At 69.8% G+C, this 88,173-nt stretch carries 79 protein-coding genes (1 of these 79 cut by a window edge); 49 read left to right on the plus strand and 30 right to left on the minus strand.

Annotated elements, in window-relative coordinates:
* Positions 1-422 carry the 3' portion of a trypsin-like serine peptidase gene (locus ACIBEF_RS11540; protein WP_396793265.1) on the plus strand. It extends 178 nt beyond the left edge of the window, so 422 of the gene's 600 nt are visible here — the last part of the coding sequence; its start codon lies off the left edge, out of view; it ends in the stop codon at positions 420-422.
* A 130-nt stretch (positions 423-552) separates the two neighbouring features.
* Here the strand turns inward: ACIBEF_RS11540 and ACIBEF_RS11545 are convergent, their stop codons facing one another.
* The gene (locus tag ACIBEF_RS11545) at positions 553-1,596 is read right to left on the minus strand and encodes an NAD(P)-dependent alcohol dehydrogenase (RefSeq protein WP_396793402.1); all 1,044 of its coding nucleotides are present in this window, start codon (positions 1,594-1,596) and stop codon (positions 553-555) included.
* Between the two features lie 151 nt (positions 1,597-1,747).
* Positions 1,748-1,951, minus strand: a complete 204-nt coding sequence (locus ACIBEF_RS11550; protein ID WP_013283833.1) for a cold-shock protein — start codon at positions 1,949-1,951, stop codon at positions 1,748-1,750.
* Between the two features lie 533 nt (positions 1,952-2,484).
* On the opposite strand from ACIBEF_RS11550, the gene ACIBEF_RS11555 reads away from it, so the two are divergent.
* The 4 genes from ACIBEF_RS11555 (at position 2,485) to ACIBEF_RS11570 (ending at position 5,507) form a co-directional block, all read left to right on the plus strand.
* Positions 2,485-3,030: a hypothetical protein gene (locus ACIBEF_RS11555; RefSeq protein WP_396793267.1), complete on the plus strand. Its 546-nt coding sequence runs from the start codon at positions 2,485-2,487 to the stop codon at positions 3,028-3,030.
* Positions 3,031-3,151: 121 nt separating this feature from the next.
* Complete coding sequence (locus tag ACIBEF_RS11560) at positions 3,152-3,670, plus strand: SigE family RNA polymerase sigma factor (RefSeq protein WP_396793269.1); 519 nt, start codon at positions 3,152-3,154, stop codon at positions 3,668-3,670.
* Positions 3,670-4,167: a hypothetical protein gene (locus ACIBEF_RS11565; RefSeq protein WP_396793270.1), complete on the plus strand. Its 498-nt coding sequence runs from the start codon at positions 3,670-3,672 to the stop codon at positions 4,165-4,167. Before ACIBEF_RS11560 ends, ACIBEF_RS11565 begins: the two co-directional genes overlap by 1 nt.
* Before the next feature lie 104 nt (positions 4,168-4,271).
* On the plus strand, positions 4,272-5,507 hold the full coding sequence (locus ACIBEF_RS11570) for a PP2C family protein-serine/threonine phosphatase (protein WP_396793272.1): 1,236 nt from the start codon (positions 4,272-4,274) through the stop codon (positions 5,505-5,507).
* A gap of 1 nt (position 5,508) precedes the next feature.
* On the opposite strand, the gene ACIBEF_RS11575 is transcribed toward ACIBEF_RS11570, so the two are convergent.
* Positions 5,509-5,874 carry an STAS domain-containing protein gene (locus ACIBEF_RS11575; RefSeq protein ID WP_396793275.1) on the minus strand — a complete coding sequence of 122 codons (366 nt, stop codon included), beginning with the start codon at positions 5,872-5,874 and terminating at the stop codon, positions 5,509-5,511.
* Between the two features lie 17 nt (positions 5,875-5,891).
* Between ACIBEF_RS11575 and ACIBEF_RS11580 the strand changes: the two genes are divergently transcribed.
* Entirely contained in the window at positions 5,892-6,485 is a 594-nt protein-coding gene (locus ACIBEF_RS11580; RefSeq protein ID WP_396793277.1) for an ATP-binding protein, read from the plus strand.
* A gap of 81 nt (positions 6,486-6,566) precedes the next feature.
* Here ACIBEF_RS11580 and ACIBEF_RS11585 read toward each other — a convergent pair whose 3' ends face one another.
* A complete protein-coding gene (locus ACIBEF_RS11585) occupies positions 6,567-8,057 on the minus strand; it encodes a protein kinase (protein ID WP_396793278.1) in 1,491 nt (496 codons plus the stop codon).
* Between the two features lie 220 nt (positions 8,058-8,277).
* On the opposite strand from ACIBEF_RS11585, the gene ACIBEF_RS11590 reads away from it, so the two are divergent.
* The gene (locus tag ACIBEF_RS11590) at positions 8,278-8,775 is read left to right on the plus strand and encodes an LURP-one-related/scramblase family protein (protein WP_396793280.1); all 498 of its coding nucleotides are present in this window, start codon (positions 8,278-8,280) and stop codon (positions 8,773-8,775) included.
* Positions 8,776-8,915: 140 nt separating this feature from the next.
* Here the strand turns inward: ACIBEF_RS11590 and ACIBEF_RS11595 are convergent, their stop codons facing one another.
* The gene (locus ACIBEF_RS11595) at positions 8,916-11,186 is read right to left on the minus strand and encodes a glycoside hydrolase family 44 protein (RefSeq protein WP_396793282.1); all 2,271 of its coding nucleotides are present in this window, start codon (positions 11,184-11,186) and stop codon (positions 8,916-8,918) included.
* Positions 11,187-11,368: 182 nt separating this feature from the next.
* Here ACIBEF_RS11595 and ACIBEF_RS11600 point away from each other — a divergent pair, with 182 nt between their 5' ends.
* From ACIBEF_RS11600 to ACIBEF_RS11625, 6 genes are all read left to right on the plus strand, one after another.
* Positions 11,369-12,322: a cytochrome P450 gene (locus ACIBEF_RS11600; RefSeq protein WP_396793284.1), complete on the plus strand. Its 954-nt coding sequence runs from the start codon at positions 11,369-11,371 to the stop codon at positions 12,320-12,322.
* Entirely contained in the window at positions 12,319-12,546 is a 228-nt protein-coding gene (locus ACIBEF_RS11605) for a ferredoxin (RefSeq protein ID WP_396793286.1), read from the plus strand. Before ACIBEF_RS11600 ends, ACIBEF_RS11605 begins: the two co-directional genes overlap by 4 nt.
* Positions 12,547-12,676: 130 nt before the next feature.
* Positions 12,677-13,516 carry an AraC family transcriptional regulator gene (locus ACIBEF_RS11610; protein WP_396793288.1) on the plus strand — a complete coding sequence of 280 codons (840 nt, stop codon included), beginning with the start codon at positions 12,677-12,679 and terminating at the stop codon, positions 13,514-13,516.
* 67 nt (positions 13,517-13,583) lie between these two features.
* A complete protein-coding gene (locus ACIBEF_RS11615) occupies positions 13,584-14,165 on the plus strand; it encodes a dihydrofolate reductase family protein (RefSeq protein ID WP_396793290.1) in 582 nt (193 codons plus the stop codon).
* A 315-nt stretch (positions 14,166-14,480) separates the two neighbouring features.
* Positions 14,481-15,716, plus strand: coding sequence for an FAD-dependent oxidoreductase (locus ACIBEF_RS11620; protein ID WP_396793291.1), 1,236 nt, complete (start codon positions 14,481-14,483; stop codon positions 15,714-15,716).
* Positions 15,717-15,724: 8 nt separating this feature from the next.
* Positions 15,725-16,213 (plus strand): MarR family winged helix-turn-helix transcriptional regulator, encoded by a 489-nt coding sequence (locus ACIBEF_RS11625; protein WP_396793292.1) that lies wholly within the window; start codon positions 15,725-15,727, stop codon positions 16,211-16,213.
* A gap of 25 nt (positions 16,214-16,238) precedes the next feature.
* On the opposite strand, the gene ACIBEF_RS11630 is transcribed toward ACIBEF_RS11625, so the two are convergent.
* Positions 16,239-19,094 carry an AfsR/SARP family transcriptional regulator gene (locus tag ACIBEF_RS11630; protein ID WP_396793294.1) on the minus strand — a complete coding sequence of 952 codons (2,856 nt, stop codon included), beginning with the start codon at positions 19,092-19,094 and terminating at the stop codon, positions 16,239-16,241.
* A 187-nt stretch (positions 19,095-19,281) separates the two neighbouring features.
* On the opposite strand from ACIBEF_RS11630, the gene ACIBEF_RS11635 reads away from it, so the two are divergent.
* Positions 19,282-20,136 carry a hypothetical protein gene (locus ACIBEF_RS11635; RefSeq protein ID WP_396793295.1) on the plus strand — a complete coding sequence of 285 codons (855 nt, stop codon included), beginning with the start codon at positions 19,282-19,284 and terminating at the stop codon, positions 20,134-20,136.
* A 267-nt stretch (positions 20,137-20,403) separates the two neighbouring features.
* Positions 20,404-23,589 (plus strand): penicillin acylase family protein, encoded by a 3,186-nt coding sequence (locus ACIBEF_RS11640; protein ID WP_396793297.1) that lies wholly within the window; start codon positions 20,404-20,406, stop codon positions 23,587-23,589.
* A 70-nt stretch (positions 23,590-23,659) separates the two neighbouring features.
* Here the strand turns inward: ACIBEF_RS11640 and ACIBEF_RS11645 are convergent, their stop codons facing one another.
* Complete coding sequence (locus ACIBEF_RS11645) at positions 23,660-24,304, minus strand: TetR/AcrR family transcriptional regulator (RefSeq protein WP_396793299.1); 645 nt, start codon at positions 24,302-24,304, stop codon at positions 23,660-23,662.
* Positions 24,305-24,482: 178 nt separating this feature from the next.
* Positions 24,483-24,989, minus strand: a complete 507-nt coding sequence (gene msrA / locus ACIBEF_RS11650; protein ID WP_396793301.1) for a peptide-methionine (S)-S-oxide reductase MsrA — start codon at positions 24,987-24,989, stop codon at positions 24,483-24,485.
* A 470-nt stretch (positions 24,990-25,459) separates the two neighbouring features.
* Between msrA and ACIBEF_RS11655 the strand changes: the two genes are divergently transcribed.
* Positions 25,460-26,443, plus strand: a complete 984-nt coding sequence (locus ACIBEF_RS11655) for a mechanosensitive ion channel family protein (protein ID WP_396793302.1) — start codon at positions 25,460-25,462, stop codon at positions 26,441-26,443.
* A gap of 4 nt (positions 26,444-26,447) precedes the next feature.
* Here the strand turns inward: ACIBEF_RS11655 and ACIBEF_RS11660 are convergent, their stop codons facing one another.
* Both ACIBEF_RS11660 and ACIBEF_RS11665 read right to left on the minus strand, forming a co-directional pair.
* Positions 26,448-27,488: a hypothetical protein gene (locus tag ACIBEF_RS11660; RefSeq protein ID WP_396793303.1), complete on the minus strand. Its 1,041-nt coding sequence runs from the start codon at positions 27,486-27,488 to the stop codon at positions 26,448-26,450.
* 261 nt (positions 27,489-27,749) lie between these two features.
* A complete protein-coding gene (locus ACIBEF_RS11665; protein WP_396793305.1) occupies positions 27,750-28,754 on the minus strand; it encodes a zinc-binding dehydrogenase in 1,005 nt (334 codons plus the stop codon).
* A gap of 79 nt (positions 28,755-28,833) precedes the next feature.
* Here ACIBEF_RS11665 and ACIBEF_RS11670 point away from each other — a divergent pair, with 79 nt between their 5' ends.
* Both ACIBEF_RS11670 and ACIBEF_RS11675 read left to right on the plus strand, forming a co-directional pair.
* Entirely contained in the window at positions 28,834-29,403 is a 570-nt protein-coding gene (locus ACIBEF_RS11670) for a TetR/AcrR family transcriptional regulator (protein WP_396793306.1), read from the plus strand.
* A 36-nt stretch (positions 29,404-29,439) separates the two neighbouring features.
* Positions 29,440-29,709: a hypothetical protein gene (locus ACIBEF_RS11675; protein WP_396793307.1), complete on the plus strand. Its 270-nt coding sequence runs from the start codon at positions 29,440-29,442 to the stop codon at positions 29,707-29,709.
* An 85-nt stretch (positions 29,710-29,794) separates the two neighbouring features.
* On the opposite strand, the gene ACIBEF_RS11680 is transcribed toward ACIBEF_RS11675, so the two are convergent.
* Both ACIBEF_RS11680 and ACIBEF_RS11685 read right to left on the minus strand, forming a co-directional pair.
* Positions 29,795-31,006 carry an esterase-like activity of phytase family protein gene (locus ACIBEF_RS11680; RefSeq protein WP_396793308.1) on the minus strand — a complete coding sequence of 404 codons (1,212 nt, stop codon included), beginning with the start codon at positions 31,004-31,006 and terminating at the stop codon, positions 29,795-29,797.
* A gap of 191 nt (positions 31,007-31,197) precedes the next feature.
* Positions 31,198-32,508, minus strand: a complete 1,311-nt coding sequence (locus tag ACIBEF_RS11685; RefSeq protein ID WP_396793310.1) for a carbohydrate-binding protein — start codon at positions 32,506-32,508, stop codon at positions 31,198-31,200.
* A gap of 290 nt (positions 32,509-32,798) precedes the next feature.
* Between ACIBEF_RS11685 and ACIBEF_RS11690 the strand changes: the two genes are divergently transcribed.
* On the plus strand, positions 32,799-33,665 hold the full coding sequence (locus tag ACIBEF_RS11690; RefSeq protein WP_396793312.1) for an alpha/beta fold hydrolase: 867 nt from the start codon (positions 32,799-32,801) through the stop codon (positions 33,663-33,665).
* Between the two features lie 106 nt (positions 33,666-33,771).
* On the opposite strand, the gene ACIBEF_RS11695 is transcribed toward ACIBEF_RS11690, so the two are convergent.
* Both ACIBEF_RS11695 and ACIBEF_RS11700 read right to left on the minus strand, forming a co-directional pair.
* Complete coding sequence (locus ACIBEF_RS11695; protein ID WP_396793314.1) at positions 33,772-34,623, minus strand: alpha/beta fold hydrolase; 852 nt, start codon at positions 34,621-34,623, stop codon at positions 33,772-33,774.
* 24 nt (positions 34,624-34,647) lie between these two features.
* Complete coding sequence (locus ACIBEF_RS11700; protein WP_396793316.1) at positions 34,648-35,481, minus strand: alpha/beta fold hydrolase; 834 nt, start codon at positions 35,479-35,481, stop codon at positions 34,648-34,650.
* Between the two features lie 208 nt (positions 35,482-35,689).
* Between ACIBEF_RS11700 and ACIBEF_RS11705 the strand changes: the two genes are divergently transcribed.
* From ACIBEF_RS11705 to ACIBEF_RS11715, 3 genes are all read left to right on the plus strand, one after another.
* Positions 35,690-38,563, plus strand: a complete 2,874-nt coding sequence (locus tag ACIBEF_RS11705; protein WP_396793318.1) for a BTAD domain-containing putative transcriptional regulator — start codon at positions 35,690-35,692, stop codon at positions 38,561-38,563.
* Between the two features lie 92 nt (positions 38,564-38,655).
* Positions 38,656-39,171: a response regulator transcription factor gene (locus ACIBEF_RS11710; RefSeq protein ID WP_396793320.1), complete on the plus strand. Its 516-nt coding sequence runs from the start codon at positions 38,656-38,658 to the stop codon at positions 39,169-39,171.
* Between the two features lie 35 nt (positions 39,172-39,206).
* Positions 39,207-40,292, plus strand: coding sequence for a branched-chain amino acid aminotransferase (locus ACIBEF_RS11715; protein ID WP_355006426.1), 1,086 nt, complete (start codon positions 39,207-39,209; stop codon positions 40,290-40,292).
* 81 nt (positions 40,293-40,373) lie between these two features.
* Here ACIBEF_RS11715 and ACIBEF_RS11720 read toward each other — a convergent pair whose 3' ends face one another.
* A complete protein-coding gene (locus ACIBEF_RS11720) occupies positions 40,374-41,603 on the minus strand; it encodes a PucR family transcriptional regulator (RefSeq protein ID WP_396793322.1) in 1,230 nt (409 codons plus the stop codon).
* Between the two features lie 263 nt (positions 41,604-41,866).
* Here ACIBEF_RS11720 and ACIBEF_RS11725 point away from each other — a divergent pair, with 263 nt between their 5' ends.
* The 6 genes from ACIBEF_RS11725 (at position 41,867) to ACIBEF_RS11750 (ending at position 48,743) form a co-directional block, all read left to right on the plus strand.
* On the plus strand, positions 41,867-42,757 hold the full coding sequence (locus ACIBEF_RS11725; RefSeq protein WP_396793323.1) for a dihydrodipicolinate synthase family protein: 891 nt from the start codon (positions 41,867-41,869) through the stop codon (positions 42,755-42,757).
* Between the two features lie 178 nt (positions 42,758-42,935).
* Positions 42,936-44,978 carry a M6 family metalloprotease domain-containing protein gene (locus tag ACIBEF_RS11730; RefSeq protein ID WP_396793324.1) on the plus strand — a complete coding sequence of 681 codons (2,043 nt, stop codon included), beginning with the start codon at positions 42,936-42,938 and terminating at the stop codon, positions 44,976-44,978.
* Positions 44,979-45,063: 85 nt separating this feature from the next.
* A complete protein-coding gene (locus tag ACIBEF_RS11735) occupies positions 45,064-45,498 on the plus strand; it encodes a hypothetical protein (RefSeq protein ID WP_396793326.1) in 435 nt (144 codons plus the stop codon).
* Entirely contained in the window at positions 45,495-46,073 is a 579-nt protein-coding gene (locus ACIBEF_RS11740) for a TlpA family protein disulfide reductase (protein ID WP_396793328.1), read from the plus strand. Before ACIBEF_RS11735 ends, ACIBEF_RS11740 begins: the two co-directional genes overlap by 4 nt.
* 204 nt (positions 46,074-46,277) lie before the next feature.
* Positions 46,278-48,173: a CocE/NonD family hydrolase gene (locus ACIBEF_RS11745; RefSeq protein ID WP_396793330.1), complete on the plus strand. Its 1,896-nt coding sequence runs from the start codon at positions 46,278-46,280 to the stop codon at positions 48,171-48,173.
* A 177-nt stretch (positions 48,174-48,350) separates the two neighbouring features.
* Positions 48,351-48,743: a nuclear transport factor 2 family protein gene (locus tag ACIBEF_RS11750; protein ID WP_396793332.1), complete on the plus strand. Its 393-nt coding sequence runs from the start codon at positions 48,351-48,353 to the stop codon at positions 48,741-48,743.
* Between the two features lie 131 nt (positions 48,744-48,874).
* On the opposite strand, the gene ACIBEF_RS11755 is transcribed toward ACIBEF_RS11750, so the two are convergent.
* The 3 genes from ACIBEF_RS11755 to ACIBEF_RS11765 form a co-directional block, all read right to left on the minus strand.
* Positions 48,875-49,960: a hypothetical protein gene (locus ACIBEF_RS11755; RefSeq protein ID WP_396793334.1), complete on the minus strand. Its 1,086-nt coding sequence runs from the start codon at positions 49,958-49,960 to the stop codon at positions 48,875-48,877.
* Positions 49,961-50,165: 205 nt separating this feature from the next.
* Complete coding sequence (locus tag ACIBEF_RS11760; RefSeq protein ID WP_396793335.1) at positions 50,166-50,723, minus strand: hypothetical protein; 558 nt, start codon at positions 50,721-50,723, stop codon at positions 50,166-50,168.
* Positions 50,636-52,372, minus strand: a complete 1,737-nt coding sequence (locus ACIBEF_RS11765) for a hypothetical protein (protein ID WP_396793337.1) — start codon at positions 52,370-52,372, stop codon at positions 50,636-50,638. Before ACIBEF_RS11765 ends, ACIBEF_RS11760 begins: the two co-directional genes overlap by 88 nt.
* Positions 52,373-52,608: 236 nt before the next feature.
* Between ACIBEF_RS11765 and ACIBEF_RS11770 the strand changes: the two genes are divergently transcribed.
* Positions 52,609-53,811: a low temperature requirement protein A gene (locus tag ACIBEF_RS11770; protein ID WP_396793339.1), complete on the plus strand. Its 1,203-nt coding sequence runs from the start codon at positions 52,609-52,611 to the stop codon at positions 53,809-53,811.
* Between the two features lie 326 nt (positions 53,812-54,137).
* Here ACIBEF_RS11770 and ACIBEF_RS11775 read toward each other — a convergent pair whose 3' ends face one another.
* The 3 genes from ACIBEF_RS11775 to ACIBEF_RS11785 are packed head-to-tail and all read right to left on the minus strand — an operon-like array spanning position 54,138 to position 56,442.
* Positions 54,138-54,818, minus strand: a complete 681-nt coding sequence (locus ACIBEF_RS11775) for a GPP34 family phosphoprotein (protein WP_396793341.1) — start codon at positions 54,816-54,818, stop codon at positions 54,138-54,140.
* Positions 54,815-55,534, minus strand: a complete 720-nt coding sequence (locus ACIBEF_RS11780) for an ABC transporter permease (RefSeq protein WP_396793343.1) — start codon at positions 55,532-55,534, stop codon at positions 54,815-54,817. The genes ACIBEF_RS11775 and ACIBEF_RS11780 overlap by 4 nt, the downstream gene beginning before the upstream one ends.
* A 26-nt stretch (positions 55,535-55,560) precedes the next feature.
* The gene (locus ACIBEF_RS11785) at positions 55,561-56,442 is read right to left on the minus strand and encodes an ABC transporter ATP-binding protein (protein WP_396793345.1); all 882 of its coding nucleotides are present in this window, start codon (positions 56,440-56,442) and stop codon (positions 55,561-55,563) included.
* A 107-nt stretch (positions 56,443-56,549) separates the two neighbouring features.
* Between ACIBEF_RS11785 and ACIBEF_RS11790 the strand changes: the two genes are divergently transcribed.
* From ACIBEF_RS11790 to ACIBEF_RS11805, 4 genes are all read left to right on the plus strand, one after another.
* Complete coding sequence (locus ACIBEF_RS11790) at positions 56,550-57,704, plus strand: sensor histidine kinase (protein WP_396793347.1); 1,155 nt, start codon at positions 56,550-56,552, stop codon at positions 57,702-57,704.
* Positions 57,701-58,303 (plus strand): response regulator, encoded by a 603-nt coding sequence (locus ACIBEF_RS11795; protein WP_396793349.1) that lies wholly within the window; start codon positions 57,701-57,703, stop codon positions 58,301-58,303. Before ACIBEF_RS11790 ends, ACIBEF_RS11795 begins: the two co-directional genes overlap by 4 nt.
* Positions 58,304-58,577: 274 nt before the next feature.
* Complete coding sequence (locus ACIBEF_RS11800; protein ID WP_396793351.1) at positions 58,578-59,414, plus strand: CPBP family intramembrane glutamic endopeptidase; 837 nt, start codon at positions 58,578-58,580, stop codon at positions 59,412-59,414.
* A gap of 275 nt (positions 59,415-59,689) precedes the next feature.
* Entirely contained in the window at positions 59,690-60,040 is a 351-nt protein-coding gene (locus ACIBEF_RS11805; protein ID WP_396793353.1) for a hypothetical protein, read from the plus strand.
* 185 nt (positions 60,041-60,225) lie between these two features.
* On the opposite strand, the gene ACIBEF_RS11810 is transcribed toward ACIBEF_RS11805, so the two are convergent.
* From ACIBEF_RS11810 to ACIBEF_RS11825, 4 genes are all read right to left on the minus strand, one after another.
* A complete protein-coding gene (locus tag ACIBEF_RS11810; protein WP_396793355.1) occupies positions 60,226-61,134 on the minus strand; it encodes a GNAT family N-acetyltransferase in 909 nt (302 codons plus the stop codon).
* A gap of 366 nt (positions 61,135-61,500) precedes the next feature.
* Entirely contained in the window at positions 61,501-62,832 is a 1,332-nt protein-coding gene (locus ACIBEF_RS11815; RefSeq protein ID WP_396793357.1) for a ricin-type beta-trefoil lectin domain protein, read from the minus strand.
* Positions 62,833-62,984: 152 nt separating this feature from the next.
* Complete coding sequence (locus ACIBEF_RS11820; RefSeq protein ID WP_396793359.1) at positions 62,985-65,336, minus strand: non-reducing end alpha-L-arabinofuranosidase family hydrolase; 2,352 nt, start codon at positions 65,334-65,336, stop codon at positions 62,985-62,987.
* A gap of 644 nt (positions 65,337-65,980) precedes the next feature.
* Positions 65,981-66,325 (minus strand): GNAT family N-acetyltransferase, encoded by a 345-nt coding sequence (locus tag ACIBEF_RS11825; protein ID WP_396793361.1) that lies wholly within the window; start codon positions 66,323-66,325, stop codon positions 65,981-65,983.
* A 319-nt stretch (positions 66,326-66,644) separates the two neighbouring features.
* On the opposite strand from ACIBEF_RS11825, the gene ACIBEF_RS11830 reads away from it, so the two are divergent.
* The 11 genes from ACIBEF_RS11830 (at position 66,645) to ACIBEF_RS11880 (ending at position 76,881) form a co-directional block, all read left to right on the plus strand.
* Positions 66,645-67,523: a hypothetical protein gene (locus tag ACIBEF_RS11830; protein ID WP_396793363.1), complete on the plus strand. Its 879-nt coding sequence runs from the start codon at positions 66,645-66,647 to the stop codon at positions 67,521-67,523.
* Complete coding sequence (locus ACIBEF_RS11835; protein WP_396793365.1) at positions 67,516-68,016, plus strand: SigE family RNA polymerase sigma factor; 501 nt, start codon at positions 67,516-67,518, stop codon at positions 68,014-68,016. The genes ACIBEF_RS11830 and ACIBEF_RS11835 overlap by 8 nt, the downstream gene beginning before the upstream one ends.
* Before the next feature lie 231 nt (positions 68,017-68,247).
* Positions 68,248-68,862, plus strand: a complete 615-nt coding sequence (locus tag ACIBEF_RS11840) for a hypothetical protein (RefSeq protein ID WP_396793367.1) — start codon at positions 68,248-68,250, stop codon at positions 68,860-68,862.
* Positions 68,855-69,778, plus strand: a complete 924-nt coding sequence (locus ACIBEF_RS11845; RefSeq protein ID WP_396793369.1) for a serine hydrolase — start codon at positions 68,855-68,857, stop codon at positions 69,776-69,778. The genes ACIBEF_RS11840 and ACIBEF_RS11845 overlap by 8 nt, the downstream gene beginning before the upstream one ends.
* Positions 69,779-69,940: 162 nt before the next feature.
* Positions 69,941-70,570: a fasciclin domain-containing protein gene (locus tag ACIBEF_RS11850; RefSeq protein WP_396793371.1), complete on the plus strand. Its 630-nt coding sequence runs from the start codon at positions 69,941-69,943 to the stop codon at positions 70,568-70,570.
* A 59-nt stretch (positions 70,571-70,629) separates the two neighbouring features.
* Positions 70,630-72,006, plus strand: a complete 1,377-nt coding sequence (locus tag ACIBEF_RS11855) for a molybdopterin-dependent oxidoreductase (RefSeq protein WP_396793373.1) — start codon at positions 70,630-70,632, stop codon at positions 72,004-72,006.
* A gap of 286 nt (positions 72,007-72,292) precedes the next feature.
* The gene (locus tag ACIBEF_RS11860) at positions 72,293-73,081 is read left to right on the plus strand and encodes a hypothetical protein (RefSeq protein WP_396793375.1); all 789 of its coding nucleotides are present in this window, start codon (positions 72,293-72,295) and stop codon (positions 73,079-73,081) included.
* A 241-nt stretch (positions 73,082-73,322) separates the two neighbouring features.
* Entirely contained in the window at positions 73,323-73,784 is a 462-nt protein-coding gene (locus ACIBEF_RS11865; RefSeq protein ID WP_396793377.1) for a class F sortase, read from the plus strand.
* Between the two features lie 57 nt (positions 73,785-73,841).
* Positions 73,842-74,459: a sigma-70 family RNA polymerase sigma factor gene (locus ACIBEF_RS11870; RefSeq protein ID WP_393225141.1), complete on the plus strand. Its 618-nt coding sequence runs from the start codon at positions 73,842-73,844 to the stop codon at positions 74,457-74,459.
* The gene (locus ACIBEF_RS11875) at positions 74,456-75,184 is read left to right on the plus strand and encodes an anti-sigma factor domain-containing protein (protein WP_396793379.1); all 729 of its coding nucleotides are present in this window, start codon (positions 74,456-74,458) and stop codon (positions 75,182-75,184) included. Before ACIBEF_RS11870 ends, ACIBEF_RS11875 begins: the two co-directional genes overlap by 4 nt.
* Before the next feature lie 44 nt (positions 75,185-75,228).
* Positions 75,229-76,881 (plus strand): serine/threonine-protein kinase, encoded by a 1,653-nt coding sequence (locus ACIBEF_RS11880; RefSeq protein WP_396793381.1) that lies wholly within the window; start codon positions 75,229-75,231, stop codon positions 76,879-76,881.
* 94 nt (positions 76,882-76,975) lie between these two features.
* Here the strand turns inward: ACIBEF_RS11880 and ACIBEF_RS11885 are convergent, their stop codons facing one another.
* The 3 genes from ACIBEF_RS11885 to ACIBEF_RS11895 all read right to left on the minus strand — a co-directional run bounded on the left by ACIBEF_RS11885 (position 76,976) and on the right by ACIBEF_RS11895 (position 79,638).
* Entirely contained in the window at positions 76,976-77,911 is a 936-nt protein-coding gene (locus ACIBEF_RS11885) for a DUF4394 domain-containing protein (protein WP_396793383.1), read from the minus strand.
* Positions 77,912-78,186: 275 nt separating this feature from the next.
* Positions 78,187-78,792: a lytic polysaccharide monooxygenase gene (locus ACIBEF_RS11890; RefSeq protein ID WP_091405127.1), complete on the minus strand. Its 606-nt coding sequence runs from the start codon at positions 78,790-78,792 to the stop codon at positions 78,187-78,189.
* 267 nt (positions 78,793-79,059) lie between these two features.
* A complete protein-coding gene (locus ACIBEF_RS11895) occupies positions 79,060-79,638 on the minus strand; it encodes a hypothetical protein (RefSeq protein WP_355006390.1) in 579 nt (192 codons plus the stop codon).
* A gap of 465 nt (positions 79,639-80,103) precedes the next feature.
* On the opposite strand from ACIBEF_RS11895, the gene ACIBEF_RS11900 reads away from it, so the two are divergent.
* A complete protein-coding gene (locus tag ACIBEF_RS11900; protein WP_396793386.1) occupies positions 80,104-80,649 on the plus strand; it encodes a carboxymuconolactone decarboxylase family protein in 546 nt (181 codons plus the stop codon).
* A 368-nt stretch (positions 80,650-81,017) separates the two neighbouring features.
* On the opposite strand, the gene ACIBEF_RS11905 is transcribed toward ACIBEF_RS11900, so the two are convergent.
* Together ACIBEF_RS11905 and ACIBEF_RS11910 are read right to left on the minus strand one after the other, a co-directional pair.
* Positions 81,018-82,793 carry an extracellular solute-binding protein gene (locus ACIBEF_RS11905; RefSeq protein WP_396793387.1) on the minus strand — a complete coding sequence of 592 codons (1,776 nt, stop codon included), beginning with the start codon at positions 82,791-82,793 and terminating at the stop codon, positions 81,018-81,020.
* Positions 82,794-82,877: 84 nt separating this feature from the next.
* Positions 82,878-84,170 (minus strand): protein kinase, encoded by a 1,293-nt coding sequence (locus tag ACIBEF_RS11910; protein ID WP_396793389.1) that lies wholly within the window; start codon positions 84,168-84,170, stop codon positions 82,878-82,880.
* Between the two features lie 174 nt (positions 84,171-84,344).
* On the opposite strand from ACIBEF_RS11910, the gene ACIBEF_RS11915 reads away from it, so the two are divergent.
* From ACIBEF_RS11915 to ACIBEF_RS11930, 4 genes are all read left to right on the plus strand, one after another.
* A complete protein-coding gene (locus ACIBEF_RS11915; protein ID WP_396793391.1) occupies positions 84,345-85,106 on the plus strand; it encodes a cyclase family protein in 762 nt (253 codons plus the stop codon).
* Between the two features lie 12 nt (positions 85,107-85,118).
* Positions 85,119-86,777, plus strand: a complete 1,659-nt coding sequence (locus tag ACIBEF_RS11920; protein WP_396793392.1) for a thiamine pyrophosphate-binding protein — start codon at positions 85,119-85,121, stop codon at positions 86,775-86,777.
* Positions 86,778-86,852: 75 nt separating this feature from the next.
* Positions 86,853-87,236 carry a VOC family protein gene (locus ACIBEF_RS11925; RefSeq protein ID WP_396793394.1) on the plus strand — a complete coding sequence of 128 codons (384 nt, stop codon included), beginning with the start codon at positions 86,853-86,855 and terminating at the stop codon, positions 87,234-87,236.
* A gap of 98 nt (positions 87,237-87,334) precedes the next feature.
* Positions 87,335-88,000: a GntR family transcriptional regulator gene (locus tag ACIBEF_RS11930; RefSeq protein ID WP_124853711.1), complete on the plus strand. Its 666-nt coding sequence runs from the start codon at positions 87,335-87,337 to the stop codon at positions 87,998-88,000.
* Positions 88,001-88,173: the final 173 nt, after the last annotated feature.

An 88,173-nucleotide genomic window follows, 5' to 3' on the forward strand; every position in this document is an offset into this window, starting at 1 on the left:
AGGTCAGCGGTGCCACCCTGTACCAGGTGAGCAGCGGTGGGTCCAGCCAACTGGACTACGCCCTGTTCTCGGTCAACAACTTCACCGCCATCCAGGGATTCGGCACGCTGTACCTGGCGACGACCGCCACCAGCAACGGCACCCGGATCTACATCCCCGGGCACGGCGACGGCACCGCGAAGCGGCTGTCGATCTACGAGGACACCCAGAACGGGCCGACCTGCGCCGTCCGGAACGCGAACTACAACACCTGGAACATCAGCTACAGCTGTGACACCTCCGGCGGCAACTCGGGTTCACCCGTGCTGAACGCCAGCCACCGCGTGCTCGCCCTGCACCACCTGGGCGGTTGCCCGTCCAACCAGGGTGCCAAGGCGCACCTGATCTACAACGAGATCGCCAGCCTGATCGCCAACGGCTGAGAACGTGGGCCGCCGACGCGCGCGTCCTGCGCCTCGGCGGCCCAACGGCTCACCGCCAGCCACCGCGCGCCCCGGCCCGGCCGCGCGCCAGAGCCCGCCGTACGGCGGACCCTGACAATCGCGGAGAAGCTCAGCGCAGGGTGTCGATGTCGATGACGAACCGGTACCGCACGTCCGAGGCGAGCACCCGCTCGTACGCGTCGTTGACCGCCTCGGCGCCGATGACCTCGACCTCGGGAGCGATACCGCGCTCGGCGCAGAAGTCCAGCATCTCCTGCGTCTCGGCGATGCTGCCGATGCTGGAGCCGGCGAACGAACGTCGATTGCCGAACAACGCGAAGACGGGCACCGGAAGCGGCTCCGGCGGGGCACCCACGCTGACAAGCGTGCCGTCCAGACGCAGCAGACCGAGGTAGCTGGCCATGTCGATCGGTGCGCTGACCGTGTTGATGATCAGGTCGAAGCTGTTCTTGAGCACCTCGAACGTCGCCGGATCCTTGGTGGCGTGGTAGTGCTCGGCCCCGAAGCGCAGGCCGTCGTCCTTCTTGCCCAGCGTCTGGGACAGCACTGTCACCTCGGCGCCCATCGCTGCGGCGATCTTGACAGCCATGTGGCCCAGACCGCCCAGGCCCACCACCGCGACCTTCTTGCCGGGACCGGCATTCCAGTGCGCCAGCGGAGAGTACGTGGTGATGCCCGCGCACAGCATCGGCGCAGCCGCCTCGTACGGGATGGTTTCCGGCACCCGCAGCACGAAGTCCTCGTTCACGACCACCTGGGTCGAGTACCCGCCCTGGGTGACGGTGCCGTCCCGGTCGACGCTCGCGTACGTCTGGGTGTTGCCCTTGAGGCAGTACTGCTCGTTTCCGGTGCGGCAGTTCTCGCACTCGCGACACGAGTTGACCATGCAGCCGACACCGGCGCGGTCGCCGACCGCGTGGCGGGTGACGTCGGCGCCGACCTCGGTGATTCGACCGACGATCTCGTGGCCGACGGTGAGCGGGTAGGGAACGCTGCCCCAGTCGCCGCGCACCGTGTGGATGTCAGAGTGGCAGATGCCGGCGTAGCGGATGTCGATGAGAACATCATGCGGGCCGAGGTCCCGCCGTTCGATGGTGGTACGCACGAGCGGTTCGGTGGCGGACGGCGCGGCGATGGCGTTGACGGTGAAGATGATGTCCTCCGGTGACGTGATGCTGACTCCTGGCGGATCGCGCAGACGTGCCTTGCCGTTCCTCGGGCCATGGTGAGACGCCGTGGTCGACGCATGAAACGCCGAACGGCGGCCCGCTGAATCAGTCGGGCCGCCGTTCGCAGAGTGTGGATCAGAGCGGGCGGATGTTCTCCGCCTGCGGGCCCTTCTGGCCCTGGGTGATGTCGAACTCCACCTTCTGGTTCTCGTCGAGGCTGCGGAAGCCGCTCGCCGAGATCGCGGAGAAGTGGGCGAAGACGTCGGCGCCACCGTCGTCCGGGCTGATGAAGCCGAAGCCCTTGTCGGCGTTGAACCACTTCACGGTACCTGTAGTCATCTCTGCTCCTCGCAGGCTGTTGGAGACCGCACTGTGCGGACCCCTACGCCGCCGCGTTGATCACCCGCGTCGAAACGACACGAAAAACGAAAAGCGCCTGGGTGGGTTCAGATGACCCATCAGGCGCTGGAAAACGTCTACGGAAATCAAAACTGCAACTCGGTTACCGTAGCAGATGGCGACCCATGACGGCACCCCCGAGGACGTCAGCTGGCTTCCCGCGCTCGCCACCGAGCACTGACGACGGCGGGCCGGGTGGCGTTGCGCGCGGGGTCGCCGAGAGATTTCGAGATTTTTCTTGGTTGACGGCAACCTGCGGGCGGTGGATCGCATGTACCCGGATGTAAGCGACGATCGCCACGATCCATAGGGGCCCGGAAATGTCTGCACGTCCTCTCCTGCTGCTGCCCATTGCCGCTGTCCTATTTGCACAGACGGCCTGTGGCTCCACGCCGGCATCTGGTCCTGGCCCAACCGCCTCTGCGCCGACGTCGGCCGCTGTCGCCACTGGCACCCCCAGTGCATCGCCCGCCGTGGCTACCACGGCCACCGACTGTCCCTCGGCAGCGACCCTCCAGACGCTGGTCGAGCTGCCGAAGGGCTCGTCTCTCAGGACGGTCACGTGCGTCAAGGACTGGGCGGCGGCCGATCCGCAGGGTCCGACCGCCGGTGACGGCGTCTATCTGTTCCGCTACGCGAGCGGCACGGGCTGGAAGTACTACGACCAGGGCAGCGGATGGGACTGCGAGGATCTCGGCCTCAGCGAGCCGGCGCCGTTCTGCATCTCGGAGCCGGTGACGACGACGGCGAAGCCGGCGAACAGCGCGGCCACGAATGCCACCTGCCCTTCGGCGAAGACCCTGGAGGCCCTTGTCGAGCTCCCGAAGGGCTTGACGTTCGGCGGTGTCGAGTGCGTCAAGGACTGGGCGGGAGCTGATCCGCAGGGCCCGAAGGCCGGTGACGGCGTCTACCTGTTCCACTTCGTGACCGGCGCGGGCTGGAAGTACTACGGCGAGGGCAGCGGATATGACTGCAAGGACCTCGGCCTCACCGAGCCTGCGCCGTTCTGCATCTCCTGACGGGTTGACCGCGTTCACGTGCTGTGGCGCACACCAGCTAAGGTGTGCGCCACAGTCAATCGGCCGCATCGACGACGCCGCTGCCTGAAGGACGTCGGGTACGTGGGGGGACCAGCGCGGCATGGCGCACTCCGTGGACGATCTTTTCTGTGAGTTCGTGCGGACCCGCTCGCCGGCGTTGCTGCGAACGGCGTTCCTGCTGACCGGCGACCGGCACCTCGCCGAGGACCTGGTGCAGGATGCGCTGGCCCGCACGCACAGGGGCCGGCGCCGGCTCAATGATCCCGGGCACTTCGAGGCGTACACCCGCACCGCCATGTACCACCAGCATGTGAGCTGGTGGCGGCGCCGCAAGGTAGCCGAGTCCCTGCCCGGCGAACTGGCCGACGTGGTTCAGCCCGGCAGCGACCATGCTCGCCGCACCGATCTCAAGCTTGCCCTGCACCAGGCTCTCGCCCAACTCACCCAGCGGCAACGCGCCGCGCTGGTGGCGCGGTTCTTCGAGGACCGCACCGAGGCCGAGACCGCGGATCTGCTGCAATGCTCAGTCGGCACGATCAAGAGTCAGACCAGCAAGGCCCTGGCCCGCATGCGGGAGATAGCGCCCGAGCTGCTTTCGGCCGTGATGGAGGAGGCCTGATGACCGACAACCTCGGGCCCCTGCGTCAGGCCATGTCCGATCTGAGCGAGCACGGCGGCACCGCCGACCTGTACGAGCGCACCCTGCGCAAGTCGCGGCAGTCACAACGGCGGACAGCGCTCACCACCGGAGCGGCGGCGGCGACGCTGGTGTTCGCCATCGGCGGCATGGTCGCCTTCGCCACCCGTGACAGGCCCGAGCCTCCGACGCCACCCGGATCCGCCAGCACCAGTGACGGACCCCAGAATCCCACCTGTCCGACGACGCAGACCCTCGGGACCCTGGTCGAGCTGCCGGCGGGCTGGTCTTTCGCTTCAAGGGCGGTGGACTGCGTCGAGACGTGGGCGGCGGCCGACGTGCAGCGTCCGGACGCCGGGGCCGTCATCTACCTGTTCCATTACACGGCCGGCACGGGCTGGCGATTCCACGACCAGGGCACCGGTTGGGACTGCAAGGACCTCGACCTGACCGAGCCGGCGTCGTTCTGCACGTCCTGACCGCCTGCCTGGGAAGTCCCCGGGCTGAGGTGACTGTCCTTGTGCTCGGCGATGGCCGGTAGGTCTCGTAGGCTCTCTCGGTGCAGAGCAGTCGAGGACGGATCATGACGCAGATGTTGGACGCGGCGGAGAACGCCTCGCCGGTCGAGGCGGTCGAGGCGGTCACCCGGGAACTCGGTGCGGCGCTGGGTGCGCGCAGTGTGTCATTCCTGATCGCGGACCTCAGCGGTCGGGCGCTGGTCCGGTTGGCCCACGTGCCGCTCGACGGTGCCGGTGACGGCCGCCGGGACGGTGACGAGGTTGCCACTGTGATGCCGTTCGACAACGGCCCCGCCGAGCAGGCGCTACGCAGCCAGACGGTGGGGGTTTTGGCGCAGCCGGACGGATGGACGGTGTTGGCGCCGGTGACCGACCGTGGTGAGGCTATCGGTCTGCTTGAGATGATCCTGCCTGACGAGCCCGCCCCCGCGACGCTGCAGGAGATCGCCCGCACGGCGCACGTGTTGGCGTTCGTGGTGATCGCCAACCGGCGGTACACTGACCTGTTCGAGTGGGGGCAGCGCACGACCCCGTTCACCCTGTCCGGCGAGATCCAGCGCCGCCTGCTGCCCGCCTCGTTCACCTGTGAGAGTAGTGCGTTCACCCTGTCCGGCTGGCTGGAGCCCGCCGCCAGCGTCGGCGGGGACACCTTCGATTACAGCCTTGCCCGCGACGTGCTGCATTTCAGCGTCACCGACGCGATGGGGCACGGGGTGGCCAGCGCGCTGACTGCCACCCTGGGCGTGGGCAGCCTGCGCAACAGCCGTCGTCGCGGCGCGGTTGGTCTGGTGGCACAGGCTGACGCCGCGGATGCCGAGGTGGCCGAACACGCCGCCGTGCCGGGCAGTTACGTCACCGCGATCCTCGGCCGTCTCGACCTGCGTACCGGGGTGTGCGCGCTGCTCAACGCCGGGCATGTGCCGCCGCTGCTGGTGCGCGACGGGGACGTCCGGACGCTGCCGCTACCGGCCAACTTCCCCCTGGGTATGTTCGCCGGGGCCGGTTACCGCGATGGCGAGGTCACGCTGCTACCCGGCGACCGTCTGGTAGTGCTGACCGATGGCATGCGGGAGCGTAACGCCGCCAAACTGGATCTACCGAACATGCTGCGGTCGATTGCTCATCTGCACCCGCGTGAGGCTGTCCGGGCCCTGGCCGACGCCGCGCTCGAGGTCAGCGGACCGACCCTGGCCGACGATGCCACGCTGTTCGTCCTGGACTGGCACGGCGGGCACAGCGAGGAGCGGCGGAGCAGCGCCGGCGCCGACCAGGCGCGCGCCAGCGCCGCGCTGCCGGACTGATCTACCGGCCGGTCGCGTCATCCGCGGACGGCACGCTCGCCTCAGCGGCCTGCACGCTGTCATACACGTCGATGACCCGATCCACTGATGTGACCGTCAGCACGTTACGCACGGCGGGTTGCGCCGCGGCTACGCACAACCGTCCGTCGGCGACACGCATCGCCTTGAACATCACCACCAGCGCGCCCAGTGCGCTGGAATCCATGAAACCCACCCCGGCCAGATCCACCACCACCTGCGGTTCACCGGCGTCAACCAACCGTTGCAGACTCTCGCGCAACTGCGGAGACGTCGCCATGTCCAGTTCGCCGCGCACCTCGAGCACGGTGCAACCCCGGCCCGGCCGGGCCGACAACAGCAAGTCCACGACACACTCCCACGCCGATGATCCCCGCATACTCTATTCTGCCGGCGGGCGAAGCGCCGTCGGCCGGCGTACGCCGCGCGGACGTCTTGACCGTTTCGGCTCAGCAAACCCCGGGTAAGGCTGACAACAACCGATGCGTCCCGCTTCAGCCCGGCGTGGTTGCGTACGGGCCGAGGAGGAACTTCGCGATGCGCGTGACCATGACGTTGTCACTGCCGCGGCAGCCGACCTCGGTGACCCGAGCCCGCCACACGCTCGTCACCCTCCTGAGCCTCACCGAGGCCACCGAGGAGTCTCGCGGCCACCTCGCCGTGCTGATCACCGAGGCATGCGCCAACGCGGTGATGCACGCCGATCTCGACAGCACCGTCGACATCACCATCGATATCGATGATCACATGTGCCTGCTCGAGGTCGGCAACCGCGGCAGTAGTCCCAACGGCGCTGGGCGGCTCGACGTCGACCTGCCCGACCCGCTCACCGTCGGCGGCCGTGGGCTGCCCTTGATCGCCGCACTCGCCGACGCGGCGGCCTTCGTCGCCGGGCCACCGGATCACGTGCTGCTCCGCATCACCAAATACCTCGCCGACCCGCAGCCTCAGTCGACCTGATGACCGGACATACCCGCCCGGCTCCGGCGTACGTCACCAGTCGGTCGGTGCAATATCACCACCACAGAGCGTGTCGTCAGCTCACTGACGGCTCTCCTTTATCTTCGGCAACAGCGTGCCGTGGTCGCACCGCGCCCTGATCTCGCTCCTGTTGCCCGCTGACAGCAGCACCACCTGGATCTCCTTGACCGGCCCGGGGTGGTAGTCCTTGAGGCGGTAGCCGGGGGCAGGAGCGACGTCCACAACGCGAGCCTGATCGCCGGTGCAGAGCACGGTCACCACACCACCGAGTGCCCGCAGGGCTGTACCCGGCTTCGGGGGGGTCGGCGCCGGCGCGGCACTGGACGGGACCGTCGACGGGTCGGCACTGGGTGACGTCGTAGGGCCAGGGCCGGCCGACGAACCGGCGCCGGCGCTCGCTTCAACAGGCCCAGCCGGAGCGGCCACCGTGCGGCTTGGTCGAGAGGCTGGTGCGGGCTCCGCGGATGTCTGCCGGGCAGCAGGTGTCTCGGTGGCAGACACCTCGAGGGCAGCGTCGGGCGGGGCGGCACCCTCACGTGTGGCGATGCCGCCCGATCCGCCGTCAACAGGTACGAACTGAGGGAGCAGGAGCGAAACGGTCGCTGCCGTCGCCACGAGAACGGGGATCAACACGGCCCTTGGGATGCGGCGACGCCGATCGGGAGAGGGGCCGGCGGTAGCCGGGGCCGAGACGGATGCCGACTGTGCCGCCTGTTTCAACCGGCGCTCGGCGTCATCGGCGAAACCGTGCAGGGCCGCGGCCACCTCCGCGGCATCCGGTCGATCCGCCGGCTCCCTGGCGAGGCAACGGTCGAGGAGGCGGTGAACCTCCGGTGACACTCCCTCGACGTCCGGCAGCGGCGCCGGATCGACGTACACGTGAGCCGTCAACATCTGCGTGGGAGTCTCCGCCGACCAGGGCAGCTCATTGGTCAGCGTTCGGTACAGCAGCAGCCCGAGCGCGTAGACATCGGAAGCGGGCAGGACAGTGCCACCGGCGAGCCGTTCCGGCGCGAGGTAGGCCGCGGTGCCCAACAGTTGTCCGTCCGCCTCCAGCTCCGGCCGACCCACTGTGGTGGCGATACCGAAATCGACCACCTTCACACCGGCCGGTGTCAGCATCACGTTGGACGGCTTGATGTCCCGGTGCACCAGCTGACGTTCGTGTGCGGCGGCGAGCGCCTCGGCGACCTGCGCGCACGTCCGCATCGCGACGGCCGGCGGCAGTGGACCGGCGGCAAGGCGCTCGGACAGGGTCTCGCCGGGCAGCAGTTCCATCACCACGTACGAGACCTGGCGGCCGGCGGCATCGGTGTGCTCGCCATAGTCGTACACACTGGTCACGTGCGGGTGCCAGAGCCCCGCTGCGGCCCTGGCCTCTGCCTGGACGCGTTGCCGCGCGCCACGGGCGGCGGCCTGCGCGCCGGCCAGGACCTTGACTGCCACCCCACGTTCGAGGACACGGTCCCACGCCCGCCAGACGACCGACATTCCGCCAGCGCCGAGACGGCTCTCGACCTGATACCTGTCGTCCAACAGATCACCGACCATCACTGGGACAGCTTGCCAGAGTGGACCCCCGGTGGCAGGGCGACCTGATCCGACGCTGGTCAGAGGCTGTCACGGGTGCACGCTTCCGTCCCACCTGGCCGTACCGGCTACCCGAACAACCGGGCGTGCTCGGTGGCCAAGAGGGGCTGACCTGGCACCTCGGCGGTGCCCCCAGTCGGCTCGGCCGGCACTTCGGTGTGCGGTGGGGGACAATCGACTCATGTTTGTCATCAAGGAGCGGTTCTTCTCGATCGGCGACGACTTCGACGTGCTCGACGAGCACGGCACCAAGGTCTTCCACGTCGACGGCAAGGTGCTCAGCGTCCGCGACAAGGTCGTCATCGAGGACGCCTCCGGCCATGAGGTCGCCACGCTGCACCGGCACCTGGTGGCGCTGCGTCCCACGTACGAGATCCGCATCGGCGGCGAGAAGGCCGCCGAGGTCCGCAAGAAGCTGCTCACGCCGTTCCGCGACAAGTTCACCATCGATGTGCCGGGGCCCGATGACCTGGTGATGAAGGGTGACCTGCTCGACCACGAGTACGTGATCGAACGCGACGGCACCGAGGTGGCCTCGGTCTCCAAGCGGTGGCTGACGATCCGGGACACCTACGCCGTGCAGGTCACCGCCGGCGTGGACCCGCTGCTCATCATCGGTAGCGTCCTCGCGCTCGACCTGGCCATGAACCGTGACAAGAAGAAGGCCGACGAGGCCTGAGCCTCTGGGCGGCAACCGCGGTGCGCGGGGTCGGGCCACGGGTCTGACCCGGACGGCCGTTCGAGAACGGAGGGGTCGGGGTGCTCCTGCACCCCGACCCCTCCGGCCTGCTCCGTCGGTCCGGATGGGGATTTCTCAGTTCACCCGCAGCGTTGACCGTTGAGGTTGAAGGCGGTCGGCGCCGGATTGGTGCCGCTCCAGGTGCCGTTGAAGCCGATGCTGGTGGACGCGCCCGGGGCGAGTCTGCCGTTCCAACTCATGCTGTCCGCGGTGACGCTCGTTCCGCTCTGTTTCCAGGTGGCCGACCAGCCCTGGCTGACCTTCTGGCCGGTAGTGGGGAAGTCGAAGGCGAGTTTCCAGCCGTCGACGGCGGTGGTGCCGGTGTTCTTGACCGTCAGTGTCGCGGTGAAGCCGCCCGGCCAACTGTTCGCCGTCCAGGCGACCGTGCAGCCGCCGGTCGGGGGAGTGGGCGCGGTCCGCACGGTCAGGCCGGGCGAGGCCGCCGAGACGTTGCCCGCCGCGTCGCGGGCGGTCACCACGAAGGTGTACGGGGTGTCCGGCGTCAACCCGGTCACGGTGTACGCGGTGCCGGTGGCGCTGCCCACCTTCACGGTGCCGGCGGTGTCGACGCGGTGCACGTCGTAGCCGGTGACGGCGGTGTTGTCGGTGGACGGCGTCCAGGTCAGCGCGACGCTGTCGCCGGTGATCGTGCCGGCGGTCGGCTTGCCCGGGACGGTCGGGGCCTGGGTGTCGCCGGGCGTGGTGCCGCGCGGCAGCACCAGGTGGGTGATGGAGTTGGCCGGGAAGGTGGTCGTGAGGCCGCCGGCGGTCACCGGAAGGTCTGCACCCCGGACGACGCCGGTGAGATCCGCCCCGCTGTAGCGGTAGGCCTGAGCGGTGCTGGCGGAGGCCCCGGTGAGGGTGACCGGGCTGGTCAGGTCGTCGCCGGTCTTGTTGACGACGACCACCGTGAGGGCCTTGTCGGCGCTGCGCTCGGCGGCGTACACCGCCAACTTGCCCTGGTCGGCGCTGCTCGCCTGGACGGAGGTCTCGCCGAACGCGCCGCCCTTGCCGTCGTAGTTGCGGTAGACGCGGAACGCGTTTGCCACCGGTTGGTCGGCCGTGGGCGCGGTCCAGAGGGTGGCGAGGTCGAGCCCTTCGCGGCCGAAGATGCCGAGTACGTCAGCCTGGGCGAGGGCGCCGTTGAGCGACCCGAAGCCACCCCAGTTGTACTCGGTCATCGCGACCTTCGTGCCCGGGTAGTGCTGGTCGACCAACTCGCGCAGGCGCGGGATGAACCGGACCGGGCTGTTGATCCAGCTTTCGTCCACGTAGGTCGGGTCCCAGAGTTGGCGGGTCGAGCGCAGCCGCAGCGCCTGGGTGTTGGCGTCGCCGGCCGCGTCGCCGAGCACGCCGGACTGCTGCGGGTAGAGGTGGACGTCGAAGTAGTCGAGGATGCGGGTGCCGTGCTGCTGCTCGTACTCGCGCATCCGGTCCAGGTACCACGGGCCGAGGTCCTGGCCGCCGTGCGCGGCCTTGTCCGGTGGGTTCGACCAGCATCCGGTGCGCGAGCAGGTGTCCTGGTCGAGGCCCGAGAAGATGATCGAGTTGAGGCCCCAACCGACCGGACCGAGCGTCTTCGCGCCGGGGTCGGCAGCCTTGATCGCGGCGGCGTACGCGTAGGTGCGGTCGCGTAGCTCGTCGTATCCCATGCCGGTCGGGCGGACGTCGCGGTGGGTGGACTGCCACAGGTCCGGCTCGTTGTCCAGGTTGTAGAACTGGACCCCGCCGTCGGTGGCGGCGCCGAACTGCCCCTTGAGGTGGTTGACGAAGTCGGTGACGTACTCCGGGCCGACGGCGACGCTGGTGTCCGTCGGATCGTTGCCGGTGACCAGCGACCCGTCCGGCTTCTTGCCGTTGCCGCAGTCCGGTGCCCAGGTGTCGGTGGACTCCTGCGGGCCGTACTTGGCGACGCTGAAGCCACACGCCCGCGACCGGTCCTTGGCGATCCAGCCGAGCATTGGCACCGTCATGACCGTGGCGGCGCCGGTGGCCTTGTTCTGCTGCACGAACCGGTCGCTCTCCGAGCCCTTCGGGAGGTCGCCCGGACTCGGGTTGTCGTTGGGGATGTTCTCGAAGTACCAGTCCGACGCGCGGTTGGTGGTGTCGGCACGGAAGTTGTAGCGGGTGGTGGCGTTGCCGCCATAGCGGTGCACCGGCAGCCGCAGGTCGCTGGCGAGGGCCTGGTCGGCGAAGTTCATGCCGTAGATGTACGGGCTGATCTGGTGCCGGGCGGCAGTGGTGTCGACGGCCAGCGCCGGGCCGGCCGCGGCCAGGGCGGGCTCTGGCAGGGCCAGACCGCCGAGGGCCGTGGCGAGCACGACCGGAAGTAGAGCGGTGGTGGGACGCACGAGCATTCCTTTCCATAGGAGCTCGCCGATGGGAGCGCTTCCACAGCGTTACGTCTTCCTGGCTTCGAGTCAACGCCCAACTCGGGGGCGGTTGGCGAGCGGCAGGTCGGCGTCACACATACTGACGTCCATCTATGCGATTGACGCTGATGCGGTCGCGCCGGAATGGCTCGGATCGCCGCATGCTGACCATGGACCCGCCCGATCACACCCGGCTGCGCCGGCTGGTGGCGAAGGCGTTCACGGCACGTCGGGTGGAGGCGCTGCGACCCCGAACCCAGCAGATCGCCGACGCGCTGGTCGACAACATGGTCCAGCTCGGTCCTCCGGCCGACCTGGTGGAGCACGTCGCCACGCCGCTGCCGATCCAGGTGATCTGCGAGCTGCTCGGGGTCCCGTACGCCGACCGCGACCGCTTCCACATCTGGTCCGAGGCGATCGTCTCGACCACCTCCCTGCCCGAGGAGACGGTCCAGGAGTACCTGAACAACCTCTGGGGCTACATCGGTGGTCTGGTCGCCGAGCGCCGCCGCGAGCCCGGGATCGACGACCTGCTCGGCGCGTTGGTGCGGGCCCGCGACGAGCATCAGGATCGGCTCAGCGAGACCGAGCTGGTGGAGCTGGCCGCTGGGCTGCTCGCGGCCGGCCACGAGACCACAGTCACCCAGATCCCCAACTTCGTGTACGTCCTGCTGCACAATCCGGACCAGCTCGCTCGGCTGCGGTCCGACCCGTCGCTGGTGCCGGCCGCGGTCGAGGAACTGCTGCGGTACGTGCCGCTCGGCGTCGGCTCCTCATTCGCCCGGTACGCCAAGGAGGACGTCGAGGTCGGCGGGGTGCTGGTCCGGGCAGGTGAGCCGGTTCTCGGCTCACTGTCGTCGGCGAATCGGGACGGTACCGTCTTCGCCGACCCGAACCGGCTGGATGTCGCGCGCGAGCAGAACCCGCACCTGGGCTTCGGGCACGGCGTGCATCACTGCGTCGGCGCGCAACTGGCCCGCATGGAGTTGCAGGTCGCCGTCGCCACCCTCGTGACCCGCCTGCCCGGGTTGCGACTCGCCGTACCGGAAGCCGATCTGCGGTGGAAGCGGGGGATGTTGGTGCGGGGCCTGCTCGGCATGCCGGTGGCCTGGTGAGCACCGCCTGGCGAATCGGGGTGGACTCGGGCCGCTGCATCGGCACGAGCATCTGCGCCGGCACCGCGCCCGAGCACTTCCGCCTGGTCGACGGCCGGTCCACGCCGCTGACCGACGTCGTCGCCCCGGACGACGTCATCCTCGACGCCGCCGACTCGTGCCCGGTGGAGGCGATCACGGTCCACGACGTCGCCGACGACCGGCTGATCGCGCCGCAGGAGTGACCTGACATCGAACCGGGCCGTCTGCGGCCACGAGATGGGCGGGTGCGGGTGCTTCTTGAAATCAGCGGCGGTGCGGTCGCTCTGCGTGGTGGACAGCTCAGTGTCCCGTGGCGGCGGCGATACTGTCGGCGTGGAGTACGTGTCCAGAGTGCCGCGACCGCCGCTGGACGGGCTGATCGACGACCTCTACTACCTGGAGGGTGCGCCGCCGTACGCCCGGCTGACGCTGCCGGCAAGTCCGGCGGCGTTGCTCATCGTCAACCTCGGAGCACCGTTCCGCATCCGCGCCGGCGCTGACGTCCAGACGGCCGAGTACGCCGACGGCTGCGTGGTCACCACGCCCACCCGTGCCTTCGAGTTCGGCTACCCGAGCCGGACCCGGTCCGTCGGCGTGCACTTCAAGCCGTGGGGGCTGGCACCGTTCCTGCCGATGCCCGCGGTGGAGCTGTGCGACCGGCCGGCGACGGTGGAGCAGGTGTGGGGCCGGCCCGCCATCGCTGAGTTGCGAGATCGCCTGGCCACGGCCGAGGGACCCCATGAGATGCTGACGCTGCTTGAGGACGAGCTGATGCGACGGCTGGGCGACGCGGCCGGCCTGGGGCTGGTCCGCCATGCGAGCCGCATCATCGCCGCGACCAGTGGGGCGGTGGCGATCGACGATCTGCGGGCTTCCGCCGGTGTCAGCAGCACTCACCTCGCACAGCGGTTCAAGGAGCTCGTCGGCGTCACACCGAAACGGTTTGCCCGCACCTACCGCTTCGCCGCCACCGTTCTCTCGATCAACCCGGCCGAACCGATCGACTGGGCCGACCTCGCCGATGCCGCCGGCTACTTCGACCAGGCCCACTTCGGCCACGAGTTCCGGGCCTTCACCGGGCTCACACCCACCCGGTACGTCGAGGTCCGGCGGCGGTTCCTGCGCGAACATCCTGGTCACGTGCTGGACGGCTGGCCGTTACCGAGCGATTGATTCCGTACAAGAGCGACAGCCCACGGGACTCTAACCTGAGGGCATCCCCAAGCAGAGGAGCGCGCCGATGGGCGACGTGGTCATGTACGGCTCGGTGTCGGTGGACGGCTTCATCGCGGACGATAACGACCAGCCCGGACCACTGTTCGACTGGTTGACCAGCGGTGACGTCCCGTTGGACGAGAGCGGCGCGTCGAAGGTGTCCCAGACGTCCTACGACTACGTCCGGCCGTACTGGGACCGGATCGGGGTGACGATCGCCGGCCGCCACGTCTTCGACATGACCGACGGCTGGGACGGGGAGCCGCCGAGCGGGATCGACCACGTGGTCGTCGTGACGCACCGGCCGAAGCCCGAGGGCTGGGATCCCGGGGCGCCGTTCCACTTCGTCGACGGCGTCACGGCGGCCGTGGCAAAGGCGCAGGAGCTCGCGGGTGACCGCATCGTCGAGGTCGCCGCTGGTGACGTCGGCGGTCAGGTGCTTGCCGCGGGCCTGGTCGACGAGGTGCGCATGGACGTTGTACCCGTGGTGTTCGGGTCCGGGAAGCGCTATTTCGGGTCGGTCCACGCGCAGCACCTGTTGGGGGATCCTGACGTGGTGATTCAGGGCAACCGGGTGCTTCACCTGCGTTATCGGGTGCGCCGTTGAGGATCTCTCCCATCGCCGGCTCCCTGGTCGGAACTGACTCGTGAAGAAGTCCCGCGATGCCCGGCGCGACGAGGACGAAGACACCGAACGGCACCACTCTGACGCTCCTGAGCAGGTGCACGCCGGGGTCAGCTAGCGGGCCCGGTTTCCGTTGAGGCTCTGGAGGACTGTCGTCTGGGCCCGTCCGGTCAGGCTGGGCTCTCGGTCAGCGGGTCGTGGACCCGGCCGAGGAACAGCGGCACGCCGGTGAGCCGGTCGTCCAGCCGTCTCGGCCGGCGGCCTTGCCCAAATCATCTTAGTCATTAAGATAATTCCGTGACCACATCGACGGACTTCTCGGTGGCTATCGCCGGCGCCGGCCTTTCCGGCCTCTGTCTCGCCCAGTACCTGATGCGCGCCGGCATCGACGTGCACGTCTACGAACGGGACCCGGGCCCCTTCGTCCGGCGGCAGGGCTATCGGATCATCCTCGACCGGTACGGCCTGGAAGCGCTGCGCGAGAGCCTGCCGCGCTCGCTGTACAACCTGGCGCTGACCACCGGCGACGAGCCCGGCGGGCACCTACGCTTCACCGACAGTCGGCTGCGGGACGCGTTCACCATCACCTTCAAGGACGAGCCGCACGCGACCCGCCAGGTCGACCGGCTGACCCTGCAGTCCGGGCTGAACGGGCGCATCCACTACGGCAAGGACGCCATCGCGGTGGACAGCGGCGACCCGACACGGCCGCGGCTGCTGTTCTCCGACGGCGGCGCCGCCGCGGCAAGCGTCGTCGTGGGTGCGGACGGTGTCGGCTCGGCGCTGCGCGCGCAGATCATGCCGGACGCGAACCCGGCGAACAGCCCGATGGCGGGCATCTACGGCCGGTCGCCCCTGTGGCGCAACGGTGAGAGCATCATCCCGGAAGCGCTGCACAGCAGCGGGGTCCTGGCCATCGCCGACCGGCCGGGCCGCGCCTTCTTCTTCACCTCCATGCGGTTCGGCGAGAGCCCGTCGGAGGCGTTCGCGCGCCTGGCCCCGGGCAGCTATGCGCCCACCGGCGGCGACTACGTCATGTGGGGACTGTTGCTCCGGCAGGAGGAGGTGCCCATGGGCATCCGGGGCGACCTGCTGACGCTGTGGAGACTGGCCTCCGGGATGAGCATGGACTTCCACCCGGTCATCCGGCGGCTGGTCGGTACGGCCGAGCTGGACGCCACAGTGCTCAACCTCTTCGCCGCCGGCCAGCGCCCGCGTCGGTGGGCGGTGCCCCGGGCAACGATGATGGGCGACGCCGTGCACGTCATGCCGCCGTTCGGCGCGCACGGCGGCAACACAGCGCTGCGTGACGCCGCCCTGCTCGGCCACAAGCTGGTCGAGGCGCGGGCCGGCGGCGCGCCGGTGGAGGAGGCGATCGCCAGCTACCAGGACGAGATGGTGCGCTACGCCTTCCGGGCCGTCGACACCGCGACCAGGCTGATGCGCCGCCTCACCGGGGGAGCCGCGGCACCCCACTGGGTGCTGACCCGCGTGCTACCTCGGCTGCACCGGGTCACCGTAGCGGAGGGATGATTGCCGGCATGTCCCACGAGCCGGCCCGCGCGTCCGCGATCACCGACCTCATGCGCGCCGGGCGGGAGATGTCGCGGCTGTCCATGGTGTTCCGGTACGCCGTCGCGGAGCGGCTGGGCCTCACAGTGAGCGACCTGGAGTGCCTGGACCACCTGGCGGACGTCGGATCCGCCACCGCGGGGCAGGTCGCCGAGCGGACCAACCTCACCACCGGGGCGGTGACCAGCATGCTCCGCCGGCTCCAGCAGGCAGGCTACGTGACCGCAGAGCGCGATCCGGCGGACCGGCGGCGGTTGATCGTCACCCTGCGGCCGGAGCGGGCCGCCGAGTTGGAGCGGCCGTACGAGCGGTTCGCCGAGCGGGCGGAGCGACTCATCGAGGGCTACAGCGTCGAGGAGGTCGCGCTGCTGGTCCGGCACTACGACCGCATGCAGGCGATGTACCTCGCCGAGTTGGACCGTCTCCGCGACGGCGACACCGCGCAGCGGTCAGCCTGAGGCGGCGTGGCGCGTACCACGCCACCTACGGTTCCCCGCCGCCCGCTGACGCCGCAGGGACGGCCGCGGCGGCCAGCTTGACCCTGGGGCGGTCGGCGTCCGGATGGCGCAGCTCGTCGAAGATCGTCAGCGCCTCTCGCCACGCCCGACGCGCGGCGTCGAGGTCACCCGCGGCCCGCAGGCTGTCGCCCAGGTTGTCCAGCACCTCCGCCTCGTCGTAGCGGTCGCCGAGCTCCCGGTGCAACTCCAGCGCCCGCCGGTAGCAGTCCGCAGCCCGGTCGTGCTCGCCGAGGCCGTGGTGGACGTAGCCGAGGCTGTCCCAGGTCAGCGCCGCGCCGTGCCGGTCGCCGGTCTTCTCGTGCAGCCGCAGGGCCGCCTGGCAGCAGTGCAGCGCCGGCCCTGGCTCGCCGAGCCGGGCGTGCATCCAGCCCAGATTGTTGAGCGCCTTGGCCTGCCCGACCCGGTAGTCGGCGGCCCGGTACAGGTCGAGGGCCAGCCGGGTCTCGTCGAGAGCCGCGCGCAGCCGGCCCTGCCGTGCGAGCACCCAGCTGACCCCGAGGTGCGTGTGGGCCCGTCCGGTGTCGTCGCCCAACTCGCGGTACAGCTCCAGGTCGCGCCGGTAGTGCCGGTGCGCCGCCTCGTGATCGCCCGACCAGGTGCAGGCGATGGCGAGACCCCGGTGCGCCAGGGCCTGACCGGCCAGGTCACCCCGGCGCAGCGCCGCCGCCAGGGCGGTCCGTTGCGCGGTCGCCAGCTCGGGCCAGTGCCCGCTGCGATCGAGGTACGTGGTGAGGGCCGCCGCCAACGTCCAGGCGTGCCGGTCCAGGCCGGCGCCCGCCGCCTGCTCCACGCACGCCAGCAGGACGTGGTGCTCGGCGGCGAACCACGCGGTCGCCCACCCGTGCTCCGGGCGGTCGTCCACCGTCACACCCGGCTCGGGTGGAGGCAGCGCCGCCGGCCGCGCCAACCGGTACGGGTCGAGCAGGTGGTCCGCCGCGCGCGAGGCGTGCAGGTAGTGGTCGAACAGGCGGCGTCGGGCGACCTTGCGCTCGGCCTCGGGGTCGGTGCCGTGACACAGCTCCGAGGCGTACGCGCGAAGCAGGTCGTGCATCGCGTACCGGCCGGGGGTGCGCTCGGTGAGCAGGTTCGCCCGGGTGAGGTCGGCCAGCAGCGGTTCGACCCGAGCCGGCGGCAGGCCAGCGAGGCTGGCCACCGCCGCCCGTCCGGCGTCGGGGCCGGGATGCAGCCCGAGCAGCCGGAACAACCGGGCCGGGTCGGCGTCCAACGCCCGGTACGACCAGGAGAAGACCGCCCGTACGTCGGTCGTGGGGTCGCCGGTGGCCAGTGCGGTGAGCCGAACCGGGTCGGTGTCCCGCAGTTCGGTCGCGAACGCGCCCAGCGGTACGTCGGGCTGCCCGACGGCGCGGGCCGCGACGACGGCCAGGGCCAACGGCAGGCCGGCGCAGCAGCGCACGATCTCGTCCAGCGCCGCCGCCTCGCGCCCGACCCGCCGGCGACCGAGCCGACCGGCCAGCAGCTCCCGGGCCTCGGCCGGCCGAAGCACGTCCAGCGTCACCGGGTGTGCCCCGGCGTTCACCACCAGGCCGGTGAGCCGATTGCGGCTGGTCACCACGACCAGGCTTCCGGGGGATCCGGGCAGCAGGGGCCGCACCTGCTCTTCGTCGCGGGCGTTGTCGAGCAGCACCAGAACCCGGCGGTCGGCGAGCAGGGTCCGGAACAGGGCGGCTTGCCGGGGCAGGTCGGTGGGCATCCGCTGGGGCGGCACGTGCAGCGCCTCCAGGAAGCCGCGCAGCGCCTCGCCCGGCGACACGGCCCGGCCGTCGAGGTCGAACCCGCGCAGGTTGACGTAGAGCTGCCCATCCGGGTACCGGTGTGCGACCCGGTAGGCCCAGTGCACCGCGAGGGTGGTCTTGCCGACCCCGGCGGTGCCGGCGATGGCGGAGATGACCACCGCCCGGCCCGGATCGCCGTCGCCGCCGTTCCGGGCGGCTCCCGCCCGTTCGGCGGGCAGCAGCGCGTCCAGTTGCCGCAGCGCCGTCGCTCGGCCGGTGAACCAGGCGGGGGCGCCGGGAAGCTGCGCCGGAGACGGGCCGGGGGGCTCCGCAGGTGTGGGCTCGGCCGGCGTCCGCCCCCGCAGCACCCGCAGGTGGGCCTCGCTCAACTCGGGGCCGGGCTCCACGCCCAACTCGTCGACGAGGTGGCGGCGGGTCTCGGTGTAGAGCCGCAGCGCGGCGGCCCGCTGGCCGCAGCCGGCCAGGGCGAGCAGATACCCGGCCACCAGCGACTCCCGCAACGGATGCTCGGCCACCAGGGGGCGTAGGGCACGCGCGGTCGCGGCGAACCGGCCGAGGCCGAGTTCCACGGCGGCGAGCCGTTCGTATGCGAGCAGGCGTTGCTCGTCGAGGCCGGTGGCGGCAGCGTCGACGAAGGCTCCGGTCGCTCCGGCCAGCGCCGGTCCCCGCCACAACGCCAGGCCGTCGCGCAGCAGTCGCGCCGCCTCTGCCCGCCGGCCGGCCGCCTCCTCCGCGCAGGCCCGCTCGACCGCCACGGTGAACTCGGCGAGGTCCAGCTCGGCCATGGGTACGGTGAGCCGGTAGCCGCTGCCCTGGGTCGTCAGCAGGTCGGCCGCTCCCACCTCGCGCAGGGCCGACCGGATCCGGGAGACGCAGACCTGAACCTGGGTCCGGGCGCTGGCGGGTGGTTCTTCGGCCCACAGCGCCGACACGATCTGCCCGAGGGGTACCAGCCGGTCGGCGTTGAGGAGCAGCAGCGCGAGCACCGCGCGTTGCTGGGGGCGGTCGATGGGAAGGACCCGCCCTCCGGCGGTCACCTGGACGGGGCCGAGGAGGGACCACCGCATGGCTTTCCTGTTCAGTCGTGTTCGGACGTCCACAGTCTAGGGACGGCACGACCCTGCACGGCCGACGCCAAGCGGTCGGATAGCGGACGACAAGTGGCCCCGCTCAGGCTCTCCTCAGTCGCCGGAACCGTGGTCCGGCGGGAGGCAGGCCGGCACGACGTCGGCCGAGGCGGACAGGGAGAGCGACATGCGAGTAACCAAGGGACGGGGCATGCTGGCGGCCGTTGTGTCGACGGCTGCCGTGGCGGCCGGCTTGGGCTGGGCGGCACCGGCCTCGGCGGAACCCGCGGGGTTGGAGACAGTCACCCAGTCGGCTGCGGAGAGCAGCCTGGACAAGTCGGCGTTCGCGTCCTGCCCGACCGGCAAGGTGGTCACCGGGGGCGGCGGCTTCCTCCTCGCCGGTTCGTCGGCCGCCGGACGGGTCGGGCTGGACCGGTTGGAGCCGCTGGCGAACGGCAGCGGGTTCTTCGCGACGATGCGGGAGGTGGGGCCGGTCAACTTCGTCGGCGACTGGGGGCTGCAGGCCCTCGCCCAGTGCGCCGCCGCGCCGGCCGGGTATCAGGTGGTGCCCACGACCGGGGCGATCGGAACGCAGTACGTCACGGCGAGTTGCGGGACGAAGAAGGTCATCGGCATGGGTGGGCGGATCAACAGCGGCCTGGGCGACGTGGTGCTCGACCAGGTGGTGCCGTCGTTCGACCTGACGTCGGTGACCGTCCGGGCGGTCCCGGTGCAGGGCACCTCGCCGTCCGGCTGGAGTGCCACCTCGATCGCGGTCTGCGCCACTGCGCCCGCCGGGTTGGAGCGGGTCGTGTCGACGGGGACGAGCGCGAGCGACCCGTCCGACAGCGGCCTCAAGGCGTGCCCGGCAGGCAAGGGCCTCTACAGCGCGGGCGCGGACATCAACGCCGGCAATGGTCAGGTGTTGCTGACCGGCGTCAACATCACCGGGGGGAACACCGCACGGGTGCGGGCGGACGAGGACGCCGACGGCTTCGCCGGCTCGTGGAGCCTCAACGCATACGGCATCTGCGGGAGCTGATCCTGGGCCGGGGCCGCCGCCGCTGGCGGCCCCGGCCGACTCCGCCCCATCAGATCGTTGGCCACAGCGGAAGGCGGCGAAACGTCGGCATTGGCGCGTGGTGAACGACGGGTATCCCGGACGGTGGTTCTGCGCCGATCATTGCTCCGAGATCGATACGAATGATTCTCACCTCCGGGTGGAACGCCCGGGCGCGGAGGGCGAGACGTCGGCACCGGTAGCCGGGCGAGACCGTACGGCCCGACTCCGCGTCCCCGGAGGATCGCCATGCCCCGTCCCGCACTCCGTAACCGGCTCGCGGCGTTCACCGCCGCCGTCCTGACCGCGAGCGTCCTGACGGTGACCCCGCCGTCACCGGCGCTGGCCGCCACGACGTTCGCCGCCAACGACTACTGCCTCGGCCAGTGCGCCGACATCCTGCCTCCCGGGCAGAACGGCAACGCCACGCTGGTCGCCATCCTGGCGCACCAGGCGCTCGGCACCCGCCCGGCACACTCCAGCGACCAGCTCGACGAGTACGCGAACCTGGTCTACAACTACGCCGGGCTGACCGACGAGCAGATCGCCCACTTCTACAACGACGCCTCGTTCGGTGTTCCGGCCGCACAGGTCGAGAGCACCGTCTCCCCGCGATCGGATGTCACCATCGTGCGGGACAAGGCCACCGGCGTCCCGCACGTCACCGGCACCACCCGCGCCGGCACCATGTTCGGCGCCGGCTACGCCGGAGCCCAGGACCGGCTCTGGGTGATGGATCTGCTGCGGCACGTCGGCCGGGGAAACGTCACCTCGTTCGCCGGCGGCGCGCCGGGCAACCGGGAGCTGGAGCAGAGCGTCTGGGCCAACTCGCCCTACACTGAGGCGGACCTCCAGGCCCAGGTGGACGCGCTGCGCACCAAGGGCGCCCGGGGTCAACAGCTCTACACCGACGTGGTCGACTACATCGCCGGCATCAACGCCTACATCGACAAGTCGATCGCCGACGACAACTACCCGGGCGAGTACGTGCTCGCGGGCGCGGGCAAGCCGAAGCACTTCACGATGACCGACCTGATCGCCACCGCCGGTGTCATCGGCGGGCTCTTCGGCGGGGGCGGGGGCAGCGAGATCCAGTCCGCGCTGGTCCGGGTGGCCGCCCGCGCCAAGTACGGCGCCACCGAGGGCGACCGGGTGTGGGCGGCGTTCCGCTCGCAGAACGACCCGGAGACCGTGCTCACCCTGCACGACGGACAGAGCTTCCCGTACGGGGCGACGCCGCCGGGCGCGACGAGCGCGGTGCTCCCCGACGCCGGCTCGGTGGTCGCCGAACCCCTCGCGTACGACGCCACCGGCGGGGCCGCCGCCCGCACCGGTGCCAGCACCGCCACGAAGGAGCTGCTCGGCGGCCTGTCCAACCTGCGCGCGCACGGCATGTCCAACGCGGTGGTGGTCTCCGGACGGCACACCACCACGGGTAATCCGGTTGCCGTGTTCGGGCCGCAGACCGGCTACTTTGCCCCGCAACTGCTCATGCTCCAGGAGTTGCAGGGTCCGGGCATCAGCGCACGTGGCGCGGCGTTCGCCGGGCTGAACCTCTACGTGCTGCTCGGCCGGGGCCAGGACTACGCGTGGAGCGCCACCTCCGCGTCGCAGGACCTCACCGACACGTACGCGGTGCCGCTGTGCACCACCGACGGCAGTGCCCCGACGCTGCGCACCAACCGCTACCTCTACCACGGGCAGTGCCTCGCCATGGAGGCGCTGGAGCAGCGCAACTCCTGGACCCCGACGCTGGCCGACTCCACCCCGGCCGGCTCGTACACGCTGCGCGCGTTGCGCACCAAGTACGGGCTGGTCTCCTATCGGGGCCTGGTGAACGGGCAGCCGACGGCGTTCACCAAACTGCGCTCGACCTACCGGCACGAGGCCGACTCGGCGATCGGCTTCCAGGCCTTCAACGACCCGTCAGCGATGGGCAGCGCGGCGGCCTTCCAGACCTCCGCAGCCGACGTGGGGTACGCGTTCAACTGGTTCTACGTCAACTCGACCGAGGCGGCGTACCTCAACTCCGGCGCGAACCCGGTCCGTCCGGCCACCGCCGACCCGAACCTGCCCACGAAGGCCGAGCCGGCGTACGAGTGGGCCGGCTGGAACCCGGACACCAACGACGCCACCTACATCCCGGCGTCGGCGCACCCGCAGTCGGTCAACCAGGACTACTACGTCAGCTGGAACAACAAGCAGGCGCGGGACTTCGGGGCGGCGGACGGCAACTTCAGCTTCGGCTCCGTACACCGGGCTCAGCTGCTCGACGGCCCGGTGCGCGCGGCGATCGCGCAGCGCAAGCTCGGTCGTGCCGACGTCGTGAAGATCATGGCGGATGCGGCGGTGACCGACCTGCGCGGCCAACAGGTTCTCGGTGACCTGCTGCGGGTGTTGGACAGCACGCCGGTCACCGATCCGGCGTTGGCCGACGCGGTGGGCAAGCTGCGCGCCTGGCAGCAGGCCGGGGTCCGCCGGGTGGAGACGTCCCCCGGCTCGAAGGTCTACCAGCACGCCGACGCCATCCGGATCTTCGACGCCTGGTGGCCGCTACTGGCCTCGGCGCAGTTCCGCCCCGGCCTCGGGCCGGACCTCTACGCCTCGCTGGTCGACGCCATCGAGGTGAACGAGGCGCCGTCGGGCGGCCAGAACGGCGGGCGCGACGGCGCCGCGAACTGGGCGTTGCAGGGCCAGGCGCACAAGGGCTCGTCATTCCAGTACGGCTGGTGGGGCTACGTCGACAAGGACCTGCGCACCGTGCTCGGCGACCCGGTGGCCGGTGGGCTGGGCCGCGCGTACTGCGGCAACGGCAACCTCGGCGCATGCCGGCAGGCCCTGCTCGACGCGCTCGGTCAGGCCGCCGCGGTGCCGGGCACCACCGTCTACCCGGGTGACAAGTCCTGCGGGGCCGGCGACCAGTGGTGTGCCGACGCGATCGCCCACTCCGGGCTCGGCGGCATCACCCACCCGGTGATCGCCTGGCAGAACCGCCCGACCTACCAGCAGGTCGTCTCGTTCCCGGCGCGCCGGGGCGACGACGTCACCAACCTGGCCCAGGGCCGTCCGGCCACCGCGTCGAGCACCCAGTTCCTGACCGGCCACACGCCGGACAAGGCGGTCGACGGCAGCCTCGGCAGCCGGTGGGCGAGCAGCTACAACGACAACCAGTGGCTCCGGGTCGACCTCGGCGCGGCCCGCACCGTCAGCCGGGCCGTGTTGCGGTGGGAGGCCGCGCACGGCACCTCGTACCGGATCGAGGTCTCCGCCGACGGCAGCTCCTGGTCGCCGGTGTTCGCCACCACCACCGGCAACGGTGGCGTCGACAACGCCACCTTCGCCCCGGTCACCGCCCGCTACGTGCGGGTGTACGGGGTCAAGCGCGCCACCTCGTACGGGTTCTCGCTCTACGAATTCGAGCTGTACGGGAAGTGAGCCTGCCCGGAGGAGGCGGCGGAATCAGTGGCCGCCTCCTCCGGTGCGTGCCGTCCGAGGCGGAGCCCAATCAGTGGGACGGCTGCACGAGGAACGATCTGATGTGGTCCAGCGCCATGTCCAGGGCGACTTCCATGGGTGCGATGTCGTGCGCGGCGTTCGCCAACAGGTAGCCGCCCTGCAGAGCGGCCATCAATCCCGTGGCCAACTTCTGCGGGTCGGCGTCCTGGCGCAGTTGGCCGCTGTCGCGCATCCGGTGCAGACCATCACTGATCAGCTTTTCCCATGCCGCGAATGTCTCCGACAGCGACGATCGAGCCTGCTCATCCTGATCAGACAGTTCGAGAGCCATTGACCCGAGACCGCACCCGTATCTGCCATTGTTCAGCGAGTTGGCCTGGACCAGCGCGTTACGCCACCGGATCAGCCCTAAGAACGACCTCAGTCGTTCCAGCCCGGCGCTTTCCCGCTCAAGCACAAGCGCGCCCCGATAGCTGACCAGGGCGCGCACCAGTTCCTGCTTGTCGGCGAAGTGGTGGTAGAGCTGAGACTTGCTCGTCTGGCTCGCCTCGCGGATGTCGTCGAGGGTCGTCGCGTTCACTCCGCGCACGAGCGTCAGCCGGTTCGCTGCATTGAGGATCCGCTCTCGCGTCGCGATGCCCCGCTGACTGATCCGCCGCCTGTTCGTCGGCGCAGTCACCTGCTCATCGCTCATCGGTGAAGTGTATCCGCGCTGATCTAGGTGAGATTGGACTTCGGAGTCCAGCGGGTGGACGTGTTCTGTTCGCTTGGTGAGCGGTGCGACCATCACCAGAATCATCGTTGGTGCGAGATTGCCGGGACCATCTCGTCCCATACGGCGCGCGGACCCCTGGGTCCGCGCGCCGGAGGTGTCAGGCCGACGCCCGCTTCGGAAGCTTCCACCCCGGACGGGGGAAGTGGCAGGTGTACCCGTTCGGGTAGGTCTGCAGGTAGTTCTGGTGCTCAGGCTCGGCCTCCCAGAAGTCGCCGGCCGCGGCGACCTCGGTGACGACCTTGCCGGGCCACAGGCCCGAGGCGTCGACGTCGGCGATGGTGTCCTCGGCGACACGCTTCTGCCCATCGCTGGTGTAGAAGATCGCCGAGCGGTAGCTGACGCCGATGTCGTTACCCTGACGGTTCTTCGTCGACGGATCGTGGATCTGGAAGAAGAACTCGAGCAGCGCGCGGAAGTCGGTCTTGTCGGTGTCGTAGACGACCTCGATGGACTCCGCGTGGGTGCCGTGGTTGCGGTAGGTGGCGTTCGGGACGTCGCCGCCGCTGTAGCCGACGCGCGTGGACACGACGCCGGGCTGGCGGCGGAACAACTCCTCCATGCCCCAGAAGCAGCCGCCGGCGAGGATTGCCTTTTCGGTGTTCACGTCGTCTCCTTGCCTGTCGTCGTGCCAGCCCACCTGGACACGCAGGTACAGACGCTCCCCGGGTCGGTGATATTCCCGCAGTCCCCACCATTTCTGGACCCCAGAGTCCATGAGATGCCCGTCACGCCGACGTCGGGCCGCTGCGTAATCAATGGTGCTGAGCTGGCGCTTCTCGCCTGACCACAGCGGAACCAGCTGGAACAGAAGTGGACTTGACAGACCAGTTTTGCCGTGGCTGGGTTCGGGATCTCAACCCGACCGAGCGGATCACCGGAAAGGCGATCGTCCGCGCTCGCTCCTGGCGTTGTGGGGCAGCCCTCGTCGCGGAGCGGGTTGTTCGCCGATGTTGGCCGCCTGCCACTGGACGGGGTGGCACCCTGAGCACGTGGACTGGGCAGTGAGCCGAGGGAAGCTGGCATCGGGATTACCGTGAACGGCCTCTGATGCGTACCGCGTTGATCGTAGTGGCCGTGCTGACGACCGCAGTGGTCGTCGACCTGATCTCTGGCCTGGTCATCCGCCGGGTAGCCGCTGGCCGTTACCAGTGGTTGTTTACGCCGCTGCGGCACGCCTGCCGCCGCCCGGCCGCGGCGCTGCTGCTGGTGGGGTCGCTGTACTACGCGCTGCCGTTGGGTCTGGCCGGGTGGCAGCGTCATCTGCGGCACGCCGTCCTGGTGGCTCTGGTGCTGTCCGGGGCATGGTTGGTGATCAAGGCGTTGCACGTCGCCGAGGCGGTCGCGTTCAGTCGACTGCCGGGTGATGCGGTCGCCAGCCGACGGGTCCGGCGGGCCCGGACGCAGATTCGCCCCGTGCGGCGGCTCACCGTCGCCGTGGTCACCATCGTCGCGATCGGCCTGATCCTGATCACCTTCCGGCCGGTACGCCTCTTCGGCGTGTCCGTGTTGACGTCGGCGGGGGTGGTCGGGGCGTTGATCGGTCTGTCGGCCCGTACCGCGCTGGGCAACGCGTTCGCCGGTGTCCAGGTCGCTTTCGCCGATGGATTGCATGTCGGCGACGTGCTGGTGGTGGACGGCGAATGGGGCCGAGTTGAGGAGGTGAAACTGACCAACGTGGTGATCCGGCTCTGGGACGAGCGGATACTCATCCTGCCGACGACGTACTTCACCGAGCGGCCGTTCCAGAACTGGACCCGGAATGAGTCCAGAGTGATCGGCAAGATCCAGATTCATGTCGATCACACCGCCGACCTGGACGACCTGCGCCGGGAAGCACGCCGGCTGGTCGAGTCCTCAGCGCTGTGGGATCGCGGCCAGTGGGTGCTCCAGATGGTCGACTCCACCCCGCAGACGGTGGTCATCCAGGTGCAGGCTTCGGCCGCCGACGGCGCCAGCGCCTGGGACCTGCGCTGCGACCTGCGCGAGGGAATGCTTCGCTACCTTCGCGACCGCCATCCCCAGTGGCTGCCCCGCACCCGCGGTCAGTATCAGCCATGAATGATCAAACCCGCCCGCTCCTCTCATCCCGCCAGCCATCGGGCTGTGGATGATAGCCGTATGCGGCGGCTCGAACCGTCTCCTCGTTTTCCAGCCCGGAGCCGATCGCGCCGCCGACGGTGGCCAGCGAGCTGGTGATCCAGGCGAGCGTCAGATAGTCGGCGAAGTGGACTGGCCGCTGCAAGGTCTGTTCCAACACGGTGGTGTCGACCAGCAGCGCCCCGACGAGCACTGTTCCCACGAACAGCACGACGTAGGACAGCACCGTTGCCAGAGTGAGGGTGAGGGTCGTACCCAGGTTGAACAGCCGTGCCAGCTCAGTCGGCGTCTCACGGCTTGGTTTCTCCCACAGGTCGTGCGCGACGATCAGCCAGGCCACCAACGCTGTCAGCCCGAGCAGCATGATCACGGTAAGCCGGAATCCGCCGAGCGCATCGCCCATCTGCCAGATGGTGTCCGTGGTGAGCGCGAACGCGGCCGTGCCAAACGCGCCGACCAGCAGCTTCGACAGGCCCAGCAGGGCGCGCCCCGGACGATTGGCGCGAACCATGCCGATCAACAGCCGTAGTCGGCCGATGAACCGCGAGGCGACGTAACGCCGTTCACCGGTGTCGGTCTCGCCGACCACCCGGTGGATGGCGGGAACCCGGCTTGCCATCGTGGCCGGTGCCCAGCCGGCCGGCGGCACCCGCTCGTCGGAGGCGTCGGCCAGCAGCCGGCTCACCAGATCCGGAACGGCCGCGCGGGCCGCTCGCAGCTGGTGCAGTCCCAGGGCGGGCAGGGACACCACAGCGACTCGACGCCGAGCGGAGGTCTGCACGACCAGCGGCACCCGCTCAGCATGCAGCGGCAGGTCGGTCAGGCAGATTGCGACGTCCCACTGGTCGTCGGCGCGCCGCTGAGCAAGATCATCGAGTAGTGCCTCAACGCCGCCGTCGCGGCGCGGCGCTACTGCTCCCCAGCCTTCCCGGACGGTCCACCGCACGTCCGCGTTCACCCGCTCGGCGAGCCCGCTGATCAGTTCGGTGGTGAGCCGCGCGGCCACCCGGGCCGGATGATCCGGCGGGGTTGCCACGAGCCCGACGACGATCTCCGGGCGGTCCTGTGCACTCTGCGCCATCGGTGCTCCTCACCGGTAGCCGGGCTCGGCCGCTGGCCGCGAACGACACCGGGAACCTGTGTGCCGTCGCGGCAGCTCCCCGTGCCGGCTGAGATGGCGGAGCCAGTCCACCGAGGGAAGCACCCGACCAGCCCGTACAGCGCCACCGCGACGCACCCGTCGAACCGGGCGCCCCGCCCACGCAGCCTAAGAGACCACCCCGATCGGTGCAGCGGATTCAGTGGAAGGGCCGACGGTCAGGACGATTCGTCCGAAGACCTGGCCAGCGTCCATCTTTTGATGCGCCACTGCTGCCCGCTCCAGCGGCAGAACCTCGTGCACCACGGTCTGCAGGTCCCCGCCAGCGGCGGCGGCGAACTGCTCCGTGCGCACGGCCTGTCGAACGGCCGCCGTCACCGTCGCCGCGCTGAAGGTGGCGAACGACATCGACTTCTGGAACGCGGCCATCAACCTCGTCCCGACGTCCGCGGGCGGTTGACCGCCGACCGCCCCGACGGCCACGAGCCGGCCGTTGGGGTTGAGTCGGTCGAAGAACGCGGGCATGTCCGGGCCCGCGACGACGTCGATGATGACGTCGTAGCCGGTGGGATCGTCCGAACCCCCGGCCCCGGAGCGGTCCAGCACGTGGGTAGCACCGAGACTGCGCAGCCGGCGGCCGCGCTCAGGCGACGAGGTCGTGACAGCGACGGCGCTGGCACCAGCGCTGACGGCGAGCTGCACCGCCATGATCCCGATGCTGCCGGCCGCGCCACGGACCAGGACCGTCTCGCCTGGCGAGAAGTGCGCGTGGGCGAGGCCGAAGTGAGCCACGACCCCGGAGCTGCCGAGCGTCACGGCGTCGACTGCGGAGAGGCCCGCCGGCAGGGACAGAACCTCGGCGATCGAGACGACCGCCTGCTCGGCGTAGCCGCCGCCCGTACCGGTGAAGGCCCAGACGCGTTGCCCGATCCAGGCGGGGTCGACGCCGTCGCCCACGGCCGTGACCGTGCCGGCAACCTCGCCGCCCGGGATGTGACCCTCGCGGAAGCCGTACGCGGCCAGAGCGCCGCTTCGGATCAGGACGTCGGCGCCAGCCACACCGGCCGCCTCAATGGCGATCAACGCCTGCCCCGGAGCGGGCACCGGGACAGGAAGGTCGACGACCGCCAGCCCACGGGGATCGCCGAACTCCCTGATCATTACTGCCTTCACTGTTCGTCACCTTTCACGTCAGTCCTGCGGACGCCCGAACGGTAGTGGACGCATGCGTCCGTTTAGCTAGAGTGAGAGAGTGGGTGGCCATCTGACCCAGAACCTGCGGTCGGACGCGCTGGACAACCGTGAGCGCATCCTCGACACCGCCCGGGCGGTTTTCGCCGCCGAAGGCATGGACGTGCCGATGCGTGAGATAGCCCGACGCGCCGGAGTCGGCCCCGCCACCCTCTACCGCCGATTCCCCACCAAGCAGGCGTTGGCCACGGAGGCGTTCGCGGATCAGATGAACGCGTGCGTCGCCGTCGTCGACGAAGGGCTCACCGACCCCGACCCCTGGCGCGGCCTGTGCCTCGTGATCGAACGACTCTGTGAGCTACAAGCCCGAAACCGAGGCTTCACCGCGGCGTTCACCTCGGCATTTCCCCACGCCGTGGACCTCGCCGCCAAGCGCGAAGCCGCCCTCGCCTCGCTCGCCGAACTGATGCGCCGGGCCAAGGGCACCGGACACCTGCGATCTGACGTGGGCCTGGACGACCTCGTTCTCATGCTGATGGCCAACGGTGGCCTGTACGCCACTTCGACGAACGCCCGGGCTGCCGCCTCTCGGCGCTTCGCCGCGCTCACGATCGAGGCGTTCCGCACCTGATCGGCACCCGCTGGGCGGCACGCGGACAATGGGGCGATGAAGCGAGAACTGAGCCTGATGCGATTGACCGGGACGCGCGCCGACGGCGCGGTGGCGACGGGCGCGGCGGCCACCGGCGCGCGGGCCGCGGGTGCGGCGTCGGTCGGTGCGCTCGCCGTGGGGGCGCTGGCCGTCGGGGCCGTGGCCGTCGGGGCGCTGGTCATCGGGCGGCTCGTGATCCGCCGGGCGGTCGTGCGGGAGTTGCGCGTCGGCCGGTTGGAGATCGACGAGTTGGTGGTGCACAGCCGACCCGCTGCTGAGGCATGACCCACGCGACACCGTTCGGTGCGCGCTCGGGCCGCCCGGGACGGGGTGGACAGCCTGTCGGTCTGCCCACCCCGCTGAAAGCGGCTCAGTAGCGACGCAGGACGCGCTTGTCCGCGCCCAGGTGGCGGTCGAGTTTGATCACGATGAACTCGTTGTTGTCCGCCTGGCCGGCAGTCCGGCCCGCCGACGACGGGAAGTTGTTGTCATTCAGGACGGCGAGCGTGCGGTCGTCGAGGATCGCCACGTCCTCGATCGTCTGGAACGGGAACGTGAACGGGTCACCGAACCCACCGACGTGCCGAGGGTTGGCGATGGCCATCAGGTCGGCGACCAGCGTCTTGTCGAGCAGTCCGTCGCGGTTCCGGTCGCGCTTGTCGGCGAGATAGATCTTCTTGACCTGTGCCGTCTCGCCCTGGCCGTTGTCCCGCTCGATGATCAGGAAGCGGTCGCTGTCGACCATGATGGCGTCACCGATCGCGTGCGCGGGAGAGTCGAGCGCGTAGGCCCAGCGTCGGCCGGTGTAGGCGTTGGTCCGGGTGTCGAACTCGTTGAGCCGGAGGGTGCCGGCCGGATCACCAGTGGTCGTGCCCTCAAGCAGCGGGTAGAGCGTGCGACCGTCTGGCGACTGGGCCATGCCCTCGAAGCCCTTGCTGCTGGCGAGGTTGGCCGGGGTCGCACCGCGGCCCGGGTTCTCGGGGGCGAAAACCCCGGGCAGCGGCACCGGCGCCTGCAGCAGGCGGCCCGCCCGGTCGAAATGCAGCAGGTACGGACCGAATTCGTCACCGACCCAGTACGTGCCATCCGCGGTCCGGGTGATCGACTCGACGTCGAAGTCGGCCCCGGTGAGCACGCGGTCGGCACGAGTGAGCGGGAAGGGCACCTTGCCGTACGGGTCGGTCAGGTTGATGCCACCGACCACGTCCACGGCGCCGCTGCCAAAGTCGGGCGCGACCCGCTGAACACGCAGCACGAAGTCGGCACTGTTGGCCTTGTTGCCGAAGCCGTTGTCGGACAGCACGTCGAAGGTGCCGTCGGTGTTGCGCAGGACGCCGCTGAACCCCTGGATCGGTTGGTCGGCGAACGGCGGGGTGATCCCGTTGATAGGGGCACTGCCGAGCGACGAGCCGGACGGTTCGCTGCCGGGAACGAAGGTTGCCGCCGGCAACGCGGCGAACGACAACAACTCGGCCTGGTCCCACGTGTTCCGCTCGGCCGCCGCCGCGGTCGCGGCGCCCGGCAGCGTCAGGGTCAGCGCGACCGCCGCAGCAGTCAGGCCCACCCGCTTGCTTACTGCCATCAATCCTCATCTCTCCAGGTACGAGCAGAGCGTTCTCGGTCCGCTGGCACCGTAGAGCGATGCGGTGAACTCGAACTGGCCACAGGGGAATGCCCGCTCAAACCGCCGGCGGATGCCGCACGGCTGTCAGCGACGCCGGGCCTCCCGCCTGCCGACGTACGGCTGGCGGGAGGCCCGGCGTCGGTCAGCCGTCAGCGGCCCTGCAGGCGCTTCACGTTGTCGCCGAAGGTCCACCCCTTCGACCCGTCCCAGTTCGCCGACCAGGTCATCAGGCCCTTGAGGCCGGGTACGGAGTTCCACGCCTGCGTGACCAACGACGTCGACAGGTGGCCGCCGCCGGCCCCGATCTGCGCGGGCAGGCCCGGGACCTGCTTGTCGTACGGCACCCGGATGGTGGTGCCCTGGATGGTGAGCCCGTTGTTCAGGCACTGGGTCTGCACCGTGAAGCCCTGCACGGTGCCCGCCGGGTACGAGTCGCCGGCGCAGCCGTACATGCTGCCGTTGTAGTACTGCATGTTCAGCCACCAGAGCCGGCCGTTGTCCACGTACTTCTTGATGATCGGCAGGTACGAGCCCCAGATCGAGCCGTAGACCACGCTGCCGCCGGTGACGTAGGCCGTCTCCGGAGCCATGGTCAGGCCGAAGTTCGACGGCATCCGGGCCAGCACGCCGTCGATGATCCGGATCAGGTTGGCCTGCGACGTGGACAGGGTGTTGATGTTGCCGCTGCCGGTCAGGCCAGTCTCGATGTCGATGTCGATGCCGTCGAAGTGGTAAGCCGTCAGGATCGGCACGATCGTCGCGATGAACCTGTCGGCGACCGCGCTGGAGCTCAGGTCGATGCCGGCGGCGGCCCCGCCGATCGACATCAGGATGGTGGCGCCGGCGGCTTTGGCCTGGCACATCTCGGCCGGGGTGGCAACCTTCACGCCGGCGTCCATGCCGTTCTCCCAGAGGACCGTGCCGTCCGAGCGGATCACCGGGAACGCCGCGTTGATCACGTTGTAGCCGTGCTGGTTGAGCCGGCTGTCGGTGATCGGGATCCAGCCGAGGCCGGGGTGCACGCCGTTGGAGGCCCCGTCCCAGTTCTCCCAGTAGCCCTGCAGCACCTTGCCGGTGGGCCGCGACTTCACCGCGCAGGTCCCACCGGTCGGTGGTGGCGTGGTGGGGGGAGTTGTGGTCGGTGGTGGCGTGGTGGGCGGCGGGGTGGTCCCCGAGCACGCGCCGAGGTCACGCCAGAGCGATGGAGTCGAGGCGGGGTTCCAACCGGCGCCGGGGTGCGCGGTGTGGGTGACCAGCGCCTGGTAGAGCCGGCCGCCGTAGGTGACCTGGGCGCCCACCTGGTAGGTGGGTCCTTCGGACCAGGTGGGGGCGGTGCAGGCGACCATCGGAACGGCGTTGGCCGAGGGTACGGCCGCCATGCTGCTGGGGACGAAGGCGACGGCGGCCGTGACGGTCATCGCCGCCCCGGCCAGCGCTGCGAAAATCCGACGTCTTCTCATGGCTCACTCCCAGGCTTCGACGACCCGCGACCTCCACATATTGACGTTCGTAACGCTTAATATCAAGGGTTGTTTACAGATAGCGGGGAGCAGTCGCCGCGAGAGGAGAGCATGAGCCCTTTTGGTGGCGTGTCCTCCCGCAAGGTGAAAGTCGAGTTATTTTCCTCTTCTGTCCGAGATTCGCTGTTGGCGTGAATACGGTGAGGTCGGGCGATCAGGCACGTCATCGCGCCAGCGTGCGCACATCTGCCCGCGTTCGGAAACCACTGACCAACGAGGGAGAAGAGACCATGCTCGGTATCTCGCTACGTCGGCCGAAGACCATCGCCGCAACGCTCGCCGCCGCGACGCTGGTGACGGTGCTCGGCTCAGCCGCCCCAGGCGTGTCCGCGGACGGCGGTGCGCGACCAAACCCGGACGAGGGGCATCGCACCAAACCAACCATCGTCCTGGTGCATGGCGCCTGGGCGGACGGTTCGAGCTGGAGTGGGGAGGTCAAGAGACTCCAGGCACGCGGTTTCGATGTCCAGGTCGCGCCGCAACCCAACCGGGGGCCGTCGATCGACAGCGGCTACCTGAAGGACTTCCTGTCCACCATCGAAGGTCCCATCGTGATCGCCGCCCACTCCTATGGCGGTTTCGTGACGAGCGACGCCGCGACCGGCAACAAGAACGTCAAGGCGCTCGTGTTCGTCGACGCCTTCGCCCCGGACAAGGGGGAGACCGTGGAAGAGCTCACCGCGGGCTCCGGCTCGATTCTCGAACCGGCCCTGACCGACCCCACGAGCGTCTTCAAGCTCGTACCGTTCCCCGGTGCCCCGGAGGGCGCGGCCGACGCGTACGTCCTGCCGAAGGTGTTCATCCCCGGCTTCGCCAACGGTCTGCCCCGGCGGCAGGCGGAGGTGCTCGCCGTGACCCAGACCGCTCTGGCCACGAACGCGCTGGGGGAGCCGGCCACCGAGCCGGCGTGGAAGACGATCCCGGTGTGGGCGGTCATCGGCACCGAGGACCGGGTCATCCCGCCGGCCCGCCAGGAAGAGATGATGAAGCGGGCGGGCGCCGACATCACCCGGATCGACGCCGGTCACCTGGGCCTGATCTCGCATCCCGGCGAGGTCACCGAGGTCATCCTGGAGGCGGCCCGGACGACCGCCTGACGGTCTCCTGAACCCGGCAGCAACCAGAGCCGGGTGGCGAAAAGGCCGGCCGTGGCATCGCGTGAGCGGTGCCACGGCCGGTCGTCGTGTCAGTCGGGTCGTCGTGTCAGTCGGTCGCCTTGGCGGCGGCCTCGATCTGGTTGGTGACCGCGCCCGCGTCGGTGATCATGGACAGGTGGGGCGCGTTGATCTCGATCGTGTGCGCCTTGGCCCTCCTGGACATCGCGACCTGCTGCGCGGCGGGGATGACGGCGTCCTGCTTGCCGACCACCGACCACGAGGGGATGGTGAGCCAGGCCGGCTCCTTGGACTCCTCGACCAGCGCACTGAAGGCCAGCGGACGCTGCCGGGAGGCCAGCACCGCCACGTCCTTGGCGGAAATGCTCTTGTCGGCGAACGCCTTGCCGAAGATCGACGGCTTCACGTAGAGGTTGACGTTGTGCGGGTCGTCACCGGGGATCGCGACCTGGTCGAAGACGGTGGACACGTCGGCGGCGAAGATCGAGCCCGGCACGGCCGAGGTCAGCGACAGCACGGTGTCGTGCTGGTCCGGGATGTACGCGTCGACGTAGACCAGGGCCTTGACCTGCTCGTCGCCCCGGGCGGCGTTCGTGATGACCATGCCGCCGTACGAGTGCCCGACGAGGACGATCGGTCCGGTGATGGTGTCCAGGTACGCGCGCAGGTTGGCGGCGTCGTTCTCCACGCCGGACAGCAGGTTCGGCGGCGTGACCACCCGGTAGCCGTCGTGCTGGAGCTTGGCCGCCACCTTGTCCCAGCTCGACCCGTCCGCCCATGCCCCGTGCACGAGCACGACTGTCGGCTTGGCGGTGGCGGGCCGCGAGTGCAGGGTGTGACTTGTCGAGGCCTGGGCGGTGCCGATACCGGCACCACCCAGTGTGAGCGCACCGATGACCACGCCCACGGAGATGAGGCGCCGCCGGGAAAACAAATTCACGGTGTTTCCTTTCACTTGCTTACTTCACTTCGCGCAGAAGTCGAGCAGGGCGGCGTTGACCTGATCGCTGTGGGTCCAGGCAATGGCGTGCGGCCCGCCCTCGATGACGAGCAGGCGCGAATCCGCGATGAAGGCGGACAGCCGCTGGCCGGTGACCCCGATGGGTAGGACCCGGTCCTGGTCGCCCTGAATCACGAGTACCGGCACGTCAATCTTGGGCAGGTCGGCGCGGAAGTCGGTGAGCCACGTCGGGATGCAGGCCACGGCGGCGACGGGAGATCCGGCCACTGCCACGTTCACACTCGCCTGGAACGCCTCGTCGCTGACCAGCGAACCGCCGTAGACGTCGAAGTTGTAGAAGTTCTCCAGGAACTGCTTGAGCCACCCGTTCCGGTCCGCCCGTGCGGCCTGGATGAACCCGTCGAACAACGACTGCGGTGCGCCTTCGGGGTTGTCGTCCGTCCGCAGGAGAAACGGCGGGATCGGCGACATCAGCACTACCTTCGCGACCCGCTCGGTGCCGTGACGACCCAGGTACCGGGCAACGTCGCCGGTTCCCATCGAGTGACCCACGAGGATCGCATCGCGTACGTCCAGTTTCGTGAGCAGCGCGTTCACGTCGTCGGCGAACGTGTCGACGTCGTATCCACCGTCGGGCTGGCTGGAATTGCCCCAACCCCGCCGGTCGTACGTGATGACCCGGTAACCGGCCGCGAGCAGTGCCGAGACCTGCTTTTCCCAGGCCTGCCCACTCAGCGGATAGCCGTGGCTGAGTACCACCGGCCTGCCGGCACCGTGATCCTCGTAATAGATCTCGATCGGATCGGCTCCCTCTGAGCCAACTGTGACATGGGGCATGCGCACTCCTTGGGCTTGCGTTCCGCGTTGGAACCATGCCGAAGGTACGGAGATGGCACCGTTTCGCGAATCACCCGAACCACGTAGTCCCGTTGTCGGCGAACGGCTCGACGGACAACGAGAAGTGGGCGATGCGGGGGAGCCGGGGCAAACCGCAGGCTGGGCCGAAAAGCGAAGCCGCTGCCCTTCCATCCCTAGGATGTCAATCGTGACGACGCCCGACCGCAGGCCCCCGGACGCGCCGCGGTCCCACTGCGAGTTCAAGGTCTTCGGCGGTCTCGGCTGCCGGCGGGACGGCTCGGACGTCGATCTTGGCCCGGTGCGCCAGCGGATCATCCTGGCCAAGCTCCTTGCCGCGGGCGGTGACGCGGTCAGCCTCGACGCCATCATCGACGGCGTATGGGACGACCAACCGCCGCCCAGCGCCGCCAACCAGGTCCACCGGCACGTCGGGCACATCCGGCGGATCTTCGAACCGGAGCTGGACGTCCGCGAAACCGGTCGCTACCTCCTACCGGCCGGTACGGGCTACCGGCTGGTCCTCGCGACCGAGGACTCCGATCTGGCCATGTATCGCGAGTTGGTTCGGCGGGCCCGCGAGGCACTCGCCGGCGGCGACGTCATGGCCGGCGTCCGGGCGTACCTGACCGCTCTGGAGCTTGGCCGCAGCCCTGCGTTCACCGACCTTCCGGCCAGTGCGTCGAGCTCGCCGGAGTTCGTCGCCATCGAACGGGAGCGCGTCGCGGTGGCGCTCGCCGCCAGCGAGGCGGCGATCGCCAACGGCATGGCCGACACCGTGTTGACCCCACTGCTGAGCGTGGCCGCCGCGGTGCCCCTGGACGAGGCGCTGCAGGCGTGCCTGATGCGCGCGTACCTGGCCACCGGTCACCGGGCGGAAGGGGTGCGGGTCTTCGAGCGGACCCGTCAACATCTCGCCGAGGAGTTGGGGGTCGACCCTGGGCCGGAGCTGCGCGAGGCGTACCGGGAACTGCTCGCCAGCGGCTGGACCCTCCAGGAGGAACTGCGCCCGCCCGAGGCTCTCCGGCCCGCGCAGCTGCCGCCCCAGGTCGCGGGCTTCGTCCGCCGAAACGACGTGGCCGCCGTGCTCGACGACCAACTGTCCGACGCGTTCGGCGATGCGGCCATCGTGATCACCGTGCTCGGCGGCATGGGCGGCATCGGCAAGACCGCGCTCGCCGTGCACTGGGCCCACCAGATCGCCAGCGAGTTCCCCGATGGCCAGTTGTTCCTGAACCTGAGGGGTCTCGATCCGGACGGACGCGTCATGTCACCGGAGGAGGCACTCGCCACGTTGCTCGCGTCCCTGGGCGAGCCGGCGGTCTCGTCACCGCAGGAGACCGTCGACGCGCAGGCAGCCCGTTACCGCAGCCGCCTCTTCGGTCGTCGACTCCTGATCCTCTTGGACAACGCGCGCGACTCCGCTCAGGTCCGCCCCCTGCTGCCGGCCACCCGGGGTTGTCTGGTCATCGTGACGAGCCGCAACCGGATGACGAGCCTGGTAACCCGGGAGGGCGCGCGTTACCTGCATGTTGATCGGCTGACCGGGGCCGAGTCCCGCCAGCTTCTGATCAACCGCCTCGGAGCCCGCCGCGCCACAGCGAACCCGGAGGCCCTGGACAGAGTCATCACGCTCTGCGCCGGGCTGCCGCTCGCACTGGCGATCGTCGCGGCCCGCGTCGCCCTCAATCCGGCCCTGCCATTGAGCGCGGCCGTCAGCGACGTCTCCGCGCCGTCCGCCCGGCTCGACGCGTTGTCCAGCGTGGACTCCACCGACGATGTCCGATCGGTGTTCTCGTGGTCGTACCAGGCCCTGGACCCCGCGACGGCGCAGGCCTTCCGTGCCCTAGCCGTCCACCCGGGGCCGGGGATCACGCTGGAGTCGGCGGCGAGTGTCGCCGGAGTCGGTCGCGCACAGGCGCGCGCACTGCTCATGGAACTGGTGACCGCGAATCTGCTCGACGAGTCGCAGGCCGGGCGGTATGTGCTGCACGACCTGTTGCGGGCCTACGCGGGTGAACTCCTCGACGAGGATCAGGAACGACCCGAGTACGAGCGGCGCCTCATCACGCATTACCTGCACTCGGCCCGCGCCGCGTACGCGACACACCACCGGCAGCCGGTCGGCGACGTCAGCGAACCGCCGTCAGAGGTGACACCTGAGTCGTTCGACAGCGTGCCACAGGCTGCCGCCTGGTACGCGCGGGAACGCGCCGCGCTGTGGGCGACCATCGACCTGGCCCTCGCGCACGGCCTGGGGCGTGACGCGGCGGCCATGGTCCTCGCCGCCTCGGCGCCGGGCAGCAACTCCATACCCCCGGGCCGGACACAGACCGTACTCGCGATCCTCGATCTGGTCAGCGTGCTCGGTGAGCCGCTGGTGGAGGCCGAACTTCTTCGTACCGTCGGTGAGGTCTTCGCCCCGCTGCCGCAGGCCGACGAACACCTGCGTCGAGCCCTGTCCATCTTCGAAGGCGCCCGAGAGCTGGCCGGACAGGCCGACGTCCTACGAAACCTCGCCGTGCTGTCGTTGTCGCGTGGCGACCACGACGCCGCCAACGCGTACGGCGAACGCTCGGTGGGTCTTGCCCGGCAGACGGGGCGCCAGGAACTGCTCGCCGTCTCGCTGCTGACACTCACGAGAGCGCTCCTGGGGTCCGACCGGTTCGAGACCGGCACACGGCTCGCTGACGAAGGGCTGGCCATTGCCGTCGCGCAGCACCTCGATCACCTGAAGATCTACTACGCGCAGCTCATCGCCGAGTCCTCCTGGAAACTCGGCCGCCTCGAACAAGCGGTGAAGGTGTCGGAGTGGGGATTGGCGGAAGGCGTCTGTGAGTCGGACGGGCCCCGGTGTGCCGTCGCGGCGATCCTCGCGCGGGCCGCGTTCGATCTGGGCGACCTGGTGCGTGCGGAACGCGGGTGCCAGCAGTTCGAGAACCTGATCGCCGACAACGGCTTCCGGGAACTCATCGAATTCGCCGGCATGGAGCAGGCCGAGACATACCGGACAATGGTCGCGTATGTTCGGGCCCGCCTGAGCTTGATGAGGGGCGCGTCCTGAGCGGATAGGGCGAGCACTCAGTCTGCACTCGTCGTGCACCGCGGTGCGATCGGATCGTCGTCGAGACCCCGAACCCTCGCCCGAGGAGCACCATGCACCGCGTCGTAGCCGAGCCTGCCCGAGCCCTTCCCGATGCGGTACTGACCCCGCGGCAGGAACAGATCGCCCTACTGGTGGCGGCCGGCTCCACAAACGTCGAGGTCGCGGCGAACCTGGTCATCAGCACCCACACCGTCAAACATCACCTACGCGCAGTGTTCCACCGGCTCGGCGTCGCATCACGCCGCGAACTGCGCAGCAGGCTGGCCTGCCACGACACGACACACCACTTCACCCAGAGCCGCTGCCTGACCAGCCAGGAACGGGACATCGCGCGGCGGGTCTCGGACGGTGCCTCCAACCGCGAGGTGGCGGCTCAGATGTTCATCAGCCCGAGCACCGTGGACTATCACCTACGCAAGATCTTCCGCAAGCTCGGCATCGCCTCGCGCCGCGAACTGGCGAGACGACGGGACGCACGCGCCGCGCCCCGAGCGGATGGCGCACCGTCGGTATTCTGCACCCGTCATCCGACAACCTCCCCTGCGTGTTCGTGCTCGGTGACCTGAGCGCCCAGGGATGCGGCCCATGAGAGGACCCGGCGATGAGCCTGTCGTTCCCGTTGCACCAGAATCCGAGCCCGGCGAGCGCGCAGCGGCGAGCCGAGATCATGGCCAATCCGGGGTTCGGCACGTACTTCACCGACCACATGGCACGGGCGGTGTGGAGGCCCGACGGCGGCTGGCAGGACTCCGAGATCATCCCCTTCGGTCCGATCCTCATGCACCCCGCGGCGGCCGTCCTGCACTACGCCCAGGAGATCTTTGAGGGCATGAAGGCGTACCGGCACCGTGACGGCTCGATCTGGTCGTTCCGGCCGCACGCCAACGGTGAGCGCTTCGCCCGGTCCGCCCGGCGGCTGGCACTGCCCGAGCTGCCGGTGCCGGACTTCATGGCCTCGGTCGAGGGACTGGTCCGTGCGGATCAGGTGTGGGTGCCGGACGAGGACGAATACAGCGTCTACCTGCGGCCGTTCATGTTCGGCTCCGAGCCGTTCCTGGGGGTTCGCCCGGCGAAGGAGATCACCTACATGGTGATCGCCTGCCCTGTCGGCGCGTACTTCTCCGGTGGCGTCAAGCCGGTCTCCATCTGGCTCTCCACCGAGTACACCCGGGCGGCGCGGGGCGGCACGGGCGAGGCGAAGTGCGGCGGCAACTACGCCTCCAGCCTGGCGCCGATGGTCGAAGCCGCCGAGCACGGCTGTGAGCAGGTCTGTTTCCTGGACGCCGCCGAGGGCCGCTACGTGGAGGAGCTCGGCGGCATGAACCTCTACTTCATCACCGCCGACGGACGGATCGTCACACCGGCACTCGGCACGATCCTCGAGGGCGTCACCCGGGCGTCGATCCTCATCCTCGCCAAGGATCTGGGCCTGGAGGTCGAGGAGCGCCCGGTGGAGATCAGGGAATGGCAGGAGGGTGTGGCCTCCGGCGCGATCACCGAGGTCTTCGCGTGTGGCACCGGCGCCGTGGTCACACCGGTCGGGCGCCTGGTCTGGGAGGGCGGCGAGGTGACGGCCCCGAAGGCCGGTGCCGAGGACTCGGTGACCATGCGGCTGCGCCGCCACCTGCTCGACATCCAGTACGGTCGGGCCGCCGACCCGTACGGGTGGATGACCCGCCTCGTCTGACGAGGAACGCCCGGGACCGTCTCGACGGCCGCTCAGACCAGCCGCTGTTGTCCGCTGTGGCCCCACCGGCGGGCGGCGGCGTCACGGCGTGCGGTAGTGGCCGGTGAGCCGACCGAGCTTCATGGCCAGGTGCAGGCACAGCCGTTCGTTGCCGTCCTTGAGGTCGGTCCCGGCGAGCTGTTCCACCCGTTGCAGCCGGTAGTAGAGGGTCGTCCGGTGCAAGCGGAGCTTCTCGGCGGTGGCGTGCGCGTTGCCCGCCAGGTCCAGGTAGGCCTCCAGGGTCTCCAGCAGCACCTGGTGGGCATCGTCGCGCAGCAACCGCTCCAGCCCGGGATGGACGCACGCGACGGCGAGGTGCTGACTGTCCAGTTGCGACAGCACCCGGTAGATGCCGAGGCCGGCCCAGGAGACCACTCCGCCCAGCGCGGGCAGTTGCGTGCCGACCCGGGCGGCCTGCGCGGCCTCCTGGTAGGACTCCACCGCGTGGGACAGCCCGGCACGAGGCTGGCCGATCCCGGTCACCGTCCGGTCCACCGAGGCCAGGCCCCGGGTCGCGGTGCCCAGCGCGTCGTTGAGGTGCCCGGCGGCGGTTTCCGGCGAGGGTCGGCCGGCGATCCGGTCGCCGCAGACCAGCAGCACCCCGTGGTCGTGCCAGACCAGGTGCAGCGTCTCCCGCACGCCGATCCAGCGGCGGGTGTTGACCAGGGCCTGTTCCAGGGCGATCCGGGCCACCTCGTCGGGCTGCCGCCCGGCGGCCGGCACGAGCTGGGCGACGAGCGCGACGGTCGACCCGTCGGCGACCACCACGCCCTCCTCCAGCAGCGCCCGCGCCGCGTGCTCGCGCGCCTGCCGGCTCTCGACCAGCAGGGTGCGGGTGGCCTCGGTTTCCCGCTGTGAGGCGAGCTCACCGAGCAGGTTCTCCCGGTACAGGGCCAGCGACAGGTCGGCGAAGGGGCCGGTCGCGGTGGCGATGTCGGCATCGGTCATCGAACCATCAGCGTCAATGAACCACACGAACCCGAGCAGCAGGTCGTCGTGCCGGATCGGCACGCACACCCTTGCCAGCAGGTCCAGTTCGGCGCACGCGGGGGTGCGGATCGGCGCGTGCGCCGTGAGCACGCCCATGTCCCGGAACCAGGCGATCACCTCCGGCGTCGTCTGCCGGCGCAGGATCGACGTCCGCCGGACGTCGTCCATCGGACCGTCGTGCTCGCTGTAGGCGACCACCCGCTGTCGTCGGTCCTCGATGAGGGCGGGTCGCCCCACCCTGGCGGCGACGGCGTCGACGATTCGCTGGAGCTCACCGTGCATAAAACTCCCCTGGTTGCGCTGCGTGACAGGGATCGCGCGACCGCCAGTCCTTACCCTCCGGTGCCGATGGGTCATCGCGCAAGGTCCACTGTCGAAGTCACGACAAAAAGACGGCCGGTGACGCGGCTGTTCCGGCATCTGTCCGAAGACCGCGGCGGCGGACGTTCCTAGGGTTCCGGTACGGATCGCGTCGACGCCGCCACACCTGGCGGTGCCGGCGGAGAGGGGGCTTGCGAGTGGGAACCGCTAGGCCCTGGCGGGGCGTGTTGGTCTCCCTCACCACGCCGTTCCGCGCCGACCTGTCGGTCGACGTCGACAAGCTCCAGGAACACGTCCGCTGGCTCGCTGCCGAGGGGTGCCACGGAGTCGCGCCGTGCGCGTCGGTGGGGGAGTACCGGGCTCTCACCGACGATGAGCGGGCCGCCGTGGTTCAGGCGACGGTGCAGGCCGCGCCGCCCGGCTGCGCGGTGGTGCCCGGCGTCGGTGGCTACGGCAGCAGGCAGGCCCGCCACTGGACGGAGCAGGCCGCCGAGGCCGGTGCCCACGGCGTGCTGGCGCGGCCACCCGAGGGGCCCGCTGCCCGCCCCGCCGACGTGGTCGCCCACTATCGGGAGGTGGCGGCGGTCGGGCTGCCGGTGGTCGCGCACAACGAGCCGTCCGACACCCGGTTGGACCTCACACCGGACCTGCTGGCGACCGTCGCCGAGATCGACGGGATCGTCGCGGTCAAGGAGGTCACCGGCGACGTACGCAGGTTGCATCGCCTACGGGATCTCTGCCCCCACGTCGACGTGCTGGTCGGCGCCGACGACGTGGTGCTCGAGCTGGTGCTGTGCGGCGCCACCGGCTGGGTCGCCACCCTGCCCAACGCGCTGCCCCGCCAGGCCGTGCGCCTGTACGAGCTGTGCGTCGCCCGCGACCTGGGCCGGGCGCTGCCGCTCTACGCCGAACTGCACCCGATCCTCGGTTGGGCTTCCCGGCCCGAGTCGGTGCAGGCCGTCAAGCTCGCCATGGAGTGCGCCGGACGGTTCGGTGGGCGGTGCCGCCCACCACGCGGACCCCTGTCCGAGGCTGCCGTCGACCGGGTACGCCAGGACGTGCGGCGGGCCCTGGCGGCGACCACCGAACCGGCCTCCGGAGCCTCCCCTGGCTGAGCCGTCGGGGGCATCGGTCCTTCAGGTGTCGGAAGTGGCCGGCTCACCTGCCGACATCTGCACGGTGACCGGCACCGACCCGCCCTCCTAGATTCGCTGCGCGGCTTGCTGACAGGCGCTCCGCGAAAGCCCCCACCGGGGCGCCGGCACCGCGTTTCCTCCGACGAGAGGTGATTTCGTGCACCGTACCCCCAACCGAGCCCGGCTGAGGCGGGCCGTGCTGGCCGCCGCCGTGGTGACCACGCTCGTGGCTACCGGGGCGGCGCAGGCCGCCGCGGCCCCGGCCAACCCGGCCGGCGGCACCGCGCCGTTCCAGGTCCTCGATCCGCAGGCCTGGCAGAACCCGGACACGATGACCTGGAACGACTACAAGGCCGTGCCCGGCAAGAACTGGGCCGACCCGAGCGTGTCCGGCTCGGTCCGCAACTTCAAGATCGCCCTGGTGGCCCTCGACTATCCGGACGAGACGTTCGCGGTCTCCCAGCGGGCCCGATCGACGGTCTTCGGCAACCCCCAGTCCGTCGCGACGAACATCCCCCGGGCGGACGTGCCGAAGTTCTACCAGGACTTCCTGAACACCCCGAACACGCTCAACAAGGGTCACACCCTGCACGAGTACTGGATGCAGGACTCCAACGGCCGCTACGGCGTCGACCTCACCGGGTTCGGGCCGTACCAGGTGCCGGCCAAGTCCTACCAGTACGGGCTGGACAACGGTTTCAACCCGGGTGCCTGCCCGAGCGGGGACGTGTGCGGCAAGAACATCCGCACCGACGGCCTGGGCGCCTGGCGGGCGGCGGTCGGCGAGGAGGTCGCCAACCAGTACGAGTTGGTGTTCATCCTCAGCGCCGGGCAGGACGAGTCGTCGACCTGGCAGGAGTTCGGTCAGATGATCTTCCAGAACAAGGAGGACGTGCCGGACGCCTGGGGCCCGCCGGACCCGAACCTGCCGAACTGGGCGAAGACCCGCTACGTGGACTGGACCTCGTGGAAGGCGGCGGCGACACTGTGGCCGAACGCCGGCGGCGGCTCCTCGACGCAGGGGGAGAGCTCCGGCATGGGCGTCTACGCCCACGAGCTGACCCATCTGCTGGGCATCGGCGACAACTACAACAACCCGTACGGCGAGCCGCTGCGCAGGGCGTACACCGGGATCTGGAGCATGATGTCGCGCGGGTCGTTCAACGGCCCGGGCGGTCCGCACACCCGCTGGCAGATCCCACCGACCAACGGCGGCTCGATGGGCTCACTGCACACGGTTCGGGACAAGCTCAAGATCGGCCTGCTCGGTGAGGAGCACGTGCTGCGGTTGTCGCGGGAGTCGTTGGCCTCCTCGGGCCTGGTGGTCGCACAGGTCACGGCTCGGGCGGTCGACGCCGGCCCGAAGGGTCTGAGCGGCGTGAACATCGCGCTGAACAAGGACCTGTCGCCGACGTGCGGTGTCACCACCGACCCGTTGTGCGACGGTGGCAACTTCAACAACTACACAGTCGAGGTCGTCGACCGGATGGGCGCGGACTCCTTCACTCCGGACAGCGGTGTGCTGCTGAGCAAGACGAAGAACGCCGACAGCGCGCCGTTCCAGTGGGTGGTGGACGCCAACCCGCAGGACATCGACATGATCGACTTCTACCGGCCCGACGGCACCCCGCAGAAGATCACCATGGGGGACTACCGGCAGCTCTCCGACGCGCTGTTCCACGCCGGGGCGGACACCGGCAGCCAGTACGAGTACGTCGACGAGGCCAACCGACTGCACTTCTACGTGATCGACCTCAAGAGGGACTCGGCCGGCTCGCTCAACTACACGGTGGCGGTGCGTTCGCTCGACGGCACCGGCGGGCCGAGCAGTCACGGCGTGACGCTCGGCAAGGGCGAGGTGACCGGCGGCGGCAAGCCGACCAACCGCGGGGTGACCTGCTCGTTCGAGCTGACCAACACCGGCTCGTACTCGGCCGGCGGACAGCAGCACCCGGAGAACGTCACCGCGTACCTGAAGTCGGACGTCTACCGCCTGTCGGCGGAGGTCGCCGGCAAGGGCTGGCGGACCTGGCTGCCCAACCAGCTCGCCACCGCGCAGTTCGGTAAGGCCACCACTGTCAAGGTGTCGGTGGGTGCCACCGCCGCCGCCGCGACCACCGGTTTCGTGAAGCTCACCGCGACCTCGGAGAGCGACCCGACGAAGACGGAGACCAAGCAGTGCCGGGTCGAGAAGTCCTGACCGACGCCCAGGGTTGACCCCGTTCCTGCCGGGTCCGCGGCGGCCTGCCGCCGCGGACCCGGCAGGCGGACGGAAGGAGGATGACGTGCGGCGAAGCACCATGGCTCTGCTGCCCCTGCTGCTGGTCGGCGCGACCGGCTGCGGTGCCGTCGGCGCTGCCGAGGAGGCGGTCTCCCCGACGACCGTCCGGGTCCTTGTTCGCGACATCAACATCCGGGCCGCGGGCGTGGACTGCGCCGGTACCGGTCCCTACCAGCACTTCCACAACCGGGCATCGTTCCGCGTGCTCGACCCCGACGGAGCGGCACTGGCCAGCGGGCGGCTGCCGGCGGGGACCGCTGTGGCGGCCTTCACCGAGGACCTGGGGGTCGAGCGTTTGCCCACCTACTGCGAGTTCGCCGTCGACGTGCGCGTGCCGCAGCGGGACTCGTACCGGCTGGAGGTGGACGGCCGGCCGGCGCTCGACCTGACGCCGGACAGCAGCGAGGGCCCGGCGCTGGTGGCGGTGGTCCCCTCATGAGGCGGGCACTCCTGCCGCTGTTGCTCGCGGCGGCGCTGCTGGGCGGGTGCAGCACGCCCGATCCCGAGCCCGCGCCGACGCCCGCCGGCGGCGCGACGGCGCTGCCCGGCCCGGTCCCCGCCGACCTGGCGCTGCGCCCGGTGCCCGGCACCGCCCCGGCCGCCCCGGCATTCACCGGCGCGCTGACCGACGGCACACCGTTCGCCGCCGCCGAGCTGTGGGCGCAGCGTCCCGTCGTGCTCACCTTCTTCAGCTCCTGGTGCACCACCTGCGCCAGCAACCAGGCCGCCCTCAGTGACCTGGCCCGCAGCTACCGGGACCGGGTGGTCTTCGTCGGCGTGGCCGGCGCGGACCAGGCCGACGAGGTCCAGGACTACCTCCGCGCTCACCGGGTGGAGTACCCGATCGTCGTGGACGACCAGCAGACGATCTGGCGTTCGTACGCGGTGCGGGAGCCGCCGGCCGTCGTGCTGGTGGCCAAGGGCGGCGCCCTGCTCCGCGGCTGGCCGGGCGGCGTGGACGCCCCCACACTCGACCGACGGCTGCGGGAGCTGGTGCTGGCCGACCAGCCGTAGTCCCGCCCCACAGCACCTCGGTGCGGCGCCGACCCGGCACCGGTCGGCGCCGCACGGAGGCACCTCCGTACCCGAGCACGGGTGCCTTTCGACGAGGGCCGCGCCCCGTCGAACCACGCCCGGTGAAGTTCCTACACGTGCAGGTGGTGGCACAGGGCCGTCGGCTCGTAGCGTACGCAGCCTCGGACACATCAAGGAGATTGCATGCCTACAGTGGGAACGCGTTGGCGCACAGGCGTGGCCGTACTGTCCGCGACTGTGCTCGCCGCCCTCGGCGCGGCGCCGCAGGCGCAGGCGGCGGACGGCCCGCCGTCGATCGTCGTCCAGGACGGCGTCACCCAGCCGGTGTTCGGCTACGCCGACGCCATTCGGGAACGGCTGTTCATCGACTCCACCTTCGACAGCGACAACGACGGTCTGCGCGACATCATCGCGTTCGACCTGATGCGGCCGGCGGCCACCGCGCAGGGGCTCAAGGCCCCCGTGGTGATGGACGCCAGCCCCTACTACTCGACGGTCTGCCGAGGCAACGAGTCCGAGTGCAAGGCGGACCTCGACGGCGACGGGCTGCTCGACAAGTGGCCGCTGTTCTACGACAACTACTTCGTGCCGCGCGGCTACGCGGTCATCCTGCTGGACATGGTCGGCACCAACAACTCCACCGGATGCCCGACCACCAACGCCAACCAGGACAACCTCAGCGCCAAGCAGGCCATCAACTGGCTCAACGGCCGGGCCACCGCCCGCAACGCCGCCGGTGAGATAGTCAAGGCCGACTGGCACAACGGCAGGACCGGGATGATCGGCAAGTCGTACGACGGCTCGCTGGCCATGGCCACGGCGGTGACCGGCGTCAAGGGCCTGACCACTGTCGTGCCGATCAGCGGACCGACCGAGTACTACGACTACGTGCGCAGCAACGGCGTGGTCACCCGTGGCAACAGCTACGTGTCGTCGCTGGCCAACACGGTCACCAACCCCGAGCGGCGGGACTACTGCAAGCCGGTGCGCGACGCGATCGGCGCCGCCGACGGCGACGAGCACGGCGACTACACGGCCTTCTGGAACGAGCGCAGCTACGTCAAGAAGGTCCCCAACGTCACCGCCAGCGTGCTGCTCTACCACGGCCTCAACGACGACAACGTCCGGCCGGACCACTTCAGCAAGTTCTGGTACGCCCTGGCGGAGAACAACGTGCCGCGCAAGCTGTGGCTGTCGCAGGAGGGCCACGTCGACCCGTTCGACTCGCGCCGCGCGGTGTGGGTGTCGACGCTGCACCGGTGGTTCGACTTCTGGCTGCAGAACGTCCCCAACGGCATCATGGACGAGCCGCGGGTGGACCTGGAGCGCTCCGCCGACGTGTGGGAGACCCACGCCGACTGGCCGATCCCCGGCAAGGCCGACACCGAGGTGTTCCTCCAGCCCGCCACCACCGGCGCGGGCGGTCTCGGGCTGGTGCCCACCGCGAAGCCGGCGACCGGGGCGTTCCAGGACAGCCGCACGCAGAGCCAGAACACCATGATCCTCAACCCGGACGTGGTGCAGCCCAACCGGCTGGCCTTCCTCTCCGCGCCACTGACCGCGCCGCTGCACATCTCCGGCACACCCACGGTGCAACTGCGGGCGTCCGCCGACCAGACCGACACCAACCTCGGGGCGATCCTGGTCGACTACGGCACCGACGAGCGGGTCGCGCACCGGGCCTCCGGCGAGGGGATCATCACCCTGACCACTGAGGACTGCTGGGGCCAGAGCAGCCCGACCGACGACGGCTGCTACAAGCAGACGGCGAAGCGGGTGGCCACCGCCGACTACGAGCTGGTCACCAAGGGCATCATGGACGCCCAGAACCGGCAGTCGATCCGCGTCGCCGTGCCACTGGTGCCGGGGGAGTCGTACAACTTCAGCTTCCCGCTGCTGCCCGAGGACTACGTCTTCAAGCCCGGCCACCGGATCGGCGTGATCATCGTGGCCAGCTACCCGCAGTACTCCAGCCAGGCGGACACCACCGCCGCGAACCTGCAGGTCGCTCTGAAGAGCAGCAACATCGTCCTCCCTGTGGTCGGCGGTACCGCCGCCGCGCACGCCGCCGGCCTTTGAGCGGCTGATCGACGGGCCGCCTCGCGCGGCTCGTCACCGGGGCGGCCCGGCGATCAACCCTTCGCGGAGGGCCGACGATCGCCGGGCCGTCATGCTGCCGACACCAGGCTGCCTCGCGGTGCAGGCTCGACGAGTACGGGGCACGCGGCTGCCGGGAAGACCCCGTACGCTGGCGAGGTGATCGACTTCCGCGCGGCAGTTGAAGCACGCGATCCCGATGCCATCACGGCGGCCCTTGCCGACGACGTGGTCTTCCGCAGTCCGGTGGCGTTCAAGCCCTACCCGGGAAAGGCCATCACCGCGGCGATCCTGCGCGGCGTGCTGCGGGTCTTCGAGGACTTCCGGTACACCCGTGAGCTCAGCGGTGACGGAGGTCGCGATCACGCGCTGGTGTTCGAGGCGAGGATCGGCGACGTCGCCGTCGAAGGGTGCGATTTCCTGCACCTGGACGAGACCGGTCTGATCGACGAGTTCACGGTCATGGTTCGCCCACTGTCCGCCGCGCAGACTCTGGCCGCCGCGATGGCCGCCGAGTTCGAGCAGATCCAGCGGGAGGCGACCGCCGGCTAGCTCGGCCGCAGCCGGTCGCTCGTCGGACGCTCCCGTCTGGTCCACACATCCCCGGTCGATGATCCATCACGAGCGCCGGGCCACGACCGCGCCGGCAGCAACGGGAGTGCCACCGCCGGCGCGGCCCGGCGTCAGAGCCGGGAGGTGAAGGTGGCCAGGAACCTGTGCGGGGTGACCGCGCCGGTGTTGTCGAAGCAGATGACGTCGACGTCGGCGTTGGTGGTGTACGGCCAGGGTTGGGTGAGGTGGCAGTAGGTGCTGCCGGCGCCCTGCGCCACCACCTGTGCGTGCGTCTCCTTGATGCCGATCTGCGGGAAGGTCGCCAGGTAGCGGCCGGAGGGCGCCAGCGGTGCCACGGTGTTCGCGCCGACGCCGAGCACCGAGTTGTCGTTGGTCGGCCCGCCGACGGCGGTACCCAGGTAGCCGAAGTACGAGGGTGGGCCGAGGGAGCCGATCACCGGCCGCCGACGGTGGTACGAGAGGGCGAAGTCGGTGTTGATGAACGCGCCCGCCTGGTCGTAGCAGAAGACGTACACCTGCACGCCGGTGCCGACCGCGCTCCAGGAGTAGACCTTGCAGCGGCGGGGACCGGCGTTCGGCTGCACGGCGGTGACCTGCACGTTGCCGGCGAGCAGATCGGCCAATCCCACCCCGGGCAGCCGCACCAGGTACTGCCCGACGCCCAGCGGCCCGACCGTGTTCACGCCACCGGTGGAGTTGTACGACTGCGCCACCAGCCCGCTGCTCCACTGCACGTACGCATGGGAGGTGCCGGCCGGCAGCACACCCGAGCTGGTCGTCCAGAGCACTGTGAACGGAGTGTCGTCGCGCGTGCCGCCCGGCTTGTGGCACTGCACGTCGACGATCTCGTCGGTGCCGGACTGGAACCAGCGGACCACCTCGCAGTAGTGACCGGTCCGGTTCACCGGGGTCACGTGCGGCACGCCGCGTGAGCTGGCACCGATCTGCGGGAAACGGACCTGGAACCGGCCGGGTGCGAGCTTGATGCCGTCGGCCCAGGCGGCTGGGAAGGCGGTCTTCCAGCTGCCCCACTGCCGGCTGGTGTCCAGCACGGTCCAGGCCGGCACGGTCGGGTCCTTGACGTACGCGAAGCCCCAGCGGTCGGCGGTGGCCGCCGCGGCCGGTGTGGGCGGTGCGAGTGCACCGGCGGCCAGGACGGCGGCCAGTGCCGTGGTGACGAACGATCGGAGACGCATCTGTTCCTCCAGTCGACGGGACGGGAACATGTCGGAGAGGAGTGTGCGCGTGGTGATCTGATGGTCACAGTCGGCTACATTGTGCGCCGGTGTCGGCTGTCCGCTATTCGTGGCCCGACTTCTGCGCAGTGCAGGCAAGACCTCAGGCAGCCCCGGACGGCGGGCCCGCAGAACGACGTGGAGCAGCCGGCGCGCGACCGCCTGCTCAGCGGAGCTGGTCGGCCAGGTGACGCACCGCGTCGGTGAACGCCTTCTCTGATTCGCAGGGCCGGTGTCCCTTGATCGGTGGCGGGAAGATGTCGCCGGCCGGAGGTGTGACGGCGTACGGGTCGCGAAGCCGTCGGTCCACCGTCGCCTCCCGGCCGTACGCCGCTGGGGCCTTGCCGGGGCCCTGCGGCACGAAGACGCGACCCCCGATGGGGTCGGTGTCCCGCCACAGATTCACCCACCGCCAGTCCACCCGGTCGGCGATCTCGTGGATCACCTCGTCGCTGACGTACGCGGGAAAGAGGCGGGCGTACAACCGTCGGAGGGGCGAACCGTGGGTCAGCAGCCCAACCCGGTCGGTGACCCGCGGCGGCAGTTGGACCGTCGCGGCGAGCAGGACGGAGCCGTGGCTGTGCCCGGTGAGCACCACCGCGTTGCCGGAGTCGACGAGGTGGGTGATCCGGCAGGTCAGTTCGGGAACGGCACGTTCGGCGTAGCACGGTGGCGCGAACGGGTGCGGGGATCTGGGCCAGAACGTGCCCAGGTCCCACAGCACGCCGACGTAACGGCGGAACCCGGGGTGCGGTGGGCGAAGATTCCACCGAGGACCAGGCCGACGATGAGAGCGGCGATCAGATAGCTGCCGACACCGATGCTGAAGTTGACGAAGCTGACCGGCAACCCGACGTAGCGCTGGAGCAGTTCGCCGGGAGGCGTCGGCAGCAGGCCGAGCGCGACCGCTGCTATACCGCTCCCGGCGAGGCAGGCGTAGAGCACCGCGAGCGGCAACAGCCGCTCGGTGAACCGGGCGCGGGCCACGGTCTTGCGCACCTGCCGCAGTCGCGGAGTGGCATCGGCCGGCACGGCCGGGAAGTCACGAGCAACGATTGCCGACGCGGCCCGGATCCGTCCCGGTCGTGACGCCACCGACACCACGGCGGTGACGGCCAGCGTCACCAGCACCGCCAGCGAAAAGCCGAGAATCGCCCAGACGCAGGCACGCGGTGGGCTGGTGATCAACGCCTCGGCGGTGGGCGCGCCCCTGTTCAGAACGTCGGACACCCGATAGACCAGCTCAGCGGAGAACGTGATCGCCAGACTGATCGCGGCTACGGAGGTCGCCAGGGCACCGAACCCCAGGGTGGGCGCGACCTCCGGGCCTCGACCCCGATGCCAGAACAGCACCACCCCCAGGGCGGCAAGCAGCACTGCCTGTCCGATGAACAACCCGACGACGGTCAGGTTGTAGCCGGGCAGCCCGTTGCGCTCCGGCCAGGATGCCGAGCTGGTCAGAAGGAGGATCCAGACCAGCACGGTCAGACCGAGGGCGATCGTGCGGAGCGCCCTGACCAACCGGTCGAGCCGCAACTCCGTGGGCGTGGTCAGGGGTGGGGTGCAGAGCAGAACCGCGCATGTGATCAACAGAAGTCCGGCGGCTGCCGACAGCGCGACGGTGCCGACCGACAGACCCTGTGCGGACCGGGCCCCGAGCAGGCTGAGGTCCAGCGCGGCAAACGCCGCCGCGACGTGAATCGAGCGCAGTCGTGCCACCAGTGGCTCATTGTCCCACCGGCCGACGGCGGTGAGCCTATCCGCCGCACGAGGCTGGTCGGCCGCGCGGAAGACGTCAGAGGGAAGTGCCGGGCGGGCGCTGAGCGCCCACACCAGGCTGATGGCCGCAGCGGGTGCCAGTGCGAGCACCGCCAGGCGCAGTCCGGCAGGACGCCCCCCGAGCCAGGAGAGCCAGGTACGTCCGGCCAGGCACTCCGGCGAGGACATGCACTTCCACGCGATCACATCCAGCGCGACCCCCACGATGCTCAGCACGTACATCAAGGTCAGGGTGAGCGCCAACAACCGGCACAGGGCCTTGATCACCGGGTCGCCGCCGGCTCCGGCCGGACGCATCCAGATGGCGAGGTTGATCAGCATGAAGGGCAGCAGGATCACCATCGACAACGTTCGCACGGCGTTGCCAGCGGGCAGGTTGTTCCAGCGGTAGGCCTCGAGCGTCACCGCGCCCGCATCGCGGTCCTCGTGATCCACCGGTCGCGGCCGGTAGAAACCGCCCCGGTGGTCACCCGCCACCTGCTGCACGTGCGGTCGATCCAGCAGGTCATCCGGGCCGGTGGCGGACACCCCGTGCACCCGCAGTTCCACCAGGCCGTCAGCCCCAGCGCGCCCGCCCCCGTCTCGCTGATCCATCCGGTACCGGCCCCCCGGCGTGTACGAGGCTCACACCGACCCGATCGGGTGATCCGAGGGCGCCCGTGTGGCGCAACGGGCGTACCCCGCGAAGGACGATGCAATCCCGTTTTCGTAGCGCGAGGTCGACATCCGGGCGGGCGTGTTCGCCGGCCATTCTTCGGGTATCGACTCGACGACCGGCCCGGCGTGGTACCAATTACCCGGAAGGCGAAGCCGGCAGGAATGGGCGGCCCATGTCGACAAGGGCAGCAGCACTGCTTCGAAAACCGGGGCAACCACAGCGACCGAGCCTTCTGGAACTCTTCTTCGACCTGGTCTTCATCTTTGCGCTCAATCGGGTCTCGCAGCGGCTGGTCGAGGAGCTCACCGAGCAGCGAGTCGTCCTCATCGAGGCTGGCGAGACCCTGCTGTTGCTGCTGGTCTTCATGGTGCTGTGGTTCGTCACGGCGTGGGTCACCGACCTCTACGATCCGCAGCGGCCCCAGCTTCAGGTGCTGGTCTACACCGCCATGCTCGGCGCGCTGGTGATGGCAGTCGCCGTGCCGCACGCGTTCGGTGACAGAAGTCTGGCCTTCGCTGGTGCGTACGTCGCGGTCCACATAATCCGTGGCCTGGTCATCGTGCCGATACTGCGCGGCCACGAAGCTCAGCGCCGAGCGGCTGGAGTGTTCTTCTGGTTCACGTTGTCGGCCGTGCCGTGGATCGCCGGCGCGATCGTGACGGATCTGGCCCGCAGCCTGTTGTGGACGCTCGCCGTCGCCATCGACGGCACGGCACTGCTGCTGTTCTATCCCGCGCCCTGGTCCCGCCCCACCCAACGGCAGTGGCCCGTCCTGGCCGAATACCTCTCTGAGCGTTACCGACAATTCTTCATCATCGCCCTCGGCGAACTTATTCTGACGACCGGATCGGCCTACAGCGACACCTCGTTCCGGCAGGGAGGAGCCGCAGCCGCCTTCGCGGTTTCATTCATCACGACGGTGCTCCTGTTTCGCGTCTACATTTTCAGGGCGGGCCAACTGTTGCCCGAAGCCATCAGAGCCGCCGCCGAGCCCGCGCATCTCATCCGAGAGGCTTTCCTCGCGCACGTACTCATGGTGGCCGGGATCGTCGCTGTTGCCGTCGGGTATGAAATCGTGATCGAACATCCGTTCGGTCACACCAGCGCGGCGTGGATCCTCGTTGTCCTGGGCGGACCGATGCTCTTCCTGATCGGACGTGCCCTGGTGGAGCATGCCGTGTTCGCCCGGGTGTCCCACTCCCGGATCGTCGGCGCTCTGGCGCTTGCCGCCGCCTCGCCGTTCATGATGCTTCTACCGCCGCTGGCCGTGGCCGTCACCGCCGTCGTCGTCCTCGCCGGCATCGCGGCTTCCGACGCCGTCCTCGCCAGGGGGAAACCGCCCGAAGGGCCGCACCCGCCCAATCCCAGGAAGTGAGACGAACCGGACATCGTCCGGCTGTCTGCTCATGACCCTGTGGCGTCCGCTCGCTGTTCACCCCCGGGGCACTCTTCGGGCGGGGCGTAGGCACGAATGGTGCCGTTGTGCCGAGCGACCCTGCCGTCAGCGGTGAGGGGTACGAGGCGTTTACAGACGGGGCACCGTCCCCGTTGGTGCTGCGAGCGCTGCGTCACAGTGCCTCCCCAGGTAGGTCGTGCGCTCATCCGCCGAGCCATGCCGCCCATCGTTGCCGATCGAGGCTCGGAAGCGCGCTGATCAGGGGGCCGCCAGCCACCCTCGGGCGGCATGGTGCGCAGGCAGCGCTAACTTCGCGGCAGCACGGTGATGGCCGCGACGGCGCTGTTGACGACGGTGGCCGTCACGGTGCGGGTCACGGCCGCCGCGGCGGCGTCGGCGCCCCAGTCGCCACGCTCGAGTTCCTTGGCCCGCGTGATGACCGGTGACGTCCACGGGATCTCGCGGTGGAACTGCGGGAGCGTCCCGCTCGCCGAGAGCAGCGCCGCGAGCGCGGCGACACGGGCCTGCGGCTGCGCACCGTCCACGAGGACCTGCCGGACGTCGGCGAGCAGGCGGGCCCGTCGTTCGGTTCTGCCCTCCCGTAGGGCTGTCGTCCGGAACAGGCCGAGCACCTTACGGGGCTCCTGGTCGATGTCGCCTCGCGCGATGAGCCGCTCCAACACCGGCTTGCGCAGGGCGGGGCCGACCGCGGCCAGGGCCGTCTGCACCCCTCTCGGTTTCTCGGCGAGGTAGTCCCACGCAGGGCGCAGGAGGTCATCCGATGGTGGGTGGCCCCCCACGCTGCTGACCCGCCCCCGGGCCTCGGTGGTCAGGTGATCGCCGAGGGCGAGGTCCGCGAGGACGGCTCCGCCGAGGACGTAGAAGAGGGTGTTCTCTCCCGCGATGGTTCCGGACCTGGGTTGAAACAGGAGCAGCAGGAGGTCTTCCACCACTGTCGGCGTCCCCGGCCGGGCTTCGGCGGTCATCGGCGGGGCTCCCAGCGGAAGAGCCGGGTGGCCAGGGCGACGGAGACGACGACCCAGCCGAGCGTGGGCGCGAGCAGGAGCAGGGAGTCGGTCACGGCGACGCCGCCGTTCCAGGCGTTCATGGTCAGCTCGGTGGCCGCGCCGCCGGGCAGCAGCCGCTTGAGCCCGGCGAGGTTCTCGGTGCCGGTGATGCCGACCCAACTGGCTACGGCGATCACCCCGAGGGTGACGGGAAGGGTGGTGACCTGGGCGTGTTCGGGTGAGTTCGTCAGCCCGGCGGTGGCCAGCGCCAGGGCGATCATCATGGCCAGGGTGGCGATGGTCGCGACCACGAGAAGGGCGATGTTGGCCGGTGCGCCGGCGACCACGGCGAGGGCGGTCAGGATCGCGGTGACCTGGATCAGGGCGAGGACGACGACGGGCAGCAGGAGGCCGGCGAGGATGGTGGTGTCGGTTGCGGCGGTGGAGCGTAGGCGTTTGAGGAAGAGGTTCTGGCGTCGGGAGGCCAGGGTGGTGACGGCGGTGGTGTAGAGGCCGAAGGCGGTGATGGTGAAGAGGATGATCGCGGCGATGTAGCCGAGGCTGCCGAGGTCGGCGAAGGTGTCGTGTTGGCGGACGAAGTAGGCGCTGACGACGACGGGGATGATGAGGCTGGTGATCAGTACCAGTCGGTTGCGGAAGAGCTGGATCAGTTCGCTGGCGGCGATGGGAAACACGGTGGCGCTCCTGTCGAGACGGCGGGTCAGTTGTTGATGGCGCGGAAGACGTCGTCGAGGCGGGTCGGCCCGGCCTCCAGGCCCTGCAGCTCCACGGCGTGGTCCTGCGCCCACCGGAGCAGGATGTGCAGGTCGTTCTGCAGTTCGAAGGTCTCGACCACGACCTTCCCCTCCACGTCGACGGCGGCCTGCAGCGGCAGCGCCGGTGTCGGTGCGGGGAGGGTGAAGCGGATGACGGCGGGCAGGGTGCGGGTCAGTTCGGCGACGGTGCCTTCGCGGTGCAGGGTGCCGTGGTGCATCAGTCCGATGCGGTCGGCGCGCTGTTGTGCTTCTTCCAAATAGTGGGTGGTGAGCACGATGGTGGCGCCGTTTTCGCGGAGCCGGTCGACGGTTGCCCAGACGGCGTCGCGGGATTGAATGTCCAGGCCGGTGGTGGGTTCATCGAGGACGATCAGTTCCGGGGTGCCGTAGACGGCGGTGGCGAAGTCGAGGCGGCGTTTCTCGCCGCCGGAGAGCTGGGCTACTTTGCGGCGGGCTCGGCTGGTGAGGTCGACGAGGTCGAGTACCCGGTCGACGTCGTCGGTGCGTGCGGTGAGTCGGCCGATCAGGCCGACGGACTCCCGAACGGTGAGGTCGGGGGAGAATCCGCTCTCCTGGAGCATGACGCCCATTCGGGGACGTACCGTCTGGCGGTCGTCGGGGCGGTGCCCGAAGACACGTACGGTGCCGGAGGTGGACCTGCGGTGTCCCTCGATGACCTCCAGGGTCGAGGTCTTCCCGGCTCCGTTGGTGCCCAGCAGCGCGTAGAGCTCTCCAGGTCGTACCTCGAAGGAAAGGTCCCTGACGGCGTGGAAATCACCGTAGGTGAGGTTCAGCCGGTCAACTTCGATGACAGGTGTGGTGGACATGCACCTATGACAGCGCGGGCGCAGCCGATCTGTCAGTGGCGCCATGTCATCACCGCAAGTGACGTGGTGTCACTGGTCCCGGCCGCTGGCTGCCGGATACTGACCTGGTGACCGCGAGCTCGCCGCGCTTCACCCAGTCGACGCAGGGCAGGCTGCGCCGGCTCAACCTCGCGACCTCACTGCCGCCGGTGGTGTTCGCCGCGGTGATCCTGCTCTACACCGATGCGCGCGCCTGGTGGCACGTTGTCGTCCTGGCACCCGGTGCCGTGGCGGCCGTGGTGGCCTTCGAACGGTGGACGGCAAACGACCTCGCCCGGGTCGCGCTGCCCTGCTTGGTCGTGGCGGCGGCGGTCTGGCCGCTCGGGGTCCTGGTGACCGGCAGCCCCAACGCCTACTGGGGTGTCTGCGCCGTGGGTTCGCTGTCCCTGCGCGAGGTGCGACGGCACCGGGCTCTGACAATGGCCGGGCTGTTCGCCTACGTCGCCGTCGTCGGCGTGGCACGGCTGCTGGTGCAGCGGGACGACATCGTGGGCGTCCTGGTCACCTACGTTCTCATCCCGACCGCTCTCACCGTCCTCGTGACGGTCTTCACCGTCGTGGGCGAGCGGTTCTACGACCTCATCCGGGAGCTCGAACAGACGCGGGAACGCGAGGCGGAACTGGCGGTGGTCCGGGAGCGGGTGCGGTTCGCCAGCGACCTGCACGACATCCAGGGCCACACCCTGCACGTGGTCAAGCTGAAGATCGCCCTGGCCCAGCGGCTGCTGCTGCGCGACACCGATCGGGCGGAGAAGGAGCTGCGGGAGACGTACACGCTGGTCAGCGAGACCATCGCGCAGACCAAGGAACTCGCCTACGCCCAGCGGCGGCTCAACCTCACCGCGGAGATCGAGAACGCGAAGAACCTGTTCGAGGCCGCCGGCATCCGGGTCCGAGTGACCCGGGAGGCCGAGGTCGATGCCCGCGCCAGCGAACTGCTCGGGCAGGTGCTGCGGGAGACGACCACGAACATCCTGCGGCACGCGCAGGCCACCCAGGTGCAGATCACGCTCGCCGCGTCGGGCATCACCATCGTCAACGACGGCGTGACCGCCACCTCGCCCCCGCAGCTCAGGGGCCTGGCGGCGCTGAGGCAACGGGTCGCGGACGACGGAGGTGAGCTGTCCGTGGAACAGAAGGACGAGCGGTTCCTGACCGCAGCGACCTTCCCGCCCGTTCGGCCCGACGCGGCCCCGACGGTTGCCGGGAAGGACGACCGATGACCACCATCGTGCTCGCCGACGACGAGGCGCTGCTGCGCACGGCCCTGGCCGCGCTGCTGCCGATGGAGGGCGACATCACCGTTCTCGCCGAGGCGCAGGACGGCCGGACGGCGATCGCGGCCACGCTGCGGCACCAGCCGGACGTGCTGGTCATCGACCTGGAGATGCCGGGCGTGGACGGCCTGGGCGCGGTCGCCGAGATCCGCCGCGAGCGACCGGAGCAGGTGATCCTCATGCTGACCCGGCATGCCCGGCCCGGCGTGCTGCGCAAGGCGCTGAAGCTCGGCGTCCAAGGCTTCGTCAGCAAGTCCGCCGAGCCAGCCCACATCACCTCGGTCATCGCCACTCTGCACGCGGGAAAACGCTGGATCGATCCGGATGTGTCCGTGCTCGCCGTCACCGAGGACTCCCCCCTCACCGAGCGTGAAGCCGACGTCCTGCGGGTCACCGGCGAGGGCTACTCGGTCGCCGACATCGCCGTTCGGCTCCACCTGGCTCCGGGCACCGTCCGCAACTACCTGTCCAACGCGATGCGCAAGACCCAGACCCGGACCCGCCACGAAGCGGCCCGCTACGCCCGCGAACACGACTGGCTGTAGGCGCATCCGCCGTCGCCGACCGTGACCGTGAGGTGCGACTGTCCGTGGAAATGTCACTGTGACGTGGTGACGTGGCGGCACTGACGGCGAGGCGCCATGAGCGCTGCAATGGGATCTCCACACCGACGAGAGGGAGCTCCCGATGAACGGCCCCAGAGCCGCAGAACCCTGGACAGGGCCGAGCCCTTCTGATGCGGCAGGCTCGCGCCTCCAGACGCCGGAGCATTCCGGGCCGGCCGTCGACAGCTCCCGGCCCTTCGGCGCCCACCTTCGGATGAGCTGGTGGAAGCCGCTGGTGGTCATCGGCGTGCCGCCGCTGGCGATGGTGGTGCTACAGGTTCTGCTCTACCAGCTCGTGGGCGTCATCGAGGGCAGCGACGACCCGATGTCAGCCACCCTCACGCCGTTGAAGTTCCTGGCCGTCAACGTCAGCATCGGCACGGCGGGCGCCCTGGCGATCCTGCTCCTGGTCTGGATCGCCAGGGTGCCGTGGCGCAGCCTGATCAGTGCACCCCGAGCCTTCGACGCTCGCCGCCTGACGTACTACCTGGTCGCGGCGGCGTTGCTGGTGGGTGCCGGGATCGGTGTCGTGGCCCTGGTCGCGCCCGACGCCCCGGGCTGGACCGCCTTCGGTGTCACCGGCACGACGATCGGCATGCTGGCGATCGTCGCGCTGAGCACCCCGGTGCAGGCCGTCGGCGAGGAGCTGATGTTCCGAAGTGCGGTGCTGCCCGCCGCCGCGTCCTGGGTGCGTGCGGTTCGCCCCGCCCTGGTCGCCGGGCTCGTCGTGTCCGGCCTGGGCTTCGCCGTGGTTCACGGGTCGGCTGACCCCTGGTTGTTCGGCTACTACACAGTGATCGGGGTCAGCACTGGCCTGATGGCCATCATCAGCCGTGGCATCGAGGCACCGGTTGCCTTCCACGTCGCCAACAACGTCCTGTTCACCACCGTCAACACGGTGATGGCAGACGGCGAGGCCTTCGCGATCGACCGGTCCACCGACTCCGGTGACGCGTCCCTGCTGATCCTCGGCGCCGTCAACGTCGCCATGGTGGTGCTGGTCTGGCGGCGCGAGCGGCGAGCCCGGCCCCGGGCCGTCGGCAGTCGGTAGGACCGCAGGCCGTCGTGGCCAGCGAGCGATTGGAGACGTCCTCGTCTGGCCGGTGTGTGCATCGGTGCTCCCGCACCTCGCTCTCCTGGGGGAGTGGAACCGACCCAGGGAGGGAGGCGTCACACTGTCGGCTTGGCGAGGGTGCTGGTATGCCCGCTTTCAGTAGTCGTCGCTGGGCGTACGGCGCCTTGGCTTGGTTGATCGTTTTTGTGGTGTCCCACGTGATCCTGGTGTTCCTCCCTGGGCACGATCCAACCGGTGACGGACCGTGGGGCATGAGGGCCTACGTGATCTTCAACGTGGTGCTCATCTCGATGTCGGCCCTCGGAGCAGCCGTCGTTCTGGCCACTGTCCGCCCGCCGACGCGACATCGTCCCCGGTGGCTACTTCTGACCCCACTGGTGTTTGGCAGCGTGCTGCTCGTCATCCGGGGTGTGCCAGGAATGGCCGAGAACTTGGTGATGGTCAGCGGTGTCCGTCGCGGTGGTTTCATGGGGGTGGCGGACGTCTCCACCGGCGAGTTCTGGACCGGCATCGCCATCAACACCTACTTCTTCGCCGGAGCGGCGTTGCTGGTCGGGACAACCGTTTCCTACGGCCGACGATCAGCGAAGCCGTCTCGCTGAGGCGTACCGGCGTGAAGCGGCGCGTCGGAGAACTCGTAGAAGGTGTGGTCCGCAGCCGTCATCCTCGCTCCGTCGAGCCGGGCGACGACGAACCTGCCCGCTGCCGGTAACACCGCCGCCAGCTCGACCTGGGCACTACGCGAAACAGACCACTACCTGATCGGTGGACCCCTACCGGCTGCTCATCAGACGATGACCAGGTTGGCCATGTCGACGACCGGCCGGTAGCCGAGGGCGGCGTAGATCTTGTTCGACGTCGGGTTGGCCTGGTCGGTGAACAGGCAGACCCGCGTACCCTCTGCCTGGATTCGGCGGGAGACCTCGGCGACCGCGTTGCTGGCCCAACCGCGCCCCCGTTGGGCCGGCGGTGTGTACACCGGGCCAAGGCGGGCCACCCCGAACGACGGTGGGTTGGCACCGGTGAGGTGCACCGGCTCCCCGGTCTCGTCGAGCCAGAACCACAGCCGTCCGGCGTGGATCCGACGCAGCACCTCCGCGTGGTCGGGCGCTTCGTGCGCGCTGGCACCACGCGGGCGGCCCGCCTGCTCGTCGGCGTCGCCCACGAACGCGGCGAGCCACTCGGTGACCAGTCCCGCGTCGTCCACGGTCGCGGTCACCAAGCTGCCGGGCACCGGTGGCGGTGATGTCAGCTCGCCGAGCTGGTGCAGCCGTGTGTGCTGGTTGACCCGGACTTCGCCCCCGCCGAGCTGGGCCAGCGCGGCGGCGCACAGCTCGACGGCGGGCAGGGCGCCGTTGACCGCGAGGACCTCCTCCCCGCGATCGTGCAACGCGTGGGCGAGCGCAACGGCCGCCTCGTCGGGCATGGGCAGCAGGAACGGCGGATAGGGGGCATACGGCGCCGAGCGCATCCCGGCACCGACCACCGCGCCGGAGTCGTCGGTGACCACGAGCCACCAGTTACGGTCGGGCTGAGCGATACCCTCTGCCCGTTGCGACAACAGCCGGTGCGCGATGGTGGTCACGACCGTGCTGACCACCGGATCGGCGCCCAGGTGGTCACCCGCAACGGCCAGGAACTCGCCCGGATCGCTGAGGAAGCGCAGCCGCAGCCCGGTCCTCGGGACAATGCTCATCCGCGTACGCTAGCCACCGCCCACCGGATCGACACCGGAATTTTGTGCGGGTAGCGCCGGCAGGCTCGGCGACCCACGTGTCAGGCGCCGCCGATCTTCGCAGGTGAGGGCTCCGACCGTCAGCCCCACCCCGCCGTTCAGCGCGCACTACCCGCGAGACGTCGGCGGAGCCACCCCTCGGGCCTGGCCGTCGTCCTCGGCACCGCGCTCGTCGTATCTCGGGCAGGGCGTCGCCGTCCTCTGAGCACGTGATGCGGGCGGACCCGGCGCGACGCCGGGTCCGCCCGTTTCAGGCGTGCTGGATCTCGCCCTGCCGCTGGTCGACCCGCACACCCTCGAACAGGTGCTGCGCGGAGTCAGCCGTGATCAACGTGCGAGGGCGGCGAGCCTGAACTGCTGGTTGGTTTGTCCGTGGCAGTCGTAGAGCTGGATCTGGGCGCCGTTGGCGGTGCTCCAGACGTCCAGGCATCGTCCGGACTGGACGTTGCTGATGGTGCCGTTGGAGTTGACGTTCCACTGCTGGTTGGTCTGGCTGTGGCAGCTGTAGATCTGCACCGCCGCGCCGTTGCCGGTGCCGGCCGAGTCGAGACACATGGTGCCGTACACCTGGAGTTGTTTGCCCGAGGTGTAGGTCCAGGCTTGGTTGGTCTGCTTGTTGCAGTTGTAGAGCTGGACCCGGGTGCCGTTGTTTCGCGAGGCGTTGGGTACGTCGACACACCGGCCGGACTGCGTGCCGACGATCTCACTGGCGGAGCCGGGTGGGACGGTCGGCGGGTCGGTGGGCGTCGGCGGATCGGTCGGGGTCGGCGGATCGGTGGGCGTCGACGGTAGCAACGGGCAGGTGCTGCGGTAGGTGACCACGCCGCTGGAGTCCAGCAGGGGGCAGAGGAACTGGCTGTACCGCGTGTCGTTGTCGAGGAACATCTTGACGAACGGCAGCATGGTTCGGACCATCACCGGGTTCGACCGCCCGACCATGAAGCCATGATCCGCGCCGGCGACCTCCAGGTAGACGCTCTCCGTCGTGGCCGGGAGGCTGTTGTACAGGCCGGTGGCGTAGGACGGGGTGACCACCGTGTCCGCCTGACCGGCGAAGATCATGGTGGGGACCCGGTCGTTGGCCAGGTTCGACGACGGCGAGTACGGCGCGATGCCGACCACTGCCTTCAACGACGGGCGTCGCGTGGCTGCGCTCAGCGCGCCGCCGCCGCCCATCGAGTGACCGGCGACCGCCAACCGGTTGGGGTCGACCCGGTCGCGTACGGGGCTCTGCTGCGTGAGGTAGTCCAGTGCGGCGAGCAACTGGGTGCCTCGGGCCGTGTCGAAGTCGTTGCGGCTGTTGGTCTCGATGCCGATCACGACGAAGCCGTGGGACGCCAGCCACGGCCCCATCCAGGCCAGTTCGGCGGAGAACAACGCCGTGTAACCCGGCGAGATCGCGATTGCTCCGAAGGTTCCCTGGCTGGTGTCGGTCGGGTAGTAGATCCGGCCGCCGTTGAAGCCGTACCCGGTCGGGACGCTGACCGACGTGTTGGCGAAGGGTCCGTTCACGGCGGTGACGCTGGTCCGGGTGGGGTCCGGGCCCCGCTGGTACGGGTTGTCTGCGGCCGACGCCGACCCGGTCGCCAGGGTGATGGTGAGCAACCCGACTGCGGCGGCGATCCCGGCCGCGGCGAGCTTGAACAGTCGGCCCCTCAAGCCGGTCGACACTCGGTCGGCCGTGGTGTTCCCCGTGGGCGGGGAGTGGTCTGCAGGTTCTCGCACTGTTGGTACCTCCTGGCGGTGGGAGAGCGAGGGGCGGGCGGGCTCGTCGTGTGCCGAGCCTGCCCGCCCCCGGTGATGTCCGGTCGTCAGCGCTGCAGGGTCAGCAGCCCCGGCCGGTACGGCAGCAGGCCGTAGTCGCCGCCGGAGCTGGGGGAACGACCCTGGTAGAGCAGTTGCAGGTTGCAGGCGTCGACCGTCATGGTCTGGTCGGCGTTGGTGCGCAGCAGCTCACCGTGGCTGATGTCGTTGGTCCAGGTGGCACCGCTGTTGGCCTTGCCGGCGAACGGGTTGCTCTCGGACGTCGCTTGCGGCGTCCACGATCCACCCAGGCTGCTGGCCGTGAACGAACGGAAGTAGCGCCCGTTCGCGCCGATGGCCTCGACGATCATGAGGTACTTGTTCAGGCCCTGGAGCTTGTAGACCTGGACGGCCTCGAAGAGGTTGTTCGTCGAGTCGGTCATGATCGTCGTGTAGTTCGAGCCGAAGCTGCCGGGGAAGTTCCCGATCGGCATGCTGGCCCGGTAGATCCGGCCGTTGTCACCGGCAAAGAACAGGTACATGTTCTGGTCGTCACCGATGACCGCCTGGTCGATCGGGCCGGTGTTCGAGTTGGAGATGCTGCCGGTGAACAGCGTCTGCGCCGACGACCACCCGTTCGGGTTGGTCGGGTCGCTGGAGGTCCGGTAGGAGAACGCCGTGCCGCCCCACTGGTAGGCCAGCACCCAGATGTTGCGCGGCGCGAAGTAGAACAGCGACGGCGCCACGGTCGCCGAGTTCATCGCGTTCTGGCTGGCCGATCCCATCTGCGAGTAGTTGCTGAAGAGGCCGAAGTTCATCGAGCCCCACGTGGTGCCGGTGTCGTGGGTGGTGGCGTAGACGAGCTGCTGGCCGTTGTACGGGGCGACGGTGAAGTCCTTCAGCGACACCCAACCCGACCTCGGCTGCGCCAGCGCACCCGACGACGACCAGCGGTAGGACGAGGGAAGGTCACACGTGGTGGTCGGCGGCGGCGTCGTCGGGGTCGTGGTCGGCGTGGGCGTGGGCGTCTGGGTGCCGCCGCCGAGGGAGGCCAGCCGGAACTGCTGGTTGCTCTGTCCGTGGCAGTCGTAGAGCTGGATCTGGGCGCCGTTGGCGGTGCTCCAGACGTCCAGGCATCGTCCGGACTGGACGTTGCTGATGGTGCCGTTGGAGTTGACGTTCCACTGCTGGTTGGTCTGGCTGTGGCAGCTGTAGATCTGCACCGCCGCGCCGTTGCCGGTGCCGGCCGCGTCGAGACACATGGTGCCGTACACCTGGAGTTGTTTGCCCGAGGTGTAGGTCCAGGCCTGGTTGGTCTGCTTGTTGCAGTCATAGAGCTGCACGCGGGTGCCGTTGGTGGTTGCCGCGTTGGGCACGTCCACGCACCGGCCGGACTGCGTGCCGACGATCTCACTGGCCGAGCCCGGTGGGACGGTGGGGGTGGGGCCCGGCGTGGTGGGCGTGGGGGTGGTGCCGGGGCCGGCGCTGTTCAGGGCCTCCAGCGTGGAGGTGTAGGCGGCCTTCTTGTTGCCGCTGCAGTCGAAGAGCAGCGGAGTGCCGCCGGAGCGCCACGAGTCGCAGTCCCGCACCCCCCACACGGTGAGCCCGTTGCAGCGAGCCACGGCGAGGCAGTCGTTGACCACACTGCGGTAGGTGTTGGCCTGCGTCGTGCCGGACCCCTCAATGTCCAACTCGGTGATCTGCACGTCCACCCCGAGTGCGGCGAAGCTGGACAGCGTGGTGCGGTAGTTGCTGTTGTACGGCGAGTTGGCGTTGAAGTGCGACTGGAAGCCGACGCAGTCGATCGGCACCCCACGGGACTTGAAGTCGCGCACCATGTTGTAGACGGCCTGCGTCTTGGCCCAGGTCCAGTTGTCGGTGTTGTAGTCGTTGTAGCAGAGCTTCGCGTTCGGGTCCGCCGCGTCCGCGGCGCGGAACGCCGCCTCGATCCAGTCGTTGCCGGTGCGCTGCAGGTTCGAGTTGCGACGGGCACCGCTGTTGCCGTCCTCGAACGCCTCGTTCACCACGTCCCAGGAGTAGATCTTGCCCCGGTAGTAGGTGGCGACCCGGGTGATGTGGTTCAGCATCGCGTTGCGGAGCGTGGTGCCCTCCATGCTCTGCATCCAGCCCGGCTGCTGCGAGTGCCAGGCCAGGGTGTGGCCCCGAACCTTCCAACCCCGGGAGATGGCGTGGTTGACGATCCGGTCCGCGTTGCTGAAGGTGAAGTTGTTCTGCTGCGGCTCGGTCGCGTCGATCTTCATCTCGTTCTCGGGAGTGACGCTGTTGAACTCCCGGTTCAGGATCGTCGTGTAGGCGCTGTCGTTGAGTTTGTTGGCGGCGACGGCGGCACCGAAGTACCGGCCGGACTGGGCTGCGGCGGCACCGAGGGTCGTCTCGGCGGCTTGGGCCAGATTGGGCATCAGTGACACGACCAGGGCCAGAATTATCGCGGCCGTTCCGGAAAGAGTGAGTGTTCGTAGTCGGGTGCGCCCGATGGGACGGGTCCGGGAAACCATGCTGATCCTCCAGTGGTGGGGTAGGGGATTCCTGTCGCTGTTCCAGCGGGAGGCCCCGGTGGAACAGCGGCGGACGCGATGGTGAGTTCGCCCGAGCGGGGGCGGGGCTCAGGTCGGGCGTCCGCCCGGCTGCGAGTCGGTCCGGGCTGCCTGGCCAGCGGATAGAGGAGTGCTGGCAGGTAGGCCCGATCGCCCGTGGGGGAGTGGTTGCGGCGTTCGGCTCTTTCGGTGGTGGACGTGGTCTCCTGGCAGGTGGGTGGGCCCGACGGTCGCGTGGAACGCCTCCGGCACTAACTGATCTTGTTAACGTTCACACTTGTCGATGGCTCTCAGGCTGGCAGAAAATTCCAGAGTTTTCAACCGGTAGTTTCGGACCTGTTACGGATCCGGGCGGAAGGGGTGGAGTCCGCGCGCACAGCGGCTGGTCGACCCGCGTTACGCGTGGACCAGGCCGAAATCGACACGCTGGACGGCCGCATCGGCGGGCTCCACCCGCGGTGGCGGATCGCCGAACCTGCTGCGTGCCCGGCGCAGAGCGGGAGTTGGGCCTACGGCTGCTCGTCGGCCTCGGGGTTGAGCTGGCGCATCAGCACCGCGAACCCTTGCCCCGACTCCACGAAACCCAGTTTCCGGTAGAGCGCCAGAGCGCTGTGATTGCTGTCGGTGACCTTGAGTCGTAGTTGTCGGACGCCGGCCGAGTGCGCACGGTGCTGGACCCGCGAGATCATCGCTGTGGCCAGACCACTACGTCGCCAGGGCGCTCGGGTGCCCAGGCAGTGCAGAATCGCCGTCGAAGTGTCCGTGCTGCCGTCGGCGAGCGCGAAGAGGAAGGCGGCCACCGGGTTGTCCCCTCGGTCGGCCTCGGCGAGCACCAGACAGGCGATGAAGGTCAATCACAGGTCGGATCCCCGGAGAGCGTCGACCTAACCTCCTAGGATGCTCTACGGATTGTGCCTCAGGCGACACTGCCGCCAGTGCGGCAGGTGACGCGGGTCGCCAGCAGCCTCAGCTGCTCGAACCGCCCGTAGCGACGCTTCTGGCAAGCGGAGCGTGACGCTACGGAGGTGGCCGTACACGCGCTGGAACGCTGCGCTCCGCGGACGCGGGTGGCTGAAAATTCCCGTCGAAATCCGGTAACCAAATCGGCGTACCAACCCGTCAGGTCAATGACAGATCGCCGCTGCGGGCGGTCGGCCGAGGAGGAACAAGGACATGGGCGACGTGCGTGGGCGTTTCAGGGACGAGCTGGCCCGACACCCCGCCCCGCCATTGGGCGACATGGTCGAGCAGTCGGTGGTGCAGGGCCGCCGACTGCGCCGCCAGCGTCGCCTGGCGCAGTTCGGCGCCGGAGGTTCGGCGTTGGCGATGCTGCTCGTGATCGGCCTGGCCGCCGGTCCGCTCGGCATCGGAGCGGATGACACCGGTCAGCCCGGCGGGCCGAACCTGGTTCTGCCGGGCGGGTCGGTCGGCACCGGCTCGCCGTCGCCGACCGATTCCCCAACTGGCGCCCCGGGCGGGTTCGAGCCGGGCACCGAAGAGAACCCCGCTCGGTCAGTGCAGCCGACTCCCTTCACCACTGTGATCGACACCGTGAGGATCGGGGCGGGGCCGGGCGGTGAGCTGGCGACCACCACACCGCAGGGTGCCCTGGAGCTGCTGATCCGGCTGCTGCCCCCGGGGAAGACCAGCGGTTACGCGAACCTGGTGAGCAGCGGGGCGGGCCCCGGCATGCCGTTCGTCCAGCTCCACCTCGACCGCGGCGACGGACCGGGCATGCTGCGGCTCTCCATCTACCGGGACCGCCTCGGCGGCGACCCTCGCCCGGGGACGGTGGAGCTGACCGAGGTGCCCGGCAACTGCGTGCAGACCCAGATGATCACCGTGCATCACGACGCCGGCCTCCAGGTCGATCTCATGATCGCTACCTGTCTGGTCTGGGACCCCAAGGGAACCATTCCGGCACCGGCCGTTCTCTCCCTGAAGGAGGCGATCGAGATCGCCGCCAACCCGGCCTGGGGGACGAAACTGCCGGCCGAGTACGTCATCAACGGCGCCAAGAGGTTCCCCAAGTTGGCCCGGTCGAATGGCTGACGAGGACTTCGTGGAGTTCGCGCAGGCGGCCGCCGGCCGGCTGCGCGACGCCGCCTTCCTGATGTGCCGCGACTGGCATCTCGCCCAGGACCTCACCCAGACGACGCTGGCCAAGGTGTACGCCAACTGGAGGCGGGTCCGACGGGCCGACGATCCCCACGCGTACGCCCGCAAGATACTGCTGCGCTGCATGCTCGACCAGCAGCGACGTCGCTCCAGCCGCGAGTTGGCGATGTCGGTGCCCCCGGAGCGGGGCGAGGAGCATCCGGCTGAGCTGCGCATGACGTTGCTGGACGCGGTCGCCACCCTGCCGTTGCGGGATCGGGCGATCATCGTCCTGCGTTACTGGGACGACCTGAGCGTGGAGGCGACCGCCGAGGTTGTGGGCGTCTCCATCGCCGTCGTCAAGAGCCAGAGCATGCGCTCCCTCAACCGGCTGCGCGAGCTGCTCGGCGAGACCCGTTCCGAGCTGTTCGCCGAGGAACGCCATTGACGGGTCCCGTCTGCGGGCGGGGTGTGGCGGATCCCGGGTGAGGTCGGACCGTCGGCCGGCAACCGCCGCGTCGGTGTTGCGGCGGCGACGAGGGTGCCGCCACGCGTCGTCGGCCGAAGCGCCACGTGTGGTGGCAGGTATCTGCGTTTGGGGAGGTTTTCGGTGTCCGTATCGAGCAGCAGGACGAGCCGAGGCCGGATTGGCGGCAGAGGCCGAGGTTCGGTCGCGGTCGTGCCGGTGGTCCTGTCGGCGTTGATGGTGATGGCCGCAGGGTGCCATCGGGGGGAGGCCGGTGTCGGCTCCGACGAGCTGCACACCGTGAACGCGGAACGGGGCGCCCCGGGTCTGCTGCTGAGGGCGGACGATCTGGGAGCGGACTGGCACGAGGACGACGCGCGAACCGGTCTGGCGGCCTGGCCGTGGGAGCAGGACCGCTGCCCCAACTACCGGAGCAGCGACTACCTGGCCAAGTCGCATCGGCGCGCTGCCGTGGAGCGCTACTACCGGCTGTCTGACGGCTCGTCGCCGGCCCACCACGTCGTGGAGACGTACGAACCTGGATGGGCCGAGCGGAACGTCGATGACGTCCGTCGGGTCCTCCTGCGGTGTGCGAGCTACCCGGTCCTCGGATCGCAGGTCTCGTTCGACGTTGTGGATCCGCGTTATCTGGAGGGCGCCGGGATGCTCATTCGAGGTCGTATCGCGCACGCGGACACCCCGAGCACCGTCACGTACTTCGTGATGGTGAGACGAGGCGAGACGGTCTCGACGGTCCGCCTGCCCGATCCGGGCAGTCAGGCCGTGGTGGACTCGGTCGCGGCGAGGGTGGTGGCCCGCCTTGGCTGAGCGGACAGGGCGGCAGCTGTCGCGACGCTGGGTCCTCTCCGCGGCCACCGTGTCGCTGGCCGGCGTTGCGACGGCCGCCTTCGGTGCCACGCGCGGCCACGACGGCGACGGAGCCGGACGATCGCACGGTTCCTCCCCGGCCAGCCCGATCCTTACGACGCCGGCGATCGACTGGATCGGCCAGGCGAGAACACGCATCAAGGCCTACGTCGAGCGGTACGACGGCCACCTGGCGGTCGCGGCACTGGATCGGCAGGGAACGGCTTCGGTGACGGTCGGCGCCAAACGGTTCGAGACCGCCAGCATCGTCAAGGTGAACATCCTCGCGGCTCTCCTGCTGCGCCAGAACCCGCCGGGCAAGGCCCTGAGTTCTGGCACCCGGCGGTTGGCCGAGGCCATGATCGTGTCCAGTGACAACGATGCGGCGGTGGCCCTGTGGCAGCGGATCGAGGGCTCGCGCGGCCTCAACGCGGCGAACCGCGAGCTCGGCCTGCGTGAGACGAAGCCCAACTCGCACTGGGGACTCACCACGACCACGGTCGGCGACCAGCTTCGTCTGCTGACCGCGTTGACGTCGCCGACGGGACCGCTGACCCCGCAGGACCGTACCTTCATCATGGGTCTCATGACGAAGGTGATCCCCGAGCAGCGGTGGGGGGTCACCGCCGCGCGGGCGCCGGGCGGTCGTTCCGAGTACGTCAAGAACGGCTGGGACACCGCTGATGTCGACGGGGGCCGCTGGCTGGTCAACAGCATCGGGCGGATCGTCGAGGCCGATCATGACTGGCTGATCGCCGTGCTCTCCGACCATCACGTGAGCCAGAAGGAGGGCATCCGCGTCGTCGAGAAGGCCGCCACGTACGTGCTCAAGGAGCTGCGCGCCGCCACTGCGCACGAGGGGCTGCCGCAGGGGTAGGCCCCGGGTCCGCTCAGGCCGACAGTGGGTCGGTCGACCTGCCCGGAGGCGCTTGTCATCGCCGGCAGCACACAATTCCCGATCTTGTACCCATCCGTCCGCGGGTCGGCCTCGAATGCCTCATGACAGCAGCAATCGAGTACAAGCATCTGAGGAGTTCGTATGAAGCGGCGCCTGTTTGCCACGGTCGGCGTGATGGCCGTGCTGGCCCTGTCCGCCTGCGGCGGAACCGACGGCGAGGACACCGCCAGCGGCACGCCGAGTACGTCGGCCAGCGCGCCGATGGCCTCGGCTTCGCCGTCGATGATGATGTCGGGTCAGTTCGGCTCGGGGTGCGCGGCCGTGCCGACCGATTCGTCCAACCCGGGAAGTTTCGAGGCGATGGCGAAGGTGCCGGTGGCCACCGCCGCGTCCGGTAACCCACTGTTGTCGACGCTGGTCACGGCGGTGAAGCAGGCCAACCTGGTGGACTCGCTCAACGGCGCGCAGGGCGTGACGGTGTTCGCGCCGACCAACGACGCGTTCGCCAAGATCCCGAAGGCCGACCTGGACAAGGTCCTGGCCGACGACGCCATGCTGAAGAAGATCCTCACCTACCACGTGGTGCCGACCCAGTTGTCCCCGGACACCCTGGCCGGCACCCACAAGACGCTGCAGGGTGACGACGTCACGGTGACCGGTAGTGGCACGTCGTTCACCGTCAACGGCACCTCGATGGTGGTCTGTGGGAACGTCTCGACGGCCAACGCCACCGTGTACATCGTTGACAGCGTCCTGATGCCCAAGAGCTGAGGGTGTCCACCTCCGTCGAGCCCCGGCCGGCAAACCGCCGGCCGGGGCCGTCCCGAAGCATGACAGCCATCCGCGGCCTCGTCGTCGGCGTGCTGAGCGCCGGGGTCGCCCTCGGCGTGGCCCACCTCGTCGCGGCGCTGGTCGATCCGGCCGCCGACCCGGTGCTGACAGTCGGTGGTGCCGCTGTGGATCTGGCACCGCAACCGGTCAAGGCATTCGCCATCCGCACCTTCGGCACCAACGACAAGGTCGCTCTCCTCGCCGGCGTCTACGCAGTGCTGGCGCTGAGCGCGGTCCTGCTCGGCGTGGCGACGTTACGACGACGCCGTTACGGTCTGGCGGGCCTTGCCGCGTTCGCTGCCGTCGGTGTCGCCGCCGCCCTGTCCCGCCCGACGGCGACACTCGTGGACGTGCTGCCGGTACTGGCGGGGGCCGGCATCGGGATGGCCGCGATGCTGGTGGTGGCACACGCCGCTCGGACGCTCCCGGTTCCTGGTTCGGGTCGCCCGCGGCTGCTCAACCGCCGCCAGTTTCTGGCCACGGCGGCGGGAGCAGCGCTCACCGCCGGCGCCACGGCGACCCTCGGCCAGACTGTCGGTCGCGGCAGAGCCGTAGGCGCCCGTTCCCGCGCGGCCGTTCGCCTACCGCCGCCGACGCAACCCGCGCCGCCGCTGCCCGGCGGCGTCTCCGCTGGCGTGGACGGCGTCTCGGCGTTCCTCACCCCCAACCGGGACTTCTACCGGGTCGACACCGCCCTCACCGTCCCGCAGGTCGACGCGGCAACCTGGCGGCTGACCCTGGGTGGAGCGGTCGATCGGCCCCGTACCTGGACATTCGACGACCTCCTCGCCCGCGGTGTGGTGGAGCGCGACATCACCCTCAACTGCGTCTCCAACGAGGTCGGCGGCCCCTACATCGGCACCGCCCGTTGGACGGGGATCCCCCTGGCGCCGCTGCTCCGCGAGGCCGGCATCCGCGCCGGGCAGGATCAGCTCGTCAGCCGTTCCGTGGAGGGCATGACCATCGGCACGCCGCTCCAGGCGATCCTCGACGGTCGCGACGCGCTGTTGGCCGTGGCCATGAACGGCGAGCCCCTGCCCCTGGAGCACGGCTTTCCCGTCCGCATGCTCGTTCCCGGCCTCTACGGCTATGTCGGTGCCTGCAAGTGGCTCACCTCCATGCAGGTGACCACCTTCGACGCGTTCGATCCCTACTGGGTACAGCGCGGGTGGGCCGCCGAGGCGCCCGTGAAGACCGCATCCCGCATCGACACCCCGAAACCCTTCGCCCAACGGCGCGCCGGCCCCGTCATGATCGCCGGTGTCGCCTGGGCGCAACGCCGCGGGATCACCGCCGTCGAGGTGCAGATCGACGACGGGCCGTGGCGGCAGGCCCGCCTCGCCGACGGCCCCTCAGCGGACCTGTGGCGGCAGTAGACCTACCGCTGGGACGCCAGCCCCGGCAGTCACACCCTGCGCGTACGGGCCACCGATTCCACCGGCGCGACCCAGACCGATCAACGGGCCGCGCCCTTCCCGGACGGCGCGACCGGCTGGCACAGCACGACAGTGACCATCACCTGAACTGGTGCGTCCGACGGTTCGTCGTCCGGGCCGGAAAAAGAATCCGGGCCGGGACCAATCCGGTGGACCGGAGGCGACGAATCCCTCACGACAGCACCTGAGCATCGACGCCGTACCCAGGCGGAGACGGAGATTTGTTGTGAGATTGTCCCGAGCTCTGCTTACCGTGCCCGCAGCCGCCCTGGTCCTCGCGTTTCCGGGGGTCGCGCACGCCGACGAGAGCGTGCAGGTCCAGTTGCAGGACCTCAACGAGACCGGTGCCACCGGAACCGCCACGTTGACCGCCACGAGCGGCGGTGACCTGAAGGTCATGATCCGGTCGAAGGGCATGACGCCGAACTCGCCGCACGCCCAGCACGTGCACGGCGCGGCGAACGGCATGGACTTCCACTGCCCGGACAAGTCCGCCGACGCCAACGGCAACGGCTTCGTCAGCACCGAGGAGGGCCTCAAGATGTACGGGGACATCTTCATCTCGTTGACCACCACGGGGGACACGACCAAGGCCAGCGGCCTGGCGGTGGATCGGATGCCGACCGCCGACGCGAAGGGCAACCTCAGTTACGAGCGCACCATCCCCGCCGGGGACCTGCCCCAGGGCACCATCGCGCACCTGAAGGACCTGCACCTCGTGCAGCACGGCATCGACGCCAACAAGAACGGCAAGTACGACATGGAAGCGCTCGGCGAGTCGACGTTCGCCAAGTCCGTCGGCGTCAACGGCATCCCCGCCGAGGCCACCGACCCCGCCACCTGCGGGATGGTCAGCGGTGCCGCCGCTGGCTCCGTACCCGCGGGAGGTGTCGCCACCGGAGATGGCAGCACCTCCGGCGGATCGCCGATGATGATCTACGCCGTGGGTGGTCTCGCGTTGCTCGGCGCCGCCGGTGCGGTCGTCGCGCGTCGCCGGCTCGCCGGCGAGCGCTGAGCCGACGGCGATCATGATGGACACCGGTGGCGCACCAGCGCCGGCCGGCCGTCGCCGGGGGCGTCACGCGCTCCTGGCGGCGGCCGGCATCCTCACCGTGACGGCGGTCCTGACGATCGGCGTCGCAGTCGCCAAGCGGGGCGGCGACCCACCCGGACCCGACAGGTCCGCTGCGGCACCAGCCGCGAACGCGTCGCCTGTCCCGGCGAGCGGGCCGGGCGAGTTGACCTCGGGACCCCTGATGGCCGGTTCACCGCCGACGCGGGTGTCGATCCCGTCGCTGAAGGCCACCGCCGCCATCGTCGCGCTCGGTCTGCAGTCGGACGGTGCGATGCAGGTTCCGGACAGCGCCACCGATGTGGGCTGGTTCACCAAGGCGCCGACGCCCGGCGCTCTCGGCCCGGCCGTGCTGGCCGGGCACGTCAACTGGAAGGGCCGTCGCGGGACGTTCTTCGACCTGGGCAAGCTGCCTGTCGGCGCCGGGATCACCGTCGACCGCCAGGATGGCAGCACCGCGATGTTCACCGTCACCAGGGTCGAGCAGCATCCGAAGGATCGCTTCCCCACCGCCGAGGTGTACGGGGCGACCGACCACGCGGCGTTACGCCTGATCACCTGCGGCGGCGAGTTCGACGACACCACCCAGCATTACCGCGACAATGTCATCGTCTACGCGCGCCTCGCCCACGCTCGTCCCGCCTAGACACGAGTGCGGCGGCACACCGAGCCGTCGACAGCACAGGGAGAGGACATGCCGAGAATGAGCGGCGACCCGGAACAGGGGCGGCGGTTGCGAGCGGTGCCGCCGGACACCGCGACCCCACCGAACGCCGACGAGTTGCTGACGCGGGTGGCGCGGGGCGACGAGGCGGCGTTCGCCATGCTGTACGACGCCGTGGCGGGCAGGGTCCTCGGGCTGGCCCGGCGGGTCGTCCGCGATCCGGCGCAGGCGGAGGAGGTGACGCAGGAGGTGATGGTCGAGGTGTGGCGCACCGCCGGCCGCTTCGACGCCGGCCGGGGTTCCGCCTCGGCGTGGATCCTGACCATGGCGCACCGCCGCGCGGTGGACCGGGTGCGCTCCGAACAGGCCCACACCGACCGTGCTCTTCGGGTCGCCGCGACCGAGACACACGTCCCCTACGACGAGGTGGTCGAGGATGTCAGCGCCCGGTTGGAGCGGGAGCAGGTCCGCCGGTGCCTGGGCCGGTTGACGCCGGTGCAGCGGGAGTCGGTGACCCTGGCCTACTACGGCGGTCACACCTACCGAGAGGTCGCCGAGAAGTTGCAGACGCCGCTGCCGACGGTGAAGACGCGGATGCGCGACGGACTCATCCGGATGCGCGACTGCCTGGGCATCGAGATGGAGGGACGGGCATGAGCGCCGATGTTCACACCCTCGCTGGTGCGTATGTCCTGGACGCGGTCGACGACGTTGAGCGGGCTGCTTTCGAGCGGCACCTGGCCGAGTGCGAGCCGTGCCGCGTCGAGGTGGCCGAGTTGCGGGAGACCGGTGCGCGCCTCGCCGACGACGCCGTCATCGAGGCGACGCCGCCGGGTCTGCGGGAGCGGACCCTCGCTCAGGCGGCCCGGACCCCGCAACTGCGCGTCAGGTCCGTGGGTGCCAGCGGCGGACGGCAGACAGGCAGGTGGCGACAGCTCACGGTGGCCGCCGCCGCAGCCGTCCTCGTCGCCGGTGGCGCGAGCGCGGTCACCTGGACCGTCAGCAACGATCGGATCAGCGACGAGCAGGCCAGCAGCGTCCAGGCCCGGCAGATCGCCGCCGTCCTGGACGCCCCGGACGCCCGGGTGTTCGAGCGGTCGCTGCCGCCCGGTGGTGCCGCCACGGTGGTGGTCTCCCGTGTCCGCGACCGCGGTGTGGTGCTGCTGCGCGACCTGCCCGCGCCCGGTGCCGGGCGGATCTATGAGCTGTGGCTCATCCGGGGAAGTGAGCCCCGCAAGGTGGGACAGCTCGCCGAGGGGGACAGGGCGTCGACCACTGTCATCGGCCCGGTCGCCGAGGCGGGCACGTTCGGGGTGTCCAACGAGCCCGTCGGTGGTTCCGTCGCCCCCACTCAGATCGTGGGTACGGTGGCGCTGAGCTGAGGCACCCCACCCATCCGGACGGGGGACCGCTCCGAATCACCCGCATGGATGACGAGTTGCTCGCCGGCCGGTACCGCAGGCTTCTGCTGATCGGGGACACCGCGACCTCGGGGCGCGTCTGGCTGGCACGCGACGAGGTGCTTGATCGGCACGTCGCTCTCAAGCAGATCACCCTCCCGGGTTGGGTGAGCGACGCGGAGCGGTCCCGGCTGCGGGACAGAACGCTCGCGGAGGTACGCGGCCTGGCCGGCCTGGATCATCCCGGCGTGGTCGCGATGTGGGACGTGCTGAGCACCGACGGATATCTGTGGCTCGTCATGGAGCACGTGCCCTCCCGGTCCCTGTCCGAGGTGGTTGTCAGCGACGGTCCGCTGGCGCCGGCCGAGGTGGCGCGGGTCGGCCTGCACCTGATCGCGGCACTGAGTGCCGCCCACGCGAGGGGAGTGACGCATCGGGAGGTCCGGCCGCAGAACGTGCTGTTCGCCGACGACGGGCGGGTCATGCTCGGTGGGTTCGGTCTGTCGATCTTCGACTCCCGGAATCCCGCGACCGTCACCGCGGGGAGCCTGTCGACGGTCCAGTACACCGCACCGGAGCGTGCCCGCGACGGTAGGGCCACCCCCGCGACCGACCTGTGGGCCCTCGGCGCGACGCTCTACCTGGCTGCGGAGGGCCGTCCGCCATGGAGCCGGCCATCGACCCTGGCCATGCTTGCCGCTCTGGCCACCGAGGCGCCGGACCGGATGACCGTCCTGCCGCTCGAACCCGCGATCACCGGTCTCCTGCTGCGCAACCCCCGCCAACGCCTCTCCGCGCAGGAGGCCCGCGACCAGCTGGAGCAGGTGGCCGCGACGCCCGCGCAGGTGGCGCGGGCGGGCCGTTGGCCGCGTGTGCGCGCCAGGTCACGCCGGCGGACCCGGGCCGTCACGCCGACGACGGCGCCCGCCGCGGACGCGATCACCACAATGGTCATTCCGGTCGTGACACCCACCTCCCGCGATCGGACGACCGGCTGGGCGTTCGCCGGCGCCGTGGTGGGCCTGCTGGCGGTCACGGCCGTCGTCGTCACGGCAACCGGTGCCGTGGTCGGCGGCTGGCGCGGCCAGGACAGCCTTTCGGCGACCGAACCAGGCGGTGCGGCCGCCGGCGTGGTGGAATCGACCGCGCCGGCACCGCCGGCCCACCCCTGCCTGGAGGACGTCGACTCCAGCGAGGCCGAGCCTCTGCGGGCGCCTGGCGCACCGCTGCCGTACGCCCTGCCGAACGGGTGGGCGTGGCACCAGGACCCCGCCGGATTTCTGCTGGCGGTGCCCGAGGGATGGAGCCGGCACACCGAGGGTGCACTGGTGTGCTTCCGCGATCCCGCCGAGGTGCGGGCCATCGCCGTCGACCCCGCCGCGACAGCTTCCCCCGTACCGTCGAAGCGGTGGGAGGCCGCCGAGCGCGACGTCTTGACCACCGGGACGCTGGCCGGCTACCAGAGGATCAGTATTGGGCCGGTCATCCGCCCGGGCGGCGCGGCGGAGTGGGAGTACACCTGCGACCAGGCCGACGGCAGGCGGCTGCACGCCCGCCGGCTGCTGATCAACGAGAGCGGGACCCGCGCTTACAGCCTGTCCTGGATCACGCAGGACAGCCAGTGGAACGAGACCGAGCCACTCCAACGACTGGCACTGGCAAGCATCCGCCTCGACTGACGCGGCGGTTGCCGGTCACACAGGTCGGCGAGGCGGTGCGAACCTGAGGGTGGACGCGTGCGGGTGGGGTGCGGCCCGGCACCCCACCCGATGGTCACTGCCGCAGGAGCAGGGCGAGGTCGAGGACCACGTGCCCGTTGAACACGCCTGTCGTCTGAGCCGCTCCGGTGAGGAGGTCGACCCGGTACAGCCGGGAGCCGCCGACGCCGTTGAGGACGGCGTAGGCGTTGTTGGCCACGGCGCGGTCTCCACTCAGCGGGCTGTGGATGTCGAAGCCTGCTTGGAGGTTCGCGTTCACCCCCAGTGCGCCGGTGGCGGCCAGTTGCCCCGAGTTCGCGGGGGATTGCAGGACAACCTGGTCGAGGGTGGTGTCGATGTCGAACAGGGTGGTAGCGGTGGCGGGGTTCAGGTCGTTGTTGGTGTACGCCGCACCGGTGACACCGACGGCGGCGGTGCTGGGCGGGTAGGTGAGAGGGCCGTCGACAAGGGTCGTGCCGCCGGGGTTGATGTTGTGGCGCAGGTTCTGCCCGGTGTCGCTGATGATCCGGAGTCGGTCGGCGGCGGGGTTGAAATCAACGCCGAACGACGTGCCGCTCAGCGCGACGGTCAGCTGGCTGACCTTCGTGGCCGCCGCGGTGCGCGTGTTCAGCTCGTAGATGCCGCCGCTGTTGCCGACGCCGTAGAGCGTTCCGTCCTGGACGCGAAAGTCGATGCCGATGAGCGCTTCGCTGCCGGGCAGGTCGACCGGGCCGATGGTGCAGGCCAGGGCCGGGCGGTTGGCGGCGAACTTGATCAGGTGCTGACCGTCGGTGAGACCGATGGCGACGAGCCCGTTTCGGCCTCCGGCGTTCAGCAGGTCCCACAGCAGGGTGCAGGTCCCGGTGCCCAATGAGGGCAGGCCGCGAGTCGGGATGCTCGCTGCGGTGCTGTGACTTGGTGGGGCGGCGGTGACCGGCGTCGCGGTGATCCCGATGCTGACGACAATCATTGTGGCGGCTGCGAGCAGCCCTCGGCGAAGCGAACGGTGCATGAGGGGCACTTCCTTGATCAGATGCACCGTCGGACTCCTCGGTGGAATCCGACGCCGTTTCCGGCGACGGTGCAGGGATGAATTCCCTGCTCAGAGCCTATGTAGAGGCGATCCGCAGCATCTGTCGGGATTCGGCCTTTCCTTCAACTTTCGCACCTTCTGCACGGTGCGGTCGACGTGCGGCGATCAACCACACCCGACAGGGCCGAAAGAGCGATCCGGCTCAGGGCGTTGGCGCCCTGAACCGGATCAACTTCTAACTTCGGTCGTGCCGATCAGGTGACGTTGATGTCGCTGCACCACATGTAGGTCTGGTCCAGGTGCGATGCCCGCCAGAGCACGAACAGGATGTGGTTCCCGCTGCGTGACGGGAGCGAGACGTTGAACGAGATGTTCTGCGCCGGCGCGTAGCGCCCGGTCGTCGTGATCAGGTCGAGGTTGCCCCATCCGAGCTTCTGGGTGGACGGGTTGAACCCCTGCTTGGTGACGTAGACCTGGAAGTAGTCAGCGCCGTGGCTGGCCTGGTCGTACAGCTGGACCGTGAGGTTGCGGCTGACGGTGGTCGTCTTCCACGCCCCCGGCTGGTTCACGCTGTCGTTCCTGGACAGGGCGTTGCTGCACAGCTGGCCGTCCGGGGTACGAGCCTGGTACTGGCCGCCGAGGCCGTCCCGCAACTGGCTCATCCAGTTCCACATGGTGTCGGGGTTGGCCTGGAACGCCCGCCAACACATGGGGTCCTGCTGCTGCATCGCGGGGTTCATGTGCTGGTTGCCCCACGTTTTCCAGCACTGGTAGGCGCGGCTCATCGGGTTGATGATCGTGCCGTGGGCCTGGGCTGCCCCGGTGAAGGGCAGCATGCCGGCCACGATGGCGAACACCATGACGAATGCTCGCAGGGACCGACGGACTGGTGACCGGGATCGTCCGCCGGATCGATCGGACTTGAGTGAACGCACTGTTCATCCTCCGCTCTTCGGGACTGCAACTCAGAATGGGAACGCTCCCAAACCAACTGTTGCATCTATCGACTTAGATATCAATGCTTATCTATCTATGGTCGGATGTGGATCGAGCTGACCGGGGTGTCCGCAGCCGCCCGGTTCGGATCCGGTGCGGGACACGCCCACGCGACCGGCCGCCCAGCGTGCTCAGAGGCCGGCTGCGGCGTCGTACCGACGGCGAAGGTCGGCCATCTCCGACTCGGTCAGCGCTTCCCTTGTCGCCGGTTCGGCGTACTTGGGCGGGAACATCTGCCGCAGTCGGTCGATGAACATGACGTCAGCGGTCGCCTCGACCACCTGGATGCCCGGAGGCGTGGTGGACACGTCCATGATCACTGGGCCGGCCAGTTTGACCGCCACGTCCCAGGGGCGCTGCTTCTCGGCGACCCCGCAGAGGTGGAAGCCGTAGACGGTCTGCACGTCGGCGAGCGCGGTGGCCCCGGTCGGCTCGTAACCGTAGACGCGGACCCCGCAGATCACCGCCGCCTTCTCCGCGGTGGCCGCCTGCTGGGCCCCGTGGCCGGCGTGGTTGTGCTGCCCCGGGTCCGCCTTCTCGAGCGTGGTGCGCATTCGGGCGATGATCTGCGACTGCAGATCCGCCGGCTTCGCCTCCGGGTCGGCCCGGTTGACCAGTACGACAGCGCCGGCCGACACCACCAGCAGGATCACCGCTACCCACACGAAGCGGTTCCGGTACCAACCCGCGAAGTTCTCTCGGGAAATCATTGTTGCTTCTCACCTCGTCGCCGGTTCTGGTGCTGGCAGGCCGAATCGGACGCCCCCGGCGGGTCAGGCGTCGAGCGCGTCAGCCGTGGGGGACACGTGCCAGGGGTTACCTACGGCGGGCGAGGATGATTGCCCGGCAAAGCGCCCGTCGTCGTAGAGGTGGCCCGGCGATCCGCCAGGCGAGCGTGCGCCGAGGCGGCGCGCTGCCGGCGCTGCGATGCTCCCGTGCTGGCCGTTCCCAGCGCGGTTGCCCCCGCGCTGCGGCGATATGAGCCATTCCAGCACGTCTGGATCGGCTTCGCAACATCGACGAGCGTCAGCGGGGGTACGGCCGGCCGCCCGCACCCTCCTCGCGTGGGTTCTCATCGCCGCACCGTCGCCGGGTTCCCGGAACGGAACTGCGGCGGGCGCAATCGGGATTGGATATGGTCTGTTTAACCCGATTTACTCCGTACAAGGGGAAACATGAGTCGCTTGCCGTACGTGAACCCCGCCGACGCTCCGGCGCCGGTCCGCGAGACGCTGCAGGCCGCGCTTCCTCTGGGCTTCTTCCGCGTCATGGCCCACGCCGAGACGGCGTTTCCTGACTGGATGCGCTGGGGCGGCACGCTGCTCAAGGACCTCGCCCTCGACCCACTGCTCCGCGAGATCGCGATCCTGCGAGTCGCTCAGTTGAGCAACGTGACATACGAGTGGGTTCAGCACGAGCCCATCGCCCGCTCCGTCGGGGCCACGGACGAGATGATCCACGCGCTCGGGCGCGACGAGATCGGGGACGACTGTTTCACGTCGGAGCAACGGATCGTCCTGTGCTTCACGACCGACGTCGTGCGTGACGTCCGCCCGCCCGACGACACCACCACCGCGCTGACCGGGCTGCTCTCCCCGCGCGAGGTGGTCGAGCTCCTGATGGTGATCGGGCAGTACATGATGATCGCCCGGGTCGCCGCGGTGGCGGACCTCGACGTCGACAAGCCGATGGGCGCCGCCGTCTACGGCGGGCGGGCCTGACTGATGTCATGAGTGCCTGTGCGCACCGCATCGAACGTCATGACTAAGCGCACGGGAGCCCAAGCCTCGGCAGCGATGAGGTAGGCAACCGCGTTTCCGTCGCCTGACCGCAGATCACTACGCCTGGTGTTGCCAGTTGGCCTGCCGGCCCGGTGCCCGGTGGCGGTCGTTCGCTGCCTCCGTCCCCGGGTCTGGACGGGGCTCGACGGGTGGTCGTCCGAGATCTCATCGTGCTGTCCCTGGTCTCCCTCTGGTGGGTCCGTCGCCGACTGGTCTGACGGCACAGTCGGGTGGGGACAGGCGCTCCGCCTGCCCCACCCGGCCTGTCGACCCAGAGCCAGCCGGGGGCGTGCCGGCCCGGGGGAGTGTCAGAAGCTGCTGACCAGCTTCACGAACGCCTCGTCGATCTTGGTGGGATCGGTGGCGTCGAAGGCCTTGCCCGACGACGCCTTGGCGATCCGGTCCAGGGTGGCGAAGTCCGACTCCCGGTCGAAGGCGATGCAGAACACCTTCACCGGCCGCTTCGGGTCCAGGGCGACCTCGGCGAGCAACCGGGCCAGGTCGTTGTCCTTGATGTACTCGTTCTTGCCGTCGGTCAGCACCACGATCGCGTTGATCCGCTGCGGGTCGTACCGGTCGAGCAGTTCTTTGTGTGCGGCCCGGATCGTCGCGTAGAGCGCAGTGCTGCCCGCGACCTGCAGGCCGGCGATCTTGCTGTTGATCCGCTTCTGATCGAACCCGCCGAGAGGGACCTCCTGCCGATACGGGCTCTTCGGCTGCTGCTGTGTCTCCGAGGAGAACGACCAGAGCCCCACCCGGTCTTCGGTGTTGAGCAGGGCGAGGCCCTTGCCCGCCGCCGCCGAGGCCACCTGGAAACGAGTCCGTGTGCCGACCTTCGCCAGCATGGACCCCGAGGTGTCCAGGGCGATCAGGATGTTCGCCTTCTTGCGGAGCGTGCGCCAGCCGTCCAGCATCGCGCTCACCACCTGCGGGTCCGGTGGCTCGAAGTAGTTCAACCCTCCGGTGGGCTCGGCGCCGACGCTGGCAAGCAACTCCGCCGAGGCGCGGCGCTCGTGGTCCCGGAAGCCGAGGCGGGCGAACCTCTCCTGCTGGGCGTCCTCGGTCAGGAACTTCTGGAAGTCCTCCGCCGCCGCGCGCTGCCGCTCGTCGGCGGAGGGCAGCACCACGAACGGGTGGTCCAGGTTGAACGTGCCCTCCTTGGGGTGGATGGCGACCAGCGGGACGTTCGGCCGGCGGCCCCGCTCCTGTCCTTCCAGCCGAGGGCTCAGCGCGCCCGTGTTGTAGAGGTCCACCAACTCCTCCTGCAGGACGATGGCGCTCATGTCGTCCGTGCTGCCCGCGCCGCCGGTCAGGTCCGCCTCGGCGAGGCTGCGCAGCAGGTCCACCGAATCGTCGCTGTAGTGCGACACGTTCGCCTCGATCCGGCGGACGAACTGCGTGACCGCCGGGCCGGCCAGGTCGGACTCGGTCAGGTCACTGGCCCGTTGCACCGCCGCGTAGTAGGTGGCGATGGTCGCCGCCAGCCCGGAGGTGGACAGGTTCGGGTTGTCCTTGCCGAAGGTGAAGCGACCCCACTCCGGCTTGCCGAAGTCCGCCCAGCCGTCCCGCCCGGAGAGGCCCAGGATCTCACCCCATCCCAGCGACCCGCGCTTGCGTACCAGTTCGGCCTTGGGTTGCGGCATCGCGATCACCAGCGGGCTGTTGGCGATCGACGGGTAGTGGTCCGGAGTCTGCAACTCCCGCCCGGCCGCTTCGTCGAGCAGCCGGAGCTGGCCCGTCCACAGGCTCGACGTCGGCAGCCAGACCTGGGGTTGCGGCAGGCCGATGTGGGTCCAGCCGGTGGCCAGCGCCTCGGTGGCCTTGCCCGAGTTCAACGCGCTGACGTGCACCTGGGCGCAGCCACCGCCCTTGATCGACCGGTCGCTGCGGTTGTAGTGCTCGGCCAGGTCGACCAGCAGAGCCGCCTTCTCCGTCGAGGAGTTGACCTGGAGGATGGTGGCGCAGTCGTTGCTCATGTCGCGCTGTCGGACGAACACGAACGCCCCGGCGATGACCACAAGCCCGGCGGTGACGGCGGCGGTGTAGGGCAACCACTGCCGCGTACGCGTAGCGGGTGGGGCCATCGGGACGTCCTCCTCGGCGGGCGGCTGGTGGCAGTCAACCTATCGATCGGACGCCAGTCGGGGAGCTCGACCCCGGTGCACCCGTCACCCGCGGTCGGAGCGTCCCCCGACTGCCGTCGCGACCAGCAGCCGAACCAGGTAGACCACGACGAAGGCCACCGCCCCGGTCGCGGCGGCCGGGCCCACCGCGCTCGACGCGACGTAGCCGGCGGCGGCACCAACCGAACCGAGGAAGAGCGCGGTCGAGATCCCCCAGGCGTCAGGGGCCTCACGACGCAGCCGCCGCAACGCGCCGTCACCTCCAGCACCGACGCCGGGTTCCGTCGGCGACAGGTGCGCCGGCTGGGTCTGCGCCAACTGGTGCGCCGGCTGAGCCGGTCGGGTCTGGGTCGGCACCGTCGGCCGGGCCGGTCCCTGCGGCTGCGTCGCGCCCGGTTGCGGTGCCGTCGGCGTGACCTGGGGGAGCGGGTGATCCGGCGTCGGTGCGCCCGCGGTCTCGTTGCCGACCTCGAGCAGGCTCTCCCGACCTAGCGGCGCGGTGACCCTGCCGTCCTGCCGGAGCAACCGCACCAACACGCGCTCGGCAACCGGCCGGTCCGCCGGATCCTTGGCCAGGCACTCCCGGATCAGCTCGTCCAGGACGGGAGGCAACGCCGGGAGGTCAGGCGGATCGTTCAGCACCCGGTGCATCACGGCGAAGAGCGAGTCGTTGCCGAAAGGCGGCCGACCACCGGCGGCGAAGGCGATCGTGGCCGCCCAGGCGAAGACGTCGCAGGGTGGACCGATCGCGTCGTTGCGGAACCGCTCCGGTGCCATGTACGCGGTGGTCCCCATGACCCGGCTGGAGGCGGTCTCGGTGTTGCCCAACGCCCGCGCGATACCGAAGTCGATCACCCGAGGGCCGTCCTCCCCCAGCACCACGTTGTCCGGCTTCAGATCGCAGTGCACCACCCCGGCACTGTGGATCGCCGCGAGCGCCGTGACGGTGCCGACCGCGAGCCGGTGCAGGGCGTTGCCGGTCACCGGACCACGCTCGCGGACGTGCCGATGCAGCGTCAGACCCTCGATGAACTCACTGACCACGTACGGTCGCTCGCCGTCCACCTCCGCGAAGAGCACCTGCGCGGTGCAGAACGGAGCGACCCGGCGGGCGGCGGCGATCTCCTTGACGAACTGCGACCGCGCCCGTGGATCACTCAGATCGACGTTGACCATCTTGACCGCGACCCGGTCACCGGCGTCGTCCTCGCCGAGATAGACGACCCCCTGCCCGCCCGCGCCCAACCGCCCGACCAGGCGATACGGGCCGGCGGTGACCGGGTCGTGCGTCCACAGTTTCGCCAACCCTGGCACCGGCGGGCCGGCCAGCTCCGACATCCAGACTCCATCAGTGTCGCGCCCGGCCACCGGCGGCGCAGGACACGGCCATCGTGCCATGTCGGCGGCCGGCGACCGAGGACGTTCAGGCGGCGGACACGTACCTGCCCATCCACCGAGTGACCGCCCCGAGCGTCGGTCCTGTCTGGAGTGTGAGCGGTGTACCGTCGCCGCATGACGGTGCTGCAGGAGTTTGTCGCCGCTCTCTCCAGCGGCCGGATCCAGGTTGTCGACCTCACCGCTCCGCTCTCGGACCAGACCCCGATCCTGGGTCTGCCCGAGCAGTTCGGCCAGACCTGGCCGTTTCAACTCAGCGAGATCAGCCGGTACGACGACAGAGGTCCGGCCTGGTACTGGAACAACTTCTCCACCGGAGAGCACACCGGCACCCACTTCGACGCCCCGGTGCACTGGGTCAGCGGTCAACAGGGCGCGGACGTGTCGCAGGTTCCGGTGAGCCAGATGATCGCCCCGGCGGTGGTGATCGACCACGCCGCCGACGCCGCCGAGAATCCCGACTTCCTGCTCGAGGTCGAGCACGTCAAGGCATGGGAGGCGGAACACGGCGCCCTGCCCAGCGGTGGCTGGCTGCTCTACCGCACCGGCTGGGACGCGTACGGCGACGACCCGGAGCGGTACGCCAACGCTGGGCGTACCCCGGGCATCTCCGTGGAGTGCGCCCGCTGGCTGGCCGAGGAGTCGCCGATCCAGGGCGTCGGGGTGGAGACGGTCGGCACCGACGCGGGCGCCGCGCACTCGTTCGACCCGCCGTTCCCGTGCCACTCGTTCCTGCTGGGTCAGGACAAGTACGGCCTGACGCAGCTCCGTAACCTGGCGCAGTTGCCGGCGACCGGCGCGGTGGTGATCGCCGGGCCGCTGCCCATCGTCTCCGGGTCGGGCAGCCCGTGCCGGGTCCTCGCGCTGGTCGAACGGTAGGCCGGACCACCGATGCGGGTAGCCGAGGTGGTCGGGCGGGTCCTGTACGGACACGGCGCACGGCACGTCTTCGGGGTGGTCGGCAGTGGCAACTTCCATGTCACGAACGCGCTCGTCGCGGCCGGGGCCCGGTTCGTGGCGGCGGCCCACGAGGGCGGCGCGGCAAGCATGGCAGACGGGTACGCCCGCACCGCCGGGACGGTGGGGCTGCTCTCGGTGCACCAGGGCCCCGGCGTCACCAACGCGCTGACCGGCCTCACCGAGGCGGCGAAGAGCCGTACCCCGATGGTGGTCCTGGCCCCGGAGGCGACCGCGCCGCGGTCGAACTTCTTCATCGACCTGCCGGCACTCGCCGCCGCGGTCGGGGCCGACTTCCACCGGGTACGCGCGACGCACGCGGCCGAGGACGCGGGCGCGGCCTACCGGGCCGCCGCCCGGGGCGCGACAGTGGTGCTGGGCCTCCCGTTGGAGGTGCAGCAAGCCGTGACCGAACCGTGGTCCGGCCCGGTCCCCGCGGCCGCGCCGACCCCGGTCAGCGCCCCGCACGTCGAGCCGTTGCTGGCCGCGCTCCAGGCCGCCCGCCGACCGGTCTTCATCGCCGGTCGGGGCGCCCGCTCGGCCCGGGAACCGCTGATCCGGCTCGCCGACGCGTGCGGCGCGTTGCTCGCGGTCTCCGCCGCGGCGAAGGGGTTGTTCGCCGGGAACCCGTGGAACCTCGACGTGGCCGGCGGCTTCGCCACCCCGCTCACCGCCGAGCTGATCGGCGGGGCGGATCTGGTCGTCGCCTGGGGCAGCACGCTGAACATGTGGACCACCCGGCACGGCGAACTGATCCCGCCCGCCGCCGTCGTCGTCCAGGTCGACCGCGACCCGAGCGCGTTCGGAGTGAACCGTCCGGTCGACCTGACGGTGGCCGGTGGAGTGTCCACTGTCGCCGAGGCGCTGCTCGCTCGCCTGAGCGTCGACCCCACCGGGCCCGCGGGCGCGACCACCGGCGGGTGGCGTACGCCGGAGCTGGCACGGCGGATCCGCGACCACGGCCGGTGGCGGACCGTCCCGTACCGGGACGAGAGCGCGCCGGCGCGGCCCGGCGCTCCGGCGACGATCGACCCGAGGACGCTCTCGACCGCCCTGGACGACCTGCTGCCGGCCGACCGGACGGTGGTGGTCGACTCCGGCAACTTCATGGGCTACCCGTCGATGTGGCTCGACGTGCCGGACGTGGCCGGATTCTGTTTCACCCAGGCGTTCCAGTCGGTCGGGCTCGGGCTGGCCAGTGCGCTCGGCGCGGCGGTCGCCCGCCCGGACCGGCTCACCGTCGCCGCGGTCGGCGACGGTGGCTTCGTCATGTCCGCCACCGAACTGGTCACCGCCGTCCGGCTGGCGCTACCCCTGCTCGTGGTGATCTACGACGACGCGGCGTACGGAGCGGAGGTGCACCACTTCGGCCCGGACGGGCACCCCTTGCAGACGGTCACCTTCCCCGAGACCGACCTGGCCGCGATCGCCGGTGGCTACGGCTGCGACGGGTTGACCGTCCGGACCGTCGACGACCTCGAACCGGTACGCCACTGGCTCGCTGGTCCCCGTACCCGACCGCTGGTGATCGACGCCAAGGTCAGTGCCGCGCGCGGCTCGTGGTGGTTGGAGGAGGCGTTCCGCGGCCACTGAGCCACCGTCGTACCCGCGCCGACGCCGCCCCGGCCTGCTGGTGACACGGTGTCACACCTCGCGTACGTTGGCTCGATGGCCACTCTCTGGACTCTGGGATGCGACGCCGATGATCCCCAACGGATCGCTGCCTTCTGGGCGTTGGCCCTCGGTTATGTCAAGGAACCCGGTTTCGACGAGCCCGACAACGCGTCCATCGTCGACCCGGACGGTCGGGGCCCGGCCATCGGCTTCCTGAAGGTCCCCGAAGGCAAGTCCGCCAAGAACCGCATGCACATCGACATCCGGGTGGCCGGGCCTGACCCCGGCGACATGGTCGAGCGCGCCCGGCTGATCCGGCAGAGGGTGCCCGAACTGGTTGCCGCCGGCGCGACCGTGGTCCGTGAGGAGTGCTACGGCGATGTTCTCGGGCACGTCGTCATGCTCGACCCCGAGGGCAACGAGTTCTGCGTCGCCTGACGTCGTGGTCACGTTTGCGGGTGGAGGCGTAGGCGACCCGGTCCCGCCGGGGGCGCGCACACGCGGGTCGTCCGGCGGCAGGTGGCAGACTCATCGGCGTGGACGACGTGGCCGCATCGACGGTGGATGGTGAGCTGGAGAGCGTCAGCCTGGTTGACCTCGCCGTCTCTCGGCTGACCCGGGAAATCCTCAGCGGCAAGAGCGACCCGGGCGAGCGCCTGGTGGAGGAGCAGTTGACCCGGCGGTTGGGGATCAGCCGGGCTCCGTTGCGGGAGGCGCTGCGGCTGCTGGCCCAGCAGGGGCTGGTCGAGCACGTGCCCCGACGCGGTGTTCGGGTCGCCACCCTGTCGGACCGCGACGTGCGGGAACTGTACGAGCTGCGTGACGTGCTGGAACGCTTCTCGGTACGGGCGGGGATCCCGGTCGCCAGGGAGAGTGACCTCGCCGGACTGCGGGCGACGCTGGACCAGTTGAGGGAGGCGACCCGGGCCGGCGACCGGATGGCGGTCGCCGAGTCACACCGGGAGTTCCACGTCGCGCTTGTGGCGCTCGCCGGTAACCGTCAGCTTTCCGCTGTGTACGGCTCGATCCTGGTGAAGCTTCAGCTCTACATGGCGATCAACCTGCGCCGGGAGGCGGAACTGGCGCAGCCGCTGGACGGTGTCCACCGGCATGAGCGGTTGTTCGAGGCGGTCGCCGGGGGAGACCCGGAAGAGGTGCTCACCGTGCTCTCCGGGCACGGCGCTCGCTCGTATCTGGGCTAAGGCGTGTTTCATAAGTCGTGGTGGCCGGTGAAGGTCCCGGCGTGGCGGTGATCGACAACTGAAGAGGTCTCCGGTAGATGGTTCTGCGACCAAGCTAGAACTTCATACCGGAGACCTCGTGGCCACCTTAGCGGTGACGAGGCGGCACGACCTGACCGACGCTCAGTGGCAGC

This window comes from Micromonospora sp. NPDC050795 (assembly GCF_044456785.1).
Lineage (GTDB): Bacteria > Actinomycetota > Actinomycetes > Mycobacteriales > Micromonosporaceae > Micromonospora.

What these genes read in the sequence shown, in the direction of transcription:
- ACIBEF_RS11700 (WP_396793316.1), bottom strand. Translation starts at nt 35,481, where the DNA reads ATGCCCCATGTCACAGTTGGCTCAGAGGGAGCCGATCCGATCGAGATC.
- ACIBEF_RS11795 (WP_396793349.1), top strand. Translation starts at nt 57,701, where the DNA reads ATGACCACCATCGTGCTCGCCGACGACGAGGCGCTGCTGCGCACGGCC.
- ACIBEF_RS11910 (WP_396793389.1), bottom strand. Translation starts at nt 84,170, where the DNA reads ATGTCGGAGCTGGCCGGCCCGCCGGTGCCAGGGTTGGCGAAACTGTGG.
- ACIBEF_RS11805 (WP_396793353.1), top strand. Translation starts at nt 59,690, where the DNA reads ATGAGGGCCTACGTGATCTTCAACGTGGTGCTCATCTCGATGTCGGCC.
- ACIBEF_RS11925 (WP_396793394.1), top strand. Translation starts at nt 86,853, where the DNA reads ATGGCCACTCTCTGGACTCTGGGATGCGACGCCGATGATCCCCAACGG.
- ACIBEF_RS11875 (WP_396793379.1), top strand. Translation starts at nt 74,456, where the DNA reads ATGAGCGCCGATGTTCACACCCTCGCTGGTGCGTATGTCCTGGACGCG.
- ACIBEF_RS11920 (WP_396793392.1), top strand. Translation starts at nt 85,119, where the DNA reads ATGCGGGTAGCCGAGGTGGTCGGGCGGGTCCTGTACGGACACGGCGCA.
- ACIBEF_RS11915 (WP_396793391.1), top strand. Translation starts at nt 84,345, where the DNA reads ATGACGGTGCTGCAGGAGTTTGTCGCCGCTCTCTCCAGCGGCCGGATC.
- ACIBEF_RS11830 (WP_396793363.1), top strand. Translation starts at nt 66,645, where the DNA reads ATGGGCGACGTGCGTGGGCGTTTCAGGGACGAGCTGGCCCGACACCCC.
- ACIBEF_RS11820 (WP_396793359.1), bottom strand. Translation starts at nt 65,336, where the DNA reads ATGCCCAATCTGGCCCAAGCCGCCGAGACGACCCTCGGTGCCGCCGCA.
- ACIBEF_RS11625 (WP_396793292.1), top strand. Translation starts at nt 15,725, where the DNA reads ATGTCCCACGAGCCGGCCCGCGCGTCCGCGATCACCGACCTCATGCGC.
- ACIBEF_RS11550 (WP_013283833.1), bottom strand. Translation starts at nt 1,951, where the DNA reads ATGACTACAGGTACCGTGAAGTGGTTCAACGCCGACAAGGGCTTCGGC.
- ACIBEF_RS11585 (WP_396793278.1), bottom strand. Translation starts at nt 8,057, where the DNA reads ATGGTCGGTGATCTGTTGGACGACAGGTATCAGGTCGAGAGCCGTCTC.
- ACIBEF_RS11785 (WP_396793345.1), bottom strand. Translation starts at nt 56,442, where the DNA reads ATGTCCACCACACCTGTCATCGAAGTTGACCGGCTGAACCTCACCTAC.
- ACIBEF_RS11745 (WP_396793330.1), top strand. Translation starts at nt 46,278, where the DNA reads ATGCCTACAGTGGGAACGCGTTGGCGCACAGGCGTGGCCGTACTGTCC.
- ACIBEF_RS11765 (WP_396793337.1), bottom strand. Translation starts at nt 52,372, where the DNA reads ATGGATCAGCGAGACGGGGGCGGGCGCGCTGGGGCTGACGGCCTGGTG.
- ACIBEF_RS11630 (WP_396793294.1), bottom strand. Translation starts at nt 19,094, where the DNA reads ATGCGGTGGTCCCTCCTCGGCCCCGTCCAGGTGACCGCCGGAGGGCGG.
- ACIBEF_RS11865 (WP_396793377.1), top strand. Translation starts at nt 73,323, where the DNA reads ATGGCCGGTTCACCGCCGACGCGGGTGTCGATCCCGTCGCTGAAGGCC.
- ACIBEF_RS11720 (WP_396793322.1), bottom strand. Translation starts at nt 41,603, where the DNA reads ATGCACGGTGAGCTCCAGCGAATCGTCGACGCCGTCGCCGCCAGGGTG.
- ACIBEF_RS11685 (WP_396793310.1), bottom strand. Translation starts at nt 32,508, where the DNA reads ATGAGAAGACGTCGGATTTTCGCAGCGCTGGCCGGGGCGGCGATGACC.
- ACIBEF_RS11675 (WP_396793307.1), top strand. Translation starts at nt 29,440, where the DNA reads ATGAAGCGAGAACTGAGCCTGATGCGATTGACCGGGACGCGCGCCGAC.
- ACIBEF_RS11890 (WP_091405127.1), bottom strand. Translation starts at nt 78,792, where the DNA reads ATGGTGTTCGCCATCGTGGCCGGCATGCTGCCCTTCACCGGGGCAGCC.
- ACIBEF_RS11710 (WP_396793320.1), top strand. Translation starts at nt 38,656, where the DNA reads ATGCACCGCGTCGTAGCCGAGCCTGCCCGAGCCCTTCCCGATGCGGTA.
- ACIBEF_RS11870 (WP_393225141.1), top strand. Translation starts at nt 73,842, where the DNA reads ATGAGCGGCGACCCGGAACAGGGGCGGCGGTTGCGAGCGGTGCCGCCG.
- ACIBEF_RS11740 (WP_396793328.1), top strand. Translation starts at nt 45,495, where the DNA reads ATGAGGCGGGCACTCCTGCCGCTGTTGCTCGCGGCGGCGCTGCTGGGC.
- ACIBEF_RS11800 (WP_396793351.1), top strand. Translation starts at nt 58,578, where the DNA reads ATGAGCTGGTGGAAGCCGCTGGTGGTCATCGGCGTGCCGCCGCTGGCG.
- ACIBEF_RS11905 (WP_396793387.1), bottom strand. Translation starts at nt 82,793, where the DNA reads ATGGCCCCACCCGCTACGCGTACGCGGCAGTGGTTGCCCTACACCGCC.
- ACIBEF_RS11770 (WP_396793339.1), top strand. Translation starts at nt 52,609, where the DNA reads ATGTCGACAAGGGCAGCAGCACTGCTTCGAAAACCGGGGCAACCACAG.
- ACIBEF_RS11855 (WP_396793373.1), top strand. Translation starts at nt 70,630, where the DNA reads ATGACAGCCATCCGCGGCCTCGTCGTCGGCGTGCTGAGCGCCGGGGTC.
- ACIBEF_RS11810 (WP_396793355.1), bottom strand. Translation starts at nt 61,134, where the DNA reads ATGAGCATTGTCCCGAGGACCGGGCTGCGGCTGCGCTTCCTCAGCGAT.
- ACIBEF_RS11615 (WP_396793290.1), top strand. Translation starts at nt 13,584, where the DNA reads ATGGGCGACGTGGTCATGTACGGCTCGGTGTCGGTGGACGGCTTCATC.
- ACIBEF_RS11600 (WP_396793284.1), top strand. Translation starts at nt 11,369, where the DNA reads ATGCTGACCATGGACCCGCCCGATCACACCCGGCTGCGCCGGCTGGTG.
- ACIBEF_RS11715 (WP_355006426.1), top strand. Translation starts at nt 39,207, where the DNA reads ATGAGCCTGTCGTTCCCGTTGCACCAGAATCCGAGCCCGGCGAGCGCG.
- ACIBEF_RS11835 (WP_396793365.1), top strand. Translation starts at nt 67,516, where the DNA reads ATGGCTGACGAGGACTTCGTGGAGTTCGCGCAGGCGGCCGCCGGCCGG.
- ACIBEF_RS11900 (WP_396793386.1), top strand. Translation starts at nt 80,104, where the DNA reads ATGAGTCGCTTGCCGTACGTGAACCCCGCCGACGCTCCGGCGCCGGTC.
- ACIBEF_RS11580 (WP_396793277.1), top strand. Translation starts at nt 5,892, where the DNA reads ATGATCCCCGCATACTCTATTCTGCCGGCGGGCGAAGCGCCGTCGGCC.
- ACIBEF_RS11560 (WP_396793269.1), top strand. Translation starts at nt 3,152, where the DNA reads ATGGCGCACTCCGTGGACGATCTTTTCTGTGAGTTCGTGCGGACCCGC.
- ACIBEF_RS11680 (WP_396793308.1), bottom strand. Translation starts at nt 31,006, where the DNA reads ATGGCAGTAAGCAAGCGGGTGGGCCTGACTGCTGCGGCGGTCGCGCTG.
- ACIBEF_RS11570 (WP_396793272.1), top strand. Translation starts at nt 4,272, where the DNA reads ATGACGCAGATGTTGGACGCGGCGGAGAACGCCTCGCCGGTCGAGGCG.
- ACIBEF_RS11850 (WP_396793371.1), top strand. Translation starts at nt 69,941, where the DNA reads ATGAAGCGGCGCCTGTTTGCCACGGTCGGCGTGATGGCCGTGCTGGCC.
- ACIBEF_RS11690 (WP_396793312.1), top strand. Translation starts at nt 32,799, where the DNA reads ATGCTCGGTATCTCGCTACGTCGGCCGAAGACCATCGCCGCAACGCTC.
- ACIBEF_RS11645 (WP_396793299.1), bottom strand. Translation starts at nt 24,304, where the DNA reads ATGAGCGATGAGCAGGTGACTGCGCCGACGAACAGGCGGCGGATCAGT.
- ACIBEF_RS11895 (WP_355006390.1), bottom strand. Translation starts at nt 79,638, where the DNA reads ATGATTTCCCGAGAGAACTTCGCGGGTTGGTACCGGAACCGCTTCGTG.
- ACIBEF_RS11565 (WP_396793270.1), top strand. Translation starts at nt 3,670, where the DNA reads ATGACCGACAACCTCGGGCCCCTGCGTCAGGCCATGTCCGATCTGAGC.
- ACIBEF_RS11885 (WP_396793383.1), bottom strand. Translation starts at nt 77,911, where the DNA reads ATGCACCGTTCGCTTCGCCGAGGGCTGCTCGCAGCCGCCACAATGATT.
- ACIBEF_RS11640 (WP_396793297.1), top strand. Translation starts at nt 20,404, where the DNA reads ATGCCCCGTCCCGCACTCCGTAACCGGCTCGCGGCGTTCACCGCCGCC.
- ACIBEF_RS11590 (WP_396793280.1), top strand. Translation starts at nt 8,278, where the DNA reads ATGTTTGTCATCAAGGAGCGGTTCTTCTCGATCGGCGACGACTTCGAC.
- ACIBEF_RS11755 (WP_396793334.1), bottom strand. Translation starts at nt 49,960, where the DNA reads ATGCGTCTCCGATCGTTCGTCACCACGGCACTGGCCGCCGTCCTGGCC.
- ACIBEF_RS11880 (WP_396793381.1), top strand. Translation starts at nt 75,229, where the DNA reads ATGGATGACGAGTTGCTCGCCGGCCGGTACCGCAGGCTTCTGCTGATC.
- ACIBEF_RS11635 (WP_396793295.1), top strand. Translation starts at nt 19,282, where the DNA reads ATGCGAGTAACCAAGGGACGGGGCATGCTGGCGGCCGTTGTGTCGACG.
- ACIBEF_RS11775 (WP_396793341.1), bottom strand. Translation starts at nt 54,818, where the DNA reads ATGACCGCCGAAGCCCGGCCGGGGACGCCGACAGTGGTGGAAGACCTC.